Origin of the sequence: Paenibacillus sp. 453mf (genome assembly GCF_900116105.1) — a bacterium.
Classification (GTDB): domain Bacteria; phylum Bacillota; class Bacilli; order Paenibacillales; family Paenibacillaceae; genus Paenibacillus; species Paenibacillus provencensis.
Map to the genome: position 1 here is coordinate 1 of NZ_FPAC01000006.1, position 115,343 is coordinate 115,343.

General features: G+C 39.7%; 100 protein-coding genes (1 of these 100 running past the window's edge). 90 read left to right on the forward strand and 10 right to left on the reverse strand.

Annotated features, from left to right (window positions below):
• Positions 1-802: 802 nt before the first annotated feature.
• From BM415_RS19735 to BM415_RS19745, 3 genes are all read left to right on the forward strand, one after another.
• The gene (locus BM415_RS19735) at positions 803-1,081 is read left to right on the forward strand and encodes a hypothetical protein (protein ID WP_090727518.1); all 279 of its coding nucleotides are present in this window, start codon (positions 803-805) and stop codon (positions 1,079-1,081) included.
• A 228-nt stretch (positions 1,082-1,309) separates the two neighbouring features.
• Positions 1,310-1,795, forward strand: coding sequence for a hypothetical protein (locus BM415_RS19740; RefSeq protein WP_090727519.1), 486 nt, complete (start codon positions 1,310-1,312; stop codon positions 1,793-1,795).
• A gap of 451 nt (positions 1,796-2,246) precedes the next feature.
• Positions 2,247-3,131 carry a DUF429 domain-containing protein gene (locus BM415_RS19745; RefSeq protein ID WP_090727521.1) on the forward strand — a complete coding sequence of 295 codons (885 nt, stop codon included), beginning with the start codon at positions 2,247-2,249 and terminating at the stop codon, positions 3,129-3,131.
• 1,505 nt (positions 3,132-4,636) lie between these two features.
• On the opposite strand, the gene BM415_RS19750 is transcribed toward BM415_RS19745, so the two are convergent.
• On the reverse strand, positions 4,637-5,398 hold the full coding sequence (locus tag BM415_RS19750; protein ID WP_090727523.1) for a hypothetical protein: 762 nt from the start codon (positions 5,396-5,398) through the stop codon (positions 4,637-4,639).
• A 1,223-nt stretch (positions 5,399-6,621) separates the two neighbouring features.
• Here BM415_RS19750 and BM415_RS19755 point away from each other — a divergent pair.
• The 6 genes from BM415_RS19755 (at position 6,622) to BM415_RS19775 (ending at position 10,903) form a co-directional block, all read left to right on the forward strand.
• A complete protein-coding gene (locus BM415_RS19755; RefSeq protein WP_090727524.1) occupies positions 6,622-7,008 on the forward strand; it encodes a hypothetical protein in 387 nt (128 codons plus the stop codon).
• 319 nt (positions 7,009-7,327) lie between these two features.
• Positions 7,328-7,795, forward strand: a complete 468-nt coding sequence (locus BM415_RS19760) for a hypothetical protein (RefSeq protein ID WP_090727526.1) — start codon at positions 7,328-7,330, stop codon at positions 7,793-7,795.
• A gap of 199 nt (positions 7,796-7,994) precedes the next feature.
• Complete coding sequence (locus BM415_RS25215) at positions 7,995-8,153, forward strand: hypothetical protein (RefSeq protein ID WP_170862567.1); 159 nt, start codon at positions 7,995-7,997, stop codon at positions 8,151-8,153.
• A 991-nt stretch (positions 8,154-9,144) separates the two neighbouring features.
• A complete protein-coding gene (locus BM415_RS19765) occupies positions 9,145-9,822 on the forward strand; it encodes a hypothetical protein (RefSeq protein ID WP_090727527.1) in 678 nt (225 codons plus the stop codon).
• Between the two features lie 215 nt (positions 9,823-10,037).
• Entirely contained in the window at positions 10,038-10,304 is a 267-nt protein-coding gene (locus BM415_RS19770; protein ID WP_090727528.1) for a DUF7662 domain-containing protein, read from the forward strand.
• 62 nt (positions 10,305-10,366) lie between these two features.
• A complete protein-coding gene (locus tag BM415_RS19775; protein ID WP_090727529.1) occupies positions 10,367-10,903 on the forward strand; it encodes a DUF3841 domain-containing protein in 537 nt (178 codons plus the stop codon).
• Between the two features lie 145 nt (positions 10,904-11,048).
• Here BM415_RS19775 and BM415_RS19780 read toward each other — a convergent pair whose 3' ends face one another.
• Entirely contained in the window at positions 11,049-12,116 is a 1,068-nt protein-coding gene (locus tag BM415_RS19780) for a PDZ domain-containing protein (protein ID WP_090727530.1), read from the reverse strand.
• A gap of 723 nt (positions 12,117-12,839) precedes the next feature.
• On the opposite strand from BM415_RS19780, the gene BM415_RS19790 reads away from it, so the two are divergent.
• The 3 genes from BM415_RS19790 (at position 12,840) to BM415_RS19805 (ending at position 16,050) form a co-directional block, all read left to right on the forward strand.
• Positions 12,840-13,856, forward strand: a complete 1,017-nt coding sequence (locus BM415_RS19790) for a helix-turn-helix domain-containing protein (RefSeq protein ID WP_090727534.1) — start codon at positions 12,840-12,842, stop codon at positions 13,854-13,856.
• 752 nt (positions 13,857-14,608) lie between these two features.
• Complete coding sequence (locus BM415_RS19800; protein ID WP_090727537.1) at positions 14,609-15,274, forward strand: hypothetical protein; 666 nt, start codon at positions 14,609-14,611, stop codon at positions 15,272-15,274.
• Between the two features lie 374 nt (positions 15,275-15,648).
• Entirely contained in the window at positions 15,649-16,050 is a 402-nt protein-coding gene (locus BM415_RS19805; RefSeq protein WP_090727539.1) for a hypothetical protein, read from the forward strand.
• Positions 16,051-17,144: 1,094 nt separating this feature from the next.
• On the opposite strand, the gene BM415_RS19815 is transcribed toward BM415_RS19805, so the two are convergent.
• The gene (locus BM415_RS19815) at positions 17,145-17,558 is read right to left on the reverse strand and encodes a hypothetical protein (RefSeq protein WP_090727542.1); all 414 of its coding nucleotides are present in this window, start codon (positions 17,556-17,558) and stop codon (positions 17,145-17,147) included.
• A gap of 586 nt (positions 17,559-18,144) precedes the next feature.
• Here BM415_RS19815 and BM415_RS19820 point away from each other — a divergent pair.
• A complete protein-coding gene (locus tag BM415_RS19820) occupies positions 18,145-19,527 on the forward strand; it encodes a helix-turn-helix domain-containing protein (protein WP_090727543.1) in 1,383 nt (460 codons plus the stop codon).
• Between the two features lie 83 nt (positions 19,528-19,610).
• Positions 19,611-20,408, forward strand: a complete 798-nt coding sequence (locus BM415_RS19825; RefSeq protein ID WP_090727545.1) for a hypothetical protein — start codon at positions 19,611-19,613, stop codon at positions 20,406-20,408.
• A gap of 60 nt (positions 20,409-20,468) precedes the next feature.
• Here the strand turns inward: BM415_RS19825 and BM415_RS19830 are convergent, their stop codons facing one another.
• From BM415_RS19830 to BM415_RS19840, 3 genes are all read right to left on the reverse strand, one after another.
• Complete coding sequence (locus BM415_RS19830; protein ID WP_090727547.1) at positions 20,469-21,350, reverse strand: IS3 family transposase; 882 nt, start codon at positions 21,348-21,350, stop codon at positions 20,469-20,471.
• Positions 21,272-21,616 carry a helix-turn-helix domain-containing protein gene (locus tag BM415_RS19835; RefSeq protein ID WP_090727549.1) on the reverse strand — a complete coding sequence of 115 codons (345 nt, stop codon included), beginning with the start codon at positions 21,614-21,616 and terminating at the stop codon, positions 21,272-21,274. The genes BM415_RS19830 and BM415_RS19835 overlap by 79 nt, the downstream gene beginning before the upstream one ends.
• 100 nt (positions 21,617-21,716) lie before the next feature.
• Positions 21,717-22,070, reverse strand: a complete 354-nt coding sequence (locus tag BM415_RS19840) for a hypothetical protein (protein WP_090727551.1) — start codon at positions 22,068-22,070, stop codon at positions 21,717-21,719.
• A gap of 544 nt (positions 22,071-22,614) precedes the next feature.
• On the opposite strand from BM415_RS19840, the gene BM415_RS19845 reads away from it, so the two are divergent.
• The 17 genes from BM415_RS19845 to BM415_RS25220 all read left to right on the forward strand — a co-directional run bounded on the left by BM415_RS19845 (position 22,615) and on the right by BM415_RS25220 (position 43,512).
• Positions 22,615-23,388, forward strand: a complete 774-nt coding sequence (locus tag BM415_RS19845; RefSeq protein ID WP_090727552.1) for a hypothetical protein — start codon at positions 22,615-22,617, stop codon at positions 23,386-23,388.
• A gap of 48 nt (positions 23,389-23,436) precedes the next feature.
• Complete coding sequence (locus BM415_RS19850) at positions 23,437-24,372, forward strand: thermonuclease family protein (RefSeq protein WP_244533609.1); 936 nt, start codon at positions 23,437-23,439, stop codon at positions 24,370-24,372.
• 300 nt (positions 24,373-24,672) lie between these two features.
• Positions 24,673-27,825: a TraM recognition domain-containing protein gene (locus tag BM415_RS19855; protein WP_090727554.1), complete on the forward strand. Its 3,153-nt coding sequence runs from the start codon at positions 24,673-24,675 to the stop codon at positions 27,823-27,825.
• A gap of 164 nt (positions 27,826-27,989) precedes the next feature.
• On the forward strand, positions 27,990-28,865 hold the full coding sequence (locus tag BM415_RS19860; RefSeq protein ID WP_090727556.1) for a hypothetical protein: 876 nt from the start codon (positions 27,990-27,992) through the stop codon (positions 28,863-28,865).
• Positions 28,865-30,025, forward strand: coding sequence for a replication-relaxation family protein (locus BM415_RS19865; RefSeq protein WP_090727558.1), 1,161 nt, complete (start codon positions 28,865-28,867; stop codon positions 30,023-30,025). The genes BM415_RS19860 and BM415_RS19865 overlap by 1 nt, the downstream gene beginning before the upstream one ends.
• A 173-nt stretch (positions 30,026-30,198) precedes the next feature.
• Positions 30,199-30,471, forward strand: a complete 273-nt coding sequence (locus BM415_RS19870) for a DUF1292 domain-containing protein (RefSeq protein ID WP_090727560.1) — start codon at positions 30,199-30,201, stop codon at positions 30,469-30,471.
• 300 nt (positions 30,472-30,771) lie between these two features.
• The gene (locus BM415_RS19875) at positions 30,772-31,233 is read left to right on the forward strand and encodes a hypothetical protein (RefSeq protein ID WP_090727562.1); all 462 of its coding nucleotides are present in this window, start codon (positions 30,772-30,774) and stop codon (positions 31,231-31,233) included.
• The gene (locus BM415_RS19880; protein WP_090727563.1) at positions 31,230-31,802 is read left to right on the forward strand and encodes an NYN domain-containing protein; all 573 of its coding nucleotides are present in this window, start codon (positions 31,230-31,232) and stop codon (positions 31,800-31,802) included. Before BM415_RS19875 ends, BM415_RS19880 begins: the two co-directional genes overlap by 4 nt.
• Before the next feature lie 115 nt (positions 31,803-31,917).
• Positions 31,918-33,399 carry an AAA family ATPase gene (locus BM415_RS19885; protein ID WP_090727565.1) on the forward strand — a complete coding sequence of 494 codons (1,482 nt, stop codon included), beginning with the start codon at positions 31,918-31,920 and terminating at the stop codon, positions 33,397-33,399.
• 73 nt (positions 33,400-33,472) lie between these two features.
• Complete coding sequence (locus BM415_RS19890; protein WP_090727566.1) at positions 33,473-35,431, forward strand: vWA domain-containing protein; 1,959 nt, start codon at positions 33,473-33,475, stop codon at positions 35,429-35,431.
• 168 nt (positions 35,432-35,599) lie between these two features.
• Positions 35,600-36,880, forward strand: a complete 1,281-nt coding sequence (locus BM415_RS19895) for a hypothetical protein (protein WP_090727568.1) — start codon at positions 35,600-35,602, stop codon at positions 36,878-36,880.
• 728 nt (positions 36,881-37,608) lie between these two features.
• Entirely contained in the window at positions 37,609-39,093 is a 1,485-nt protein-coding gene (locus BM415_RS19900) for a hypothetical protein (protein WP_090727569.1), read from the forward strand.
• 807 nt (positions 39,094-39,900) lie between these two features.
• Positions 39,901-41,256: a hypothetical protein gene (locus BM415_RS19905; RefSeq protein WP_090727570.1), complete on the forward strand. Its 1,356-nt coding sequence runs from the start codon at positions 39,901-39,903 to the stop codon at positions 41,254-41,256.
• 185 nt (positions 41,257-41,441) lie between these two features.
• On the forward strand, positions 41,442-41,918 hold the full coding sequence (locus tag BM415_RS19910) for an LNS2 domain-containing protein (protein ID WP_090727571.1): 477 nt from the start codon (positions 41,442-41,444) through the stop codon (positions 41,916-41,918).
• A 179-nt stretch (positions 41,919-42,097) separates the two neighbouring features.
• A complete protein-coding gene (locus BM415_RS19915) occupies positions 42,098-42,547 on the forward strand; it encodes a hypothetical protein (protein ID WP_090727573.1) in 450 nt (149 codons plus the stop codon).
• A gap of 125 nt (positions 42,548-42,672) precedes the next feature.
• Positions 42,673-43,344: a hypothetical protein gene (locus BM415_RS19920; protein ID WP_139237032.1), complete on the forward strand. Its 672-nt coding sequence runs from the start codon at positions 42,673-42,675 to the stop codon at positions 43,342-43,344.
• A 12-nt stretch (positions 43,345-43,356) separates the two neighbouring features.
• Positions 43,357-43,512, forward strand: coding sequence for a hypothetical protein (locus tag BM415_RS25220; RefSeq protein ID WP_170862568.1), 156 nt, complete (start codon positions 43,357-43,359; stop codon positions 43,510-43,512).
• A 54-nt stretch (positions 43,513-43,566) separates the two neighbouring features.
• Here the strand turns inward: BM415_RS25220 and BM415_RS19925 are convergent, their stop codons facing one another.
• Positions 43,567-44,592, reverse strand: a complete 1,026-nt coding sequence (locus BM415_RS19925; protein WP_090727575.1) for a hypothetical protein — start codon at positions 44,590-44,592, stop codon at positions 43,567-43,569.
• A gap of 309 nt (positions 44,593-44,901) precedes the next feature.
• Here BM415_RS19925 and BM415_RS25225 point away from each other — a divergent pair, with 309 nt between their 5' ends.
• The 9 genes from BM415_RS25225 to BM415_RS19970 all read left to right on the forward strand — a co-directional run bounded on the left by BM415_RS25225 (position 44,902) and on the right by BM415_RS19970 (position 59,934).
• The gene (locus tag BM415_RS25225) at positions 44,902-45,042 is read left to right on the forward strand and encodes a hypothetical protein (RefSeq protein WP_170862569.1); all 141 of its coding nucleotides are present in this window, start codon (positions 44,902-44,904) and stop codon (positions 45,040-45,042) included.
• A 116-nt stretch (positions 45,043-45,158) separates the two neighbouring features.
• Positions 45,159-46,493 carry a 5'-3' exonuclease gene (locus tag BM415_RS19930; RefSeq protein ID WP_091160968.1) on the forward strand — a complete coding sequence of 445 codons (1,335 nt, stop codon included), beginning with the start codon at positions 45,159-45,161 and terminating at the stop codon, positions 46,491-46,493.
• A gap of 351 nt (positions 46,494-46,844) precedes the next feature.
• Positions 46,845-48,947, forward strand: a complete 2,103-nt coding sequence (locus tag BM415_RS19935) for a GTPase domain-containing protein (protein WP_090727578.1) — start codon at positions 46,845-46,847, stop codon at positions 48,945-48,947.
• Between the two features lie 1,102 nt (positions 48,948-50,049).
• The gene (locus BM415_RS19945) at positions 50,050-51,837 is read left to right on the forward strand and encodes a DUF4365 domain-containing protein (RefSeq protein WP_090727581.1); all 1,788 of its coding nucleotides are present in this window, start codon (positions 50,050-50,052) and stop codon (positions 51,835-51,837) included.
• A 596-nt stretch (positions 51,838-52,433) separates the two neighbouring features.
• Positions 52,434-52,880 carry a hypothetical protein gene (locus BM415_RS19950; protein ID WP_090727583.1) on the forward strand — a complete coding sequence of 149 codons (447 nt, stop codon included), beginning with the start codon at positions 52,434-52,436 and terminating at the stop codon, positions 52,878-52,880.
• A gap of 219 nt (positions 52,881-53,099) precedes the next feature.
• Positions 53,100-53,969, forward strand: a complete 870-nt coding sequence (locus tag BM415_RS19955; RefSeq protein WP_090727585.1) for a hypothetical protein — start codon at positions 53,100-53,102, stop codon at positions 53,967-53,969.
• A 93-nt stretch (positions 53,970-54,062) separates the two neighbouring features.
• Positions 54,063-56,831, forward strand: a complete 2,769-nt coding sequence (locus tag BM415_RS19960; RefSeq protein ID WP_090727587.1) for an SNF2-related protein — start codon at positions 54,063-54,065, stop codon at positions 56,829-56,831.
• A gap of 634 nt (positions 56,832-57,465) precedes the next feature.
• Positions 57,466-59,385 carry a group II intron reverse transcriptase/maturase gene (ltrA, locus tag BM415_RS19965; RefSeq protein ID WP_090727589.1) on the forward strand — a complete coding sequence of 640 codons (1,920 nt, stop codon included), beginning with the start codon at positions 57,466-57,468 and terminating at the stop codon, positions 59,383-59,385.
• Positions 59,386-59,715: 330 nt separating this feature from the next.
• The gene (locus BM415_RS19970; RefSeq protein ID WP_090727590.1) at positions 59,716-59,934 is read left to right on the forward strand and encodes a hypothetical protein; all 219 of its coding nucleotides are present in this window, start codon (positions 59,716-59,718) and stop codon (positions 59,932-59,934) included.
• Between the two features lie 60 nt (positions 59,935-59,994).
• On the opposite strand, the gene BM415_RS19975 is transcribed toward BM415_RS19970, so the two are convergent.
• Entirely contained in the window at positions 59,995-62,052 is a 2,058-nt protein-coding gene (locus tag BM415_RS19975) for a hypothetical protein (RefSeq protein ID WP_090727592.1), read from the reverse strand.
• A gap of 359 nt (positions 62,053-62,411) precedes the next feature.
• Between BM415_RS19975 and BM415_RS19980 the strand changes: the two genes are divergently transcribed.
• The 21 genes from BM415_RS19980 (at position 62,412) to BM415_RS20070 (ending at position 82,375) form a co-directional block, all read left to right on the forward strand.
• Positions 62,412-63,344: a hypothetical protein gene (locus BM415_RS19980; protein ID WP_090727593.1), complete on the forward strand. Its 933-nt coding sequence runs from the start codon at positions 62,412-62,414 to the stop codon at positions 63,342-63,344.
• A 166-nt stretch (positions 63,345-63,510) separates the two neighbouring features.
• Positions 63,511-63,894, forward strand: coding sequence for a hypothetical protein (locus BM415_RS19985; protein ID WP_090727595.1), 384 nt, complete (start codon positions 63,511-63,513; stop codon positions 63,892-63,894).
• A 450-nt stretch (positions 63,895-64,344) separates the two neighbouring features.
• The gene (locus BM415_RS19990) at positions 64,345-65,907 is read left to right on the forward strand and encodes a hypothetical protein (protein ID WP_139237033.1); all 1,563 of its coding nucleotides are present in this window, start codon (positions 64,345-64,347) and stop codon (positions 65,905-65,907) included.
• Positions 65,908-66,006: 99 nt separating this feature from the next.
• On the forward strand, positions 66,007-66,468 hold the full coding sequence (locus BM415_RS19995; protein ID WP_090727598.1) for a hypothetical protein: 462 nt from the start codon (positions 66,007-66,009) through the stop codon (positions 66,466-66,468).
• Positions 66,469-66,742: 274 nt separating this feature from the next.
• Positions 66,743-66,865, forward strand: coding sequence for a hypothetical protein (locus BM415_RS25855; RefSeq protein ID WP_256209940.1), 123 nt, complete (start codon positions 66,743-66,745; stop codon positions 66,863-66,865).
• Positions 66,866-67,258: 393 nt separating this feature from the next.
• Positions 67,259-67,600, forward strand: coding sequence for a hypothetical protein (locus BM415_RS20000; protein ID WP_090727600.1), 342 nt, complete (start codon positions 67,259-67,261; stop codon positions 67,598-67,600).
• 10 nt (positions 67,601-67,610) lie between these two features.
• Positions 67,611-68,210 carry a hypothetical protein gene (locus tag BM415_RS20005; RefSeq protein WP_090727602.1) on the forward strand — a complete coding sequence of 200 codons (600 nt, stop codon included), beginning with the start codon at positions 67,611-67,613 and terminating at the stop codon, positions 68,208-68,210.
• Positions 68,119-69,279 (forward strand): hypothetical protein, encoded by a 1,161-nt coding sequence (locus BM415_RS20010; RefSeq protein ID WP_139237034.1) that lies wholly within the window; start codon positions 68,119-68,121, stop codon positions 69,277-69,279. Before BM415_RS20005 ends, BM415_RS20010 begins: the two co-directional genes overlap by 92 nt.
• Before the next feature lie 26 nt (positions 69,280-69,305).
• A complete protein-coding gene (locus BM415_RS20015; RefSeq protein ID WP_090727605.1) occupies positions 69,306-69,926 on the forward strand; it encodes a hypothetical protein in 621 nt (206 codons plus the stop codon).
• Between the two features lie 2 nt (positions 69,927-69,928).
• Positions 69,929-70,576 (forward strand): hypothetical protein, encoded by a 648-nt coding sequence (locus BM415_RS20020; RefSeq protein ID WP_090727607.1) that lies wholly within the window; start codon positions 69,929-69,931, stop codon positions 70,574-70,576.
• Between the two features lie 54 nt (positions 70,577-70,630).
• A complete protein-coding gene (locus tag BM415_RS20025) occupies positions 70,631-71,497 on the forward strand; it encodes a ThiF family adenylyltransferase (RefSeq protein WP_090727608.1) in 867 nt (288 codons plus the stop codon).
• A gap of 38 nt (positions 71,498-71,535) precedes the next feature.
• Positions 71,536-72,660, forward strand: a complete 1,125-nt coding sequence (locus BM415_RS20030) for a hypothetical protein (RefSeq protein ID WP_139237035.1) — start codon at positions 71,536-71,538, stop codon at positions 72,658-72,660.
• Positions 72,650-72,853 carry a hypothetical protein gene (locus BM415_RS20035; RefSeq protein WP_090727611.1) on the forward strand — a complete coding sequence of 68 codons (204 nt, stop codon included), beginning with the start codon at positions 72,650-72,652 and terminating at the stop codon, positions 72,851-72,853. The genes BM415_RS20030 and BM415_RS20035 overlap by 11 nt, the downstream gene beginning before the upstream one ends.
• Before the next feature lie 741 nt (positions 72,854-73,594).
• Positions 73,595-73,831, forward strand: coding sequence for a hypothetical protein (locus BM415_RS20040; RefSeq protein WP_090727613.1), 237 nt, complete (start codon positions 73,595-73,597; stop codon positions 73,829-73,831).
• Positions 73,832-74,345: 514 nt separating this feature from the next.
• A complete protein-coding gene (locus tag BM415_RS20045) occupies positions 74,346-75,785 on the forward strand; it encodes a DNA cytosine methyltransferase (protein ID WP_090727614.1) in 1,440 nt (479 codons plus the stop codon).
• A gap of 80 nt (positions 75,786-75,865) precedes the next feature.
• Entirely contained in the window at positions 75,866-77,155 is a 1,290-nt protein-coding gene (locus BM415_RS20050; protein ID WP_211753680.1) for a phosphoadenosine phosphosulfate reductase domain-containing protein, read from the forward strand.
• A gap of 458 nt (positions 77,156-77,613) precedes the next feature.
• On the forward strand, positions 77,614-79,020 hold the full coding sequence (locus BM415_RS20055) for a DNA cytosine methyltransferase (RefSeq protein WP_244533610.1): 1,407 nt from the start codon (positions 77,614-77,616) through the stop codon (positions 79,018-79,020).
• A gap of 482 nt (positions 79,021-79,502) precedes the next feature.
• The gene (locus BM415_RS25230; RefSeq protein ID WP_170862570.1) at positions 79,503-79,652 is read left to right on the forward strand and encodes a hypothetical protein; all 150 of its coding nucleotides are present in this window, start codon (positions 79,503-79,505) and stop codon (positions 79,650-79,652) included.
• Between the two features lie 82 nt (positions 79,653-79,734).
• Positions 79,735-80,004, forward strand: a complete 270-nt coding sequence (locus BM415_RS20060) for a hypothetical protein (protein ID WP_090727617.1) — start codon at positions 79,735-79,737, stop codon at positions 80,002-80,004.
• Positions 80,005-80,550: an adenine nucleotide alpha hydrolase family protein gene (locus tag BM415_RS20065; protein ID WP_090727619.1), complete on the forward strand. Its 546-nt coding sequence runs from the start codon at positions 80,005-80,007 to the stop codon at positions 80,548-80,550.
• The gene (locus BM415_RS20070) at positions 80,489-82,375 is read left to right on the forward strand and encodes an adenine nucleotide alpha hydrolase family protein (protein ID WP_139237036.1); all 1,887 of its coding nucleotides are present in this window, start codon (positions 80,489-80,491) and stop codon (positions 82,373-82,375) included. Before BM415_RS20065 ends, BM415_RS20070 begins: the two co-directional genes overlap by 62 nt.
• 51 nt (positions 82,376-82,426) lie before the next feature.
• Here the strand turns inward: BM415_RS20070 and BM415_RS20075 are convergent, their stop codons facing one another.
• Positions 82,427-82,807, reverse strand: coding sequence for a hypothetical protein (locus BM415_RS20075; protein WP_090727621.1), 381 nt, complete (start codon positions 82,805-82,807; stop codon positions 82,427-82,429).
• A gap of 359 nt (positions 82,808-83,166) precedes the next feature.
• On the opposite strand from BM415_RS20075, the gene BM415_RS20080 reads away from it, so the two are divergent.
• The 21 genes from BM415_RS20080 (at position 83,167) to BM415_RS20180 (ending at position 103,615) form a co-directional block, all read left to right on the forward strand.
• On the forward strand, positions 83,167-84,354 hold the full coding sequence (locus BM415_RS20080) for a hypothetical protein (RefSeq protein ID WP_090727624.1): 1,188 nt from the start codon (positions 83,167-83,169) through the stop codon (positions 84,352-84,354).
• Positions 84,355-84,382: 28 nt separating this feature from the next.
• The gene (locus BM415_RS20085; RefSeq protein ID WP_244533611.1) at positions 84,383-86,668 is read left to right on the forward strand and encodes an SNF2-related protein; all 2,286 of its coding nucleotides are present in this window, start codon (positions 84,383-84,385) and stop codon (positions 86,666-86,668) included.
• Between the two features lie 19 nt (positions 86,669-86,687).
• A complete protein-coding gene (locus tag BM415_RS25235; RefSeq protein ID WP_170862571.1) occupies positions 86,688-87,752 on the forward strand; it encodes a hypothetical protein in 1,065 nt (354 codons plus the stop codon).
• 442 nt (positions 87,753-88,194) lie between these two features.
• Positions 88,195-88,467 carry a hypothetical protein gene (locus BM415_RS20095; protein WP_090727626.1) on the forward strand — a complete coding sequence of 91 codons (273 nt, stop codon included), beginning with the start codon at positions 88,195-88,197 and terminating at the stop codon, positions 88,465-88,467.
• A 10-nt stretch (positions 88,468-88,477) separates the two neighbouring features.
• A complete protein-coding gene (locus BM415_RS20100) occupies positions 88,478-89,380 on the forward strand; it encodes a hypothetical protein (protein ID WP_090727628.1) in 903 nt (300 codons plus the stop codon).
• Between the two features lie 313 nt (positions 89,381-89,693).
• Positions 89,694-90,155, forward strand: a complete 462-nt coding sequence (locus BM415_RS20105) for a hypothetical protein (protein ID WP_090727630.1) — start codon at positions 89,694-89,696, stop codon at positions 90,153-90,155.
• A gap of 229 nt (positions 90,156-90,384) precedes the next feature.
• Positions 90,385-90,756 carry a TrbC/VirB2 family protein gene (locus BM415_RS20110; protein WP_244533612.1) on the forward strand — a complete coding sequence of 124 codons (372 nt, stop codon included), beginning with the start codon at positions 90,385-90,387 and terminating at the stop codon, positions 90,754-90,756.
• 118 nt (positions 90,757-90,874) lie between these two features.
• Positions 90,875-91,189, forward strand: coding sequence for a PrgI family mobile element protein (locus BM415_RS20115; protein WP_090727632.1), 315 nt, complete (start codon positions 90,875-90,877; stop codon positions 91,187-91,189).
• Positions 91,190-91,285: 96 nt separating this feature from the next.
• Entirely contained in the window at positions 91,286-92,143 is an 858-nt protein-coding gene (locus BM415_RS20120) for a hypothetical protein (protein ID WP_244533613.1), read from the forward strand.
• On the forward strand, positions 92,085-94,136 hold the full coding sequence (locus tag BM415_RS20125; protein ID WP_244533614.1) for a VirB4 family type IV secretion system protein: 2,052 nt from the start codon (positions 92,085-92,087) through the stop codon (positions 94,134-94,136). Before BM415_RS20120 ends, BM415_RS20125 begins: the two co-directional genes overlap by 59 nt.
• Positions 94,133-96,598, forward strand: a complete 2,466-nt coding sequence (locus BM415_RS20130) for a hypothetical protein (protein WP_090727636.1) — start codon at positions 94,133-94,135, stop codon at positions 96,596-96,598. Before BM415_RS20125 ends, BM415_RS20130 begins: the two co-directional genes overlap by 4 nt.
• Positions 96,599-96,660: 62 nt before the next feature.
• Positions 96,661-98,532: a bifunctional lytic transglycosylase/C40 family peptidase gene (locus BM415_RS20135; protein ID WP_090727638.1), complete on the forward strand. Its 1,872-nt coding sequence runs from the start codon at positions 96,661-96,663 to the stop codon at positions 98,530-98,532.
• Positions 98,533-98,555: 23 nt separating this feature from the next.
• Positions 98,556-99,038: a hypothetical protein gene (locus tag BM415_RS20140; RefSeq protein WP_090727639.1), complete on the forward strand. Its 483-nt coding sequence runs from the start codon at positions 98,556-98,558 to the stop codon at positions 99,036-99,038.
• Positions 99,039-99,059: 21 nt separating this feature from the next.
• Positions 99,060-99,542, forward strand: a complete 483-nt coding sequence (locus BM415_RS20145; RefSeq protein WP_090727641.1) for a hypothetical protein — start codon at positions 99,060-99,062, stop codon at positions 99,540-99,542.
• Between the two features lie 32 nt (positions 99,543-99,574).
• On the forward strand, positions 99,575-99,724 hold the full coding sequence (locus tag BM415_RS20150; RefSeq protein ID WP_090727642.1) for an aspartyl-phosphate phosphatase Spo0E family protein: 150 nt from the start codon (positions 99,575-99,577) through the stop codon (positions 99,722-99,724).
• 238 nt (positions 99,725-99,962) lie between these two features.
• Positions 99,963-100,631 (forward strand): hypothetical protein, encoded by a 669-nt coding sequence (locus tag BM415_RS20155; RefSeq protein ID WP_090727644.1) that lies wholly within the window; start codon positions 99,963-99,965, stop codon positions 100,629-100,631.
• 2 nt (positions 100,632-100,633) lie between these two features.
• The gene (locus tag BM415_RS20160) at positions 100,634-101,209 is read left to right on the forward strand and encodes a hypothetical protein (RefSeq protein ID WP_090727645.1); all 576 of its coding nucleotides are present in this window, start codon (positions 100,634-100,636) and stop codon (positions 101,207-101,209) included.
• The gene (locus BM415_RS20165) at positions 101,173-101,472 is read left to right on the forward strand and encodes a hypothetical protein (RefSeq protein ID WP_139237037.1); all 300 of its coding nucleotides are present in this window, start codon (positions 101,173-101,175) and stop codon (positions 101,470-101,472) included. The genes BM415_RS20160 and BM415_RS20165 overlap by 37 nt, the downstream gene beginning before the upstream one ends.
• A gap of 188 nt (positions 101,473-101,660) precedes the next feature.
• Complete coding sequence (locus BM415_RS20170) at positions 101,661-102,119, forward strand: homing endonuclease associated repeat-containing protein (RefSeq protein ID WP_143042162.1); 459 nt, start codon at positions 101,661-101,663, stop codon at positions 102,117-102,119.
• Between the two features lie 161 nt (positions 102,120-102,280).
• Positions 102,281-102,487 (forward strand): hypothetical protein, encoded by a 207-nt coding sequence (locus tag BM415_RS20175; protein WP_139237038.1) that lies wholly within the window; start codon positions 102,281-102,283, stop codon positions 102,485-102,487.
• Between the two features lie 39 nt (positions 102,488-102,526).
• Entirely contained in the window at positions 102,527-103,615 is a 1,089-nt protein-coding gene (locus BM415_RS20180) for an ankyrin repeat domain-containing protein (RefSeq protein ID WP_090727653.1), read from the forward strand.
• A gap of 23 nt (positions 103,616-103,638) precedes the next feature.
• Here the strand turns inward: BM415_RS20180 and BM415_RS20185 are convergent, their stop codons facing one another.
• A complete protein-coding gene (locus BM415_RS20185; RefSeq protein WP_090727655.1) occupies positions 103,639-103,947 on the reverse strand; it encodes a hypothetical protein in 309 nt (102 codons plus the stop codon).
• Between the two features lie 687 nt (positions 103,948-104,634).
• Here BM415_RS20185 and BM415_RS20190 point away from each other — a divergent pair.
• The 8 genes from BM415_RS20190 to BM415_RS20225 all read left to right on the forward strand — a co-directional run.
• Complete coding sequence (locus BM415_RS20190; RefSeq protein WP_090727656.1) at positions 104,635-105,531, forward strand: hypothetical protein; 897 nt, start codon at positions 104,635-104,637, stop codon at positions 105,529-105,531.
• A gap of 269 nt (positions 105,532-105,800) precedes the next feature.
• Complete coding sequence (locus BM415_RS20195; protein WP_090727658.1) at positions 105,801-106,652, forward strand: DNA adenine methylase; 852 nt, start codon at positions 105,801-105,803, stop codon at positions 106,650-106,652.
• A 69-nt stretch (positions 106,653-106,721) separates the two neighbouring features.
• Positions 106,722-107,603 (forward strand): hypothetical protein, encoded by an 882-nt coding sequence (locus BM415_RS20200; RefSeq protein ID WP_090727660.1) that lies wholly within the window; start codon positions 106,722-106,724, stop codon positions 107,601-107,603.
• A gap of 219 nt (positions 107,604-107,822) precedes the next feature.
• Positions 107,823-108,581, forward strand: coding sequence for a DNA-methyltransferase (locus BM415_RS20205; protein ID WP_090727661.1), 759 nt, complete (start codon positions 107,823-107,825; stop codon positions 108,579-108,581).
• A 272-nt stretch (positions 108,582-108,853) separates the two neighbouring features.
• The gene (locus BM415_RS20210; RefSeq protein WP_090727663.1) at positions 108,854-109,948 is read left to right on the forward strand and encodes a hypothetical protein; all 1,095 of its coding nucleotides are present in this window, start codon (positions 108,854-108,856) and stop codon (positions 109,946-109,948) included.
• A gap of 235 nt (positions 109,949-110,183) precedes the next feature.
• Positions 110,184-110,522: a DUF5983 family protein gene (locus BM415_RS20215; RefSeq protein WP_090727665.1), complete on the forward strand. Its 339-nt coding sequence runs from the start codon at positions 110,184-110,186 to the stop codon at positions 110,520-110,522.
• A gap of 221 nt (positions 110,523-110,743) precedes the next feature.
• The gene (locus BM415_RS20220) at positions 110,744-112,969 is read left to right on the forward strand and encodes a cadherin-like beta sandwich domain-containing protein (RefSeq protein WP_090727667.1); all 2,226 of its coding nucleotides are present in this window, start codon (positions 110,744-110,746) and stop codon (positions 112,967-112,969) included.
• 431 nt (positions 112,970-113,400) lie between these two features.
• On the forward strand, positions 113,401-115,343 hold the 5' end (the start) of the coding sequence (locus BM415_RS20225; protein WP_091160979.1) for a fibronectin type III domain-containing protein. Its footprint extends 4,153 nt past the window's final position; the window shows 1,943 of its 6,096 coding nt (coding positions 1-1,943); the start codon lies at positions 113,401-113,403; its stop codon lies beyond the right edge, outside the window.

Consider the following 115,343-nt stretch of genomic DNA (forward strand, 5'->3'; position numbering starts at 1 on the left):
TTACTGAATATATGTTTATGCATTTAACAATTTCAGAGCTATTCACTTCTTCCCTATTATAGAAGCCCTTTATGGACGCAGCGCCAAAGTAGTTTCCCTAGAAGCATTAATTATAAAATTAAACATGCTACTGAATATTCAACTGAATATAAATATATGTACTAAGTATACTCAGGATCTAATCAGAACTTACTCTGAGGAGATCCATAGGAGGTGACAGCTGTAGTTGTTACACTAGAAGAGATAATCATAAAAGTGACCACGTTACTGAATATAAAACTGAATAGAGGTATATGTTCTAAAAACATTGCGGAATTAAACAAAGCCTCATTCTAAGTAGATGTTTTATTGGTTGCAACCATAGTTGTTTGACTCAAAAGCATAAACATAAAAATAATCATAATACTGAATATATATATGAATATGAATATGAATATAACTAATAATATTACAGAATCAATCTGAGTGTATTTTTCTTTCTCTAAATGGTATTATATAAGCATAACTTTCTTGATTATTTTATTTTATTTTACTCCCAGCATGCGCATAGGGAGCTTTCTGAAAAGAATGCACCTAACAGGTGATCAAAGGCCAATTGCACACTATACGTGTGTTTAATCTTTGATCGTTGTTAGGTGCTTTTTTTGTGCCATACATCCCAATTATTAAGGAGGAATTCGTTCATGCCGTCAATTCTCATTATTTGAAGTTTCAGTTTATGTATTCTCTTTTTGAGTAAAAGACACTGCTGTAGTTGCTACTCATTATCTTATAACTATCTCACATATAGGAGTGATCAGTAATGATGAAAATCAGCTCGGTATTAACCAATTGGGCTACTCGTGCTCTCATAGAAACACCAGACTTTGATATTCAAGAATGTGTAACCATACAATTTGGCGATAATTTACTGTATGAGAAGTTCTTTCAAGAAATACGTGAAGCACGAGGTTGGTTAAATATTCAAAATGAATTTAGACTTAGAAGTGTTAGGGCAGAACAACACAAGCTCATTGATCTTCTTAACGAAAAGATCGAATCTATTTATCCGATGAGAAACGATACCTTCGCAAGAAACTAAAGCTTGAGAGTCATTAAACAAATTTTGAAGATCATCGAAGATACTCTGCACAACTACCAATAAGCCTATTCAACAGGAATGATGATAACATTTACACCCTGCTAGCAGCAAAATGTGTGCTAAGCAGGTCAGTGCTTCAGGCCAATCACATTCTTATAAAAGTCGAACATACGCCAACTCTATTTCAACTGTCGTGACGACAAAATACTATATAAAGGGGTTATTTGTATGACAGAATCATTAAACGAACGGTTTTGTGTTTATGCCGAAAGTCTAACTTCCTCAGATGTTCAGATGGATCCGAATATAGGATTGGATATTGCTGAAAAAGTCGGAGTAAATAAGCTCCAATTTTATAAAGAAATAAGTATCCCCTATTCCGTATCAAAATTTGCGGAGAATATCCTGAGGAGTAAGAACAGTAATCCTAACTATGATCTTGATGATACTATTGATATTTACTCCACTTCGTTCACCACTAATTATGGTGAATACGGTATTGATATTAAATTTTGTAATGGGACACCCTCGTATGTAGAGCCTATTCTTATTGATATTACTCCTACTCGTGCATCAACTCTAAAGCAATCATTAGATGTTCGCGCAACTCTTCTAGGTGAATACCAATTTGAGATCGAAGAAAATGAAATGATCCTGTGTTTTAAAGTTATAATCGTTACGGAAGACCCCGAGTTTAATGAGGTCACTCAATGAATCTCTACTAATTCGTCAGGATGAATTCGTTACCCGGAACTTTGCTCACAGTGTGTCTATTAGCAGGTGACCCTTTTCCGGGTCTTCCTGCCGATATAATAACCTTCCATAAAAGTAGAAAGACAAAACAGATTAGCTATACTGTTCCTGCGTTCATTGTTATGAAATAGAAAACAAACCGATAACCGCTTCATTTTTATTAGAGTTAGATTATTAGAGTATAGATTCTATGAAGATATTTGGATCCATGAGGACGTGAATGAGTTTCCTGCCATGTTTGCATATATTTTCTTATCAGTAAGCTGTTAGATTCATGTTCACCTTTGAGTGACCTTTGGTTCACCTATAGGTGACCTAAAGGTGATCTTTCGGTAAACTTCTTAACTTAGTGGTTATCCTGGATATCGAAAGACTCTGTTGCAGTAAACGCACGATAGAAAGGAGAAGTAATTTGACTTACATCATTATTGGATATGACCCTGGAGGGAATCATGCGAATGGTGTCTCATATTTAAAGGTAACCTCTGATCTTAGAATAGAGGATTTTGATTCTACAATCGTTAGCACTTGTGACGAAGCGTTATCCTGGCTCTTTGATGATCAAATGATTAACCCAGATGAAGTTATTGCAGCGGGAATTGATTCTTTTTTATCTTGGCCGACTATAGGTGTATTCCGGCCAATGGACGATTTCCTTAAAAGGGAGTATCCAGAAGTAAAGTCCAGTATCTTTTCAGTTAATTCTGCTTTTGGGGCTATGGCAATCCAAGGGGTTATCTTTGCACAGATCCTTGCAAGTGTTTCTCCTAACCTGCAACTTTTAAATGAAACTCATCCAAAGGTTGCCTACCATGCTCAGACGGCCCGTAGACATGACTACTTTGCCAAGAGGGATAATGCTGTCGATGATATAAAAAATGAGCAGGTAGATCACTTTAAGTCAGTTAGAAAGGTATATAACGAATTAAATGCTACCCGCATGTGGAAAGAACTTTTGGATTGGATTGGTCTTTCTGCCAGTTCAAAGTATTCAAAGAGTCTAAACATGTCACCACAAGCAATGGATCATGAGTGGGACGCAATATATTCCGCATGGTTCACGTATCAATTTGGTATAATGACACCTGGTCGGAATTTGATGCAACCTAACAGTGATGAATTTCTTTCAGCATACCTCAATGATGAACAAGCAGCTCAGATCAGTTCTCTGCGCAACAGTAAAATTTCTGGTAATGGCGCGATAAAAATTGCTGAGATCTTTAAGGAACGAATTATGATTCCTAAAGGTATCGAGGGAAAGGTCACCTATTATTGGCTTCCTGCTAGCCACCAATAGACAGTCTGTTTCAAAAAAAGTTCTAACACAATATTGCTTCAACGATGACTATTATCGCTCATTGTATGAGTAGACTGCTAACAATCTATATGTTATTGCTTACTCTAATAGGAGTTCTAGTAATGTTACTACTATTATGGGCGAAAATAAGTACATGTATACTATCCTAAAAAGATGAGTGATAAATTATTTCGTTAATTGAAAGACATTGAAATCTTCACCGGACACGAGATACTGCATAAAAATCGAATGCTGTGGATGAATTTGAAGTTTAGTTTAAGTGGTTAGAATATGAGGGGCACACGTTAAACTGCACCTACTGCGGAAACTTTAGTAACGATAACAATCGAATATTCTAGTCTCCTGGTCAACTAGAATATTCGATGTTATTTTTTTATATAGATGAACTCGTATAATATTCAGCATATTACCTCTTACAATGATTTTGATATGTTTAAACGTTTTTATTGATTCGCAAACATATCTTAAGGTTTCTTAAGCTAAAATTCCTCTTTCCCCCTCACCTGAAGGATGAAGCTGAAATCCTTGATAAATCAGGGTTTTTCTTCATAACTGAGTTTTAAGGAGTGATTTTGATAAAACAATTAGAACAGCTAATACAAGTTTAGAACCTATGAATGTAACATGTGTTATTGATGAAAAGAATTCGGATTAAATATGGTATGTATTCGGTTATTCATTCAATCTCAAACGTATCGACTAGTGATATATAACCTTTTTTAACTTCCTCTTTTAGAAGTGAAGGAAGCTAAAACCCTTGATATATCAGGCTTTTTCTGAATTTTGATCTTGAATGACGGTAAATAAGGCGAAGATTTGGGGAGGGGTGCAACACATGCTTAACATTATATGACCTTAATTAGCAGTCATATATTTACACTATTAATGTTCTACGTAATAAAAATTTAAGCGAGAGTGAAATTTCGAAACCTATTTCGGTTAATTCATAAGAAAGCGTGAAGATTTATCTTAATAAAGAGATGACTGATTTTTTGATTTGTTTATGCTGGATCAAGAAGGAGTTCAGCATATATGTTAGAATGCGGTTGTGAAGAACGGCTAGTTCGGACGATGAACTAGCCGTCAAATAATTTTTTGAAATATGATACTCGTAGTGAACAGTGAACATTGTTTCTCTTTAGGTTTAGATTAAAAGCTAGCAATACAAATGTTCTTTTTGAATTTAGTGAATTCTCGCCAGCTTGGTTAGCTATTCTTCTTGACAATTATTAAGCTAAATTCACTTGTTCGATCAATTCATTCAATATTTATTTTGAGTCATCGGAGTGTTCCTATCCTGCCGCGAAGATTTACCTCGTATTTCACCAATAACTCGAACCTCTAGCTCTTTGTATATTCTTTCCTCTCGTTGATTGAAGAGAGATTGATAGGACAAAGCATATTTCTCAGCATATTTTTTTACATACCATAAGAGTATATTCATATTACTGTTCAGTTTTATATTCAATCTTTTAATAAGTTAACTATAAGATCATATATAGTGCAATCGATAAAATTGCTGATCCAAATAAGGTGAATAGTATTTTGAGATTCTTGCCTAAATAATCCTTGGAATCACTTACATCATTATCAAGCAAGTATTCAAAGAAGTTGTTTTTAATCCATTCAGGGTCATAATTCATCGGCTTTTGCTCTAAGGAGCTATATAAAGGTATTAGATCATTTTTCTTAAGTGATACTTCCTTAACACGATAGCCTATATTAACAGTGTAAAGTACGAATAGACTGATGATCCTTTGAAAGCGCAAATAATCATCAAGAAGATATATCCTATAATAGTGAAGGTTTATACCATCCGTAACTACCTTTTCCCCTTGTGCTATCTGTTTGCCAGTTACGTCTACAAAGAGGAGCTGCATTGTCTTGTTTTTTAACAAGCAGTAGACCCTAACAATATCTTTCCCAAGAGTTATGGTGTAGTAATTGTTTGTGGATTCCTTACAGTCTTGATTTATCAAACCTAAAAGATTGGCATGATTGTCGTATATCCCGCAGCACTCAGTTATCTCTTCCTTTGAGATCCATTTATTAGAGAGTATATTCCTGGACTCTTCCAACGAACTAGACTGGGTTTCGTAAATTAACTTTAAATTCGGATAGAATAATTGAGTAGTGAAAGATTCTTTTGAGTAAGACGTGCGTCCAAAATAACTTAAATTCCCATTTGTAAGTATTTCAAAGACCTGCTCCAGATTTGATTTTGTTTGTCTAATTTCAATGATCAAGAGTGATTCCCCCTTCATAGAACTTATCAAAAATAATAATTTCAACTCGATATAGTGGTATCATCGTTTCGAAAATAAATGATTAAACTTACTTGTCTCTAGAAAATCTCTTTAGAGTTTTCCTTCAACAAATCTCCTCCCCTGAAAGCAGAAAGTTTACAAAAAAAAAGCACCACAAAGGAAATTGTTCCTTCGCGGTGCTTCCACGCTATAATATTCACTTACTACTATTGTAACAATATATTTATTGAGAATCTATAGAGGGGAAAATCAAACAAACGCTGTTTACCGAGTGGCTAAAGATGGCATACTCATACTTCGACACAAATTTATATTCATGTTCATATGCAATTAACTATTCAGTTTATTAAACACGATTTATGACAGGTGGATCCTCAGAAAGTTCGGTGAAAAATCTACCAATGTATCTAAATTCTATTGTCGGATTGTATGATTGAATGAATGAAGCCGTATGTTAACCATCATAATGTATATACTCAATGTGCGAACCATCATAATCATCGAGATAGCCAACAGCGAACATAGTCCGGGTAGAAGCTATTTATCAACCTCTTGAATGATCTCCATGTGACTACTTATCTAACTCTGCAATTACGATACCCTAGAGATGCTTGTGTGCTAATTACGATCCACTGGATTACGTTTGTTATATTCCGTCTAAGGACAAAATCTCTTTTCTAATTTATGAAAATGTTCATATAAGTGTTCAGTTTTTTATGCATATTCAAGAATACTTCAATATTTTTGTGAATATAATATGCAATGCTAAATTCCGGATCCACCATGGGTGATTAGATTTGTCGTTGTTCATCACTGCAATTTACTTAATCCTACAACTATCTATCTTTAAATACTGCGGAAAATATTTGTTGAGGCGAATATGAATATATATAACAAGAAATAAACATTTAAATATAAAACTGAATACATTAATAAATAGTAATATGAATATGAATATATGATGTTACATAAGAGTTTTCTGATAAAAGTTTTCATTTCTGTACTGTACAGCATCAAGAATCTGTAATATGATTTTCCATATACCTTGATCTTAACCATAATTAATTATTACTCTCCCGCAGACGCAGGAGAGCATTCTAAGCATCTTTGTGAAACATTGGGGACGTATGTTTTGTCCATCAATGGTTCATTAAAGATGCTTTTTTATTTTTGCAAAACTCAAAAAAGAAGGAGAAATAATCTTGATTACAAAAACTAAACAAAGCACATCAAAAGAAATTAGAGGTAGTCAATGGGAAGTAAAATACGTTACAGATCTCAGCATTCAATTTAATTCTAAAAATGTGGATTATGAGTACTGGTATCGTATATGCACGGATTCCTTTCAAAGTTCCATTCTGGATGGGGAACTGCAGGACATTGAAATGTTCGATAGGATACTTTTAGGACTAGAATCTTGCGAGCATACTTCTCTAAATATGCAGCAATTGCAACGATTACTGATATCACTAGGGACATCCAAACATCAGTATCGAAATGCAGAAAACTTTGAACTATACCGAGCAACGGAAACCTGTGAAAATGAATTGAAAGCCATCATTTACAAAACAATGCTCAATAATAATTGATGGTATTTCCAACGAAGTCCTTTCCTGATAAAATAGCATCATACCTTACTATTTAAACAAAACTTACTTTCCCGCACGCGCGAGAAAGCATTCTCACGAAACAATGCACCTGGCAAAGGTGAACTGAGGCTTAATTACACACTATAAGTGTGTCTTAAACTTTGGACCTTTGCCAGGTGCTATTTGTTTTGCGCCTATATACCAAAGAAATCTTGATGGGATCAAAATAAAAAAAGGGAGGTGCTCTCTTGTAATAACTTCACTCTATTCAGTAGCGGGTCATATCCTGCAATCTTTATTAAACGGAGGCCAAGTATATATGATAGAACATGTAAAATACACACATTGCGATAAATTGTTGCATACAGCTGAGGAAATTGAAAAAAATGAAAGTATCCTTTGCCACCAAACAGGAATCAAAAAGAAGGGAAGTTATGACTGTTTCTATGCACTTGCTTATAAGCTTCGTAATCAATCACAGATCCCTCACAAATACTTCGAAATAGAGTCCTTACTTCTTTACAACGTCTCACTGAGTTCGGATCCCAATAGATATCAGGAATATGCTGTCTATAAAAGAGCAGAAGATGACAGTTACACAAAAGTAGAATCTATAACTGTGAACGGTCCTTCGAGTGTTTCCAATTTGGCGAGGATCTTGATGAGTATCAATAAACAGCCAATATCTAATTTTGTAGATCAAATCAAAGCTTATGATGATATGCTAACAGGACATGAATTCGAGATCTTCAAACAACGTTTTGCAGATTTCGAAGCTGCATACTAAAGAAGAAATTTTGAATGACATTAGAGAAGGAGGCATATCACCACAAAGCAGGGGGTTAGTAAATTGAGCATGATAAATTTTAAATTTAACGAATGGTTTTGTAGAAATTAATATTTGGTGGTTCATTAAAAGGAGTTATGTACTCATTCGATTACCGACCACCAAAGTTCATTTTATTATTTAATAGGGGATGATTACGTTGTCAATGTATCAAAGAAGATTAGACGCAATTATGGAGAATCATGACTGCAATACGTCAGAAGCTATTGAAATAATGAAGTTTGAATTTGCTCACGATGAATTGCCACTTGAAGACGAGATTGATCTAATCATGCGTGGCCCTGAAGAAGATGACTAAACACAATTATTATTTTGTGCGGCAGATCATCGAAGTTAAATGTGTAGTAGCTAACTAACAAAACAGATGGGAATGCATTATATAAGACTAACTTAATAAATTTATCAAACGCAATATCTAATTTAATCAAATAAACACTTCATCATGAAAATTATTAACTTGTAGATTTAGATTCTTAATATACTAAACGATCGGGTAAAATACAAACATATGATAGCCATATGATTTGATACTCAAAATCTCAATAGAATTGGATAAGGATTTTTCATATATGTGAGTTAATGAGAAGAGGCCGAGTCAACGAAAGTGACTCGACCTCCTCTATCCGTTAATGCGCATTTTTCGTCCTACAACCCAATAGGAGAAAAGAAAAGGATAACCCTTAACTAAATTATATAAGGGACAATAATAACCCGCAAATTTTTGAGCAATATATTTTATGCCTGTTCAAACAGCTGTTTAGGGATATCAATAATTTTGGACTATCTTCAAAATAATCACTTGCACCTTGCGAAGATAAAAATAAAGACAAAGATATTCATCCACTACTTTAAGAATTGATTAGTGGTATGGCAAGTGTCTTAGTTCTCATAAAAATATGGAAATATATGATTCTCCTTATTCTCTCTCCAGCAAGTGCATAGGAGAGCGTTCTATTCATTAGAAACACCTGACAAGGTCCTAAAGAAAATCAACACTATCAGTGTGTCTTTCTTTGGAAACTTGTCAGGTGTTTTTGTTTACACCTGAAACACAGATTATAAAAAAGGAGGCGATTTGTGTGATGCCTAATTAAGATCCAATGGAAATTATAATGATATGATTTAAGTAATGTGAAGCAGCTGATAACTGCTGTTACCGTAACCTATAGGTGAGGAGTCAATAAGAGAAAAACTCTACTTTATGGACTGAGACAACAATGAACAAATCGTGTGTTAGATATACGAGCAAGATTAATTAACCGCATATTGGTTAAGAGGGGCACCAGACAATGAATGCTGGCAGTCTCTCTTTTTATTTTCTTTCAACGAGGAGTGGTAAAGTGTTAGGAGCAAAGATTAATTACAAAAAAGCGATATCATATTTAACGAAGGATCTTCATGTTGAGTGGGTTCATAATCCTTTCTTAGATCGAATGTCCTTGACTCACTACACATCGGCAGCAATAAAAAATGAAGGGAAGATTGAAATCTATGGCGAGATGTATACCATAGATGAAATGGAGAAACTTTCAACTGAGACCGAGGGGAGAATATCAGAATTTACTTTTGGACCAGGAGGTAGCGAAGGGTACATTCTATTGTTAAAAATGGAATCCTGCCAAATATTGAAGGCAAAGACATTTGACCGTAACACATTTGAATTGTTCATGAATTGGGTGAATGCGTTGGAATCTTCTAATTACGAGGAAAATTACAGAAAGCTTTACGAAGCGGTTCCGGTAGGAAGTATTTTATATGTTGTGGATCTCAAGGCATCTGAGAAAAGAATATTACCCTACCGTCTAGAAAGATACGATCCACCCACTTCAGATGAATATCCCTTCCGTCTGGTAGATGTGAGTCCCGGAAGTTCTGGCACATACCTCTTATCCAAAGGGTGGGAGTCGTGGTCTAATATCTTTTATCGTATTGAAGATGCAATAGCATTTTTGAATAATAACAATTAGACGTAAATGAAGGCAGCCGTTAGTACGATGTAAAGCTCATAAATCAATTGTAATCGACAGATGAGTAATTAAGACGATGAGTAATTAACATGGATGATTAAAATCCTTTAGATTTGCTTTCAATCACAATACTGAATCACATATCTCCAATTACTAGATGAATTTTCACCCTACATGGTAATATACAGTAATCACCGAAAGGAGATATGATACAAATGTTTAAATTTGAAAATATATCTAGAGTTCTTCAATTAACAGACAACAATCAAGCGACATTAAAGATTGAACATTTAAATGAATTAGTAAAAGAAATAGATCCTGACGGCTTTCCAAATTCTGCGTATGATAAAAGTTGGAGGACTTGGTGGAGCAACAATAAATCGTCCCCCAAAAGACAATGTCACGCCTGGTTAAGTGTTGGATGGCAGACAGACGTATCAAAGAGTAAGCAAGGAGAATATATTACGTTCATAAGAGAATAGACGCTTAACAATAATCTAATTAAACTATATGTTTATAGAAAACCGGAAGGGAAAGCAGTTAGATGATTTATTGGAGTATGCAAACAATAGAAGCCTGGGAAGCAGCTCAATCTATAGGCTATTTAGAAGGTGAACCAGAGCGAGCGATGTTTCCTGATCCTTATGTATGGATGATACAACAAATGCATAAGAGATTGCCCAACTATAAAGGTGAGTATCCCATATGGCTATGGCCGAAGAAGCCCGACATGAGGAGTACTGGTCACTTCATCGGTGGAACGAAATGTGTAAGATTAACTTTGGATATTGATGAGAAAGATGTTCTTATTTCTGACTTCGATGGATGGCATATGGTGTTAAATAATTTTTTTAACTCAGATAATGAAAAAGAAGCTGAAGATTTTGATAATGGAAAACTAAGTACTACATTAGAAGAAAGCTGGGAACGAATTTTTGAGTTTGATAGGAATGTTGATACTAAATGGGCTGGAAATGGTGAATGGAGACAAGGAACAACAGGACGTATTTACTTGGATAAAGTGAAAAAGGTAGAACACTTTGTAACTCGAAAATCTGCAGATGAAAGTCGCATGAAATGAATGTAAGCAGGAGTTGAAAACAGCTGAGGGCAAAAGAGCCGATATCTTGTTAATAGGGGATATATAATCAAGGTCATTCAATCTAAATCAATGTAAATCAGATGAGAGGCGGGCACGCAATTTGCCCGCTTATTTTCACTTTCATCTAAGTTTCTGTCAGATATTTGATTGCCTCAGAAATATTTCGTACACCAATTAGTTCTATGTCACCAATTGAGAAAGCCTTTCGTACTTCTTCTATTTGCGCCTCTTGAAATTTCGGATAAAAGAAAACATCAGCATTCTCATTTACTGCCGTAAGGACTTTTAAATCAAGGTTCCCGATAGGCTTTATATCTCCGCCTCGTGTAATCCCGCCAGTGCCTGCGATTATCCTACCCTTAGACAAGTCAACGCTAGGCTCGAGCTTCTGGATAAGACCGAGTGTAAGAATAAATCCTCCAGATTCTCCTATATAAGTTCGATCAAGTTGTATCACATCATCATCATTCAGACCATCAAATGTGAATTGATGTTTCAAATATACTCCTAATGTTGCACGGCCACTACTGTCCATTTCTTTTATCTCAATAGGGATTCTAATAATATTGCCTTTCCGCTGCACCTTAACGGTTACGGTATCACCGATATGAAATGATTTAAGAAAAAAGTATATATCATCTGTAGATTCGATAGGCTCACCGTTCAATTCTATAATTTCGTCTCCAACTTGTAGCGGAACTCCAGTTTGAAACTTTTCGGGATGATGAATTACGATAGGTCGCGATATTTTTTCTTCCCATTCTATTTTATGATAGACCATAGCAGCCTTAATAATATCGTGTTTCATAAAGGGAACTAACTTCTTTCCAAGAATATTGAGATCGTTTTTAGTAAAATCAGTCACTGTATCTGATGAAGAAAAATGACTATTAGTATTTCTCAATTCATACCCATTGAGATTCAGTGCAAAACGGTTCCATCGTGTTGTTACCTCCACCTCTCTTACGTAGGTCATATGCAAGTTAGTTTTCAAGGAGATATTTTTTACCTTGGAGATCGGCTCTGCATTTATGAAGTCATCAATTTTAACAATATGACCTGGAGCGATCCAAGTCTCTGGTGAGGGGAGTGGTCGTTGAAGATACCACATAAAACCCACGGCAATCAATAGACACACGTTTATTATAGTCATTATTCTCACCATTCGTTTTCTTCGATTATATCGTTCCATCGTTCACCCCGTATTTAAGCGCCTGCTCCGATTATATATATAAACAGTTATGTAACCGATCAAAGAATCTACTAGTGTTGTAATTTTTTATCCAGTTAAATGGTACAATAATTCCACATATTGTGCATTAACCTAATTACCTAGCTCCGACCCCAGGATACGGACAATTCCAAACCCTGCATTTACTCGAAACTATGAATAAAGAAAATGATAGCCCATTATGAAAGGAATAGAAATGGTAATATACCTATCGATGTTTTTCTTGATACTTTGGATATAATGATTGAGTCAGGGGTTGACCTAACAAAAAAGAATAATCATGGTGAGACTTTGATTTCAAAGATTGAATCAATGGTTGATTCAGAGGATATCCTCCACCAGATTGAGGAACACATAGCTAAATACCAATATTAGCGAAATGCTTCGTGTCGCTCTTTCATGAAGATAATTGATATCATGTCTAGTCTTCATTAAGCTAGAAGGAAAGGTTAGTAAACAGCAAGAAGTAGTCTGCCGGTAGGCAGCTGCTTCTTTTTAATTTGGGTCGGGAACTTTGTTTCAACACGATCGTAAGTCACAGTCAAAAGTTCTTGTCCTGAGCCAGGTTACATACAGTTGAGATCGTGTCTTTATGATCTGATAACGGTTCTTGTTTTTTAAATTACGGTTCGTTTAAGATATAATAAATTCCATATCATATCAAATGAGAAAAGAGGCTTTCTTATGACCTCGATTATTGGTGATTATAATAATCGTCAAGAGGAGCTTAAAAAAACGCTCGAATTGATGTTAGAACATTTTGAAATGCTACCAGATGCCCCATACCAAGTTTTCAGGATAGAGGCTGAAATTCGCGATTACGAGTTACGGAAAGAACGCTTAAACCGTAAGTTCTCTTATCTATCTTGTAATCTTTGTAAGCAACCGATTTATGACGAAGACACCCCTGTAACTCTCGGCAGCAATGGTCACTTTCAAATATGTCCGCGTTGCATTAAAACAATTAATCAGGTGAAGGGGACTACAGAACTTGAGGAACAGTTTGGAATTACAAGCCCGGGAACTCTTAAACAAGATTGTAATGGTCCACTCCAACCACTGCAGGAAGTAGGGCTTGTGAGGAAATCAGAGAAATGCTGGCTGGTACATGAGATTGTTGGTGTCATCTTTTACCGTGTTGGACGAAAAAAACATAACGTAATGAATTCGTGGATCGATGAATTAATTAATCAGCTAGAGGTGCTGAGGAAACAGAAAAAGCTGCTGGAAGATCTACGACCATTTCCTGAATCCCATTCTCAGTTGTTTAGTCTCGAAGCACAAATCCAAGATCTACAAACAAAGGTGGATCGAGTTCAAGGGGGGAGACTGCCGTATCGTTGTTCCCAATGTGGAGTGTGGTTAAAAGAACTAGGTAAGCCCACATTCTTTGGTACGTATACGATATGCTCTAAATGTAAGGAAATCGTTACTAATGTAATGACAACCTCTGAGGCTGAGAAGAAGCATGGCCTCCCACTAGGTACAATTCGACGAGATAATGCCAGGGGACTTTTTGACCGTTATAAAGAAAGTGGTTTATTTCGACTATCAGGTAATATTTGGCTACTACATGACGTGGTAGTGCTGGATAAGTACAAAGAACTGAAAAGTGCGGAGTCTAGCCATAGCCCCAAAAATGATATTTCAGCTGATCTATTACAGAGGTCTGCTTCAATATTTAATAGATTGAATAAATGAGATAATTAAGAGAATATCAGTCTTCACTCGTTAGTTATCGCCATTGTCTGGTCTATAATAAGAACGAACTTATTCATCTTATAGAGGGAGTGATGGGGATGAACTACCGCCCGTTATCAATGCAGTCTTGCTGGAGGAGATTGCTGCTCGCTTAGATGATTCTAATCCAAATATGGAGAATCCTATAAGTGACTTACGTTTAGCTTTTAAACCTGGTGAATCTACCGGTGATCAGTTTATTGCACTACTGCATAGAGCGGCCAAACTCGGATTAATTTCAGGGGTTAGCTTTGTGTACCGGTACGATGGGGTTCCAGACGATGCAGTATGGACAGGAGCGAGGCTCCTGCTTGCAGGTGAAAACCTTCTAAGGAGATCAAGTTGAAAACGGTGCCTCTACTCGATATGTAGAGGCACCGTTTTCATTTGATTAATTACAGATACACAGTAAACTGAATACTAAATTGAATATTTGATTAATCATTAATTTGATCATTAAAATGATCATTGAATTGATCATATTTCAACACAATTACTTTCCATGAACTGGCTTTGATGATAGAATAAAAACATACCTTTTCTTATTAATTTTTGTTCTCGCTTGGGCATGAGGACCATTCTAACCAAAATACACTTCAACAAGTGATCAAACATGTTTTTTGCATGCTTCCCCCAGTTGGGTTTGATCATTGGTTGAGGTGTATTTTTTATTGCCTCTATAACCAAAATTCATTGAAGGAGTGGAATTAACTATGGAAGCTATTACTTATGATTTTCAAGGTTTAACCATCATCAAAATCGGAAATTCTTTAGAACATCCTAGATCACAATGTAGTTTGGAAATACCTAAGGAATATTCATTTGCTAAGGAGAGAGGCATGTTCTCAGTTGCTGGTCAGGAAGGAGTTTTCTTTATCAACAATGGTTTTATTTATGATGGGTTTCATATTCAGTCTGACTTGAAACCGAACTCACAAGTTTATCAGATTTTATATAAAGAAGCGTATGATCGAAAATTGAATCAACTGAATTCTCTTCGCTATTCTAATGGTTTCGGGCCTGTACATAATTTGGTAGGCTTTAATGTTCGCAAGGTGTCAGACGAAAAACCTTATATCGGTCATCTTCTAACTCATGTAATCACTGAAGACCTTTTTGAGTTTCATGAATGGTTATGTGATCCTAAACTTGTTACCGGTATATATCAGATTACAAACACTTCAGAGATTTTCTTTATTGGATCCACAAGCATCAATTTCCTTGGAGATGAAAACCAACATCCGCTTCTCGATAGGTTAGAGAAGATGTTTCCGCAAAGAAGAACCTCATTTGATGATTTAGATGAAGGCCCATTTAGTGGAGCTTTCCGAAGTGATGAAGATTACATATCTTACCTCGATGCCAGTCTGTTGAGATGAAAAGAGAAAATAGAATTTACGAAATGAAAGAATTTAATGTAACTAATAGGGCAAGAACAAGGGAAATGCGGTGCCCTAATGATTGTAATATCGATCATTTGATTATTGTGGAGAAACACATCTTTGTATAGAGCAGGATGCACTGAATTTATATGTTCGAATGGATCTAGATGGGACTTATACAAACTTGCATGCAGATGGAGCACCTGGTGTAACTAATTCAGCACATGATCACGCTGATGGCGGATGTTGCAATGAACCATATTGCCCTGAATGCAGCGTTGAATGTAAGGAAATAAATGTAGAGGAGGGCCTCTAACTGGGCTGTCTATGCCACTATATGTGAATGGGGTCATGTTTTTCCGGCATCAGGAATGATCACTTACGTTGATGCCAAAAAAGTTTCTAGTGAAGTGCCGGGATATTGCTTCATTCGAGCTGGATTTAAGAAAAAAGGCATCATTAAGCGTAGAAAACTTCTGTTATTTCAACTACCCATTGCAAAGAATTATCTAGCTAAGAGAAAAGTTGAGACAATCAATTACTGCCAGCAGCAACTTCAAATAGCTTTGGATTCAGGAGAATTTTATGAAGCATTATGGTTCCAACAGCTCGCACAAAAACAATTTGAATGGCTCGAACATTTACAATCTATGATAAAAGTTGGCAGATTAACGGCATGGAAGGACTACTATCAGCATATGGAACTCTGGGAACTGGAAGAAATGATTAGCCACTATGAAGGACTTGGAGAGTTTGTAGAAGACTGGGATTGACTCTGATTAATTACGACCAGAGTCATTGCCCTGACTTTTTTATCAATACTTCTTTCTAGAGTGCTTTCATTTACAGAAAATAATCATCTGATATAATAAAGAAAATTGAATACATGAACGGGGAAGCACCTCGATATTGGCATATGCCAATGTTGGGTGCTTTTTTTGTTTCTACCGTACACATTATTAATTAGAAAGAGATCAGGGAATTTCACTGAATTAGGAATTATAGTAATGGTAAACAGTCGATGCTCCCGACCGTATATTCACTATGACATAGGAGTAAAAAAAGAGCATTATAAATCATAAGATAATTTTTTGGTACCCTACTGACTCAACAGGGTATATATATTTCTTAGAAGAAGGAGGGCGATTCTAATAGTCGTATCTATATCCGATGTGAAATCTCGATTCACATACCTTCGTAGTGGTAGTAATGAAATCGATTTTCTCAAAATCTATCTACAGTTACTTCAAAACGAGCTGAAATATTTGGTTGACTTCTATAATGAGATTAACAAAAACGATTATCTTAAACAGTATCATCATCTTGAGTCGTTAATAGATAAAGTGATTGAACCTGATGAAGTTAAGATGTTCCAACAACAAAGCGACATTCTTTTAAGACGTATATCAAACTGTTCTTCTGACGCGAAAGAAGATATTATAGTTGAAATTCGTTTAATTAAGAGGAGAATTAAAGAGCTCTCCAACAGAGTGACCGATAGTTGATTTTTAGGTCACCTTTGGGTCACCTCTTCTCTTCTGGCCGGAATTAGAAAAAGAATAATCCACTATAGATAGGTGAAATAATGATAAACTAAGAAGACTAGAAGATTTTATTAGGCATAGAAAAGCCGATTAGAATAGCGAATCAGTTTTTTTAATAATTCTTGGAGAGTCCTGCCTAATTAGAATCAAATATACATCGACCTGAAGAAGAAAGAAAATCTATCCTGCATAATTTGAAAAAAGTGATTCTAAGTAACTTTGGAAAATACAAGAAGCACCAAATCACTGCATGCGCAATGATATGGTGCTTCCAGTACATAATTAATGAAGTTATAGTAAGGATTAGTATCGAAGTGTATTAGTTATAGTAAAATGGGTAATTCGAATTCTGAGTATTTTCTTTCGAAGGTAGGGATGGTTAATCCCCAGTATTCTGGTGATTCACCATCATCAAGAATACAAACGATCGCATCCCAGAGAATACAAAACAACTCATTTATAGAAGAAGCCTTATTCACCAGCTTCGTATAGAGTGTGTATCCGCCATAATCCTCAATAATATTCATCATTTGATGTATGCTAAACAATGGATATGAATTGTTTTGGTTTTCAGCAAACTGAATACGGTTCCCGATTACGAATGTCATCACAGGACTCGGTTCGTTTAATGAATTGAGAAAGAAATAAGAATCGCCTTCCTCGGGATGCCAAATTGTTCTCAGAATGAATTTATATTCTTCAGGCAGCTGCATGATAGTTTGAATGGATACCTGCATTAGGCTTCACGCTCCTTTTATGTTGAGAAGTCTGTATGTGATCATTCTATTAGGTTATTCGAAGGTTTTCATCTTTCGAGAGGGTTAAAAGGATAGTCTCAATGAAGAGGCTGGAGCTATAAATGATTACTGTGCAGAGCTATATTATAAAATGCAACTAGACAGTTCCAATAAACTATTGGTAACATATCTTCCTCCGCGGATGCTATGAAAAATTCGAATCTCACTTCGGAGAAATTGTTGCTACATCCAGAACTATTGTTGGTAAGGTTCAGAAAGAGTACTGCATATTCAAAATCTTCATTTTTATTGAAAGTGCAATTATATCTATGAAGTGTGGATGTGTGATATTTCCTCCACCATGTATCTATTCAGAATAATTAAAATAATTAATTTTTATTCTCTCTTTCCTAGAAACTATCTTATACACACTTCAGTAGCTTCAGGGTATATTATCTATGAATAAAAGTCTGAGTGAAGGGGAATATATATATTTTGACATAATAGATTATAGTTTTTAATGTAGAGGGTATAATTATATTTTGACATTTGCTGTCTTTACTAATTTTTGGGGTGGAATGATGATATGTTCGAATACGATACAATCTTAGATCCAGAGATAATTGGTAAGAATATCAGAAGGATTCGAAAAAGCAAAAAAATCACCATTATTCAACTTTCTCAAGTCCTAGGTTATGCAACAGGAAAATTAAGTAACATCGAGAAGGGGAAAAGAGCGAAGTTCCCTTATGAGGAATTAGTGCAGATTGCAAATGCATTAAATGAACCCGTAGAAGTATTCTTAGCTGACGAATCAGATTCTTTTTCTGATGAGCTTGAAAGTTTGAAACAAGCAATAAGTTTTGCAAAACATAAACTAAGTGCAGGACTTCTTCATGGTTTAAATGAAACGCTGGATGAGTTGCAACAACGAGCTGAAAAAATACCTAATAATAAGATGCTTATTCACCTACATTTTGTATGGGCTGAATACTATCGCGACGTTTCTGACCTAGATTTAGCTCAGGATTACTATAGGGAAACGATCTCTGCAGCAGAAAGTTCGGACTGTGACATCGTCGAACTGAAAATGCGATCCTTTAATGGGTTAGCGTCTCTACTAGTAAAAGAACAGAAACTATTTGAGGCCATTGAAGTATTAAGGGAAGCCCTGAATTATGCAGACAAAAATACCGAAGTGTTAAGTCTTGATTATTCAAATGTGCATTTTAATCTAACGATTATCTATTTACACATAGGATACTTAGATCTTGCTCAGTACCACGTGCACTCATGCATGGAGATCACAAAAGGAAAAAACGAGCAGGCTTATTATCATGCATCGTATTTGCTGTCCATTACTTACTGGATTCGAGGTAGATATCAGAAAGCCAAAACACTTTTGCTTGATTCAATGAATTGGTTTCAACGACAAAAAGATCTAAGCAGTCTGTTTAATTCCTTGGAACTCATTTTTATTCTACACAAGGTTCGCCCAGGGATTTTATTCCAATATATGTTTTCAGACCTTAAAGAATTTTTTCAGTTGAATGTACCATCTAATATCATTCCGCAAAAACTAAAATGTTTATATCGTTTGATTGAAATAGAGATTAAGAACGATAATTATGAAGATGCTAGAGAAATGATTGAGACCTGCAAAAAATATATTGATATACATGGTATTCAGAATGGATTTAGAGCCTATGAATTGGACGCACTTCTTATATCAAAAACTACGCAGGACATATTTCAAGAGCAAGTGGCACTTGAGAAGGCGTTAGATTTCTTTAGCATAGAAGATAAATCACCGGAGAAAGCTGTTTTACTTTATAGGCTGGGAAGATTGAATTCTGTGAGAATGAATCCTCTTATTGATGAAGCATTAACCATCTTCGAGGAAACACATTCTGAAAAGAACTACCTTGAATGCTCGCTATTAACTATTTTACCTCAGCCGAGGTACTAAAATGCTTGCATAGTTATCTACTTTAAACCATCATATAAATTTTTGTTAAAATGGTTTAAGTAGATGAGGAAGGCGTGGGGAAAATGAAGTCTGTCATATCTAAATTTGTTAAAACAATTACTATACAAGAATATTTCTGCACTCTAAGTCCATTTCATAATAACGATAATTTTGAATCCATTGAGGGCTATTTCCAAAGTAGATCCATGAAGTCCCTTATCTTATCTAGATTAGACAAAAGGGCATCAGATAATAAACAGATCATTATTACTGATCATGCTTTACAAAGATGGAATGAGCGAGTAAGTAGTAGCCGGATGAATTTTTTTTGCTTGCAAGGAAAACTAAACTTACTTTTTAACCAATTCGGCCGAGTAGAACTTCAACCTAATGGTGTTGGCATTATTGATCGGGAGATCATTTTTACATATGAAAATGATGATGAGAACATTATAATCACAACATTTTACGGTCGGTTATCTCAAATCCATTCATTACATCATTTTGAGGCGTTGCGAAATTATAACGCATATTCATCTGAATTTCTTGATCTGGACCTAAGTCCTGAAAGCCTCAATACATTACCTGTTCCTCCAATTCCGTTTCAACGGATGATTTTTCGAGGTAATACATCGACATATCTTATAGAGAAATATACCGATGGATCAGTGGACTTTTTCGTACTAATTGTATTGGAAGGCGCGGATAGTGGATCGGTAAGAGAGTTTTACTCAAATCAACCCGGAGGGGTGAAACTTGAAAAGAGCGTACGTCGGGCTCTCCTTCTACTTGGGAATGAGGAGTTTGTATATCGATATGTGGAAATCCATCACCCACACGAGCTGCGCAAGCAATTGGATAGGCTAAATAACAGATTTTAAAAGAAAAAACACCTTGAGTTTTTTGGTCAAGACCCCATTTAGTGGACATTGAAAAAACACCTATCCAAACTGACGTCGATATTCTATCGGCGTCAGTTTGTTTAATTTACGCTGCGGCCGTCTTCGATTGTAAAAACGGATATATTTCTCGATTCGGCTTTGTGCCTCTAGCAGATTTCGTATATCATAAGGATAGAGTCCTTCCGTTTTGAGATGCGAGAAGAAACTCTCCATAGAGGCATTGTCTAGACAATTGCCCCGGCGAGACATGCTGATTTGGGCGCCAACCTTCGGCAGCATGTCGTGGTAGGCATGAGACGTGTACTGGAATCCTTGGTCGCTGTGAACGATCAATTCAGTCACGTTTTTTTGCTTGGAGAACGCTTTGGCAAATGTTTGAAGCACCAACTCATTGTCATTCCGCTGACTAAGTTCGTAAGCCACAATTTCGTTGTTGAATAGGTCTTTCACGGCTGAAAGATAGAGCCAGCGCTCGCCAACCCGATATTGAGTCACATCTGTCACCCACTTCTGGTTTGGTTTTTCGGCAGTGAACTTCCGCTGAAGCAGATTCTCAGCTACACGTTCGGCAGCCTTATAAGTCATGTTAAATCGACGTTTCTGGCGAATGCTCGCTCGAAGGCCAAGGTTTTGCATCAGGCGTAGCACCTTCTTGTGGTTCATCCAAACCCCTTCATCTTGCCACAAGAACAGTTGAACCTGTCGATATCCATACTTTCCTTCGTATCGTTGGTACACTTTGCGAATGAGTTGTTTAGCCTCGGCATCTCGATCTTCCCTTTTCCGCTTCAAATAGGCGTAGTAACCACTTTTAGAGACACCAAGAAGCTGACATTGTTCGACTACTTGGCCGATGTCCGCCGTTTGTTCGATGAGCTTGAATCGTTGTTCTTTTCCTCCCGCATCCAGATTTTCAAACACTTTTTTAGCATCGCATTTTCCCGTTTCAATTGTTGAACATATCGCTCCTGATCTATGTATTCCTTCCGCCTTCCACGTTGATCCAACAGACCAAATTCACCCTTTTCACGATATTTACGCATCCACCGCTTCATTCGACCCTCATCTTGAATTCCGAAATGGTCGTTGATTTGTCGATAGGTCCATTTCTCTTCTATGTGCAAACGAATGGCCTCCAACTTGAGTTCCTCAGAATATGTCCTAAACTTTTGACCTTTGATCGCCATACAAAAATGCACCCCCTAGAATTTCATCGGTTAAACCCAGGGGTTTTTCCAATGTCCATTCTAAGGGGTGCAGTTCATTTCCTCAATGGTGTTTTTTCTTTTAGTCGGCACGCCATACTTGTCTATTGCGCCCGCGACTTTGCTTCTTCTGTTTCTCTTCCTTTTTCTTGTAACCCAGGAAAGTGGCTAATTGATTCTTCTCCTGCAGCGTGATTTGAAGATCGTTAAAAAGAAGGCCTTCTAATTCCTCCCAAGCGCTTTGCAACGCTTTTACTTCTTTGTCTTTTTCCTCATTAAGTAATACTAGTTCCTCAATGGTGACTTTATTTTTATTTTTGGGGTTGAATTTAGAATAATCAATCGGATCTCGAGTCGAAACAATTTCTATGAGGTCGCGAAGAAGTTCTAACTTTCTTTTGTTATTTGAGTGCGCCTTTGTCTCAAGTTCATTCATTCTCAAGGAACACCCTCCCTTCTTAATGTCAAACAATGCGTTATTCTTGGAATGATTAATGCCTAGTTTTTATTCTGATTCATTAATCTTAATCTATGTAGCAGCTGACTCCTATACCTGCTTTACTTTATTGTACCTTGATTTTGTTACAACACTCAAATTTAAAACTATAGAACCCCTGCATCTTCACTCAACATTATAATGGGATGACAAATTCTAAATATAACTAGTAGAGACGGTAAACAAAGTGTTATAATTATTGTATACCTTTAACTTTCCTTTTAAATTACTTCCTGCATGCGCGAGGAAGCATTCTATTGTTAAATTCCCGATTAACCGATGAATAGGCTATTTCTATAGCATTACAAAAATTTGACCAAATGCATCTTTCTAGATGAAGAAGACACTTTTTTCGTGTCATATTCTCTGGGAAGGTGCTTTTTTTATTATAGATATTTAATGAGCGAAGGAGGTTTTAATTGATTTAACCAATGCAAAATAATTAATAGCTATGTACCGATATCATACTTAAGAGGTGGTTTATATGTTGAATAAAAGTAAACTTTATTCCCGAAGAAAGATGATTTTTAATGTTACTATTCCAGTACTTTTCTCTTTCGAGATGTTATTATCTTTTAGCGTAGTATTCTTCCTACTAAATACGAGCACAGCAAACCCTTTGTATAATAATTTTGTCTACTCTCTATTTAGTGCTGTTTTATGCCCGATAATATTACATGCTGCATATACTGTTCTATATATAATGTGTGGCAGATATTTTACCCGTAGTGTTAAAGACAATGAATGGAATTACATTAAAAGCAAAAATCTAATACATTATACTAATCATTTGTCTGGAGATGTTGTTAAGGAAAATAAGGTTACAGGAATTATTCAACTTCACGGCAATTCAAGTTTTCGCTCGAACTATTCGATGAAGCGAGGAGAAAGTGGAGATAAGTTTGTTTGGTTTCACCTCTGTGATGAAAGGAACGAAAACGAGCCTTATTTTCCTTCTTTTAAGAATGCACATTTGTTAGAGAATGGGCCTAGAACTTATAAAGTTATCATACCAGCATCCGAACTTCAAAGAGAAAATGTTTATATTCGTCCATGGGATAAAGCAATTGTTGTAAAAGGTAATTATGAAGGACGCGCATCGATTGAAACCTCTTTTAATTGGTTTGATGATCGCAAGTACTACAGGCATTGTATAGTACCGATTAATGCTTTCTTTTTAATGTTTTACGTAAGTTACAGACAGCTCACTGGCGCTGCTAAAGATAAGAAATTAAAATTAAATGCTGCAGTTGATTAAGTTCACAAACAGTAAGGGAATAGATTTTATTCTCTTACTGTTTTTTATTTGTTCCGAAGCAACGATGGTAAGAAGCAGACTACAAGTTATATTATTGGTGGTCTTGCGGGATTATCGTTAATTATCTTTTTAGGATCATTCTCAACCACTGAACATTCCCCAACCGCATCAACAGTACCTAATGTTGAGACTAATACAGTTGAACAAGTGAACAAAAATTCGGATCAAGCAACGACGGAAGTTGTTAGAACTTCTGAGGATGTAAGTGAAGAAGCTAAACCAAAAGAAACAACAGAAGTGAATACAAATGACAATTCTGAACCTATTGGCAGTGGAAGGCTTCCTGCTACTCTTATAGAAGTGATTGATGGAGATACACTTCATGTAGAGGTAGAAGGAAGAGAAGAGAAAGTACGATTGCTGCTTATCGACACACCAGAAACTGTACATCCACAAAAAGAAGTTCAGCCTTTCGGGAAAGACGCATCTAATTTCGTGAAGAAACAAACTAATAAAGGGGACATCGAACTAGAGCTCGATGTATCTGAACGTGATAAATACGGGAGACTACTGGCCTATGTATGGGTAAATGATAAGATGCTAAATGAACAGTTGTTAGAGTATGGTTTAGCACGTGTGGCATACATATATCCACCGAATACAAAGTATGTTGATCAGTTTGAGGAGATCCAAAAAACAGCGCAGAAAGCATCTAAAGGAATATGGAGTATAGAAAATTATGTCCAGGAGGAAGGGTTTGTTGAGCCAGAGCCTGAGATAAAAGCACCTGTCATCGTTAAGGAAGAACCTATAATCGAAGAAGAACCACAAGTAGAGGTTGTCGAAGAAGAGGTAGTTTCAAACGTTTACTATAAGAATTGTTCAGCAGTTAGGGCGGCTGGAGCTGATCCCATTTATGCAGGGGATCCAGGATATAGCACTCACTTAGATCGAGACGGGGACGGCGTCGGATGTGAGAAATAGAGACACATAATTTTGTTAATAGTAGTACAGCTCAGGTTTAGGAGAGCGGAACGACAGAGTAAAATGTAAAGCATAAGCCCAATGTTAATGTACTTATGATTCTGAGAATCTACAGAAACCTGTGCTTGTCTAGCCAACAAACTGTGAAGTATAATTAGTAAAAGTAAACTGAATACTCGAAACTGGAAGCACCAGTTACAGCGCAACAGCTGTATCTGGTGCTTCTTTTTTTGTTTTTAGGAGGGGGATAAATAAGATTTTCATTTATATTCAAGAAATATACAAAAAGGATGGTGACACATGGAAGAAACATCTTTCACCGACTCTAAAACCGCAGAGACCATGCCTCCGAGCTTGCGTTCGTTTACGAGAAAATGGTGGGTAGACAATCGTGAACGACTGGCTGAATGGTACCGTATTTATTTCCACACAATAGCGGTTACTATTCTCATCTTTGTTAACCTTTGGTTAGGATACTCGTCATTCTTAATATTTTTCGCTCAGTGGTTTAATGTTGATTCAGGTCCGATTGGATTCTTTAATCTATTTTTAGAAAATCCTAATGGACCTTATGTTTCCCTGCTAGAATTCTTTTATGTTCCGTTGCATCACAATCTCGCACTTTGGATTATCGTTGTGCTCAATCTTCCATTATTGACTTGGTTGTACTCGACGACTACGCAGCCAATTATGAAGGGCTATGACACATGGATTAGCTGGACATCGAGGCGTGGGCGCAAAGGAGCTGCTATTTTATCGGGGATACCTTTTATACTTACATTTTGTTCTATTTTTGCGTGGTACGTCAGACAATATTTGTTTGATTTCTTTACAACAGTTCAGTCCGATAAGGACTACCTAGTCGTGAGATCAATGGAAAGCTTCGGCTATGTTCTTATGTGTGTACCGGTTTTCATATCATTATTCTCGGTGTATCTAATTGCGAAAGAATTTTATCGTAATGAAGACGTGCAAGACATGTTTTATAAGTGGGAGTTCGGATTACTCGCAAGCCAATCGTTTACTCTTCGTGGTAAAACATGTGACGTCATTGTCGGTTGGGAAAAAGATACGAACAAACCCATTGTTCTAAGTGAAAACTCCCGGTATCTTCACGAATTGATTGTAGGTGCTACAGGCACAGGTAAAACATCCACGTCTATTCTCATTCGTATTACTCAGGATTTGATCAGGATAGCACGCGGAAGACGTATGGGTATTGTCGTATTAGAACCAAAGGGTGATTTGATCAGAGATGTTCAGAAACTCTGTAAGCAGCTTGGAATTCCTGCCCATAAAATCAAAATTGTTGACCCGACAGACCTTGTTCGCTCCATCAAATTTAATCCGTTCGTTGGTCCACTAGAGGCAGCTGCTGAAACATTCCGAGGTGTGCTTGATGCACTTGCCGGAGATCAGGATGAGTTTTTTAAAGGACAACAAAATGAGACAGCAAGCTTATACACTATGCTGGGTAAAATCCGTTATGGAAATTTGTTTTCCATTGTTCAGATGCAGCAGATGTATAGCGACCCTAGATATCTTGCGAATATGACGGAACAGGTTAGAGCAGCAATTGATAAAGAATTAATGACAGCAGATTTAGATCCTGATAAGAAATCTGATCTTGAACGTTATGATCGTATAGTTTCTTATTTTGAGAATGACATATTGGATTACAAGACTTATCGCGAGAAAGACGGTTCAGTTCATCCAGTCGTTTATCAATCTGGGCATAAGTATGAAGGATACCAAGTCGTTGAGAACAAGAAGGATAAGTTCGTAACCGGAGCTAAAAAATACCTAAACGACATTGTCATGAATACAATGCTTTCACAGTTAATGGTAGCCAACGAAGGAGAGCAAGCGCTTGATATCGATAAGTTTCTGGAAGAAGGCGGTGTTCTCCTTGTAAACACAGCTCTAGGCGAATTGGAAGAATTGAGTTTATCGTTCGGTCAATTTTTTATCCGACAATTTCAGTCCAGCGTCTTCCGTCGACCACCAGATGAGAGTGGTATTAAAAGATGTCCTATTTTCTTCAACATTGACGAATTCCCGCTCTATATAAACGAGGCATTTGTCCGCTTACTTACACTTGGACGTTCATTTAAGGTCGGGACACTAATTGCTATCCAGTCTCTGGGCCAGTTGAAGGTAGTTAAGCAAGGTTTTGACAACACAGTCATGAACTCTGCTCGTAATAAAACGGTGTTTGGTGGTGGAGAATTCGAAGATAACGAAAGATTTTCAAAACATTTCGGAGAAGAACCACAGGTAGAAGAGTCTATGAATGAATCGACCACACCGGTAAGTATGCCTAACCAATCCTGGGGCATGCGTTACAATACACAACGTAAACTTGCTGCTCGCTTCTCTCCGACAGATATCAAAGAGCAGGAGTTCAAACATTTCATTGTCGATTTAGTTGATGGAGATGGTAGTGTCCGCTCTCCGATTATGTCTTATGGTAAGTTTATTAATGAAACGAAATTCATAAAAAAGTTTGTTAATATAGGTCAAATCGAATTTGAAACGAAGAATCACAAACCGATTGCCGTAACGGCTCACATGCTTTCACACATGAATTTACTTAGACCTTTATTCAATGATACGAATGCTGGTGAGCAGGGACCAAGGCAAATGGTGCAAGAATCGGCAAGTGAGACAATAGAGAAAACGGATGTTGAAATGCTTCCAACCTCTCCTGCCGAGCAGCAGCAGATTGTAGCTGCGCCTTTAAATCCAGCTCCTGTACCTGTCAGCACTACAACTTCGGCAGGGCTTCAAAATGTCGAAAGGAATGAATCCTTGCCTTTGACTGGAACTGAACATCATAGTGTGTCAAACTATGTGTCTAAGTCTAATTATGAGGAATCTCCCATCGAAGTTGAGCTTCATCCTATTGAGGATGATGAAGAACATTCCAGCACAAAAGTATCACTTACTCCTGAAGAGGAGGCTGAATACAGCTTTTTTACAGATAATACGATGGAAAGAGAGAGAGAATCCTTTGAACAAGATGTCGTGGCAGATGTGAGTAAGGAGGACGGAAGCGAAAGTAATAATTCTGATGGCACCGGATTGCCTGCAGAAATGGAAAAATCCTTAAACACTCTCTTTGATCAACTTGATGTGAATCAGACTGTTACAGAAGAGCATAATTCTCTTCTCCCAGCTGATGAAACATCAACAGATGGATGGACTCTAGAAGATATTGAAATAGATAGCTCTAAACAGGTGGCGGTATTGCTGCCAACTTCCCCTGGTGAAGTAGCCGCTCCTTCTGATCAGATTGAGGAATCTTCTGATGAGCCACAAAAAGTTCCGCCAGTAGATCCTGAGATTTTCGACCTTGTTGCCCCTGATAAAAGAGGAAACCGGCAAACTCAACAGGAAATAGCACTCACAAAATTTGCTCAACTGGCGGATACTGAGGTCGATGATGATTAATAGTTGACAAGTTTCCCCATGAGAACTATCATTAAAGTAATCAAATAGACCGGAACGGGGAAGCACCTCGCACACTAGGCATTTTGCCTGTGTCGAGGTGCTTTTTCTATTTTCCGGCAACCTTTTATATTCTAAAATTTTATAAAGAAAGAGTTGATTAATTAATGCGTACAACAGAACAACGTTTCGAAAACGTAAACGAAGAGCAACTTGCGTGGGCGGATCTTCGAGAGTCCCATCGTGTAAATCAAGTGCTCTACGCTGAAGCAGTTGGATTAGAAACTTTGGTATTTGGTGAAAAGCGTGAAGAAATGCTTAAGCTTTGCTACAAAGGTGTATATGGCTATCTACCTAAGACACGAATTGATAACTACGAATTCAAGGGTCTACACCACTTTTTGGGTAAGGAATTCGAATTCGTTGTCGAGAGTATCGATCGCGAAGATGGTGAGAGCCACTGGTTTCTCGCGAACCGTATTGTCGCCCTGGATGTTTCTGCAAAGCGTTTCTGGCGTGTAGCTAAGGAAGGTTTTGTGGCTGTTGGTTTCATTCGTGGTATGGACGTTTCAAATTTGTACCTACTGGTTGAAGGTGTTCCTGTCGTACTGAACAAGAAAGAAATAAGCTGGTCGTTTATTGAGGACTGCCGGTTGGAATTTGAAATTGGAGACACTATCGATGTAAAAGTTCTAAAGGCTGAGGCTCCTACTGCTGAAAATCCAAACGGACTGCTGGAAGTAAGCGCAAAGGCTCTTCTTCCAGATCCTTGGCACAAGATTGCCCATTTCAAAGAAGGAAGTTCCTACTCCGGAACGATTACTAAAATACACTCTGAACATGGTGTATTTATAGAGCTGGTACCGGGATTGACTGTCCGGACGAACTTTCCACCGAACGCATCACCTGATGTCCTGCAAAAAGGAAAGAAAGTCTCAATCAAGGTGTTAGAAATCAACCATCAGCAAAAGCGAATGAAGGCCATTACAATCATTCCTAATAAAGCAATTAGTGCCGGCAGACGAGGCAGAAGACTCGTCTGATGAAGAATAGCGCATTGGGACTTAGTTTTGAAGGCTCTGAGCATCCTGAGCGTGTGGCGAGAGGGACATCTGCTCCCTCTCATTCACCACACGTACTTACATTAGTTCCTCCGGAGCACAATCCTTATGGCCAGGATTCACCGAATGACATTGGTGAAATGTTGTTACCGGACGGCTCGAAATTCGGTTTGTTCAGTGATCCATATGCCTCTCAGGTATTTGTTAAAGCGAACGAGGGGATTCGTAATGGACAGTACTGGTTAGCAGAGAAGTTGAATGATGGGCATTTTCGTGATAGAGAAATCAAGCTACTCGACCTACTTTCTACCATTCGAGTCGCAACACGGAGCCAAATCCACCGAGTATTAAGAGATGACCCAACAAAAGAAAATGATAATAGCACTTTTGAGTTCATCAAAAAGTGCCGTAAAAGCGGGATTATTTGTGCTTTCTCATGGGTATCTCCTCTGCAGGATGAGCGTAAAAAGCCAACTGTATATGCCTTGACTCGCACAGGTGCTCAAGCAGCAGAAACCTTGTTTCAAAGAAGGTTGCCGGATAAATTTTGGCTTCAGCCTATCGCTTTTCCACCAGGACGATCCCCCTCTATGGATGTGTTCTTTCTGGATTTGATTGCAAACGAGCTCTACAGTGAGCTTGTTAGCATTGATCGCTTGACGGAATGGACTCGTAGACCACCGATAAAAATTCCGGGCACAAACTCAAATCATTATCCTTACGCCTCATTTAAGGTCATTAAGAATAGAAACGATTTTAAAGAGTTCTGGATTGAAGTTTTCAGACCGACTCGAGATTGGGTAAATAAGACGATTGTTAGGTTCGAAAGGACAGAACTCGCTTATAAATCCTTGCCGGAGCATCATAGACCCAACCGTTTAATTTTAATTGCAGACGGAGACAGCCGCATTAAAACTCTTGCAGAGCTGGCTCAAATATATATGCCGAGTGTGGAAGTTCGCTTCAGCACCGACGAACGTATTCTTTCCGGAATTGGTCCCGACACTTTTATATCCTATAATTTCGAAAAAAATGTTCTTGTACGAAAGTCTATTCCGTACTTGCAGCCAAACTACTCAGGGATGACTGCTTCACAGTATTATGAGTCGCTGCAGCCGAATATAGAAGATGATGACATCTAGAATCAAGAAGATTTATTGGGAAGGGGGGAAACCCCTTTCTCAATACGTTCTTGGTCTAAATTATTGACAGTTTCTCACTTTATAACTTAAAGTGGATAGATAATATTAACTTTTGACAATTATGCACCGTTGTGCTGATTAAGTATATTCTTTAGAACGGGGACTGAGAAATTATGAGCACAAGCTCACGCCATGAAAACTTTCCAGTTGATTTAATTATCATTAGTGATCAGCTGGACAATCGGACCAAGTTAAAATATTTGAAGATGTTCTATATTGAAACTCAAGGTTATGTTGTTGCAAGTACTGATGAGTCCTCGTATAACTTATTTAAAGTTGTAGAGATTGAAGAAGGGAATTCGGAGCTTCACGACATCGACAATGACGATGAATGGGACAAAGTCAATGATTATCTGTTAACTCACTACAAAGACGTTCTTAATTAAATCGGCTCTATCCCCTGCTGGCCCATCCGGGCCACTTTTCATTCCAACGCTTATCATTCAAATAGATTTATGGTATTATTTAGTTATACCGTTCTTCATTTTTCTTTTACTGGTCCCGCCACGCGGAAGGACCCATTCTAACTTACATAACAAAACCAACAAGGAATTACTGTGTCAAAATCCATCTATTTATAGATGCCTAATTACAATTGCTCTTTTTTCGAGTTGTAATTTTGGTTTCTGTGAATGGGTGGTTTTTTTGTTTTTAACCTATTTCGATTCGACAGGAGGAAACCAAGAGTGATACTTAAAAAAGTAATGATGACCTGGGATCAAATTCTAGAACTACCTAAACCATTGTTGTTTGGTAAAGGAAGTGTAAGAGCTAATCGCTTCGATCCTACGAGGGTCTATTTGGAATTTTCCAGTGTTGAGGTAGTAAACATGCGAAATCTTTATCGTCAAATCAAAATCTGGCTCAAAAACGCACGTTGTGTATCGATCCAGTTTACTTATGAGGGAGATCTGCCAACGAAAGAACTTAAACGTCTGCGCTTTTCTCGCTCCGCTGACAAGATTTGGCGTTCACCACATGAGAATCTAAGCATAGCTGCAATTCCTGTTGTCAATGCCGGTACTTGGATTTTGTCTGTTGAAAACAGGAAGGATAAGTTGGGTGTCCCCGTTGATGCATCAGATCTCTCATCGTTATTCTCCTTTCAGCTCTCCATTGATGTAGAAGGGGAGGTCATTTCGTCATGACTATAAAAGCAGCTATCCTAGTAGACGAGATCAATGCAATACATCAACTGCATTCCATGAATATTCAAGGAATTCGGCCATGGGTTTCGTTCTATGAGGCAGTTCATTCGGTACTCAAGAGCGATTATGGAGATGTAAATTGCGAGTATCACTTCTATGGAGCCATTCCACCTAAGAAGCTTGATGAGAAGCGTTATTACGATCGAACTCGCTTTTTTGATGCTCTGAAAAAAGATGGTATCCATACCCACAAAGGGATCTGTCAGCCCGATCCAAATGGTAGGTTGCAAGAAAAAGGAGTTGATGTACTCGCTGCACTCGATATAGTTGAATTTGCCCGCGAACAGTACGATATTTTATTTATCTTTTCGGGAGATGCTGACCTTGTACCAGCTGTCGAGAGAGCTCGTAAATACTCAAAAGTGGTTGCAATCATTAAAGAAGATTGGCCAGCAAGGTATATGCGTGAAAGCGTTGATCGCGTAATTCCACTAGATATATTGATCGAAGTGATTGATAAGGCCCATTTGGTCCCCAGAATAATGAAAGGGAGTAAACAGGCTGTTTAGATGATTGAACAGAAAAAACGAATTAATGCGCATGCAGAATGAGCCAGTGTGATCCTCCTATGAGGTTTGCATTGGCTTTTTGATTTTAAACGATATATTTCGGAGGGAACAGATCATGACAACTACAACTAAGCGTATTAGAGCTTCCATTACCAAACCACTCAATCCTATGACCCTGCAGACAGCTATGATGAAGTTGCCGCAAAAAGTAGAACAGATCGAAAAAGCAGAATATGACCGAGCAGGAGTTCAAGTTTCTGTAATTCGAATCCACTTTACTAGTCTTAATGTGCCTGGTTATGTGGTGAGTGATGAGCACGGGGGCGCTTTCTATCATTACTGCGAAGATAGTGCGTCAGGGGCTAGATGCAACCATTTTGCATTTGCTCAAGCTATAGCAGAAAAACTTGGATGTCTAATGCAGAAAACCTATCACGCGAAAGATCCGAGTGACTACGAGCATTTGGTTAAGGACGCCACAACCTATGATGACGTCTCTTTAAACTTCAACGTGGTTCCACCTGTCCCGGTAGGGTCTTCTGCAGCGGCGAGTTCTGCTACTCCAATTTCTTCGTCGAATCCAATGATTTCGACATCAACAGCATCTCCGATCTCGACCAAGCGTAATTGGAGAGATGGCTTCAATGAAGTTCTATCTTACTTGAAGGACGAGAATTTTCCTGCGTCTATGATTATGGATATTAATGAACTGCGCGAGTCCGTATTCGATAAGGTACAGATGACGACGATGGCTACAGAGCCGGTAAAGCCAGAAATGCCTTACATGGGAACATTTATTGCTCGTGCTTTCCGGCACATTCTGAATGGCAAAGATCTAATTCTAATCGGTGAAAAAGGTTCCGGGAAGGATACGTTGATTGCAACCATCGCATGGGTGCTCGGCTTGCCGGTTTATTTACAATCAGGAAATGCAAATGAAAGTAAGGAGAGCATCGTTGGAGACCGTTCCTTTGCTAAGGGGGAAGTCTTTTTCGACCTATCTCCATTTGCTACTTCGGTACAATACGGAGGCATCTCCAACTACTCGGAATTGAATATGATTCCAGGACAGATTACTGCAGTATTCCATCCCGTCCTTGATGAAAATCGACAACTTCCAACCTTAAAGGGCTCGATTCAACGTCATCCGCATCATCTTTTTATTGGTTCGATGAACGTGGGTGAGCAATACGCAGGTGTAAGCTTGACGAATGGCGCTTTGATGGACCGTTTTGCGGTCTTAGAGATGCCATATTCGCTGGAGTTTAGGGAATTGTTGATCAAGAAAACAGGTTTGACGGATAATTATACATTAACCTTCTTGGAAAACGTGAAGAAACAAATAGATGAGCTGATTACAACGGAAGGGACGGGAGAACGTTCTAAGACCATTCGTGGCTACATCGGCGCGGCGCAACACTTCAAGAAGTATGGTACGAACTTAGAGATGAAGATTGAAGCGATTGAGGATTTCATCCTGAATCGCACTGAGGATAAAATCGAAAAGATCAAGATTCGCGACGGGCTTCGTCAAAGTGTTTTTCCTGACCTTCCAAAAACGAAGGAAGAGGAAGATTACGAGAACGGAGCAATCTGATTAATGACCAGAGGGGGATGATTCAGTTCCCCTCCATTTCTATTTAAAAACTCAGATATTGGGGGAATCCACTATGGCATTACCAGTTAACTTACTCCCGTCGAGGGAAGCGATCATTAAAGACAGAGAGCGGGAGCGATTACAACGCTACCTGTTCATCAAATTCGGACGAAAAAAATTCAACATGTATTGGACAGATTTGGAGACCTCCTATACCAATTATTCTGATATATATATTAAGTACAATCTTCAGACCCCATCTCATCAATCCTTTACCATGGATGAACTTCGAATGCTGCGAAAAGGCCACGCTATTCACGAGCGAGGTCATATTGAGTATGACGTAGCTGGCGTTACTTATAATTGGAGAGAGCAAAACGTATCCACTGATAGGAAAGAGTGGGAATCTAATGATAAGTACCCCATGGGATGGTTGAAATACTTCTCTGGGATGATGGTCGATGTACGTATGGAAAACTTCGTAATCACCGATTTGCCTGAGGCAAAGCAATACTTTGACTTTTGTAACTACAAATGGCGCTTCGGTATCCGAGGAGAGCATGCGGGTGAAGACCGCCTTCATGATTTCCGCGAATGTTTGGCAAGCAGAGGTTTCGGCCTGATAGATATACCTGATTGGCATCCCGAGGCCATTGCTTTGACTGATAGCGTTATGGATATGGTCGAAGACGTAAAATTTAGTAAATCTACACAGGAAGGTATGGATAATACGACACGTATTGTAAAGTCTGTGTGGCCAACTTTGTGGGATTGGATGGTCCAAGATGAGCAAGAAGAAGAGAATCCTCAAGTGGATGAATCTGGGCACGACAATTCGAGTTGGGGCGATCCGGATGAGGTTCAGCAAAACTCTGATCGCGTTGTGGTTAAAATGCAGCTGAAAATGCAGAAATGCGTTGACCAGAATGAGTCTGAATTAGAAGTAGGTGATGCAGATGAAGACGGAGCTCTCCAAGAAGAATCCGATCTTGATCAAGAACCAGATTTCAAATCGACACTGAAATCATTGAATGCAGAACTAGCAGCTGATGAAAACGCTGCTGACGAGGAAACCGGACCTTATAAAGCTCAGCAAATCAACGTCACTATTGACGAAAAGAGAAAAGGCAAATTACCTCATTCAGATCATGTGGTGTTAACCCCGTTTTATGAACATAACGTACCTGAGTACAATAGGATTAAAGCCGAAGTGCAGCGCCAAATCCAACCGGTGGCTGCCGCCCTCAAAAAACTGCTGGATCCAACACCTGATCAGCGTTATGCTAATCAACGATCTGGGCGCTTGAATGTATCCAAGGTATGGTCTGCATCAATCATGGATGACCCAAATGTATTCATAAAGAAGGTGAATGGCACTCCTGCTCAAGATGCACGAATTTTAGTTCTTGACGATTGTTCTGGCTCTACCCAAGGGGAGTTCCTTCCTGGGACTAGCAGGATTGAAGCAATGAAGCGAGCGATCGTGTTATTGTCTGAAGCAACGCAGTCTGCCAAAATTCCAACAGCTGCTTACGCCTTTACAGACAGTGACTATGTTCAACATGAGAATGGAGAGGTCCAGTATCCTGTCCCAGACGACCAATCGATTCCTGAAAGAGCGGTTATTAATCATGCATCTATTGTATTTCCTCTAAAGCCGTTTGGGAAGCTCACGGACGTGGAGAAAGGATTCATTGGTGGTTTAGAACCGCAAGTTGGAAACCGTGATACTATTGCACTTCAATGGGCAGTAAATGAATTAAGAAGGTATCGGGAATCCATTCGTCTACTAATTGTTCTTTCTGACGGACAGCCTTGGTTTCAGGAGGGGGAAGACGAGAATACAATGAAATCCATTGTACAACAAGCGCAACAAAATGGTATAGATGTAATCTGTCTTTTCATTGGATCAGGATATGCTTTTGAAACTGTGAAAAAAATGTATCCTGGCGGTGCCATCTTCGTTTCGAAGAATCTTGCAAGGGATCTTTCACAAAATGTCATGCAAATCATCAAACGTCGTAGAAGATAGTTGACGATTTATTAGATTTATTCTAATATTAATGTTAATTAAATAATGAACGCAGGAAGCACCTGCATGGAATCGTTTAACGAGATTTCCATGTAATGGTGCTTCTTTTTTTTTTCGATAATAGATTTATGTCTTCAGTGCGTTTACAATATGAAGGAGAAATGAGGAATGAAGGTGGATAGAGAAATGTCAAAATTCAATGACCTCATCTCCAATGAGATAGACGCCTTGGCCAAAAAGAAACTGGACATGCTGAGCTGCCGCATTGAAAGTGAAAAGATTGATCGAATGATTGAATCCGATCTCCAAAAGGTAGCTAAGGGACTAATGAATAGTAACCTTCACGAGCTAAAACCGGTACTCGAGAAGTTCAAAAATAAAGAGAATGAGCTTCTAAAGAGATTTATAACGATCCAAGGCGCTGGTCAAAAAATAAGTGATGCGGAACATCTTGAACAAATCCGCTACGATCTCATTATAAAAACTATCGAGCTTACGATCCAATTAAAACGTGAGTATCGAAAGCAATACAATTCGCACATTCTTGAAAAGAATCTTATTCAAGGCGGTGTCTTTTTATCAGGCACACCCCATGCTGTAACAATGAACAAATTAACTGGAGGCGACATTCTCGAGTTAGAAAGACGTGGGTTCCGACCTATGATATATAAGAATGACAACGGGGCGCTTCTGAACTCATATGACACGAGGGTATTAGTAGGTTTATTTAAACTTTGGCTGAACCAGGGGAAAAACAAACAGATCCAGTTCGAGTTCAAAGATTTAGCTGAAGCTATGGTTACTAAACCATCCGGAGGAGAGTATCGCCTGATTCACAAGAGCCTGAAAAATATTGCGGCTACCTGGGTTGAATATAAAGAATACTTTGATCCGAATTCTTCAAAGTTCTACTCTGCTACAATTCAGCATCGTCCGATCAAGAGTTTGGCTTGGATTGCACGAACCAAGGAAGAAGAAGGTGGAAAAGAACGGGCTGCGATTGTATCCTTCCACGATGTTCTTCATGAGTCACTCCTTGCAGGTAACTATGTTTTCATAAACATGGTAATCTTTAATGAATTGCCTACTTCCTATGCAAGGATGATCTATTTGAAAATCCTTGATGCTATTGAAGATGGGACTTCCACATTTGACCTAGATGTGTTGATTGATCACATCATCTTAAAGGATGAAGAGGATACGAAATTTAATCGTGCACGGACAATACAGACTATTGAAACTTCGTTTCGCCATCTCTTGGATGCCGATGTTATTACCGCGTTCAATTTGTGTAAAACAGGTAGAAAATATACTCACATCGAGTTTGTAGCGTCAGACTGGCTTCAAGGCCATAAAGCTACGTTAGGAACGGAACCCGAGAAAATGTCGGTCCTGGATAAGCCCCTGCAACTTACAATGCTCGATATAGCCGTTTCAGCTTCAAAATAAGATTTGAGGTCAACTGTAAAATATTCGACTGCAAGGTCTAAGCTCTAATGCAACAACCTTGCAGTTTAAATTATTTACTAACCATACATTCTACTCCCTATTTAACCATACATTCTACTCCGTAATTCTCAGTATCCATACATTTTACTCCGTCAAAATCCATACATTCTACTCCGCTTTTCGCCATAAACCATACATTTTACTCCGTTCAATTTTTATTGATAAAGAAAAAGTCGATTAATGTGGAAAAATATTATCAGAATTTTTAGGGAGTAGAATGTATGGTATAGGAGGGAGTAAAATGTATTTTACACGGAGTAGGATGTATGTTCATGGGAGTAGAATGTATTTTACGCGGAGTAGAATGTATTTTTAAGTGTACAATCGGTCTACTTCATTAAATTACCATACATTCTACTCCGATTGACCGATATTGGGGTAAATGTTAATGTCGAAATAGGTTAAAAGCTGACATTTGATATAAAACAAAAAACTTCCGTGCCACCGGAAGTTTGATGTGAGAGATGTGTACCACCACATGTCTCATAAATAAATGTACTAGACCAATGGCGTGCCAGCCTAAATTGATCTCTGCAGCCTTTAACTTCCAATCGGATGTTAAGGGTCTCCTTTAGTTTTGTCTTCTAAAGGAATGATACCAAAATATCCCGCTTTACGTCTACAATCTGAGCATTTTTTTACATATTCTTATGAGAGGAGGTCCAATTATGACGGATGTAGTTTTTGAGTTCACACAGCCCAAAGAATCAGGGAAGAAGGATATCGCACTAACTGATGGATTTATAGATGCTCTGTTCTCCATCTCGGAAAAGATCCATGCCAGTGAGAAGTTCAGAACACGAAGCAATGGTGTTAGTCGACTTGTTTGGCATGTGACTGAAGCTGATTTAATGCTTATGGTTACACTTCATGTGTGCTTCAATTCCGAAGGCAAGCTCCAAAATGTATCAAGACATCAGATTTACAAAAAACTCCATGAACTTTACGAAGATCCATGCTGTGATGATCAGTTCTACATCGCATTTGAAAAATTCGTTAAATTGGGCCTCATTCAAGAAAAGGTAACTGGGGTAATTAGTGAGTTTTCGCTTAATCACTTTATTAATCCTGAAACCAATAAAATTGGACGTATTGTTGTAGTAAATCCTTTTGTGTTTTCGAAACAGTTCACGGATTTGCCGATCTCTGGGCAAAAGTTTGTATTCGATCTACTTCGGAAGCAGGGCAATCAGAAGGGGAAAGATGTCTTCTATTGGTTAAACAAAGAGAAGGGCATCTTGAAGCAGCTGCACAAGCGCCATGTTTATGAGCTCCGGAAACTCTTAGAGCTTCTTTCTAACACACGTATTTCTGACGAGCCTCTTATTAAGTCATGGAACATTGAGGGTAAGAAGGGTACAACCTCAGCAAAATTAACCTGCTTAATTAATGACTCCTACATAAGCGAATACGTCCCAGGAACCCAATATCGGGATGTCCTTCATGGTAAAAGGACACACCGGAGGATTATTCGTCATCTTCAAAAACTCTTATCCGAGAATCTGATAGGAGAATTCGAGTTAATTAATAACGGAAGCGAATTTTTCCAACTTGTTCGTATGCTGAGAGGTAAGAGCTTTAAGTATATTCGCTATGTAGTCGAAAAAATCCGAGAATTATACGAAAAGAACAGAATTTTTCCAACGAATATTTTAGATTTCATCCAAGATGAATTGCGCCATAAGGGTATGGTAGCTTACCTCGAGATCGCTAAAGCTACCGGAGTATATAAATTTATTAGTCCAAGGAAACTCGAAAAGGGTCGACTTTTTGAATTTGCATCCGCTGTGAGTCATCACAGTCTACGCTCATTCGAAAGAATGTGCAGAAAAAGCATAGCAAAGCTCGAACAAAACTATACTCGTCCAGCAGCTTATGATCACACCGATTACGCTAATTTCTCAGATTTAGATCATTATATCGACACTGTTACACTCCGCAGTTATGCATTCTCATTGGAGAAATGTCCTAATAAGTATCAGGACATTGAAATCCAGGCATTAATAAAAGTGGAGAATGGAACTGATCCTTATGAAGTTCGAAAATGGATGCAGAATCAAATAGAAAAACTTCCTTCATGGACTTTGATTCCTGATGTGCCTCATGACTTTAAGGTTGAGGAATTCATCTTAAAGAATATCCAACTTGCCTAGCCTTCGTTTTGAAATTTAAAACTTGAGGGCTGTTTGTGTTGTATCTTCACAAGTCTTAATTTAGTATCATCGGTACTCGAAGTAATGTTGTGATGCATGCAATTAAATATACAATCTCAAACGGATCCCATGATCCTATTTTTTTTGCATAAAATCAGTTAAATACAGAATTATTGAAAACAACACAGGTATCTATTCAGCTAAATACAGAACCAATATTGTTGATAATAAGAGTAAGTTAATTAAAAAATACAATTTCAGATAAATACAGAATTATAGTTGTTGATTGATCCATTATTATATGAATAACAAAGTGATCCAGTAGCAGCAGGACTTTTCTCACCAAATAGGCTTCGGATCTGAAATATTATTCTGTTTTTATGTCATGAATTTTTTCTTCTTTCTGTAATTTTGTATATCTAAAAGATGATTCTCTGTATTTTTCTGTTGATAAGTAGATTGTGATTTGTAGAATAAGGGTTAGAAGCGTTATAAGTAGTTCATTCTTTTATTTATTAGATCTTTCATTTAATAGTTACTACAGCATGACGGTATATCAGTACTTCATGTCTTTAATAATGAAATGGAATATGCTACAATTACCTCATACCTTTTTTATTTATTTCCAGTCCTAGCATGCGCACAAGGGCCATTCTAACAACATTGCACTCCTCTTTCGAGTGACCAACCATGTCTCTTTTAGACAATAATCCCTTTTTATTAGGATTAGAGATTGGTCATTGGAAAGGGCAAGTGCATTTTTTTGTGCCCTACAACCCAAACATCATTCAATAAGGAGGAACAGAGATGACAAAATCAATTAGCCAGGCAACCATTGATGAAGTGAAAAGTGTCGGTGTCTATGAATTAGCGATTCAGATGGGGCATATTGTCAAAAGTGGTGGATCCAGATCATGGGTTACTTATTGTCCAAATCCTAATCATGGCTACGAGAAAACTCCGGACACTTATATTAATAAGTACAAAGGAAACTTTCAGTGTTTTGGTGGAGGTGGATGTGGCTGCAAAGGAGGAGATGCAATTACATATTACTCCTGGAGCCAATATGGTGAGTGGGATAGTAAAAGGAATTTCTTGGATTGTGTGATCGGGATTGCAGATATTATGGGGATCCCTGTCATTTACAATGATGGCTCTTCGTCTGCTCATGAAGCAAGAAGGGATGTCTCAGTCAGAAGCATAACACCACGTCCTGCTATCGAGGATGTAGAACCCCAACCTGACGACGTTTGTGATCGTGTCTATCGTCGTTTTTTATCTCTCTGTCCACTTTACGAGGAGCATGTGAATGAGTGGCGTTCCAAGAGACAGTATACTGACGAGGAGATTGTCTCCATTGGATTGCGTTCTATCCCAAGAGAATACCCAGAAATAAACAGCATTATTAAGATGCTCCTATCCGAGGGTTATAATTTGGAGAGAATACCGGGTTTTACACAGAAATTGCGTAGAAACGGAAATTTTGAGAACCCTCGAGACTGGTACTGGACCATTGCTGCAATGGGTAAATATTTTATTCCAGTTCGTAATGAACTTGGCCAAATTATGCGTTTGAGAATATCGACTGGTAACGGAAAAAGGAAATATTTATGGTTCTCTTCGGGACCGAATATCGAATTTGAGAGTGATCCGATGAAAATGCGTAAAGGAGGAGCTTCTTCTGGTGCTCCCCTAAACATCGTTCCTCCAAATACAATTTTGAAAATTTGGGATCCAGGTGAAGAAATTACTTCTTACATGGGCCAACCAGATCTTGTGGTAGCGACCGAAGGGGAGCACAAGTCGTACTTTTCTGCTAATCGGATTACAAAGTACAAATCAATCTTGATTGGGTTGCCAGGTGCCGGTCAATACAAAGACGTTATCCCTGCTCTAAAGAGGTGGGGTGCGAAGAAGTTAGCGATTGCGCTTGATATGGATGCTCTTGTTGCAAAAGATAAAGAAGGTGGAAAAAACAAGATTGTCTTTGATAATCTTGTGGAATTCGCGAAATTGGCTATAGAGGAAGAGGGCATTGAGGTTGTTATTTGGTGCTGGGATCCTAATGTAGCTAAGGGACTAGATGATTTACTCATGGCTAATGAGTCCCCTGTAGAGATTGACTTGCGGAACAAATCTAGACGCCCTGTACAAGTCGCATAGACTAAGATCTAAGAGCTAATCTAAATATAATTGTGCTAAGAGAAGGATATTAATACTCTAAAACATAGGCTTCTACGATTCTCTTTTTGAATAATCTGTTATCAGAGATTTAAGGTTTATCCAGGACATACTTGGATAAACCTTTTTTTATTTCACTCTATTCATAAAAAAGGGGCGAAAATATAATGCATATTGCTTTAGTTGATATTGATAATACGATCTGCCAAACAAATGAAAAGATATATACCAAAGTAAACAGAATAGACGTTGATCCGCTATCACTACCTCAAGAATTCTTCATGAACAATCCCGATGTATATCTGGATGCAGAACCAGCACTAGGAGCTGCGGAGAAATTGAAGGAGTTTATAGAACAAGGCAATCATCTTTTTTACGTGACTGAGCGTGAAGCGTGGACAAAAACAATTACAGAGTTTTGGTTTAAAGAACATAACTTCCCTAGACTACCAGTCATATACACTGATGATAAGCGCAGGGCAGCATTACGATTAAAGGCGACCCTGTGTATTGAAGATGACCCTTGCGAATTGCAGACGTTAATGGATTTAATCCCTGCACTTGTACCCGCAAAAAATTATAATAAATCATTCGAACGAAGATTTAAGGATTGGTCATCTCTCAATTTGACGAGAGTTGATTAAACACCTGAGCAGATTAGTTTGATAAGGTACTTCGACTCGTACAAAAGAATTTACACACTACAAGCTATTAAACAACTCGATAAGAGGTATCAAGTCTGTCTTCGGACGACCATCCCGCTGGGGAGTAACCTCCTATCGAGTTTTTGTTCTTATATTTTCCTAAACAAGGAGTGACAAGCATGAATAAGTTTAATATTAGAGCTATTGAATACGAAAGAACTGCAGTAAAAAAGTTGAAGAAGCAGGGTAAACTGTTCACTTGCACTAATAATGAAAATTACATCGATAAAGTGGACAACAAATTTATTTATTTTCGAACGAAAAAAAGCACGAATGCCAATAAGGTCCCAAGGGAGCTGATCCGGAGGGCGATTGCTTACCTATTATATAAACGAAGTGTAACACGCCAGCAGTTGGAGAAATTTAATCATTTTAATTCATTCATTATGGGTTTCATTCGGTTAGCACTTGTAGATATCAAGCAAATTGCACGTCTGCAAGTTCTTGCGACACGGGCACATCGAATTGTAATGAAGGGGATCCGTTTCTTCTTCGCCGGCCTCGATCGTGACCCAGCCATGATGTATATGATCAAAGAATATTCACAGGCACCAGGGAGCTGGTTCTGATGAGTTATTGGCATCTACGTCATGATACTCATGAAAATTGGAAGAAGAATGCCCGGAGATATAAATGTAAGGTGCTATTGGATTCAGGTGAATTTTCGTACTACAAGGCAAGAAGAACACTTAGAATGGAACAACGTATTTTATCAACAATGATTGAAGGGACCCAACAATGGAAACAACAACTCTATGTTGTGGAAGAACAAGCTCGTAAGACGATTCCTATATCCATAAAAGAGTATGCAACATTTGTGAATAAGCATCGAGACATTTTGTTTGGTTGCTTCAATCTTGATGTTGTGGGCGACCCTTGTAAGAGCAAAATCAATGCCAATTATCTTCGTTCTAAAGGCGTAAACCCGATTGAGATATGGCACCCTCAAAGTGGTTTTGATGCGCTAGGCAAACTCGTAGCGGAGGACCATGAACTGTTGGCTATCGGAGGAATGGTGTTTCTAAGCGAAGAGGAAAGAGTCCGTATCTTAGATAAGATTTTCTCCTTGTATCCGGATCAGCCATTTCACATCCTTGGCTGCAGCTCACGTGCATTGTATCGGTATCCAATTCATTCTAGTGATTCGACCGGTCCAATTATGGGGAGAAGATATCTTTCTCTTATAACGGAAAACGGACATGAGAAGGCGGACCAAGATCATGATTGGCATGACTGGACAGAGGATGAAGCGCTTGTCTTCAATATTCATCAACTTTCAAAATTGGAGGAGGCCTACGAAGGTGTGCAAATTGAACTTGTCAGCCCTCCCGCGATGCATACTGGGGTGCAAATGAGTATTTTTTAAGGGGGATGGAAAATGATAGAATTTATTAAGACGTATTATATTGAAATCGCAGCGGTTATCGTAGGATTATACTTATTTCTAAAGGTGAAACGAGTGTTGCGTAAAATTCTGGGTATTATCTTAAGTCTAGCTGTCATCGCAAGATTAATTACACTGTATACCATTTGAGTTTATAAGAAGCCCCGTCCGAGAGGACGAGGCTTCATTTTTCGTCTAACGTATTTATCCACGATTTCTGAAAGCAATAATTTTCCCATTAGAGGTTTGTTCCAGCACTTTGTTTTTTTGATCGATTTGAGATCTCCATTCAGCTTGCTGTGCTTCAAGGGATTGAACCATTTGATCTGTCCATTCCGGAATTTCTTTACTTGGGAAGGGGGGAGGAGCGAGTCCGGTGCTCTTAAACTCCATTTTAACAGGAACAGTTTTCCCGGATAATTCATAAGCAAGTCGTTGCCTCTTCTCGCAATCAGCCCTCCAAGCAAATAAGATTGATTCTCCATATGGGGAATCGGGGAAAAGCTCTCGCCAGGTCACTCTGGGCTCTTCCATTCCGAATTGATGCACGATCAGTTGATAGGTCTTTGATGGGTGAGCGAGCCTAATTGCATTAAGAATTTTGAATGTCCTGGAGAGAAACAGGACTTCGAGTGGTATAAATGCTTTTCCCCAACCACTAAATAATTCATTGACAGATGGATTCAAGTTTAGCATTCCTACTACACCAAAGATTATCATGATGGTATTTACGACCAGCTGAGAGAAAAGCGGCTGACCAAGGATTTTCCTTAGAGAAGGTTTTGCCTCCGGATCAACAGAAGAAAATTTCGCATTGATATATATACGTTCTCTAAAGTCTGCTATGACAGTCTTGTACATATCATCGAAGGCGTTGCTCTTCTTGTCATCTGTCGTTGCCCCAGGAGGGGAAAGTAAGTATAGCAAGTGCAGTGGTGCAATATAAGGCGTGTTCTTCCACCGTAAAAACTCCAATTCGTAATGCCGCTTTCGAATGTGTTCCACCGACTTGAATAATATATCTGATCTCATAAATAGAAAGGAGATAATGATGACAAGGATCCAATCCCAATATTCCATGAATACGGATGCTAGCATCTGGTTGTATGTGCTAAACGGGTTTATCGATCCAGAAAATAATTGAATAATAAAGGTAATGGGGTAGGCAGCAACTGCCAGTATTAAAGTAATTTTAAGCAAGAGCCATACTGGTTTCATTGCTTCACTCATTGTTCTCACCTCATTGTTATATGTGATCCTATTATACAACCTCACGGAGGGTCCAGCACTCTTTTAGGGGATAGACTTTTTCCAAGATCTTGTGATAATATCAAGTCATACCTTAACTTACTACAGTTTATTTCCACTCGGCGTCATGCGACTTAACCGAGCTTTCTAAAATTTTGTTTTTTCTGACTGTGAATCGCGTTTTAATTAAAACGACCAAAGACACTCTATTCTTAGTAGTGTCATTAATCCTGGTTCTTTTAATTTTTACGCGATTTTTTGCGTTATCTGAAACTAAAGGAGTTATAGCAGATGAAGAGTTGCTACGAGTTTGAGCTTCGGAAATTGATTATTACTTATGGCATCGAGTTTGTGTCTTATATGGTTGAAAAACTGTGGAACACCCCTCAAAATGAGCAACCGAGCTTGAAACAGCTTGTTGGCGCCGAGTAAGTGTTCAAGAGGATCTTTAAATGCTTCGTATTTGAATTTGAGTAAGGGACTTATTGCGAATCACAACGCAAAAAGTCCCTTTTTTTATTTCGAACTTTAAATTAAGGAGGAGTTATATGATTGTAAATATTGGCGTATTGTTTTCTCCCGTTGGTACAGTCTCTAGCACATTTACTAGTTTGGCTAGCTTGGCAAAACAGATTCCTTCGTCAGCAGGGAAGGTCACTAATGTGGAATTGGATAATTTTCGGTTCAAGGTTCAGTTAAGTGATGATATTGATGGAGATCAGCAATTCAGCGTCACCCAAATAGGTGAGTTATTCGAGTTATCATTGGCAGGACTTTCTTCTTCAACGCTAAGAGCTGCCTTAAATGATCTGGCTAATAAGCTAAGGTCTGAGCAAATAAGACAGGGAGCAATCCTGGATGTGAAGACATTGAAATTAAAGGATATGAAGCTCTCTGTTGAACTCGACAAATCACCTTTTCAGGTGAAAACATATAGCCAGTCCGTTAAGAAAGCCCAGGTCATGAATGAAAAATCGGTAATTTCAAAGGATATCATGAGATCGAATAACAGATTGCTGTTGGTTGATGCAAGCAACTTAATTAGTGCTTGTTACTTTGCCACCGCTTACGGGAAAGAGGAAAAGGATCTAATGAAATCCTCTACTGGTGTGTACACAAATGCGATTAAAGCTTTAGTAGACCGTTTTATCAGCATTGTACGCATCTATGCGCCAACTCATGTGGCCATTGCTGTTGATGAAAAGAGAGAGCTTCTGCTGAGGCGTGAGATTTATCCAGAATACAAAGCCAACAGAGATGGAAAGGAGAAACCTCAATCCTTGATTGATCAAATCAAATTGTCATATGAATTGTTTGATGCGATGAATCTACCTCAAGTTAAAGTTGATCGAATGGAAGCAGATGATGTTATTGGTCATTTTGCTAAGAGATTCATTGCGGAGGAACGTGGTGACGTTATTGTACTTAGCAATGACAAGGATTTGTTCCAGCTGTTAGATGGTAACGTGACTCAAGTTTTGAGTCAAAACGTAGAAATGACCAGAGATGCCTTTCTTGCCAAGTACGATGGACTCACCCCAGAACAATTTGCTGACTTTAAAGCACTTTGTGGTGAGGACAGCGATAATATTCCTGGGGTTCCGGGGGTTGGAGAAAAGACAGCAACTAAACTTCTAAAAGACTTCGGTACTGTGGAAGAAGTTTTATTAAACACAGATAGTCTGAAAGGAAAATTGAAAGAAAAGCTGGAACAATTTGCTGAGGCAGCTCATATGAGCAAGCAGCTGGCAATGCTCTATACGGATTCGTCAGCACTTCAGGACATCAACTTTGATGAACTTGTAATGAAGATTAACAAAGAAGGTATGCGGAGTGTTCTAGAGGAATTAGAAATAAATATTTCTAAAATATCAGCTGCTTAGTATTTCTTTTTGAGAAATGGGAGTGTTTTTCTCTACAGGGCAGTGCTAATGAAGTATAAATGTAATTGTAAAAGTCTTGATCTGGTGGCGAATGTTAGCTTCAAAAAATTTTATTTTGGAAATGTTTGTTGACATGTACAGGTGGTAATCAGTATATTGGAAATAATTTCATATCGCATCAGATTCAGAACGCTGCGCGGGCCGCAGTATTATGTTCTGTAAGTCTACTTCGAACAGACTTTGATGGCCGGTCTTTTTTATGGGCATAGTCTGTGTTTTTCAGACTGTGCCCTTTCCGTTTTCATTAAATATCATCGAAGGTGCGCCGTGAAAACATCCTAAGGAGGTTTTATGGTGTTAGCAAATTCTTTTGAACTTACTCTAGAACGTATTAAAGAATTGCTTTTTAAGCAAGCAAGTGCACCTGTTATAGCTATCGCTGGGCCATCGGGTAGCACGAAGTCGACAACGTTAGCTGAGATTTTGGTAGATGAATATAAGAAGCTCCTCTCTCAAAACATCGGAAGCAAGCAGACAAGTTTATTTGATACCCTCTTAATGTTGAACTCTGAGATTGGAGACGGTAAAGTCATCCTTCAAATTAAAACAAAATCTACGGATAAGATAACATTTAAACATCAAATCGAACAGGCCTTTGGTGCGTATCTATACGCTAACAGAGATGACTTGGATGATCTGGTATTCGATGAAACAATAATTAAACAAGTGCTAGACCCAACAAACAGAGCCTATCATTTTTATGAACATATAGTTCAGCAAGCAGGAGAAGTTTTATCTGGTGGAAATCCTTGTCCTACAGTGCAACAACTTCAAGAAGTTCTCTTCAAACTGTATAAGCAAATTTCTCCGGATTTCCTAGATCGTGTTCGCCAAAGAGAGAAAGAATCGAAAACTATCACACCAAGACCAAGAAAAGAACTTCTCTACCAGCTTGAAATCAGTAGCCAGCTTGAGCAACATCCTACGCTAATGGAAAATTATTACGATTGGTTTGATCAACTTCACGATTATGTTATGAGTCAAATCAAATCAATTTGTAAAGAGGTCGAATCTGGGACCTATATCTTTGTTGGAGAGGTCACTCAAAATGAAGTGCATGACTTAGTGAAGAAGGCTTATAACAAACAAAGTCCATATTCAATCGCAGTAGAGCAGTTCGCTTTTATGGTAAAGCCTAGCACAGAATTCAGTAAGCTTTATGAGGAAACCTATAGAGAACACCAGTATGAGAATAAAATTCTACGTCTCAATATTTTGGATACACCAGGTCTTACCCAAGTTTCGGAAGACAAATCAGATATTCAAGATGCATTGGAACGCGTACTGAATATGAACTTTAATGCTTTAATGTTTCTTTGCGGGAGTAGCAGATCTACAACGGAATTCATGATTTCTCAAGAGTTACTGATCAGTTCTAAGAAGAGACTTGATAAACGACCATTATCGTTCGTTCGTACTAAAGCGGATACTGTGATTGATTCCGCACTTCGAGAAAAGTCTCGGTCTATTACCGGTTCTGGACAGCTAACTCCAGATTTCATAGCACAAGAAGCTGAAGCTGCTTACCAGGTACTTATTGACGAGGTTGCCATAGACAATGAAATATTTGCAAAAGTAGGGATAACTCCAAGTATCGCTGGTAGGCACGTTGACTTTATATGTATGGAGCTTGACCGATTAGGGATAATTAATGATCATCTGAGTAAAAAAATCACAACCGATAAATTGTATCGCTTATTAATTGACTTATCCTTAACTGTTCATAATATGTATTCACCCGCACCTAAAGACGGCGTCAAATATTGTGTTCAAAGTGAACAAGCGGATCAACCGGCTATGCAGATCAATATGAATGGGTACATGAATAAAATAACAGATCAGTTCGCTCAAAAGATGGTCCAGCTAAATGAGAGGCATAAAAACTCTTACCTCAATTATATAGAGACAAAGTATGCCTTCCATGGCAGATCGGTTAGTACTTATGTATGGAAGCATCGTAACGGTATAGGCCATACAACTAACGCAAATGTTTACGAAAATTTTAGTCTCCATATCTGCAGTATGATCGAGAGGTGGATGAATGAGTTTTTCTCGGGTTGGAAGACAGACTTTGATATTGACTTCTCCAACCTCAATCCAATTCATGGTTCTGGCCAAGCTGTCATTAATGAAGCGCGGAGCGCTCTAACAAAGCAATTTAATCTGCATAGGCACCAAATTGTGCGGTCGATCGCGAAATCATTCAGTTATGATTTACTAAAAGAACCCTTTGAGATGTGCTTTTTGTATACTTCATCGGATAGTGGATTTAGAAAAAGCATGACCCTGTTCAATAAGAAATACAGTGATTTTGAATACTGGAAAAACGGAATTGAAATGTGTTTGAAAATTGAGCTCGAAGCATTACTAGCTAAGATGTATCTTTACGAATGATTAAACAAACAAAAGCGCTTTGCTCCTCATGGACAAACTAGAAAGGCCAGCGTGGGTTACAACCACTGCTGGCTTAATTTGTTCATTTAGTAGCTGGCCCTGTGAGATATAAAAAACTCATTTTAGGATGTTTTCAGACGGATATGTGGGGTATTAACCATTATTGCACTGCGGTTGTCTAAGCTTTAATTTACGGGAGTGATGATTCATGCGGCTCCATCTACTTTTTATAGTCTATACGAGGAAATTTAAAATGTGATATGATGCTTATATACCATACGTTTCTCACATTTTTTTCTCTCTAGCCAGCGCAGAAGAGAGCATTTTAACACTTTCAATGCACTTTTTTAAGTGACCAAGGTTAAATGACACACCACACGTGTGTACTTTTTCTGGTTTCTTGAAGAAGTGCTTTTTTGTGTTTGTTTACTTTTTCAAATGCTGGTAAAAATCGTGCAACGTATTTTATATAAATAAATATATCTTGAAGGAGTGATTACACAATGAATTCGTTAATCGTGTTTTTAATGGTGTATGTGGTTTTGATGGTCCTATTCTTCTTTTTGTATAAGATGGACTACCAAAAGGGGCGAATCTCGACTGGTATGATCATATTCCAAATTAGCATGTTTCACTTGTTCGTGTTAGTAAACATGATAGTTATGGTTAAGCATGAATTTGGCTAGGAGATCCCTTTCATAGTATTTAGATTAAGGAGAAACAGAAAATGACGACTAAGACTTTGGAGTGGCAAATCGATTTGCTATCTAGCTTGTGGATGTTAGCACTAACTATGCGGGGTGGTTCAGAATTGATCAACAGAACTGAAAGGAACTGCATTACTAATCAGAATCTTTGCATTGAATTAATGGCGAATAAGCTCCAGCAAGCAAAAGGGTAAGTAGGAGACTGCTTAGCCCTTTTTTTGTCGAGAAAATAACGACTAGTAATAGTAAAAAAGGAGAGTATTATTAAGCGGATACTCTCTACTTTCAGATATAATATTGATAACAATAAATTTAGGGAAATAAAACTAAAAGAGTTATTTGGTAACTATAAGGCAGGATTGAAAAAGTATTTCTAATGAGAGGGTCATAATCATATGAAAAGTGTAAAGTTCTCCAATAGTCAAATCGAGCTGAAGGCAGTAAATGCAGTAGTTAATGCGGCAGTTCAACCACATTCATATTTAATTCCAAACATTCCAGTTGGAGACAAGGGTGTTTCCTTTGATGGTGATATCCAAGTTTTTTCAGATAGTTCTGAAAGAAAGGAGTCCTTAATAGGTATTGTTCCTGTACAGGTGAAGGGAACTCAAGTAGTCCAATTTCATGGAGGCATTCGTTCATTTTCAATGAATTTGGCACATTATAAAAACTATTTAAATCATGATGGAGTATTGTTGCTAGTGGTTGAAATAAAAGCAAGTGGTGAGACAAAAATATTTTATAAGTCACTATTAAGCCTAGAGCTAAAACAACTAATAGAAGGGCGACCTCAAACTAAAACAAAGTCTATAAGATTACGTCCTTTGGATGAGACAACATTATACAAAGTGTGTCGTAAATTCCTAGTTGAAAAAAAATTTCAACCAAGAGTTCTATTAGAGAGAAAAGCTAACAACTTAGATTTTAAAAATTTCACTTTAACTAGTCTAACTTTTGATTTAAGTGATCCAAAAACGAGCAATATTTTTGATCATGACTTCACTATGTATGGAACTGACAGTACTGATTTACGCCATCCGCTTAGTATTAATAGAATTACTGCTCTAACTAAAAAAGATATAATTAAAATCGACGTTAATAATAATTCTTATGATCTATACTCAGAAATTACTTTTGAAGATGACAGGTTAACTATTCAATTAGAAAAGGATGTAAAGATCATAATTTCAGAAAATGCGAATATTTTTCGGTTAGAGTTTATTGGTTTTACTTCTCTTTCATCACAACTACGAGTAGTGCCGTTTCTAAAAGATTTACTTATCAGCAAAAAAATAGAATTCAATGATAATGTATTCCAATTTAACGACGATTTTAAAGTGGACTTCGATTATGAAGAGTATCAAGTATTTCTTAATCATACTAAGGATGTTTTTGAACTGTTGGGTATCCCAGAAGATACAATTTTTGAAGAGCAGGAAGATGAAGATATTGAGTCTCAACTCCGCTCTTTGATTGAAACAGTGCACAGTAACAAGCTTACCAGAATATCTATAGTTGATCCGCATCTGGTCAGATTTATCAATCTTCGTATAGGAAACCAAACTATCTCGTTATTTTATGAGCCTGATTCCGGTATGATTCTTAAGAACGCATTTTCTCAGACAATGCTAGACCAAGAAGTATTAATACAATATGATCAGCAAAAGGATAGAAATGAGCATAGTGTGTATGCTTTACTTAATGAAAAATTCTTAATGTCAATAAACTTCGATTCCAAAATCGTCAAGCAATCATTTGATATGATAGATCCTTTCACAAATAATGATGTGTTTAACACAACAAATCATTTTTGTTTATCCTGTATTAGAGCGTACGACATTTGCAAAAATGGGGAACTTTTAAGCATAGCGATCCATATTTATGATAAATATATAGCTGCATTGGGTTCTATAGAGGAGTATTCTGGTAATGACTCTGTAGTACTTGTGAATATGTTACAGGTAAAAAAGCGACAACAAAATTTGAACTTTGATGACAAACAAATTTTGTATCGACTCAGACGTCAAGCAGTTCGTTCAGATAACCATGAACTTCTCTTTTGTGTGAATATACTATTAGATTATGTGGATGAAGCACAGTTTGCATATAATCTAATGTCGATAGAGCAACAACAACAATACAAAGATATGCCTATATTTATGTTATTTCACCTGATGACCTAATTTACTGAGGTGATAATGGATAGATTGTCGTTTTTAATTTGAAACGCACGCCCCATATTACAGAAGGAAGTTACTCCGAAATTTGATAATTATGAAAGAAAAAGGCCTGCAGATTACAGATCTCCTGCAGGCCTATGTTTGTAGGATGTTAGTTCCTTTTTTAAATTCTTTGTTCGGTTTAACAAAGTTTAATTCCATGCTATAATTATAGCTATACCATTATATAATTCACTCCTCTCTTCAGCAGGCGCAGAAGAGCATTCTAAGTAAGAAACACCTGACAAGGTGATCAAGGTTGAATTCACACTACACGTGTGTCCATTCCTCTTTGATTCTTGGTCAGGTGTTTTTTATATATGCCTACAACCCAATTATGAGGAAAGGAAGAGATTAAAATTGAACAAAACACAAGGTGAAATCGCCTATGAGGCTGATACGAGGAGACGGTCGACCTATCACGATGGGACACCTCGTAAGAAATGGTCAGAACTTAGCGAAATAGCACGCTGCTCTTGGGAACAACACCTAGGGAAGCCAGATTTAACAGGGAAAATGGATCGTTTACAGAAGACATTATGAGAAGAGGAAAAATAGGCATGAATCAAAAATTGAACTTGTTAGTCACGTTGAGTCTAAACAAGCCCATTAAAGATACTACTGAGGTCGCTAAGAATGTAGCAGAAGGCATTTTGCATCAAGCAATGAATGTTGGAATTACTTTAAGGGACGACGAAGGATTTATCACCGATATCAAGGTTGCAAAATCTGATGGGACACCACAGATGCATGTAAAGGCCGGCCATCACCCAAAATTTTTGAGAATTGAAAATCAAGTATTTATGGATGGTCCAACTGAGAAGCAAAAGACTGCAATGGAATTAGTTGCAAATGGTCTTTTATCAATTGCTCACGATATGGAAAACGACGAAAGGTTTCGGAAATGGATCGAAACAACTTTGTTCTTTAATCATTTTAATCAAAGTATTGATGAAGTAGGTCGACTCATACAGCACATGATTTTGGAGACAGAAGAAAGGTATTAATTTACTGGAGTGGACTTCATTTTTTATGATCCGCTCCTTCTGTTGGATTGAGTCATTAGCTTTAGATGATACGGAGCCCACTCTATTTTAAATGACGCTTAACCAAGCAAATCAATTTCGAATTGTGCAACCATGCATACTTTTGGAGATTGGTGCTTTTGGTTGGGCGTTATTTTTTGCCTAAACAACCCAAATACCACTATCAAGGAGGAGAAGTAAATGGGAGGAGTACAGCTCTCTATTTTTGAACAACCTACGCAGGCATTAAGCCAGATATTGGATCCGTTGGCTGCAAATGAACCAAGTATCACTTCAGAATTCGGACTGGGGGATATAATCTCAAAGTTTGATGAAGTAACGATCGAGAACAATTCACTTATTACGGATGAGGATAAGGCATTTTGTGATGAAACGCAGAAAAACTTCGATTCAGCCGTATCTCTAATCCTAAAGGCAAAAAGGTTCTACCAAAACAACGAGATGTCAAACAATTTTTTAAGCACAGGGAACCTAATTAAGGACCTGGATCTAAAATTGGATGAGAAACTCGATTTGTTCATCAGCAAGATTGCCGGATATTTTAGAAAAAATTATTCTATCACGATTAACACGAGTGAATTTCGCAAGTACGACCATAGCGTGACTTACAAGGAAATTGTAGATGATATTATTCTTCAGATGGATGGCAAGAACTTCTCAGAAAAGGCAAGCGAGGAGATCAAAGAGGCACTTAGAGGTACGATCTACAACATCTCTAAAGTAAAAGTTCAATCAGTTAAAGTGTCAATTGCAGACTATCTGTATTTTGAAGGATGGTTTAATGGTCAATTCAGAAATAATCGATCTGAAAATTTATCTAAATTACTGCATGCTATTGAACATTTTGATTCTGGAGCCAAAGTTATGCGGAGCACACTCGTTCAATTAAGTAACAGCTATGCAAGAAATGATTGGTTCGAGGTATTTAGTTTTACATCTATGAATAAATTCGAATCACTCAGGTGCTTTAAAAACGGAAAAGTGGAATTAAAGTTCATAACCCACGATGATGCGATGGCCTTCGCAAAAGACTACTTGAAGTATATCTAAAGCTCATTATCCACTTATGGAGACACAGTGCAAGAAGTGAACCGCTTCTTTCATCTGTGTCTTTTTTTAATTCATTGACATTGGAGGACACTAATGAAATACCAACATTCCGGAATAATTATCCCATACGAAAAACGAAAAGAAATAAATGAAAAGATCATACACATTATTGAGACGAAGCAAGACTTCGGTATTTCCTCGTCGGATATTTACCAGGCCTATACTGGGGACGGGGGTTTGCATGGTCTATCTCGTTCCGATTACGGCAGCTACCATGCATATGCTGAGGCTAAAAAGGAGATAGAGCAGGGCCAATTCTTTTCCCCGCCGTCTTTATGCGAGTTCCTTGTCGGGGTCATCAAACCGAGCATGCATGATCTAATCGCTGATTTGACCTGCGGAATGGGGACGTTCTTTAACTTTGTGCCAATGGAGGCTAATGTATACGGCAATGAGCTGGACATGAAGGCATTCAAGGTGGCTAAACAACTGTACCCTGAAGCTCAGATTCAATGCTCAGACATTCGGATTTATGAGCCGGGAATCAAGTTTGATATTATCTTCGGTAATCCTCCGTTCAATCTTCGGTGGGAGTATAGAACAGAACGATATCTCAGCCAACTATTTTATTGTATCCGCGCACATGATTTACTCAACCCGGCAGGATTCCTTGCATTAATAGTCCCCAGTAGCTTTTTAAGTGACGATTTTTCGGACGCCAGCATGATCGAGGAGATGAATAAGAGATATTCATTTGTATGTCAGATTGAGTTGCCACGCGATGCGTTCAAGATGTACGGAGTAAATGAATTTGAAACGAAGATCATGATCTTCCAGAAACGAAGTGAACACTTGGAAGCAATTCAGTATTCTTTAGCAAAGACCCCAGCTCCGTCATTCGACGCCAAAGGCGCAGATTATGTCCATAATCAATATATACTACCTCTGAAGAAGAGTAAGGAGAAAGTTCGGCATAAGATCCTTTTTGAGGGTAAGAACGCAAATAGTGAAGATCTTGATTTCACGTTTAAAGTGAAGAAGATGCTTTTTGACATCAAGCGGCATCCGGCATTGGTACAGTACTATGCGAAGTGCGTTGATTACGTGAATCGCTATCACTCTGAAGAAAAGCCAAAGGAAATGACTGTGCAAGAATGGGAAAAGAAGCGGATAACAAAGGGTAAGGTGCTTGCCTATTTGAGAAGAGTACTAAAAAATCAAAACGTTGTTCACCGTGACGAGATTCGGCTGGTTAAGAGAAATTACGGTTTGAAGCTCAAAGCGTATAGCCCGAAGATGCAGGCTAAACTTAACAAAATGAGGGAGGAGAGAGCAGCCTCGTTCAATTCCATGGTCCATGACGATATTTATCCGTTCGAAGACAAAATGTTTTCTAAACTCTGGAAACGAAAAAAAGAGGCTTACGAGGTGCAGAGTCAAGCTCTTGTAGGAATGAGACGCAGCCAGGAAGTCGATCGTTTCTTAGATGCGTTTAGCTTATATGATTCCTCACGTGATGAAGTTATTAAGCTGAACCCTATGCAAAAACATGACCTCGGTCTTGTTATGCAAAAGCGTTATAGCATCCTTAATTGGTCCATGGGGAGCGGTAAAACGATTGGAGCCATTGCTTGGTACAAGAGGCTTCTTGAGCAAAAGGCAGTTCGGAACGTGTTTGTCGTTAGTGCGGCACTTGCGATCCATTTGACTTGGGAAGTGAAGCTCGCAAATTTTGGTGAGAGATTTGTTGTGATCCGTTCGCTTAAGGATATTGAATCCATAAGGTCAGGACAGATCGTGCTGATCTCGCTGAACCGGCTGCAAAAGTATAAGCGGCAGATTCAAAAATTTGTTCGTATTCGGAGTCAAAAGGTGGCTCTTGTAATGGATGAAGCGGATGAACTTACGAACCCAAAGTCCCTGCGAACAAAGGCGGTGCTTTCCTGCTTCCGGAGAGTACGGCACAAGCTGCTTACGACAGGCACGGTAACTAGAAACAATATTAATGAGATCTATCCGCTTTTGGAGCTACTGTATAACAACTCCATCAACATGATGTGCGATTGTAATTTCAAGTATGAGGTCAATAAGGAAGGAGTAATCGAGGAGCTTGCAAACACCGATTACAACCGGCCATATCCAGCCTATGGTGGATTATCACTCTTCAAACAATGCTTTAGCCCTGCTAAGGTTACTGTTTTTGGAGTCAAGAAGCACAATCAGGACATTTTAAACAGTGAAAGTCTTTCGAGACTTATCAAGAAAACGATCATCACAAGAAAATTCGATGAGATTGTGGGTGAGAAAATTTACAGTCACATTCCACACCGCATCGAGCAAAATGCTGCTGAGGTAAGTATCTATGGGAAAATTATTAATGAGTTTCAAAAGATGATGCATTACTTCGTAAAGACAGGTAACTCAAAAAAGGAGAGCATGCTGAAGATCATTCGTCAGATTCAACTTCTGATTAAATCAACCTCGTGCCCTCATTTGATGGATGAGTACGATTCGCTCTTACTGCCGAGTAAATTTTATTACATCATGTCCTTGGTTGAAAAGTTCGATGAAAAGGTGGCCATTGGCACGGTATTCTTGGAGACGGCTGCCGAGTACTATAGGTTGATCCAAGAACGATTTCCGAACCGTCCTGTATTCCTTATTAAAGGCGATGTATCTTTTGAAAGAAGGACGCAGTTAATAGAGGAGTATGAAACTTCCCAAAATGGCATTCTGATCAGTACCCAGCAGAGTCTGAAGTCGAGCGTCAATATCCCTTCATGTAATAAAGTGATAGTGGAGTCGTTACAGTGGAATATACCTAAATTGGAGCAGTTCGGGCGGCAGATGATGTCTGCGTAGCAATGTAGAGAGCCTATCTCACGATAGGAATCTACCGCGATTATGTAGAATCGCGACCTAATCCCTCCCCACAAAACAGGAGCAGAAACCTGTTTCGTCGGGTCAAGCTTGGAGGGTGAAAGTTGGGACGTGAGCCGAAAGGATTGTAGGCAAGAGCGTCACTTCAAGGTGCGAATATCTATGGTTAATAGGTCATTTATGAAGCTGAGATGGGTGGGGAATACTCCGGGCCCTAGAGCGAAAGAATCCTTGTAAAGCTCTATCTATCCAATGTGAGGAACAGGATTGGCCTCACAGAACCGGTAATTCACTGGTAGGACGGAGCACTACATATGTCACCGTCTGGATAGACATGAACGCCGATGGCGTAAAACCATTTGAAAGCAACCTAAGGATATTCAATGCGTGCTACGCAGATAACCTGCAAAGGAATCTGTATGGAGGGTGCTGGCTACCCAATGAGAGACAGGTATCCGAAGGAAGCGTTAGAGTAATCTGGGTCAGGGAAAGCCTGAGTACACTTACGTCGAGGGACGTAGGACACCCACGCGGCGGTGACGCAGTGTCGGGTGCTGGTGAATGACGCTAGGCTAATTTAAGCAATTCCGACCATTGAATAGGAGGTTGATCCTCTATGAACGTCATGGAACGAATTGCTTACCTGTCCAAAGTGGCTAAGGCGGACAAGAAGCGCAGATTCAACAAACTGTACAAAATCGTCCAGAACGAGGAAATGTTATCGTACGCATGGGACTGCATCAGAGGCAATAAAGGTATCAAGACTGCAGGGGTGGATCGGATGAACCGAAGCGGGTTTGAAGAACGAAGGGACGAACATATCGCTTCCCTGTCAACCCAGCTGCGTACCGGAGAATATGTGCCGGCACCGGTCAGAAGAGTTGAAATCCCAAAGGGTAACGGTAAGGGAAAGCGGCCACTAGGGATTCCCGCCATCAAGGACAGACTTGTTCAACAGGCGGTTAAACTTATCTTGGAAGCTCTCTACGATCCATTATTCTCGGATGCATCTCACGGCTTCCGGCCGCGTCGTAGTTGCCAAACGGCGATCAGCGAAATCGTTCCTAGAAAGTTCGACTGGGTTATCGAAGGAGATATCAAGGGATGCTTTGATAACATCAAGCATTCCAAGCTTCTGAACGTCTTGCGTGCCAGGATCGCGGATGAGAGGTTCATTCAACTCATCAACAAATTCCTGAAAAGCGGATATCAGATGGGGTTTGGTACAGATGGGGCCAATCCAGTTTTTGCTACCAAGGATGGAACTCCACAGGGCGGCATTGTTAGCCCCATTCTGGCTAATATCTATCTCCATGAGTTCGACAAGTTTATAGCTCCAAGTCAGCAGAACATGAATCGGGAGAAGCGCAGAGACTCTAAGGAGTATGCGTATTTCCAGAACAAGTTGCGGAAGCTATCAAAAGCGTTGTCGGAGAATAGAACAACCTACAAGGTTGAGCTGAAAGAGAACCCATCATCCAGTGAAAAGGGTACAATCGTGACCCTAAATTCACGAGATGAAATGATCGCGATGGTACGGCAGCTTAGGAAAGAGCGCAGCAGATACACCAGGCAGGACTCCGAACTATATTTCGCAAGCAAGAGTTTGGGATATGTTCGGTATGCGGACGATTTCGTCATCCTCATGGGTAACTACCACAAACGTGAAGCGGAGAGAATGAAAGAGACCATCTCAGAATGGTTCTCTGATAATTTAGGCCTCACGTTGAGTCAGGAGAAGACCAAGATAACGCACGCTACTGAAGGGTTCACGTTTCTGGGTTATGATATTATTCAGAAACCTTCGTCGAAAGGGCATGGGTACCGAAACAACTATGCGCTTGTCTACACTCCACGAGTGCGAATTAAGCGCATTAGGAAGAGGCTGCAGGCGTTAACAGAGCTACACTCAAACAATCCTGCTTTCGACATGATCGTTGCGATTAACAGGGTTGTAAGCGGATGGAGCAACTATCATCTGATAGCGAACAACTGGAGCTCGGTGGCCAACACCTTGGACAAGGAACTCTACTGGATGCTTATGCACTGGCTTGGTCGCAAGCACAAGTGCTCGATCGCTAAAGTGATCGATTCTTACGTGGTCAACAAGATACACGTCTACGGTAAGACGAGACAGCGGATTCGTGCCAAGAGCGGAGATAAACCGGTGTATATGCGCTATTTCAGCGACTATGCCTACCGAACTCCACTGGAAGTCGCGAATAAAATCCGGAATGCGAACGAACAGCACGGATGGCACTCCAAAGACGATGACAAGGCGGAGAAGGGAACCATAGGCCGTCTTGTTCAGGGTAATTCGCTGGGAGATAAACTCGAGGCGCTTGCCTCGAATGAAACTTGTACAGAATGCGGTGGGGATGCAGGAATGCAAATCCACCACAAAAGAATGGTCAAGAGAAATAGGAGGAAGGATGCACTCGCGGTGATCGCTGCGAGCAGGGATCTTCTGAAACAAACTCTGTGCCAAGAATGCCACGCTAAGAAACACCCGAACACTCGGGCAATCAACGGATAGGCTTAAATTAGTCGCGAGCCGTGTGCTGTGAAAGCAGCTCGCACGGTTCTAACGGGGGCTTGAGGGAAACATGCTTAATAGTCGGATCTGGGGACACATGAAAAGAAAGTATGGAACCAGTAAATAAAGTCTGGAACCATGCAAATAAAGTATGGAACCAGTAAATAAAGTCTGGAACCATGCAAATAAAGTGTGGGACCGGTAAATAAAGTCTGGAACCACATGTAAATAAAGTGTGGAACCAGCCGGATTATGTAGTAATGCGCCCTCTCTCTACCCACCTGCTTCCGCTTTATTCGATATAACAGTACAGAAGCTAAGGAGATCCATATGGTGACATACGACCATACGATCGAGCAGAACCTATTAGCATTGTTGATGAGCAAAGAGCGAATCAACGAATACATTAAGACATTAGATTTTAAAGAGCAGGCTGAAATTTTTGATGAGTTTGGCATAGACCTCGACATCCTGAACAGCTTGATTGAAAAAGAAACAGACGAGAAAGGAAATGTTCGTCTAACATGGGGGAACCAAAGAGTTTCCTAAATCAAAATTTGTTGACGCAAAGACCCCGCTCCGGTAAAAGGAGACGGGGTCTTTTACATGCTAAGAACCATAATAGTTCTTGTAGTAATCAATAATAAATCTCGTTCTTACTTCATCAGGAGTGAAGTGGGTAGTTGTGTTGAATAGATTTTCCTTATAACCTTTAAAATGCTGTTCTTTACCGATCTCTATCCCTTGCTGTTGGAGTATTAACAACTCGAAGGGAGAAAGTCCGTCAAATTGATCATAAACTTCGAATTCGGTATACTCTTCTTCGATTCCATCGAAGAACTCGGATACGATCTGCAGCTCATGAGGAACTTCATCATGGAGCTTTCTTACAATTCGATCGGCCACCTCTTTTTTTATTTTTGGATAGGGCCCGTAGATGTATTTTGTGCTGAATTCAAGTTGGAAGAATCTGCGAAGTTGGTCCGGATCTCTGAAGTCAAACAGGGGGATGACTTCAGAAATAAACTCAGCCACGTAGTCTTCATGTGAATGAAACATTCCACTACTTCGAAAAACTTTAGTATTGGCTTTAAAAAATGCATACCCTTCTTCGGAAGTATATAACCAGCGTAGCTCCGATGTTTTTATAACTCCGCGTATGAACTTATAGATAATAACACTTTCTATTGAACTTTGATTTGTTACCGGCCGATCTTCGTTTAATGCGCATCCAGCATCGAACTCTAGAGTTAAAGGAAGCTGGAAAAACCGTTTGATTTTCGAATAATATTTCGTTGGGACGTTTTTTGCTATGGAAAATTTGTCTCCTGTCCTAAGAAAGGATTCCTCGTTCCAAGCGAGATTACGATTGAATTTCTTTAAAAGGTCATAATACAAGTCAATGATGGTCAGGCGCCCTTTAGTATAATCGTTAACCATTTCAAATTGAAGAAGTCCGTACCTCGAATATTTTAAATTGGCTACCCTAACTGGATTAGCCATATATTCACTCAATATCTCGTAATATCCTGGAGCATAATCTAACATTTCAGACATGTTACCATTCTCATATCTCTCGACAATCCAATAATGTTTTTCCAGCTCGTTCAGTAGATAATCGTTATATAAATTTTTTGACTCGTAGAATGCCGGGTTTTCTTCACCGTTAACGGTAGGACTTGAATGTTCACTTATCTCTCTGAGCAGTTCTAGCTCTAATTTTACAAAGAAATCCTCTGTCGCTTTCTCAGCTTCGAAGAACCAGTCTTTTACATAACGTAAAAAACCAGTTACAGACGTAAGTTTGAGATGTTGGAACCAATCGGTTAGGCCGGACTTTTCAATACCAATAAATAGGGCTCTGAGCATATTCAGTTCTGGATTTCGGATATCCCTATTTTCGATAAATGCTTGCCATGGATGATACTCAATGATGTCATGAGGATATTTTTTCACTCCGTGGCGAATTATTTTCTGTTGATCCTCGGGATAGTAAATACGAAGATTTTTAATCATTTCCATCCATTGCCCTTTATTCACTTTCGATATTGCAATTTTTAAGTGGACTAACTGTTGTTTCGACAGAGCAGTTTTCTCTTCTTGAATACTAAGATGAGATTTTTCGCCCAGGTTGTATGTATCATTAGGTGTTGTTAATACTACGGATTCAGCTTTCTCAATCTGCAGAAGAGCTATCCTCCGAGCTTCATTGATCTTGTCGATGAAAAGGTTTATTTTCTGCCGTGTGTTCATATCTTTAATTTTGGCATCTCGAACCCTTTCAATCATGGATTGCATACCCGCCAATTCATGAAGCTGCCAATGAAATTGAAGATTATCAGAAGATAGAATCTTCTGTTCGACATACTGGATGAAATCAATTAAATTCTTGATAAAATCTTCTGCATGATGAATAGGGATTTCAACTTCTTCGGTATCGAGCTCCCATCCGATAGTATTACTGAATGCTACTGGTTCTCCTCTTAATAAACTGTACAAGTTGAACTCGCGGCCTTGAGTGAAATATCTGTAATAAATCTCCTTCCAAACTTCTCTCTTTCTAAGTTTATCCACTGGTGCTGATGTCTTCACCAGAAATTTAAGGGATTGAAGTGGGAGACCCGAGTATTTTGTTGCATTTATTTTTAAAGATTCAGTTTTCATCATGGTTAAAACCTCCTCCAACATTTATCTCCTTAATTCTACCATCGTAAGAAAGGGAGGCTAAATTTTGAGTGGTATAAATTTTGGATATACAGCATGATTTGATTTTAGAGCTTAAATAAATATTATATTCTATCCCGCAGTGCCTTTTAGCAACTATGGAATTGTGATATTATTGACATATACCTTATACACGTCCACTAACTCCCAGCATGCGCACAGGGAGCATTCTAAGCAAACTAACACGCCTTAAATGGTGATTCAAGTTAATTCACACTTTACGTGTGTCTTACTTTTATCATTCTTTGAGGGGTGTTTTTTTACTTTTAAGAAGTTATTAAAAATTAATGGGAGGGGTCATTATGATTCTTCAAAACTCAAAAAAAATTTTAGTCTGGTTAAGTTTTGTATTTGGTCTTACACTTTTGACTTTAGACGTGTATTATTTTGTTCCAATGATTGGGGAATTCTTATCCAGCGATATTTATATGGGGGTCCTATGGGCTGTAGGTATCGCTTATGTAATTTTGGTAGGATCTTTCTTCTTTATTACAGCACCCTTTAATAAGAATTCTAAAGTTCTACATATAATCTTGCTTATACTGATAATGCCAGCTGGTCTAATAGTTGCTGTAGTAAATAAATTTTCTGGTATATGGGCTAAGTTGGTCACCACATTTTTTACTATTATGTTTTCTATTGGTGTCTCATACTTTCTGTATATTGGAATAGCAATGCTATTACCAAAAGCGATGGATTACTACGCGCCTTTTTATTACATATTGGCGATAGTTGGGAGTGTTGCTTTTGTTTCCATTGGACGATGGATTCATGACTTGACACTCTTATTATTCAGCAATTCTACTAAATTGCGAGAAGAGAAGAGAATGACCTTCACTCAAGCCTCATTTTGGGTAGCGGTAGTCTCACTCTCAGCTTATTTCGTTGCCTCTACTGTAGGAGTGACCTATGCCTTTAGCGAAAGTGATAAGCAATTACTGGATGCAGTTAAGGATGCTTCTGGAGTGTTTGCATCTGTAACGGGTTTGATCGCTTTAGGGAGAACGGCTTATGGTAAAAGAGAGCCATCTCTTGAGGAGATAAAGAACACAATTAAGCAGGAACTGCTTGAAGAGCTCCGGACTATTGTGGCTGAGGATAACCTAAAATTCTCTGCTGAACAAGTTGCTGTCGCATGTCAAAATGACAATAACGAACCTCGTAATGTAGGGCCCCAAGGTCAAATGAAAAGGGGGAACCGAAAGCACGGTAAGGGTAAGCGGAAGTCAAGCTAACTCTCATAGTAATCAAGGGTTCATAGTAGCCCTTTATCGAATTAACCAAAAGTACATCTCACAAGATGATTAATGATCTCGCTCTCGAGTATTGAAATTGATTGTCTGGTGAGGTGAATTTTTTATGCCTATATACAACCTAATTTAAATCAAGGAGTGTTCTGAAATGGTAGATAATAAAAAGAATAACATACGTGGTCTAAGCAACGAGGAGTTTCTCCTTTTAAAGGAAATCCTTGAAAATAAACTTTCTTTCAAGGTGGGTTTTAAGCACTATAAAGAGGAGTATCTTGCCGGTGTGGTAACTATAAGACCAACACAGTATTACTGGAACAAGTCTCAGTTCGAAGAGATCCGAACGCTGCTAGATGATTTAGGTGCGATATATAACAATATAGGAGTTCCTGAAAAAATGGTGCATTCAGTGTTTTGTAATGGGTTTACGTATCTGAAATTTACAGCAGACACAAATAACCGCTTATCGTTTCCTGAACTCGTCACCGAACATCTGCATGAAACATCAGCCCTTCGACACATGTATCGCTGCTGAGATATTTAATTCGACTACGAAGAAAAGGAAAGAGTTTTGGTGTAGACATCGAATATATTAACTATATCTTTACACCTTACAAAATGTTTAAGATAATCTGATTTTTATAAATTCTATATAATGGTCTATAGCGAAGAAGAGCGATATCGTTTAATACCGCAACAATAGGAGGAGGTAACTTCTCCTATTTTTTGTCTTTATGATGTGATAAACTAGCCTCATACCTTTATTTTTTAATCTATCTTATCCTCTCCAGCAGGCGCAAAGGAGAGCATTCTATTAAAGAAGCATCTGAAAGATGATTAACCTGTAATTCACACTACACGTGTGTCTATTTGGTTGGTCGCCTCTCAGGTGCTTTTTTGCGTTGCACCTACAACCCAATTTCTCAAGAGAGGACGAATGAAAATGCGCGAACCTAATCCAGAAAACTTACAGAAGGCTATTCAAATGGAGGAGACTACTCTTTCAAATCTCACAACCGCTTCAGCCCAAGAACTTCTTCGAATGAAGCTCATGCAAGAGGTTATCCGCTCGGTGTACCCTTTTTCAATCAATGAAAATACCGCAACGTACAAAGAAGTACTTCGAGGATTGAGTGTATTCGGTGACCGCCGAGTCGATATAATTTTGAAGTATTGTACCTCAGAACAAATCGTAAAACTCGCTGCCATTACCGCCATTGAAATCACGAAGATGATTTTGGATCTTCCGCGAGAGAAGATCTATCAGGCGAAATGGGGGGAGAATCAAAACAAGGTTCTTGAAGCTGTTCAGCAATACTTTCCATGGTTTGAGGAAGTTGAGGAGAAGCTTCAGTTAGAGGTTCTTGCGACGGAACTGTCAGGTAAGGTAAAGAACTCATTGGAGCGTGTCCTTCGCATTGGCGCAGCTTCGATTATGAATGAAAAAGTGGCATTCAATCTTAGAAGTCAGGTAGATAAACGGTTTGAGGACCTCCGAGCAGAGATCGAGGCATCTATTTGCGAAGAGGAAGTCAAAGCGCATCTCATTGGGAAAGAGCTCCCGGAAACAAAGGCTCTTGCTCTTGAACACATCTCCAAGAAGTTTGCTGAGGAACCGATTCGGCTCTTGTATTACAGAAGTGGAACACGTGCAGCCGTAAAACTGGCGTGGAATAAAGACGTATACTCTATCCATAAAGGTAGGGGAAAAGAGGTTCGGTTAAATAGGGGCGAGGACAGAAACCCATACGGATTGATCGTTTCCCTCAACTACATTGAAGAGTTCCTTTACTTTAACGAAGTGAGAGATGATGACGTATGGGTCGAAGAAGATAGTCTCGAATCTATTTATCAGTTTAACAGCAATATATCGGTTAATCTTACGCCTGCTTTCGTTAAAGAATGGTATAACTACGATGCACCGGTACTTCAAAGAATAAGTCCAAACCGTGGTAAACGTGGGGAGACTGCGTTCGGGATGAAACTTTTTCATTTCACAACCAATCTGGTGGAGTCCTCGTTGTCAACAGACTATATCTCGGAGGACATAACTCATGCTGAAGCGTTCTCTCTTATGAAAGGCTATGAGCATACCCGAATTTCTAAGGAAATCCGAAATACGCTTAAAGCTCGTGAGATAGAAGAGGCAGGAAAAACTGAAGAGATCAAACATTGGGTCGAAGCATATGATGCAAGAGTCCAGTCTGTGATCGATGAAAACTCCAAGTCTATCTTGAATGCACTCTCTGCAGCGTTCCATGAACGAGTAGAGTGGACGCCTGGTACTGATGGTGAGATGACTCTGCTACTGGATGATAATTTTGGTTTGGATTGTGGCTATCTCAATATTCAAGTTAATGATTCGGAGTATACCGAAAAGAGGAGCATTCTACGCAATACATCTTCTAATGTCGGACCGTGGATGGATGTGAGAATGCCAGTAGTCAGTCAGAGTACAACGATCATGATGAAACAGTTCGAAATTGCAAAAGAGATTGTAAAATCTAAGCTTGGGATTGAACTATTTGGTCACACAGTACTTGATTAAATTATTCAACTTGGCTGTCGTTGGGGGAATTCTAAGGATTCCCCTTTTTTCTACACTGTGATTAAAATAACAACCAACGAAGGTGGAGGGTAGAGTTGAATGGTAGAATTGATCAGAAATAACAATAAAAATGAAGTGCTCGAAAGACGGAAGGATGATACCGAGTCGAAGTGCTGCGTCAGACACTGCACGATAAACATGCGCGAGATTTTGGGTAGATTTGACGATGGTACTTTCTCAGTGATCATGTGTCCCAATCATCAAATCATGTATGTCATTGGAATACTTAAGAATTCAGAAATGAACTTACTTCCGAGTAACTTAACCGACAAGAAAGTCTGCTCTTTATGTGAGGAGCAGGCGATCATATTCGCGGAAAACGATGCTACCTATGAGCTTTGCAGCTCGCATTTGAAAAAGCTGATCCGTAAGAACTTGCTACCTAATGAGTTCATGGTGTTATACGGTAGATACGGTAGTACCTTTCAACTGCACGAGGATTTTTACGATAATTACGGAGGGACGGTTCAGCCGGTGAAGTTTAAAGAGGAGAGGAACTGATAATATCGGTTCTTCTCTTTTTCTTTATCCTATGGTAAGATTATTTCATACCATTTTACTTCTTTACTCCATCCTCTAGCCAGGGCAGAAGAGGACATTCTGATTTTAATTCTAATTTCTTACCTACCCTTGGTATGCCTATAATTCTAAATAACGCTCGTTTACAGCGTCTAAATCATTAATTCTCTCTTGAGAAATAATCTTTGGGCATTGTAAAGGAGCGTTTTTTCTTGTTCCTACAACCCAAAATTCAATTACCAGGAGGCGGTCTTTTATGACAAGAGAAGCACATATCTTAACATCCAAATTGGCCCGTATGAAAGCACTTAAAAACCTTTACGTACACGGAGCCTTGACATTGAAAGATCCTAAAATTTCTGTAAACAATGCAAAGTGATTTTATATTTCTTCGATTATACGAAGGAAGTACAGACTTGCAACTCACAGTACTAAGATCATTATCTTGGTCAATACTCCATTGTGGTGTTTTTTAAAATCAGGGACTCCGGTTCCGATTCGGGCCTTGCTCAACTTGAGTAAGGTCTTTTTCTTTTAACTAATTTTATTTAATTAAGAAATATTCTTTTTGAGTATGAATTTTATTTGAAAAGATGGTATATAGGTTAGCGTTCTGGAAACAAGTTCAAACAAGTTCAATGCACTCCTCTTACGAGTGACTGATTGCATTTTTTGCAGGATCCCCAGTTATTGGATCTTAGTCATTGGTAAGGGCAGTGCATTTTTTTGTTGCCCTACAACCCTAATTTAATCCGAAAGGAGTGAAAACCGATTGAATCTCGACAAGTTTCACGAGGTGATTGAGAAGTCCGCCATCTCACCAGAAGTGGCGGATAGAAAAGAAGGTGTGATGGTCCCGTTGATGCATGTTTTCCACTGGGGAACATATAGGCATCAGAGGTTTGGAGATGTTGATTTTTCATCCTTCACCTATGACCAAGCTGTAATGGCTATGGAACAAGCTTTGTTTCTACGAACCGGGGATGAATCGGAGGAAAACGAAGCAGAGGAAAATCGCGAGAACCTAGTCGTTCAGGTCGCACGAATTGCGGATTTCAAGGACCGAGTCAAGGGGATACAATCCTCAATAAATCGCAAACGCAAGTTTGTTTAGGAGTGGTGTCATGGGCAGAAGTTGTGTGTACTATTCCGAGAACATCGATACTTATCATGTTGCTATGGATAACCTGGTCGTTGCGAAGCGCTTGTTTGATCTTGGCAAGAAACTGCCGGAGAACTATGTCTTTACAATGGATCGGGTGAGCGACCGTCATGATTCTTTTTTTCTTCAGGGTTTGGAAATCTTGACCGGCAGTGAAGCAGATATTTTGGAGGATTACGGCGATGACTACACCTTTCACATGGATCTTCCAGAAGTGACAAGGTGGATAGAAATCGAACGTATTCATCCTGAGGCAGCGGCCGATCGTGAGTGGATCTGGGAGCCTATTTCCGAAGAGAATTTGGATTGTGAATACACTGATGTTCACGTGGAGATGGAGATGTCCGAAACTGGACTCGCCTTTCATGTGATGGGTGTAGGCAGCTATTATCTGATCTTCGAGAGAATCTGCGATTGCTATTTTCGATTAAAGGAGAAAATCACCGAATGGGGAGCAAGGGAGGAGAACCATGTCCGAGTTAATTCAAAACGGAACAATCATTCAGATGCCCGAGAACGAAAAGGACAACACCAAGTTAGTACATGTCCTGCGGCGGGCTAATGGTTTAACCGTTTCTAATCGTCGTGTATTGATGGATGATTTGCTGAAGGGACTGTATGCAATGATGGAACCGAATGAATTGACGGCGCTTATTCTTGCGGAAGAGAAATTTTCCCTTCATCAAATTTTCGGCCCGATTCTAGAAGGGCAAAACCCAAAGGTCTTTTTTAAGTGTCTGGAGCTGGTCGTAAGTCGATGCAATTCTGAGGAGGACATGAGATACCTCTCGCTCGTGCTCAGAGCTTTGGCGGAGCGGTTTGACCTATCACAAGTGGAAGAGGGCAGCCTAAATAACCTGTTAATGCTACTCATAGGGAAAGTGGAACGCCTTTACGATGAAGATGTACTTCTCCAGCTTTTCAGTACGCTGCTGAAACAGTTGAACATAGCTGAAGGTCGTAAAGAGATCGTTGGCATTTTACTTCGGATGATCGCTGAACGGGCAAGGACCGAAAAGGATATTGATATAAAGCGGTGGTTTCAAGAACAAATCACCTCGTACATGCCGGTAACCAAGACGGTAACGACACCACTTTTGCCACCGGGAACGATCCTGTATCAAGAAGAAATAAGCGGCCGCAAAATTGTCGTACTCGAAGTGGAGAAGAGCAAACGGGACATTTTGTATTACAAGACTCCTTATGAGTCCGTAGGCCATCCTAAGCTCCTTTTTGAATTTGTGATTAGAGGAAAAGAAATCGAACAGTGCCGGATATTCGCTTTGAAGGATGGTCCTGTAAAAGCAAGCTCAAGACTATACCGATATCCATTCGGCAATGTCTTCCCTGATTTTCACGCTTGCTGGCCCCAGTTAAAAGAAATAGAGATAACGCAGCTTAGCCAATTAAGAAGGCTACCGGAATTATTCTTTAAAAGCTCGACTAATGATCATGCGTACAGAGGGAAGAACCTTCGTGAGTTGTATATTAGCTTGCAAGGTCAAGATTTTAACGAGGAAACCTTACTGGACACTCGGTTGACCGTCGCAGATCAGTTCGAGCTTCTTTCTATTGAGGATGAGATTGAGGAGTCTCAATCCACTGAAGAGCAGGAACTTAATAACCAATAACGCATATAAACGGAGGTTAACGAATCATGGGAAATACAAACTTAGGACAAGAAGCGAACGATGAGGTTGTAAATGCGGAAATCGAAGGTATGAGAGCCACTGTAAATGCTGCCATAGAGTTGAAACAAATTCATGGTGTCGAGCAGACATCTGCAGGCGAGAGTGATCAATCCTCTCCAGAATCAGACGATTCTGGTTACCGGATTGTTGACGAAGGGGGACAACTTTCCTTGTTCAGCTTCGACGCAATTACGTCGTCGAGTGATGGGCAGGACAAAAAGGATGCAGCAGGTTCCTGCGGCGCTGATACTGTTAAACAAGCGGATTCGAGGAAGAAGCATGGCCGTGGAGGAGCTAAATCAAAAACGCCTGTACAACAAGCTCCGAAAGAGCCGGAGTTGGAATCCGTAAAGCTCGGTGAATCTTGGAAGATTCACTACGCGGCGACCGTATTTGAAGTCGATGTGCTCTTCCAAGACGAGCTCAATAACGGAGTTGAATCGGTCACGCTCGAGGAGATCCGTTTGAAAATGGTTACAGAAGAGGATGCAGCAGAGCTGACACCATCGGGAACTAAATGGAGATATGACATCGACAATAAGCAACTCTTCCCCGATGCATGGGGGCAAGACAAAGGAGCTTGCTGATTATGCCTGGATTCTTCTGGAGGCTTCGGGAATTCTTCAATGCAGAGAAACGACAACCCAACAATTATATTGCTGGGGATGACGGTCGTATTTACTGCGTCCGTGACAGCAAACTTGGAAGATTGGTATTAAAGGCAAATCGAGTTCCAATGGTCGACACGGTAAAGGAAGGGTTTGAATTTGCCCTCCCCAAAATCCCCAGTGAAATGTTGAAGGTGGCGATCTCCTTCTTCCGAGCATATTGGAACGATGCTCATCAGTACGAAGCAATGGTCCGGATCGTTTACGATACAGTCGAAGAGAAGTATCTATTTGACTGTCCGGAGCAGTATGTGACGTGGGATCATGTGCATGCGCCAACCGTTGGGAAAGACTTTCCTGAGCCGCGCTATCTTGACGTGATGCACATTCATTCACATCATGTTTTGCCGGCCGGATTTTCATTAGTCGATGATGCAAACGAGCGGAAGTATCGCTTGTATGTAGTTGTCGGTAATATGAGGGCTAAGGAGCCGGATGTTAATCTCAGAGTGGGGCATGGAGGGGCGTATTTACAGCTTCCATTAAGTTATATCTTCGAAACCCCTGACCTAACAGCGACGTTGCCGTACCCGACAGAATGGGATCAGCGAGTAAAGCTGGTCAAATAGCACAGCAAGGAGGCTCGGATTCGAGTCTCCTTGTTCATTTGAGGTGATAAATCGATGAATGCAATTAACGTTAAAGAAAAAAATCACGTTCTGTTCCAAATCTGCGTAGTCGGAGCTGGCGGAAACGGGTCACATTTTGTTCGGACGTTGTTACAAACGATTTCAGGTTATCTGGCGGCCAATGAACGACCGCCGATCTCCTTCGATATTACCCTTATCGACGCAGATCGGGTGGAACAGAAGAATTTTCAACGGCAACTATTTGACCAAGATGACCTTGATGAATACAAGGTTGTTTCTCTGGTTGAGCGGTATGCCGATTATTATGGTCTTGAAGTGAAGGCCGTTACGGAATTCGTAACGAGTCTCGAAATGCTCGCGAACTTATTTGGTTCTGGTGATCTTAATATCGGGCCTAATGTACAAGTAGTTCCGATATTAGTCGGCCTTGTCGACAACAACAAGACGCGGCAGCTATTTGACGAGTTTTTTCACTCTGACCTGATTGAAGATTTGATTTGGATTGATGCAGGCATTGAAGGGATTATGCTTTTTGACGATCCGTCGCCGGCAGAACTCCAGATGATCGAATTTAGCGGATTTGGCGGCCAGGTCGTATGCGGTTATAAGTTCCGTGGCGAAACCATTTTGGAACCAGTGACGAGGGTCTATCCCAACATCTTAGGGGATGAGAAGACTGAATTCCCTGGTCAGTCTTGCGGCGATACAATCTTAAACAATCCGCAACGACTTCAGACGAATCAGATGGCTGCCCAGCTCACAATGACCTTATTGAATAACCTGATGGACAAGCAGAATATCTACTTTCATAAGATTAACTTTAATGCTCAGTTTGCCCAATCCAAATCTACCTTTATTCAAAAGGATATCGTAGAGAAGTTCGAGGCGCTGCGCAAATGATTTTTAATATATCCGTTCATGGAAAGGAACTGGTGTCTTTGAGCGAAAATACTTACTTATCATATTTGGAAGCAATGAGAAAAACCATGGATGACAAGCTAATTCCTATGAGAAGGAATTACGTGTATCACCTAGAGCAAATGAACGGATCCAGCTGGTTTTTAGTTGCCATCCTTCGTTCATTGTTTGATTTCAGGGGGTATAAAGAGGTACGTCCGGATGAGATTGGTCTATTTAAGCTTATTAAATCTTCTGCAGTTATAACGTATTTAGGCTTTGCTGCTTACGGTGGAATAGGATATCTCTTTACTTTTGATTATACCAATATCGCAACATGGATTATTCCATTGTTGTGGTTGGCATTAAGGGTTTATTTGAATATAAAAGATATGGCTACTATTGGCCACCCACGATTTGATATTCGAACATACAAGTTTAAAAATAAAGAGGAGTTTGAAATCTTCTCCTCATTCCTGCAGAATAAGGATTTTACATACGATGGTCTTTATTCTTGGATACGCGATGAACTCATTATCAATGCGACGAGACGAGGGAACGAAATTTCTGAAATCCGGCAAGCATTCGAATCAAGTTCAGCTGAACTTATGGTTAAAATTGAAGAATTGTCTACTTATCAAGAAGAAAACGAACTGTTAAACGTAGTTCTTGATAGGCTCGCGAAGTTTAGTCAGCAGACCTTAACGGTATATAAGTTTGCTATAAGCGAGCTTTACAGGTTGTTAAAGGAAGAAGGGTTGTTTAACCCCTTCGACCTCAGAATCTGTTCTGACTTTTCTTTATTTGAATTACGAGGAGATACGTTGTACCGGCTCTATGAGCAAGGAAACTCAACAACCCCAATGCGAATTCCCATTAATGAACCGAAATACAGTACATGGGCAGCAGTAAGAGTTGTAAGAAATCAAACTTTCAGGGAGTACTCCGATCTGGACATCAAAGGCGAAGGAAGATTTGTGGACTCTTATCGTTTTGTGATAAAGGGTAGAGTATTTGTATATAGTTTCCACTTCAATAATGAGTCACGTGATCTTCGAAATATGATCGAATCACGTGAGATGTATCGTTTGGTACAAGGTATCCTGCTGCACTTGGAGGAGCGTGGAATGTTGCTCAACGAGGAGGAGAAGCAGAATGTTATCTGAAGGTGGATTAAGGAAACATGAAGATATAATTCGCGATATCCTTGGCGAATGCACTTGCAGAAATTGCTGCAATGGAGACCACGAAAAAGAAAGTCACAAATTAAGTGATGCTAAGAAAATCCTCACAAACCAAGGGCTCCTTATTAACCGGTTGAAGTCAATTGAGGCGGAAATTAAGGCTCCTCAATCGTAAACATTAAATAGCATTTTCCAAAAGAGCGGAATCAAAACAAACCTTTATACCGCTCTTTTCCTTTTTCTATTCTGTAGTGTATAATGACCTTATTAGATTTGTCTGAAGGGTTGTGATTGCAGTGGGGAAAGGAAAAAACCTAGTCTTTTTAGACACGAAGCGGTTTACTGTATCGGAGCTACCTTCATTGGAGAGTAAATTAATTGATTTGCTTGCTGAGAGAAAACAATTTCAAGATCATTTAAGAACTAAAAGAGAAAGATTAAAAAACCGTTAACCCAGCGACTAAACCTGGAGCTAGCGGTTTTATTCATGTATCCCTTATTTCGGACAAATTTTACTCACTCAGTTGAATTGGTTGAGATTATGCTACTATCCAAGATACCAAAACGGTGGTAATATTTAGCTATACCTTCAATTGTGCTGTTTTCTCTTGTCCCGGCATGCGCTAGGATAATTCTAATTCACTCAATGCGCTTTATCTTAAAGCGACCAATCTGTCTTTTGATGGAATTCTTTTTGGTCTATTAAGATAATGCGCTTTTTGCTTTTGTCTAGTTAAAAATCCAGTAACTAACTTATTGGATCTGGCCATTGAAGGAGGCTGTATAGCTAGCCTGTGTCAGACAAGTGAGGATTTTTCAGCTGCAAATTTGGCCTCGCTTAGGAAGAGAGATATCAAGTTTCTCTAATGATTTGTTGAGATAGACAAAATTTAATTAAAAGGAGAGAAAATAGAAGATGGAAAAACAAACGATTTTTGTTAGTGAAATGCCGGGCTCTAATCTGGTTTTGTTTCATGTAGTAGGGAGTCGGAGTTCAGACGTAATTACTAAAACTGAGGCATTCAACCGTGGGGTTACAGAAATTAGAAAAGGGAATCTGCTATCCGGACCAGCTGCAATCTTAAATGAAATTCGATTAAAAGGACAAACAGAACTTGAATTTGACCTCGGACAAGCTGCATCATCAATCTGATAAAATAAATAAAATTAAGGAATCAAGAAAGACGTTAGCCTAACTCCAGGTTCTTTGTTTTTTATCCGGAGGGGAGATACAGGTTTACAAGCAAGTATTCCCTTCACCAATAGCAGATCACTAAAATGATAGAATATGAGATGATGCCTAATTTACTTTTTCTAAATTTCAAGTCTAGCCATGCGGCAGGACTTGTTCTAAAGCAAAATGCGCTTATTTATTAAGTGACCAAGATGTGTCTTATGACATCAATTCTGGGGTCTTTCTAAATAAGCGCTTTTTTTGTCTTTATAAATTCTTAGAGAAGTGAACATGTTTTACTGCTAAGCAGATTAATGATGTGAGAGTGCCTGGCTCGAACCAAGCGGTGGTCAGTTTTGCGTTTGAGTTGGTTATGCTAGGCCATTGATCATTCCAGTTAAGTTCTGGATTACTCGAATACATCTTCTGATGAATAAGGCGACTACCTATCGGGGTCGTTTGTTTTTAATACAAAAGAATGGGGATTTGAGCCATGGAAGCATGTAGACAGAATGACCTGAAAGTGAAGTTGATTCGCAATATTCGGACCAGTGAAAAAGCAGGGAACACATGGATCTTCCTAGAACCAACCGTGCTGGAGGCAGGGAACTTTAATGTGGGTGACGGGGTCCATATGACGATTGAACGGGACGCTTTAATCTTTACGAAGACGGATGACAAGACTCACATAATCTCGAAGCGAAAACGAGCGGGATGGAAGAGGGAACGTCCGTTAATGGATAAATGCAATCGAGAAATTAGTGCTGTTATCAAAGCAAGGGAACAAATCGATATCTTGGTTTCTGAAGGCATGCTGGTCATTAGGCATTCTCGCAGTTTTGACCTAGCTTATATCCGTACTCCAATGCTGATGGGGTCTGAACAAAAGAAAATTCGAACACTTTCGGTGCCGGGAGGAGCAGGTGTGGGCCTTGCCTGTCTTGTGGATCTAGGAGCATATGGCCCAGTTGGATCGCTTGATGTTTGGGCTGAAGCCATAGACGTATATCGTCACAATTTCAGAAACAGCTTATCTTTGTTCACTGATCTCAGGAACATTCATAGTAGCCTAATCCCGGAGTCCGATCTTGTATTTCTTTCCCCTGAGTGCGTTGAGTTTAGTATGCTTGGTACTCGTAAGGAGGACATCTCGACTGCCTTAAGTCCTCATTACGCTAGGATCGTTTATGCATCTGGAGCAGATTATGTATTGATCGAACAAGTCGTGCCGTATTATAAGTCCCGAGCGTTTGAGCAACTTAATTCTTTGCTGAGCATTAAGTTTCCATATACCACAGGTCCTGTCATGATTGACGCCTACGATATGGGAAGCGTTGCTGGCCGACGTAGAGGGTACTGCGTATACAGCACTCGATCGCTGGATAGTTTTAAGATGCCGACACCACCGAAAATCCCTGAACATCGTCGTCCTACGCTAAAACAGGTACTAAAAGGGTTTAACGTTGAGCAAGGAAATTGGAAACCAATTAAAGGAACTGTGATGGAGGGATTACTAAATAAGAAAGGTAACAATAATTTTCGTGCTGAGTCGAATCATACCCTTGTCACTCTCGATAGTACTAGGTTAGCGGCCTTTGTTACTTCGTACCGTAAGGTACAAGTAACAAGCTCATATTTAACGCACCCTGATAATCCATTGTGGTGGAGAATTTTCGAACCGCATGAAATTTCTAGGATCATGGGTATTCCTGATTGGTTTGAATTTGATGATGAAATTTCCAGTGATGCGACCAAAACAAAACTGCTTGGTCAAAGTTGTGACGGTAATGTCCTCCGCTCGATTGGTACTGAACTGGCTACTTATATAATGGGCAACTGGCTAAGAGATAGGTTAAATAGTGATAGACTAGATAATACATTATTTCACAAACCAAAGTTTGTAGAAGAAAAAGGACAGTTAAGCTTGTTCTAAATATTGATAAATAATGATTTGTAAAGGGAATGACAGATTTTTTGTCACTCCCTTTATTATTTATAAGGAGAGTGGGTTAATTGGAAAATGGACAACTTACGCTATCATTTGAAACAGAGAATGTTGAAATTAAGGTAGAGCGGGAAATCGATATAATACGTGATCGTGACTGCACAATTAACACACCAGTTAATCATGGTAACAAACCACTTCCTATCTACGGAAATAGGATTTCGATAATCCCTACATTACCAGGTCGTACCGATACACCGCACATGCGAAAGCATTACTTAGAAAAAACGGATCCATTGGAAACGTATGATCTATTTTTTGTATTATTTTCGGGAGGGAAAGATTCTGTAGCAGCGGCATTAAATTTACTTGAACTAGGTGTGCCTCCTAAGAAAATTATTCTTCTCCATCACGATATTGATGGAAATTCAAAGAGGAAAATGGACTGGCCGGTAACAAAAAATTACTGCAGAGCATTTGCAGAGGCATTCGGTCTAGAGATTAGATTTTCATTCCGTGAGGGAGGATTCTGGGGGGAGGTTTATCGTTATGGATCTAAACAACCTGTTCAGTTTCAAGACGCTGATGGTTCAATGAGACGGATTGAACCTTCAGCGTGGACCAGGAGTTTGGAACTAAAAAGACTAATGGATCAAGCTGAAGCAGAAGATAATCTGGAGTTATACAAGTTATACGAAGAAGAACTTCGTAGTTATGGATATCGATTCAAATTTCCAGCAAAAGGAGCAAACCTTCAGACAAGGTATTGCAGCGGCATCCTGAAAATTGAAGTAGGTTGTGTAGCCATCACTCACCAAGTTGACACTAAGCGAGATTGCAAGATTATGGTTGTAAGTGGTGAGAGGAGAGGTGAAAGTACTAACCGATCCAAATATAATATGATGGAGCTCCATAGAACCCACGCACCTATTCGTAATAAGCGTGTTGTTCACCACTTCAGAAGTATAATTGATTTTTCCGAGAAAGATGTGTGGGAAGTACTTCGAAGAAATAGAGTAGTCCCACATCCATGCTACACGGTAGGGTGGGGTAGAGCTTCGTGTGCTTGCTGTATATTTAGTTCGCCTTCGCATTTTGCTGGTATCAAGGATATTCTCCCTGATTACTACCAGAATCTACGTCTAGCAGAGCAAGAGCTTCAGTTTACATTAGACAACAACAAGTCGATCGATGAATTCGTTGGTGACGCGGAAAGCTGCGTTGTTCACTCTGAGAAGAAAGCGATCCATCAGCTGCTTACGGGAGAAATTAAAGCCCAAGATATCATTCTCCCTCTTGATGCAGAATGGAATTACCCTGCAGGTGCTTTCCGGCATGGGATCGGTGGTCCTTGCTAATCTAATTTTCAAAGAGGCTCTCTTTAACAAGAGGGCTTCTTCTGTATACTTAACTTTTGAAGGGAAGGATGGTATGATAAGAAACATACCTTGCTATTCTCTATGTTCTACTATGTCCAGTCATGCGACCTATGGACTTATTCTATCTGCGAATGACGCTTAATTACAGCGTATCAATCTTCAATGGGGCAGTCTGCTCAATTAGATTGGTGATCTGTGATTAGGCGTTATTTTTTTGCCTAAACAACCCAATATAATCCAATTAAGGAGAGTGAATTATCTGATGAGACAGTCGGTAAGAACCAATGAGCGATAAATAATCTACTAAGATAATTAATTGAAGAGAATGGTTCTAATTTTGATTAAAGGGAGGAAGACCATGGAGGATAATTACTCCATGGTTGTCTATAATGAAAATTAAGGAAAACATTAAACTTATCCTTCAGAAGGTTTATCAAGTGAGTAAAAAGAAAGAGACGCCCCGCATATGGCTACAGCATCTAGTATGTGAAGCCAGCGGCTTCGTTCCTGGGGAAGAACTTCACATTCGGATGGATGAAGAAGCTAAGGAAATCTTGATTCAAAACCGGGAGTTTGAGGATGCCGATGAACACGATGTACATCAAGTGCACGTTTCTTCACGTGTAAATAAGACCAGTGGGGCACTTCGACCTCTTGTTGATTCAGCGAGAGAATCATATGCATCGATTATCTCCGTGCAAGACAAAGTAGAGATCTGTGTTTATAGTCTTGGAGATTACTCGCGAGTCGTGGTTCGCCCATTGCGTTTTAGACTGTTCAATACTGAGACTTTAGATGTACCAAGTGATGAGCGCATTCGGTTGCTATCTATAGCAGCTGGCTGTGGAATTGGGACAGTTTACTTCCGGGACTCAAATTATTTTTCCCCAGTCATGGAGATAGAGTTAGAGGAAGATTCTGCAGAAAACCTGAAGCTGAACTATCCTAATTCATTCCTTTTTAACGGGGACATTCGTGATTGCAACGTAGTTGCAAAGGCGGATGTGGCATTGGTGAGTTTACCATGCAATCAGCACAGCTCATTAGGAGAAGGAGAACAGGGGGTATTTCAGAATCTAGCTTTGGCTACTAGTAAAATTATTAAGGCTGCAGAACCGAAAATCGTATTTTTTGAGAACGTTCCTGAATATTATAAGACTCGATCTTATACTGATCTGCAGGAACTTATTCTTTCCGATTTTCCATTTTGGGTTGGGCCAGTAAAACTAGAAAGTCATGACTTTGGATCAATCGCCAAACGTGAGAGAAGTTATTCTATTGCATTTCGTCATCAAGACGATATGTTAGAATTCCGTGTTCCGACTCCTCCCAAAAAGGTGAGGAAGAAGAAACTTAAGGAGTTCCTCGACCCGAAAGGGACGGAGCATGAGTGGAAATCGCTCGACAAATGGTTCGCCTTTTTCAATTCGAAAAAAGAGAAGAATAATGCATGGGCAGATAGGTCGACTGAACTTACATTCGTTGATGAAAATAGTACAGTATTGCAATGTATTCCAAAACGTTATCGATCCCATAGCGCGAGCAATTCTTACGTGTTACATCCAGATAAGAATCAATGGAGGTTCTTATCTATCAACGAATTGCGCCGAATTTTCGGTATACCAGAAGATTTTCAATTCTCTGTCCATACTCCTGTTTGGAGGATATACGAACAAATTGGACAGTCCGCTTGCGGAAGAGTCTTTCGGGCCTTCGCTAATGAAATTGCAACTGTGTTCTTTAAATCTATGTTCAAGAAGCCGGCGGATAAGAAGGAGGCAGTTGATACTAGTATGCCCTTATCCATGGATTCTGACGGCCAATTACACTTGCTTATGATGTAAAAAGTCAAATCGCTAGATATATTATAGGGGGACCTGCAGATCGCACGGCCCCCCTTTTTGTTTTCAATATTGTTAGCAAGTGTTATAATATCAACATATCTTTGTTTTCTTATTTGCTGCATACATACCCCTATCTTGGGAATAAGGGGAATTTTAATTATCGGAATGCGCTTATTCAGCGATCAATACTTATCAGGGGAGATCTATGCCCTTTAATAAGATCGATTGCTCGATGGCGCTTTTTTTGTTCTTAAAGTGCGTTTATCAGAAGCAACTAAAGGATGGTTACTCATTACCTTAGTTATTTGTGATAGACGCATTTTTGCGTCTTACAACCCAAATTGTTACGAGAGGAGATATGAACATTGATATGAGAAAACCTTATATTATTGACCAGATTTAATGGTGAGTTCTGATATCGTAATGTAATTATGAAGGCGGCAGACGCTTGTAAAAGAGAATAACTCATGGAGGTATACAAGATGATACAAATCGCTATTTCAGAGAATGGAAAATATTTTGTTGATGAATTGATTCATTTGGAAAATGATGAATCCCTTCCGGAAACTGTAAACAACTCGGTAGCAGGCATAGAAATTGATCCTGCATATCAACTTACATTTGATTTCTAATAACGCGGTGCGGTAAAGGTCTGGAGAAAAACAACCCTCCAGGCCTTTTTTATTAACGACTACTAGAGAGGAGAAATTTGATATGAACAAAGTAGCTATTTTGTTTCATGATCCAAATTTAGGTATTTCGGTTGAAGAGGCTTTGGAGGCAGTCAACATTAGTTATTCGATAGAGAAGACACCGGTTGAATTATTTGAAATTGACCCGTTTTATTGTAAAACACACATCTTGGCCGAAATTTCGATTGAGCACTTGGACCAATTAAGAGTAGCCAATCGACTAATCATTGCGGGAACTTATATTGTCTCTTCGAACGGCAGATACGAAGTTGTTTTGAAAGAGGTGATATAAATGGCACAGCTAACTCTTTTTTCAGAATGGGAAGCTAAAGACAACATTCCTGATCTTCCAAAGGATTCGATTGTCCGGCCTTCGTTTAAAGAAGTCGGGGATGAGGTACGAGTTGTAATCGAGCGAATTAAAGTTGCATATTTGGATATCACAAACACTCGGCCATGGGTAATTGCATCCTCAATGGGAAAAGATTCAACCTTCCTGTGCTTGTGCATCTGGATCGCTCTCTCAGAGATCCCTTCGGAACAAAGGTTGAGGCAAGTTCATATCATTAGCAGCGATACAGGACTCGAAAACCCTGGTCTTAAATCTTTTGTACATGAATCTATTGAGAAAATGAAGACAAGCGCTGCTGCTCAGGGGTTGGATTGTCTGCAAGCTCACATCGTAATGCCGGATCAGAAAAATCGGTTTGCAGCAAAGGTCATTGGTAACGGCTTACCGCTTTCCACGCCTGCTAGCCCATTTCGCTGGTGTACTGATGCGTTTAAGATCAGTCCAACCGAGGTTTTTTATCAAAGGTCTGCTTGCGGAACATGGTGAAGTTGTGATCTTTACCGGAGTGCGGATAGATGAATCTGCCAAAAGGGCATCATCTATCAGGAAAAACGGTGCAGATGAGTTCATCTTCCAAAAATACCGCACTAAGAAAGATAAGGAGAAAAATGAAGAGAGAAAGCCGATGAAGGGGCGGTTTGAATGTCACCCAATTAAGGACATCTCGGACGAGGTATTATGGGATACTCTTATGAGTTGTAGCCCTCGTTTTCCCTGGGGTACCCGTTTTCTTCAGCTCTATTCACTGTACAAAGACAGTGGGGAATGCCCAATGCAGATCGGTGAAATTAAGCAGAGCTGCGGTACTTCAAGAAATGGTTGCATAATTTGTCTCTTTGTCAAAGATGATAAAATGTTGAAATATTTCCTCGACCGTGGAGAAAAGTGGGCAGAACCAATCCTTAAACTCCGTACAATCATGAGACATATGCTTTATGATGCGAATTTCCGTGAGCCGATCCGCAAGTCAAGGTTAAAAATTCTCGATACTGTTAATCCATTTTTGGATAATGATGAAGAGAATGGTCAACTTATGATCTTTGATCTTGAGTCTAAAGATTTGAACGACGAGGAAGCAGCTCCATATGAACCTCTCTGTACTGGAGGAATACCGGCTAATCCTGACCTTGCTTTAGCTAGTTTCTCACTCCAAGGGAGGATATTTCTCTTAAAAAATGTCCTTCACTATCAGAAGGAAGCAGATCTTGAGATAGTAAGTAAAGAGGATATTGAATACATTAAAAGTGTGTGGAAACTAGAAATGGGATGGGAAGAGAACGAACTTGACCTCACACCAGAACCTATTCCTTATTATGGTGCATTGGTTTTGAATAAGGAATACCAGTTAAATGAAAATGAAACGACCATTCCGAATTTAGTTGTTGATCCTCGCTATTACGCTATTGAGGAGGCAATTTTGAACCAGTCAAGGGAATGTTCAAAACTGGAACTCGATGCCACCAAGCTTGTCAATCTACGTGTGCTTAATCAGCAAGGGGAATTAGTGAAGGAGAAACTCAATTTTATTTACTACATCACAACCGACTTTGGTGGTGGTGAAAGAGAGATTTATGAGGTGCTAAATCGTGCCAAGAAGGTTACAGGCGAGAATATACCGTATTTTTGGAATCCCATCAAGTCTAATGAGTTTGGTAGGAATGTCTTCTGGAATAATGTAACCTTTGTAGTATCACGAGGAGAGATTAGATCCTTAGAAGCGGCAAGAGCTTTTGTAAACGATTATATCGACGCCGGTACTATTAAGACACCTGTAGAAGCTTACAGTTTGGAAAGACATTATTGGCAGATCATTAGTGGGAAAACGCCATTTGAAGCCAAGAGAGTGTTGCTTAAAGCTGGGTTTCATTCCAATCAAGTGCCGCAAAGTATAAAGGAATATACCGGTGTCTTGGAATCTGAATTGGAAGTAGCTAATGCCATTAAAGCCTCAATAGGTGATGGATTCTCTTATATGACACCAGAGAGAGCTCGAGAAGTATGCCTTTCTACTCCATGCTGGGATGAAGTGTTCTGGACCTTACTTTATGATCTTCGCACCCCTGCAGCAGTGAAAAACTTCTTGATAGAGAAGGGATATGTACCCGAGGTCATTCCGGAGTCAATAAAATTCTATTCAGATATTTCTGATCATGAGCTATACTTCGGCAATAAAGTGCGGATCCACGGATTGAATGAAGTGGTAGCATCATTACTTTTTATTCCAGATCAACATCACAAGTTGCCTGAATTCATAAAAAAAGCGATGGATAAACTACTACTTAGCGATCTCTGTGAGCAGCCGCAGTATTAGGCAAATGAATAAAAAAGGTGCAGCCCCTTAGGGATGCACCTTTTTACTGTTTTAGGGCAAAAAGTATACTCTCGTTCCTTGGCAGTGTGCAAAAGAGGCGAACTCGAGAAGTTTTCCGGTATTCTCTTGAATAAACTTTTCAGTTTTAAATGGATTGTAATACCCTATGTCGTAATAGTCTTTTTTATCATCTTCCGCAGATATAAACTCTCCTTCAACGTAGGCATGAACAGTTCTAATACCTGTTTTAATGACTCTGGCATGGCCGGGTGCAGATACGACGAACCGAGCGTTTGTTAATGTGACACTCATGCAATACCCAACTACGAGTCTGGTCTTCTTGTCACGTATAGAAAAACAGTCTCTATTAAGGTTTCGGTAAACCTGAACAACTTGTCCTTTAAAGAGCTCTCTATCATTAACAGGTGTCATCAAGCAATCACCTTTCTTGTAGTAGTTTTACTTCATAATATGTGCTAATTAAATATAGGAGAAATTTGGAGAGGCATTACTTGCTTATATCCTTCTTTTTATTTACAATGAATGCATACCCTATTCTTACCTAATTCATTACCTCTGAGCATGCGCTGAAAGAGGAATTCTATCAGGCTTCACTAATGGTAATGTTAAACAGGGATAATATGTCTAAATTCGCCCCGTGGGTGACAAAGTGCTATTTAATAGCTAATTTGTCGCTTACGGGTTTTTTGCGTTCCATAAAACGGAGGTGAAAAATATTCGGAGCGCTTTTTATAACAACAATCCAATTATCCGTGAGGAGGAAAGTAACTATGTTTAAGATCAAAAGTGAAGTACTAAAAGGTTTAGTTGGCCAGCTCGTTAAATCAGCTCGAAAAGCAGGTATTGGAGAAAAAACGATTTACATTCGGACGCTTGAAGACGGATTAGTGTCGTTTTATTATCATGGACAAGACATTTCTGTCGAGAAGAAGATTCCATGCAAAATTGAAGGGAATCTAGAAGTGGCTACAGGGATAGGTGAACTCGAAGTCAAAGTCGCGGCATTGCCGGACGAGGTCGAGGTATTGGTTCAGAAGAACAATGGTGATAAAAACAATGGTGATGGACTCCAGTTCCTCTGGGGTAATGGAGGCAAGAGAAAATCGGGGCTTCGTGTTGATATTTTGCCAGAAACTTCTCCAATGGTTGAAGTTCCTCCATTTGAGGCTTCATTGAAATGGAGACCGGGAGTATTGCACAATATTGTACGTTACGTTCCATCGTTCTGCTTGCATAATAATAGCAGCAAAGCTGCTCAGATGACGAGCGCACTTGGACCCAATTTTTCTAAAGATGATGCGGGTCGCGTTCTGGTTCGAGCTACAGATGGCATAAAAGGTGTAACTATATATCCGAAGCATATGGAGTGGTTTGAGGATCCCATGAGCCTTCATGTTTCTACTCTTCAAGGAGTGGCTGATGTGATTCCGAGCGATGCTGAGATTGAGTTAGGCCTCAGCGGAGGGACGATCGTTATTTTTAAGGCCGGTTATACCACCGCTGTGTGCCGTACACTCGTTGGAAAGTTTCCGCCCATTGATAATTATTTCAATGATAAAACAAAAGGGAAGCTGAACATCGACCGTCTCGAACTCATTGAGGTGTGCAAGCGCGTTAAACTTCTTGCACCAACGGCTGCTTTGCTTCAACTTCAACTAACGGATGATAAGGTTTACGCCGTTATCCCTGATGTTTTAGAACAGGCACTACCAGCATCCGTTGAGGGCGATATGCCGAGTTTTGCTGTCGGTGCTATTCATTTGGAGATGGCTGCAATGCTATTTGCAATGTCAAAAACATCTGATGAACTGACAATGTATGTAGACGGCTACGACCAACCAGTTTCGGTGGGTCTCGAAGGGAATGAGAGTATCCGTTTATGGGTTATGCCGCATGTGTCCTCTTTTGTTCGGGAGGCAAATAGTTCGAAGAAAAAATCGATGCCAACAACGGTATAAATTCAATATGATAGGAGGGATTCCCCACATGATATCTATTATGTGGGGTATTTTTATGGCAAAAATAGAATACACAAGACAGGGTCTTGAATTTAAATCTAGCTCTCTGCAGGAAGCAATGAATTTGAGCGAATGCTTAATTGGTGAGTCTGTAAATAAGGAGATCTTTACATGGCATTCCCTTGTGACACGGAGTGACGGCCCGATCAATGAGATGCATCCCGTAACAACCATGGATTCCTGGGACATTCAGCTTGATGATAAGACTATCAAGGATGTTCAGAATGTACTTGACAGTAAACGGAGAGCTTATCGGCGTTCAAGCCGGTCGCTTGACGAGTGGAGAGATACACCTGAGTTTAAAACTGCACGAGAAAGAGTTGTCGAACTGTTTGGAAAGCCGTTCAAAGATGGAAGTGTATTATTTCCGTATCAAATTGATATCGCAGCATATATCGTGAGTGTCAAAACTCTGATGAATGCATGCGATATGGGAATGGGGAAGACTCGGACTACCATTGTCGGACTAGCTTCTGACTCAACAAATCAATTAAACTTGATTATTACCATGAAGCGCAACATAAACGACTGGCAAAGAGAGCTTGAACTCCTTAATTTCGTCGAAGGAACAGACTACATCGTTCTCAATTCGCCAAGGGATCTTAAGAAAACGAAAGGTGTTCGGTTTCACCTTGTCTCGTATGAAAAGTGGAGTAATGAACGAGTTGTATTCCGAAAAAAAGTTCATCACGAGTGCCCCCATTGCGAAGCAGGACCAGGTAATTTCAATGCTAATTTTCAGTACTGTATGAAATGTAATAGGAAGGCTGCGTCAATAATAGATCCGGAAACCAACTCTATTGCTCGATGGTCTCAAAAAGATCTCCCTAAACTCTGCCCAGACTGTGGCAGCGAGTGGAAAAAGGGTAACACCACTTGTAATCAAGAGCGGCTATTTAAGCATAACGGGGTAGAGGAAATCGTTAAATGCAACTACACCGTTATTGAAAAGAAGATTCCATCTCTTTCTCATTACTTTCATAAAGGTTACGACTCGGTCACCGTAGACGAAGCACACTACATTAGTAATATCGACACTAAACGTGCTCGTTCTGTTCTCCGAACCAAAGCAAAAACACGTGTACTTCTTACAGGGACACCTGCTGAGAATGAAGTTACAGATTTATACTGGTTGCTTGGCTGGCTTACTGGCTTCTCATCACGTTTTGAAGATCCTCTAGAGGCAGCGTCAGGTAGACCGAAACCTTTCGCAGGTTATGGTAAAGTTGGTGCTGAACACTTCCGGGCGTATTATGGTGGAGGTGCAAAGCGGAGAGTTCTGGATGTGGACTCCGTTGAAGCTCGTGTGGGTCACCACGAACAACTATGGAAAATACTAGATACTGTAATGGTCCGGAAGAAGAAGACCGACGAGGACGTTAAGGATTATATTGCTGTACCGGAACCAAAGCATATTCGCTACCACCTTGATCTAATGCCTGCTGAAAGAGAGCTTTATGATAGCATGGTTGAAGAATTCCGCTTGTGGTATGAAGAAGAGTTAGAGAAGAAATCCAAAGCGGAAATACGCGGTGAGACATACCGTATCAGTACGATAAAAATATGCACCTGGATGGATAAGCTGCGGAAGGCTTCGAGCTGTCCTTGGGTATTTCCTAACTATAATGTCCTTAATGGTAGAACGACAGCAAAACTTCAGTACATTGAGAATAAAGTCAAGGACTATGTCCGTCGAGGGAAGAAAGTCCTTCTTTTTTCAGGTCATAAGGAAACGATCGAGCACTTAAAGCTGACTCTAGATGAAATCATTCCTGGTCGCTACGCGGAATACATACATGGAGAAGTGGCTATGGAACACCGCTGGGATGTCATGAAAAAATTCCAAGATTCTTCTGATCCGTTATCAATCCTCGTAATGTCGCATCGGACCGGCGCGGAGAGCTACACCTTAACGGAAGCGAAGGCCGTCTTTATCGTAGACTTGGATTTTAACGGAAAAAAAATCGAACAATGCTATTCCCGAGCTGTACGTCTCGGTCAGAAAGATGAAGTGGAAGTACATTGGCTTCTTGGTACAAACACGATAGATGTTAACATTCACGGGGTCGTTCTCTCTAAAATTAGTGGTGTTAACCTAGCTGTTGACCGCCAAGGTTTGGATATGTCAGACCTTGCTCATGAATTCGAAGGGGACTCAAAAACTGCCTCCCAGGCAGTCGACATGGAGAAGTTTGCAAAAGATATGCTGAAAGGCGGAACGAAGCGGAAAGAGATAACTTCTGCCGCTGTATAAGAGAGGGGTATACCGATCAATGTATCCTATATATGATATTTCTACAGGGCTTTTTGTGATTGAGTGGTATGAGAGGAAGGGAAAGAAGGTCACCCCTGTGCGCCATTATTTCGAGCAGAAACCCCTTAAATTGCAAATCCATCCTGCTGATCCGGAACTATTTATCAGAATCCACTTATCCGGTAAAATGCCAGGTTGGATAAAGGATTATTGCAACGTAAAAGATCATGTTTTCCAGTATGAGGAGATAACTTTTGGTTCAGAACAGGGTTGGTTACTTACAAACTGGAGAGGCCATAAACTTGGATTTACGCCTTTAGCGGCTCCTAATCTTAATGAGGCACTTCGAAAGTTAGCTGATAAAATACCCTCAGTGTGTCCTGAACTTAAGCAACAATTGATTGATCATTCGGATATTGCTGTTAAAAACTTGATCAATTACCATGAGATTTTTAATAATATTGGTGTGTATTATAGACCGGAAGAAATTACTGGATTGGAGGGGTGTCTTGCCATAGATAATACGTTTTTTCCCGTTAAGAGTAGTGGGGTTTCGGATGAAGATTTTCGTGCTCACTTGGATAATGATGGCAGGCTGCATACAATGGTAAGAGAGTTAATAAACCCTTTGCCAGATCCAGAAGTCAACTCTACGGATGGGCTTGCGTTTACAAGCACAAGCGTCGAGGAGGAAGAAGAGTTGCTGGGTAATCCAGAAGAGGAAGAGGAGCTGCTGGGTGATCTAGAAGAGGAAGAAGAGCTGCTGGGTGATCTAGAAGAGGAAGAAGAGCTGCTAGGTGATCTAGAAGAGGAAGAAGAGCTGCTAGGTGATCTAGAAGAGGAAGAAGAGCTAGTAGGTGATCTTGAAAATGAAGATGACTCACTTGGTGAGATTCGACTCAAAAATGACGACTCGGAAGAAAATGATGCCGTCCATTCATTTGGAAAAGGACAACAACCTGAACTTTCTCCGGATGCTGAAGTTCAACTAACTTCAGAAAAAACTCAGTCTCATCAATTTGTCGTGCTTGAATATAACGACAAACGGACCGGTATAGTAGGAGGGCAAATGTCGATCTTCTAATGATTACAAATTTTCTGAAAGCCTAGACCGTCGAGTAATATATACATTCGACGGTCTTTCTATTTTTTGTTGTCGTTTAATTAGGAATTTGGTATGATATGAACATATCATCCTTGATCCTTTATTCCTAGCCTGCGTCATGCGACATACAGGTCATTCTAAGTTTTAACTATTATTTTAGGTATTTCTATGTCAAAAATTCGCCTCTATGGGTGCCGAAGTGTCTTTTGTTGATGCTTTGAGTACCAATAGGGGTTTTTATATATATATTGTAACCCTATTTATAACGCCTTTAGGTGGATTATCTGTTTCTTACGATAACTCACCGAAAGGCGTTTTTGATTATACAGTTATTGGTGATTGCTTGACTTATAAGAACGCATGTTCCTATAATCTAGTATACACCTAGATGATTAGTTAAATAATTCGGAGGTGTCGGAAGATGAAAAAAGCTATACACAGTAAACAACCAATCGGAACTTTAGGCGAGTATAAGAGTATTTGGATGGGCGTCGATGATCCTCTTGAGAGTGAATTGATTGCCAGAGAACTTAGAAAGAATCATCGCCGTCCTATGAAACAAATTCGCCGTATTGTTGCTGTAAAGTATTGGTTTCAGATCGTTCGGTGGACATTAGAAGATATGAGAGTTTATGCACCCCTTTTCGGTGCAGTTGTATTAGGAATTCTGTTGCTGCTCATCGCAGTGTCATGAGGTGATAGACGTGAGTCTCGAGACAGTTTTATGGGTACTTTTTATTTCTCCATTTGCTATTGGGATGCTGTCGGCATTCTTTGGCGGAGGAAATGCGATTACACCGGTTATTGTGGACTACCGGTCTTCTCAATCTGTGCAACCAGTTATTGAAAAAGAAGCTACGCACGAGAGTGAGTTTTTAATTGAACCTAAATTAGTACTGCCAGTTAATGAGCATTCTGCAATTCAAGCTCAGAAACTAGAGGAGTCGCCTCATGCAATGGATATTCTGCAAGATATTCCAGCAAATAACGAGGAAATGGTTACTAAGCCCATTCAATATGAAGTCTCAAATATCCCACAAGAATTGAATAATTCCATCGATGAGTTATTCAATGCTCTACATGGAAATCCGAATGAAGATGTTCTTGCTCACATACCTGCAGAGGAAAACCATCAAATATTTAATCAGGACTTTCCTAGTGAATTTGAACTTCCTGTAACTGACTACGAGGACTTCGAAATTTACACACAGTCCATTGATGAGAGGCTCGATCAAATGGATTCGAATAGTCAGAATACATCTGGCGTTGTCTATAATTTTCCCTATGGTGAATCATTGCCCATACCATCACGTGAATATTTCGCACTGCAACAAAAGTATGGCTCAGAAATTGTTAGCAGGGTAACAACTACACCAGCTATTGGGGGAACTGGTGACCACGACTGCATGATTGGAAGGGTTATGCAGAAGCATAACCAAACAGTTTTGCAGTATGGGGATCACTATATTCCTTTGAAAGGAATATATGAGGCAGAGGGAGTATTTCTTGTCGAAGGAATGTTTGTAAAACCGGACCTATTCTTTGTGAGTGAACACACTGAGTTGGAGGGACAAACGAATTCGATCGGCAAGGCAGCGGAGAACTAGCACTCTCCGCTTTCTCAAAGGATTTAAGGGTATTTAGAACTAGTTCTTTATACTCTATAAATCCTTTGGGAAAGCGGTGAATTAGTCCGCTTTTGATACTCAATACACTAAAATTTGCTAAATTCAGCATCGACAATTTTCTAGTAGAGGTGTAAAATGGTGTCATAATATGAAATTTCATCGACTTAGTGATGTGAAAATATGAAATTTTACCTGTAATACATAAATATTTACCAGATTCATCAGTTTTTTTTCATACTTTAGGACGATCGTCTTAGATTTCTCACTTTTATATCGATAGGGGCGTTGATTTATGTCATCGAACAAGCATTTTACTAAAGGGAACAGTGATACAAAAGGGAACATTGGGATTAGCGAGATAGTAAGTAAGCCAGTAAACAATAATGAGCTTGCTGAACAGCTTAAAGCCGCAATTTTAGGAGAATGTTTCCCAGCAGATATGTCCAAGAACATGGGAGGTTGCCTTAAGTTTTCCGTTCGGGGAGGACAATTGGCGATTAATCATATACTTCTTGAACGTGAGCTAAGTCCGAAGGTACTTGAGCTCAAAGCTACAGATTCGGAAACAAAGACCGTAGTGGGGATGAAACGAAGCGGACTGAAAACACTGTTGATGATCCTCGATGCAGTTATAAAAGAGGAGGATCCTATTGATCATGCAACGGTTTTTGTTTACTACTCCGTAGCTGACAACGGGGAATTCGCCAGCGGAAAGCTTGTTGTTGAGAGAGGTATTCACCATCCCCGCTATTAAAACAAGTCTTGACATTTAGGTACCCAAACAGGATAATCTAGATATGATTCATTAATTGAATAATTCACGAGCGGAAGCACCGCCTACCATGGGAATATCCCACGGTTTGGCGGTGCTTTTTTTTGTTCTAAAAAAGGGGGAATGCCGTTGCAGATAGATAAGCATTGCAACAAGCTTTGATTCATTCAGATTGGTATTACTTATCTCATATTGTGGAAGGGGAATTAACTTGTTTAAGAAGTTGTTTCTTATGATGGCTCTCGCATTTTGCATGACAATAGTTATAGCTCCGGTGGGCGCCTCCGCTCAAGATGTCATTGATTCCGAACTTCAGGACAAGAATCAAACCTATAACCCGAACGACGCAAACGTAAAAAAAGTTAATGCACCACTAAAGACAATAGTACAGATCTTTGGTGGCGTCGGGGGAACTTGTTTTGTCCTTGCAGTTATGTACTATGCCATTATGATTATCTTTGGTTCTTTGAACCCGCAAAAGGCAGCCACCTACTGGAAAGCACTTATCGGTTGTGCTGCCGGTGCATTCATCTTCTTTGGTGCAGCAACTTTTGCCAATGTTATTGCATCACTTGCATCATAATTATCGATCAGGGTATTGCCATGGCCACCCTGCCTATCTGATTTTGGACGCGATCTGTCTGAGATCGCACTGGCAGGGTGGCCGATTTTATTCTTAAGAAAGTTAGGAGGATTGTTCAGTGAATAACGAGATTGTTGTACCGATCGACATTACTCAAGAAGAAAAATCGATTCTAGCAGTTCTATCAATGAGACAATTCTTCTTCTTGTTTCCGACGCTAGTTTTCTGTGGCGTAATTCTTATCTACGGAAACCTACCGTTCCTTGATGGCGGGGCTGAATGGATTGGAAAACTGATCATCATCGTAATCTTAGGTGGAATTTCATCTTTCTTGGCCTTTTTTAAATTCGAAAAATACGAGCAGTATGCAAGCGAGTTTATTGCCTGGAAAATTAAATTCCATCGTTCACAGAAAACTTATTCCCATATCTAAGATGGAAAGGGGCTCACACGGTTGCAAGTTTTTATAGTCTGCATGATGGTTTTTCTAGTCCTCATACTTACATTTTTGTTTATTGCGAAGAGAAGGATGGATCGAAATGAACCTATTATTGGATGGCAGCGCAAGCAGCATCTTGGAGAAGTAAATGGCACAGCAGCCAACACCCAAAATATTAATAAGGCCGATGAAAAGGAACAGAAAAATGACAAACAGGACATAAAGGATCTCATTGGGATAGAGGATATTCATCACGGGATATTCGTTAAAAAGAACAATGAATTTTGTGTAACTGTAGCCACCGAATCCATTAACTACGACCTTCTAAGTTCACAGGCACGACAAGCGACTATTTTGGGGTATAGCAGTTTATTTCGGGTCATACGCTTTCCGGTTCAAATTCTTGGACAAGCTGTCCGGCAGGATTTGAGAAAAGAAGAGAATCGTTGGAATTCGAATCTCGCAAAGTGCAACGATCAAACGAGAGATTACAATGCCAATGTAATTAAACATATCAAGGACAAATCGGAAAAAGAGTTTCGAATATCACGTAAGGTCTATTACGTCATAAGCTATGTTCCCTTACCGAGCAAGATGGGGGCTTTGAAACCAGATCAGCGTGAAGAAATGATTCGGAACGAGCTCTACCAAAGAGCAGCTACGGTTGTGGGCATGCTTCGTCAATGCGAGATCCACGCTACACTGCTTGATAGCTTGTCTGCAATGGAAGTTATGAAAAGAGCTTTGAACCGTGACCGCATGGTAATTAATCCAATTGATGATTTGATTACTCACGGAAAAGAAAAACTCTCGGCTTACATTACTGCAGATGTCATGTCGATGCCTGGTTTTGATGATCTTGTGTATGACGTTGAGGAGGTGCGGAAAATTGTTCAAACGTATGAAGAAGAAGAGGGAAGAGAACATAAACGAGCTGCAGGTGAGTGATGCACGTAAAGGAGAAAGGGATCATGAAGTACTAGGATTCCCGAGCATTGTTGATAACATGCTTAATGATGGAGCACATTTCGAAGATGACTACTTCATGTTAAAAACGGGTCTTGGTTCGACTAAGTACGGCCGATCGTTTTTCGTTAAACCCAGTGGCTATCCCCGAACTGTACGAATTGGTTGGTTGGAGGCCCTTTTTACTGGTGATGACCTGGACTGCTCAGTTCATATTGAACCTATTGATCGGAATGCAGCGATTAAGAAATTGCAAGATAAAATCGACGAGTTCGATACTGTTATTTACTCTGCAGCAAATCGCGGGGATCAAGCTAAAATTGATGATTCGGTACAAAAACGCGAGGATACTAAATTTCTTCAGCGTCAGATTAAGAGCAATCAAAATGGATTGTATTACGTTTCAGTTCAGGCCACCGTGTATGCTAACTCACTTGATGAACTAAATGCGAAGTGCGTTGAGGTGGAAAATGAGGTCGCTGGCGAATCCATTGAGATCTTGAGTGCATTCAACAGACAAAAAGAAGCTTTCCTTTCGTGTTTACCCCTAGGGAAGAATTATTTACCTAAATCGGATCGTAATCTTGATCAGTTGAGTCTTACTGCAATATTCCCTCATGCCAGCTCGAAGTTAAACCATCAAGGTGGATTTCCGATTGGTCGTTTTGGAAGGGATTACGTCTACTATAACAATTTCGACCCAAGTCTGAACAATTATTCGCTTGGTATCTTTGGAGTATCTGGTTCGGGTAAATCTGTGCTCGTAAAACAAATCATTGGACGAGGCTACATGGATGGCATCATGAAAAACGTAATCATCGATGTGGAACCTGAGTATCGTGAATTGACCTATGCACTTGGAGGGGTTGTTGTTCCAATTTATCCATCGAAGGATGATGATGTCAGTCGGATTAATCCGCTGGATATCTTTCCTGAGAAGGAAGTTAAGAATAAGGGCACAGATGATGAATTTATTGATGAGAAGATTAACTTAAACGAGAAAATTAAGGAAGCCCTTGAATTCTTTAAAGTTATGAAGGAGTCCCTTACTCCTGATAACCGAGGACTAAGTGCAGTAGAAATCGGGGTTCTTAATGATATTCTAGAAAATCTGTATATCAGTCGAGGGATAACCGAAGATCCGGATTCAATCTATGAACAAATTGAACATTTCGATGATTTTGGTTCTTTCACTTATCGTAAACAGCTCATTCAAATGCCAACGATAACTGATGTGTACGAGGCGCTGTGCGAAGAAGCCCAGAATGATTATGGCGATGAACTTCGTGAGCTGTGTAATGTCGTTAAGTTGTTCACGAGAAATAAAGCTTTCGGTATGTTTGATGGTCAGACAAAAATTATTTCCGAAAACAATGTCTCTTTGGATGAAGCACCTGTCGTAACGTTTGACATCAGTAAGCTATCAAGTAATGGTATCGAACGTCCTCTTGCTCAACATGTGCTTATGACTTGGGTTTGGAACAGGTTTATTGTCTCAAATCCTAAAGTAAAGAAACGGGTTATCTGTGATGAAGCATGGATGATGATTAAATACTCTTCCATGATGGAATGGCTTAAAATTCTTAGCGCACGCGGACGGAAGTGGAACGTTTCTCTGACGCTTGTTTCACAACGTTACGAAATGTTTGATCGGACTGAATCTGCAAGAGATGTGGTTGCGCAGTTTGACACGGTTTGTTTCCTTAGACAGAGTGATCAAGACATCAACCCAATCCTGAGTACTTTTAGATTAAGCGAAGATGTAGGTAACTTGATCCGCACAGCTTCGACTGGTCAGGTTCTTATGAAAGCCGGAAAACAAATTGTTACATTCCAATCTGAACCGACGCCTGAAGAGTGGGTTTACCTTAATACCAACCAGAATGTCGAACTTGCTCCAAAGAAGAAATCGAGAGAAGAAATGATAGATTGGCTAAACGATAAGTCTCACCTTCAGGAAGGTGATGTCGCTTGATAAGAAGCAGTAGGCTTTTCTTATCCGTACTCCTTTTGCTAATTCTTGCCGGTTATGGTGAGGTATCTGCCTCGGGTTCTATTGGTTCAACGCTTACATCCACTATTGGCGGGGATAGCCTCTTTAATGAGGATCAATTATCTAATGGTGGAGATACAAGTGGTGCTCTTGTTGGTGACGAGACGGTAGATATGTTGAAAGAAGCGGAAGATGAAGCCAATCTGATGAATGGATTCATTATAGGTCAAGTAAATAACTTGATGACGATTCCGGGTATAAACAGCTTGCAAAATCTAGTCTTCGGAAATCCCTATGAAACTTGGGGGTTTGGTAATGATCCGAGCGATAAGTTGGTCGACGGTATCTTCTTTCAGTCCGAATTAGAGAATGTGATTCATCCACTTATAGCCACATTCTCGGGTGTGTATGCCACCGTTTTAATGCTCGCAATTATGATGTCATCCATGAAGCTTGGGATGAAAGCCCATAGTCCACAATCAAAAGAAGACTTTTGGAAGGATGTCCATATGTATGTCGCGTCTGCATTCTTCATGGGTCTTTTTTGGATGTTGTTCCACATCCTTATGGCTACAAACTGGGGCATTGTACAGGGTGTAGCATCAACGTTACAGAGTCTTAATAAACCTTTAGATGGTATATCTATCATCGCAACAGCAACGAATGATGATTCTTATTCATTTAAAATGGGAGACTTATTTGTATTTTTGGCAGAATGGGGATTGGCAGCCTATCTCAACTTCATATATATCGCACGCAAAATCATCATTATACTTCTTTGCGTGATGTCACCATTTGCAGCGTACAGTCTATTGTTTGCAAAGACCCGTTCTTTTTTTGGAACTTACATGAAGGAACTACTAGGGAACATTTTCCTGCCTTCAATTCATGCAATTATCCTTTTCATCTTTGTACAAATGGCTGGGAATCTTGGTCAGGGAATGGGGCCAATGATCTTTAAGTTAGGCATGATTATCATGTTTGTACCCGTAACGGGAATGGTTTCTAAGTGGTTGAATCTAGGTGATGCTAGCACGAGTATGGGACGGACTGCAACAGCACTCGGGCTTGGATCCATTGGCGGAGCAATGATGTTATCGAGGAATGTTATGAGCATGACTGGTAAAGGTAAAGCTGGCTTCGGTAACTCGAGTTCTTCCGGAAGTGGAGGAGCTGGAGCGGAGACACCAGGGGGGACGGATGTCCCCATGGGCAATGACGCAGGTAGATCTGCGATTACTCGTGCAGCTGAAGGTGGATCTACTTGGAATAAGATTAAAAAAGTTGGAAGTGTTGGCGGTGCGGTAGCAGGAGGAACGTTTGGTTTACCATTCGGTGCTGGTGGGGTAGCTGCTGGAGCAGCAATCGGTTCTAAAGCAGTCGCTGGTGTTCTACAAACGACAAGGAATGCAACAACCGGCGCACGCGATTTAGGTAGAACCGCACTAAACTCCTTTAGGGGGACAGATGCAAACGGGAACCCTTCAGGGAAAATAAGTTTAGGTAATTTCAAAGAAAAATGGAGCGACCTAGCTGAAAGACGTCAGATGGTCGGTAATCTTGGAGAAGCTGCCGGTAAAATGACTGGTGCTGCCGGAGCCACTATTGGTGGAGTAGTAGCTGGACCGGTTGGAGCTGCAATCGGAGGGGCATTCGGGAACAAGATAGGTACAGCAGGACGTGCAATGGGCCAGATGCTTTCTGGAGTAAGCCGCCAACGTGCCTTTGAGCACGGAGCCGGTATTCGTATGGATGGATCCTTAAGTCCTCGTGGGATGACCATGGATCAAATTGCTTCTGATCCGAGATTTAGCGGAAGTGAAGCTCGATGGAACCAAACGAATGATCGTTCTTGGTACGAGGCAAAGGATGCAGTTACCGGTAATTGGGAGAGGGTCGGTGGATATGGTGCCGGCGATTCTTCTCTTAAGACAGGACAGCTTCGGATGATTGACTATGACATTCGTAAGGGATCCGGGCCGAATGGTGGCGAGACTTGGACTCGTGGAGAAAACGGATCGTATACCCGAACGATAAATCAGCCACTTCAATCTGATGACAAAGGTAACATCCTCCAGAAGCCACGCACTGAGCGAGAGCTGGTAGGAATGAGCGGCTCTTCAGCAAGCTTTGGTCGGAAAAGTGAAGCCTACATCGCAGACACATCTAGGAAGAAGCTCTATTCTGACAATAGCTTCGACCATCGTCGCCTGAACACCGAGGATTACTTCAATCATACTAACAATGGCCGAAAATCGGATGTAAACGGAAAGGTTGTATCCGATATGCGATCTGGGAGTGACAAAGTTGCTGATTTCGTAGGTTTGACTGCTCCTAAAATGACACGATCAGCTACTAAAAACTTCATGGAAGGCGCGAAACGGGTCGGCTGGGCACAAGCAGGTGCTTACAATAATACCGATCGCAAGCGAGACATTATTTAAAGGTGATCTAGATTCTAAGAGGCGATCAGAGGATTTCCTCTTAGAATTGGAGGTGATAGTTTTTGAGCGCACATGACGTAGGTCGAGAAGCAACAGAACAAGGTGGTGGAGCATTAAAAAAAGTAGGTTCGAGAGCTGCTGGAAGAGCAGTTGGCAAGGCTGGTAAATATATAAAGAAACTACTCGTGAGATTCTTGAAGCAACTCATTCTCTCAATCGGTAAGATTATTGCATCTTTGGTTGGTCCTTGGGCAGTTATAATAATTATTGGACTTTTATTGATTTTAGGAGTGCTGTCAGCAATCCCGTTCTCTGACTGGTTTTTGGGTGGGAACGCACGGAGTGATGCTCAAAAGAATGCCGACTTAAAATATGAGCAGCAATTCAAGTCTGCAGCAGAAGCAACTGTTGCAGAATTATGGGATATCGAAGCGGATAGTTCTTGGAAAACCCAAGTTGTTAAAACTGTGAAACCAAGTTGGGGGATTCCTGCAGGTTTGGTACGATATGAGATTCTAGTGAATCAGAATGAAAAAATAGAGCTGGACGACTATGATCCTGACGATTTGATTAAAAGTTTTACTCCTTCGTTTTCTTACACTAAAATAAGCGACGATACTAACCGTTATAAACATGTAGTAGCTTGTACTTATAATGAAACAGATAAAGAAACCGGGGAAACAAAGAGTTGGACGGATACAGAGACAACTTATACCGAAAGTAAACGCGCATCTCACGATGTACTAACTAACATCAGTCTTGACTATGGCAATATGGAAATAAAACCTCTAAAGCGATATTACCCTGGGGGAACTCTACAACCTACAGATAACTGGGAACAAGAGAGCACGTCGTCTAGCGAAAATTGTACGACGACAACGTACAAGCAGTACGATCATACAACAGTAGATGATCGTTATGCCCCCAGTCTCTCAGTCGATGGACAAGCCTTTCAAAAAATTCTTATAGACCTTGGGGTAAGCGAAGACGACATGAAACTATTTTATGAGTTCGTAACCACTGCAGATCCAGACTGGAATCCTGCTTTGTACGGTGGGGACGCCTCGAACTTCCCAGGAGAATGGCTCCCTGGCTCTGCCTCGGTTCCAGACGTCGTATTGCGTTATGAGCCTATTGTTAGAAAATACCTTGAGCTAAAAGGCATGGCAGAACATACCCAACTCATTCTTGCTGTAATCATGCAAGAAACCGGTGGCCGATATCTCGACATCATGCAATCTTCCGAATCACTGGGACTTCCACCAAATACGATTACAGATCCAGAAGTATCTATACAAGCAGGCATTAATCATTTTGCGTCTGTCTATCAATCGGCTGGTGGTGATATTGAATTAACCCTTCAGGCTTATAACTTTGGGGGAGGATACATATCGTACGCAAAAGAACACGGAGGTCACTCAAAAGAGGTCGCATTAGCTTTCAGTCAAATGATGGCTGAGAAAAATGGATGGAAGAGATATGGTGATCCATTATATGTTGACCACGTTATGAGATACTATAATGCGACCAACGTTGCTATTAACATCCCCCCAGGAGAGCAGATATTTGATGTTCAAAACGTTTTGAATATTATGAGCGAGTATCTTGGACAGCCGTATGTTTGGGGCGGTAAGGGACCTAGTGAAGGATTTGACTGCTCCGGATTGATCTCTTACGCTTTCGGCCTAATTGGAATTGATTTGTCCGGTAATGCGCATACCCAGTATAACAAGACAGTTCCTATTGACGAGAGTGAAGCAAAGCCCGGAGATTTAGTATTCTGGGAAACTTATAAGAAAGCTCCTTCTCACGTAGGGATGTATCTGGGTGATGGGAAATTTATCAACTCTGGTAGTTCACTAGGAGTAAGCATTGATAAATTGTCTCGCTGGAAAAATTATAAATTCCTCGGATTTCGTCGGGTTATTAAATAAATTGTATTGTGAGGTGAGTGAAGGTGAGTAACAGAAAGTTCTATGCGTTGTTGGGAGTTGTTTTAATTCTTGGAATCGTTGGAAGCCTAGTCTTTTCCTCCAATTCGGGCCTTAAAAAAGAGATAGAAATGGAACAGGCCGGTATCGAACTCAACACTCAATTTGTAGATAAGTTTTTTAATTATGCTTCTACGAAGCAGCGATACGATAACGTGAAGTCTTTGATGACTGAGCGAGGCTATAGATCAACTTATCCATCCGGAATGGAACTGCCGGCCGACAGCTCTGTAAAATCTCAGGTATCAAACTTGAAGATTTATGTACAAAAAGCTCCATCTGTTAAAGAGAACCAAATGGAGATATTAAATCAATTCGTAGCCACTACCGAATTTAATGAAATTCAAAGCTCTAAGGAAGTAATCATGAAGACATTCCTCGTTTATGAGGAATCGGTTGGTTGGATGATCAACGACATCGAGATGATTATACAGAATGCAGAAGAATAAAACCAAAGGGGGTGCTCCCAGATGTACGAAAACGTAACAGAAGCCGTTTATCAACTTGTTAGACTTGTTCAAATAGTTGGTATACCAATATTCGGCTGCCTATTCGGAATAGGATTTATTCTTCTTCTAACTGCAGGGAAGAATCCCATTCGAAAGAGAAGAGGTTTGCTGTTCGTGATCTTTTTTGGAATAGGTACATTTTTAGTTGCCTATGTTCCTGCTATCGTGCACACTTTCGCTGGAGATGCACCAGGCCAAGCCTCAAGTGCTAAGACTGTTGAAGAGATTGTTGATTCCACAACACCGCTTGGCAGCATCATCTTTAATGCTCTGAAATATATCGCGATTCCTGTTACAGCAACTATGTTTTACATTGGTATATTTGTACGTTTGCTGGCAGGGAAAGATCCGGCCAGAAAACGGCTCGGCATTGGTTTAGCCATGTTTTCGCCTCTTACAATGGCTATCGTCTTGGCAATTCCTTTACTTTTACCTAAACTTTGATCTGAACAATTTGGAACTGGAGTGATAGATGGGTGATTAATCCTAAGCTTGATTCAAGGTTTGAAGAAATGCGTTCAATTTTAGAGCAGACTGCCTTAAAGTATGGATTAAATCACCCAGAGGTTCTGCATCTTAGCCAAGAATTGGACAAAATTCATAACGAATTACTACAAGAAAGATAGGAGCAGGGGTAAGCACCCTGCTCCTTTTCTATATATAGTCGTAAATCATGAACAATGTCTACATTTTTTTGTATAAATTATACAATTCAACATTGTGTTTTTTTGATACATGTAATAATATTGGAAAATGGGATGATAATAATACGTTTGTGTATCTATAATAATATTCTTGAGAAAACATTTAAAAGAAATAAGTGATCTCGTTATTATCTACATCTACCAGTAAGGAATGATTAAAATGTTTGATAATCTGTCAAAAGAAGAATATGAGAAGTTATATGATGAGATCATATTTAAGTTAACTGCTCCATTTCCTGAAGGCACAGTAGAGTTTAAAAACAATAACAAGGCCAGTGCTTATATACCGTCACATCCAATTCAATATAGGATTCGTACTGCAGCTGGGCCCTACTGGTCTTGGCGAGTAACCACTGAAAAACCTATTTATCACGAAGAGACGGATGAAATAGAGGTGCGGGGTGTCCTAACTATCTTGAATGCGAGTGCGGAAGGACAAGGATTTGCAACTTTGGATCGGAAGAAAGATACGAGAAAGATCATGTTCTACAAAGAGTCTATACGAGCGGCAGCAAGTGATGCATTACGTGACGCGGCAGATGCCTTTGGGGTAGGCCATTATAATCTTGCTCCATATAGAGAATGGGCTAAGAATCCAGGGGCAGGCTTGATTGATATTGCTCAAGTGCCCGTAAGAAAAAGTGAGTTACCAACAGAAACGACCAATAAGATCGAAGTATTTTATTGCAAGAACTGTAATGTTGTCCTAAGCCAAGAGGACCTAGATTACCTGAAACTTGTAAAATGGACAATAAAAGTGTGTAAGGAACATGTGCCTGAATATCAGAAGAGGAAGTTTGACCCGAATTATAAACCAAAAGAGGGATAGCAATGGCAAAAAGCTTTATACTTACTTGTTCGTTGTGTGAGAACTTCGACTCTATGAAGAAAAAATGTAAAGTAAACGGAGTCGATCGTTACGCACACGACGCTACATATGCATCTGAATGTAATTCTAATGGGAATTTCGTTCGCTATATGAATGTAATTCCGGACGTATATAATTACTACTCTGAAAACGAGGATACACCGGTGGACTGGGCCCCGGACTTAAAAAGGATTCCAACAGATAAGAATGATCTTCCGCTGATTGTGAAGACGAAACGAGGGTTAGAAAGAGCAATTCCTGCAGATCATTCAGTTGAGCTGAAAGTGGATACATTAATTGAAGGTAAAGTTCCGGCGATCTTAACTTATCAAGGACAAAGAGAGTTGATATATGAGCTTGGCATCTCCATCAGTCAAAGTCTCGCGGATAAAGCAGGAGTTCCATTAAAGGTCCTCCCTGAAGAGGTGGGATGGGAAGGAATTCCGGAGTTAGTAGGTGTATACCTGGGAGCAACAAAATCATACGATCGGGGTGGAAAGGCATGGTTAACAAACAAACCTGTCAAATGGAAATCTTAGATGACTCTGTAAACGATATTCGCTCTAATATTGTTCACTGGCTATCGGAACTTTATAAAAAAATTAGTAGTTTAGGTAAAGCTGAACAAGAGCATAAATTTGAGAATTATAAGCTTGTTTTCCGAGGTGGAGTCATGAGCATAGAAGGATCCAGTGATGTAATTGAAGTTAGCGGAGATCGCTACTCTGATGTTCGTTTGGGAAAAAAGATACGTTCCTATTCACATATTCCGGTTGAGTGGATCACTAACTTCTGCTTATGACGCCTCGTATACCGCTAACTGTTGAGATCTACCACCATCTATTAGATGTTGTAAAGGAAAAATTACTTCAGTCGCTTGAACACGAATATGAGAGTGTTACTGAGATAGTAAACCTAGCATCTATTAAATTCATTAAAGATACAAATGCACCATTGCCTTATAACCCAGCCAGGATAAGTCAGTCAAAGATGAAGCAAATCTTGTGTGATGATCTCTTTCCTCGTAGAAAGACTTTAGTTTCCGTCGATAAAGCTCTGTTTGATTCATTTAAACGCATGATACTCGAGCGATCATTTCAACTTTATGAGGTTGATAAAAATGAGGTTGTCATCTCAAATAGGTATGCAGTTGAGACTGCATTGTGGTTAACAGTTCGAGCGAACGAATTGATTAGGAATGATCCCTACTTTGATGATGAACTATTGCTGCAGCAGTTAGACATTCAGCAAATAATCATTGGGTCATTAAATAATGTCGCTTCTATTGTGGGTCATTCTCCAACTGCAAGGCAGTATGAGAAACATCGAAAGGCAGCAGGAGGTCCATCCCTTAGTTTCATAAAAAATGAATTCGGTACATTCAATGAAGCAAAGAGGTTTGCAGGGCTTGAGGAACGACCTAGGGGGAAGAATCAAAAGTATATTTAAACAAGGCTTTATCGTATTCACCTCTGATATTTTTTCTGATATAATTGCAATAAATTAAACCGAATACAAACACAGCCGGAAGCACCGCTGATTAGGGGAAACCTTGATACGCGGTGCTTCTATTTTTTTAATAATGATGATGTGGAGGGTTTATGATGTTAATGAATACACGTATTCCAAGCCGTTTCGTTGGTATGACACCAGGTGAGTTCGTAGTAGTTGGACTTTCCTTTAGACCGATGAGAGAGGAGGGATTTCGTTCTGATTTTGGTGGAATTCTAGATTTCCATTTTAAAATTGGTGATGTGGAAAAGCCGTTGGATATCGTATCGGCACTAATAATAACAGAGCAAAAAGTTATTAATTAAGCTATATCATAATTGAGAGTGACTTTTAGGGAGGCTGACATGAATCATCTTACATATTTAGGGTTGGACATATCTACGAATTTTACGGACGGTCAAGATTATCTAGAATTAAGAGGGCAAGTGCGTATCATGGATGATCAAACCGGTCAAGAAAAGACTGTAGGGAAGATTACTGCTACTGTACTTTCTGAACAATGGAGTGAAGTGAAGTTGGTCTCTATTGCTGCAGGAATAGATGAAAGGCTTCATAGCTGTCTAAAGTGTCTTGAAGAGTATGACCTTTTCGTTGGTAAGGTTGCGGTCATACTGAAGAGTGAATTTATTGGAGAATTCAAGAGATATGAAGAGCAGGCGTTTCGTGACCTTACATATTTTTTAGATAGGGCGTTACAAGTGGACCATACGATAACATCCTTTCCATTCGAAAGACAACTAAAAAAAGAATTAGGCTACCAAAGGACATGGGGACCGGATAAACGATCATATTCCATCAGAACAACCCGCGAATTCGAGCCGTGCATTCCCGATGTTTCTATTGTTCCATTTGATTATCAGACAAAGCAGGTTGGTCCAATATATAATCGTTTGAGAACAAATTTCGAACCGAGCTCAGTTCTTAGTTTATCTGATGAAGCAAGAAAAGTAATATCAATATTAGAAACTAACAGAGGAAGGGCACTAAACAAAGCGGATATACTCAAAGAGTGTCCTTTCTCGGAAGATGAATTAAGTTTAGCTATGCTGGAACTTATAGAGATTGACTTAATAATAGAGGAGAGTGCGGAACAACAACTCTCCTGCGACCCGAAATCAAGTGAAGAATGTACAGCTGCTATCACAGAGCTAAGTATACTAGGAGATGTCAAAACAGGGAATGTCGCAAGGGTAGCTGAATTGATTGAATCTGGTGCTGATATTAATGAACTTACAGCAGAAGGTTGGAATGCACTTTTTATTGCAATAGACAATAAAGATAATGAAATGGCGAAATTATTACTACTAAAAGGAATTAATGCAAATTATGAATCTATAGACGGTACAACGGCACTTAAATTCTCTTGGCGCACTCAAAACCGGATAATCGAGCATATTCTAACCCAGTACGGAGTAACAATGAGGTTTGAATAAAGAAAAGCAGACGGACGAAATTATTAAAACTCATCGTCCTTCTGCTTTTCTTTGTATATTTTATATATTTTCAAGGGGAGTACGAATGCAACTAAAGTTAATGATGCTGCAAGTAGGAGTTGATTTAATGAGTTCGGCTCAATCGCTGATGAAATAGTGAACAGCATCCAGAGTAAGGCTATAAGATAAAAAGCCATTACTCCAGCGAACATGTTATACCTTACCATAAAATGCATGAATCCATGAGTATCGATCGACCGTTTCTTGGCCATTATCAAGCCAAATGCCTGAAGGCAAGCTAAGATGACTATAATCCAAAGGATAACGTTCAAGTGGTTTACTCCTCTCTCAAGGGACTTCTGAACACACTTACCTTAATGTAACTGCTATATCGTCGGGATTTGCAAGTTACTATTTCTCCGTTTCATTCTGTATTGTAAATTCAAGCGCACTGACTTAACTTCTTCTTAAACAATTTGTCACTGAAGGAAACTTATAAACGCGTGGCTTCAAGTTCATGTTGCTTGATTGACTGTTGGTTTCAACGAGAATCCGACATAGTTAAAGCTGTTATCTGTCTCTTAAATGGTTAGCCCACTGAATTTTGTATATTTATACTTATTGTACAGCAACGGTTGCATAGGTGCATTCTCATTTCTTGTTGTTTCTATAATTAGGTGAACAACCTGGTACTTTTCCTACTATATATACTGATAATTTAGAATCTGTTATAATCGAATCATAATCTTTATTTTTCCTATCACTCTAAGTGGAGGCATGCGCCAAGCCACTCATTCTAATCTTGTTTTTAATTTTGATTTTATTTGCAAAAATGCGCCCATATGGGTTTTATGACGTACTCGAAATAACGCTTGACCATAGCGGCTAATGTTAATGCATTGGACGTTTTGGTCAGGCGTTTTTTATTGCCTGAATACCAAAAATAAACTATGAGGAGATTATTATTATGGACGAAATGTAAGAGGGCAGATAAGAAAACTGAAGCAGGAGGATGAATCGTGAAGAGAAGAATTGCTTTAATCATTGAGTCACAAACGCGAAAGGCTGATCCCATGCCTGCGCATCTTTTTTACAAGAGTCCAAAGAGTCGGTGGATTAACGCTGTAATTGATTTTATGGAAGTTAGAGATTTTCCCCGGGAAGATATCTTTTTCCTAAGTCTGGTAAATCGTTGCATGTATAGGTATGACGAAACAGTCAGACCTTATCCAAAGCGTGAATATCATCCCCGTAGGAAGGAATGCGCTAGCTTTGCAAAGGAAGTTCTGGATTTTCTTCAAAGTTTTCAGGAACCGCTGTTTGTGGAATTACATATGAGTCTGACATTAGCCAACGAACTTAGATGGCTTTTCCATGAACATGGAATTGAGCATAAGTTTTATGGCGAAGGGCAGTCATTGGCTGGTAAGCCGGTTTACTATCAGCGACTCATCGAAGAAGAGAAAACTCTTCGAAAGGTTCAAGATATAAAGCGGGAAAAGTGGGAGTTAGCAGCTGGAATTATGACTCGCTCCCCTGCGGAGGCTCAGTGGATTTTAGATGAATTTGGACATAAGAGTTATATGTTTCCACCTCAGGTTGAGACTATCTTGGAAGATCTGAAGCATGTCATGAAGAAGCATCATGTGCGCCGAAAGGACGAACAAAAAGCATTTGATGACTTCATTGAAGCTATAGACCAAGAAGATCGTGCTATTGAATTCCAAGAGTTCTGTCAAGATATAAACCTTCTTCATAAATTGTGTGCTAAAAGAGAAGAGTATGAGGCACTTAAGAGGGAGTTTGGCAGAACTATGTCTAGGTTTGAGCGGTACTTGATAAAACGAGAGTATGCGTTAGAGTTCGAAAATAAGATTAGCGCGACCTTACTGAAACTCCAAATCAATTTGTTATAGATAAATGGTGATGCGAATGAATTTTGCTTATAGTATACCGATTGTTACTCTCTGATCCAAGGCGCGATGAAGGAACATAGGAGCAGCTGGTAAAGGAGAACCAGACTGTACACACTCCTTGTTTAGAGTCCATTGTGGCCACCTTCGGCTCATATCCCTAACGGGAAAAGTAGCGGCTGCGCAGCTCCTAGCTGTATGCGCGGTAGGAAAAGTGCTAGATTCCTGCCTTCTCCGACTTAAAAAAAGCTCGGAAAAGGAGAGTAACAATCATGAACAAGTTATCTAATGTTAAATCTACTATGCGCTATTATGGCGGGAAAAGTTGGCTTGCGAAGCACCTAATTTCCCTTTTTCCAGAGGACTATACTTACACAACCTTTGTGGACGTCTTTGGAGGAGGAGCGCACGTAGTTACTCAAAAGGCTAAAACCACACGTATTGAAGTGTTTAACGACAAGGACGCGGACCTAGCAAATTTCATGCTAATAATGGCAGGCGATCAGAGGGAAGAGTTAAAATGTCGTCTCCGTGCATTGCCAACAAGTCGGTACTTATTCGAAAAATGGCAGGATGAATGGTTTTCTGGCGAACGCCCCTCATCGGACATTGAGCGAGCGGTCAGGTACTATTATATCCAGAGAATGAAGATTGTACCTCACCCAAATGAAAAAAGTGGTTTTCGTTCGAGCAAGGTCAAGTGTCCTGCTCGAGACTATCAGAATTCTATCAACAACATTGATAGATTTGCTGATCGATTCAAAGAGATAATAATTGAAAAGAAGGATTTCCGAGACATCATTGATATGTATGATAGTCCATCGACTTTCTTTTTCGCTGATCCACCTTATCTAAATAATGAACATCTCTACAGTGGAGCGTTTCAACGACAAGACCACATTGATCTCTCGAAACGTCTAACTGACATTCAAGGGAAGGCGATGGTTACTTATTATGCTCATCCTTTGATACTCGATCTTTACAAGGATTGGCGTTTAGAAACCATTGATGCAGCTGTGGGTGGTGTTACGAAAAGGGCTTTGGGTCAGGTTCGTAATCGAAAGACGGAACACATCTTTATGAATTACCAGGAGGAGCGTCAATTAACCCTTTGGGATGCATAATAATATTATGGACAGAAGTGGGTAACCCTAACCCACTTCTTTCTTCTTATTTGAAAGTGAGGATTTTAGATGAAAGTTTCATTTATTATAGAATCGTCCAATCGAATTCAGAATGGACCGGCACACGAGTTTTACCGTGGAAAGGGCAGCCGATGGATAACTGCAGTCATAGATTATCTCAAAGAGTGTAAATTCCCGAAGGAGCATATTTACTTCTTGAGTTTTTACAATCAACGAATCATCGGGTTTGATGAAGTAGTTGAGGATTATCCGCTTAATCCTGCACCAAAAAGAACAGAGCAGAAAGCATTCTCAAATAAAATCTACCAGTTTATATCAGAAAAATATGCAGAAGCCGAGATAGATCTTCACGTCAGTAAGAGCATTTCAGCTCACCTGGTACCAATGTTAGAAGCTTCTGGACGAAAATACACCTTGTTTGCTGAAGGCGTGCAACTTGGTATGAAACCAAATTTTTATAAGGATCTAATTCTCCAAGAACGGGCAATGCGAAAGATGAAGGAGCTTCAAAATGAAAGGAATAAGATGATTGCAGTGCCTCAGAATTTTACTCCTCATGAAGCAGAGCAATTGATCGAGCAATATGGACATCTGGGGAAGCAATTTGGCATCGATCAATTGTTTTCAGAGATAAAAAAACTCTTAAAAACGTATCGGCAGCAAAGCCGACAATCATTGTGGACAAGTAACGAGTTTTATGACTCGATTCCAGCTAATGAAGTTGAGCGGCTTCAGTCATTCTTTGGGCAGATTCACAGCATCTCAGATCTGATCGGAAGAGGGCATACGTTGGAGGAAATAAAGCAAAGACACGGAAGACTTGTTGCGAAATTTACTAACTGCTTGATTAAGCAACAAGTCTTACGAAATACAGAAAACAGAATAAGCGAGGTCCTTCTTCGTGTACAGATTGTCTTGTTAAAAGGGTGATGCGAATGAAATCGTTTGTGCAACATTTATGGGGATTTCTCCACTAAAGGTGCAAGAAGGTAACCGACTTTAGGTTGGTTTGCAAGTCCAAAGTGGCTCGCCTTCGTGCTGATAACCCGTTCGGGAGGAGTAGCATCTGCAGGTAACGCTGCAGAAGAGGCAACAACAGAGTCTCGCCTGATCCAAATCTGATTTAATGATTTGGAAGGGGAACTCCCCATGAATACCATCGAACATATTGATTGTCTGAAGGGCATGCAACAACTGCAGGAAGAAAGTGTGGATTTGATCATTACCTCTCCTCCGTATAACATCGGAAAGTCTTATGAATCTAAAGAGGAGCTTTCCGTTTATTTGGAGTGGCAACGAGATGTTATCCACTCCTGCGCTCGCGTGCTTAGAAATGGAGGAAGTATTGCGTACCAAGTTGGCAATTACGTAGATAAAGGTAGAGTGTACCCACTAGACTGTCTTTTATTTAGTTATTTTTTAGAGGTAGGATTGGTACCTAGGAACCGAATAGTATGGCATTTTGAGCATGGATTACACTGTAAGAAGCGACTATCCGGAAGGTATGAAACGGTACTCTGGTTTACCAAAGGGAACAACTATACCTTTAACTTGGATTTTATCCGTGTGCCGCAGAAGTACCCCAATAAGAAACATTTTAAAGGTCCTAAGAAGGGACAACTGTCTGGAAATCCCCTTGGCAAGAATCCTGGTGATGTATGGTCTATTACTAATGTAAAAAACAATCATCCGGAAAAAACTGATCATGAATGTCAGTTTCCACTAGATCTCATTCGCCCATTGATAAAGGCTTTAAGTAATCCAGGAGATCTGATACTCGACCCATTCATGGGATCCGGTACTGTGGCCGTAGGAGCTTCAGAGCTCTTACGAAACTATATTGGATTCGAGTTATTGGAGAAAAACGTGGTAATCGCAAAAGAAAGGTTAATCAACCTAAACTTATAGGTTGTCACTGTAAGGACCCTTTTCTAAGGGTCCTTTTTAATTTCTGTGATATTAATTCTTCTTGTTTCGTGTTATTATATCCATATATCTTAATTCAACCTCACTGAACTCTCCAGCATGCGCAAAGAGAGCATTCTAATGTAAGAAACACCTCACAAGGTGATTAAAGGATTAATGCACACTGTTCGTGTGACCATTTCTTTAGTCGACTCGTGAGGTGTTTTTTATTTTACACCTACAACCCAAAAATTTGATTTACGGAGGAGATTTTATTGAAAACGGCACAAGTAGGACATTTAGATGATTTGGGAATCCAAAACCAGACAGGTAATTCAAGGGTGAATGGAAAGGTATATGATGATGAGCAGTTTACTCAACAATTAGATCAAATAATAAAAGTGTTTAACACAACAAATGGAACTAGATTTAGTTTCCCTAAAAATTTGTTATTAACATTCCTCGATTTATTGTCATCCGAAGGAATAACTGCACCTTTTGTACTTGTATGGCCTTTAGACAAGAAAGAAGGTCATCCGGAATTAGTATCAGTATGTGAACCCGGAGAATGGTCTATTAGAAACGCAGCCACAGCGCACACCCAAACGCACCCTGCTTTTGACGTTTGGAGAAAGCTCACACTTTCGTTAGTGGAAGTCATCCAAGGAAAACGGGATATCGAAACTGCATTTAATGTTATCTCGATTCGTGATTGTCTTCCCCAACACACCTTATTGGCCACAACCTGGCACATCGATGACATTCGAAAACAATTTCCATTTGGTACCTCGGATGAAGAGTTATATCAAAAGCTTCTCGGTTTAGAGAGTTCGCTTCAGAATGTGGCCGTGAGCAGTGGTAATGATGTCATCGAAAATCTTGCGTATGTCAACGATGTGGAAGTGGACAATGGAATTGTTATCCTTAATGCTTGGGCAATAAAGAATGCTGCGGATGGATATGGTGATACATTTATAGATGAGAAGACTGCCAGCGACGCCATGGAGAAATACGGTGAGGAAAACATCCGTAAAGGATTCGTAATTATCGGTGGAAGTTCTATTTCGCCATATATTGAGGAAAACTTCCTGGGTTTTTACGAGCATATGCTGGAGCTTATGAAAGACATCCTGAAGCATCCGGGTATGGAAAACTATCTAACTTCAGATAAGGAATCTTCAGGCTTAGGAGTTGAAGTTGGTATAGGAACAATTGTATTCGAGGGAACCGCGTACTCGATGAGACGCTGCTCCGTTTGCCACTGTGATTTTGTTTTGGAAAGCAGTGATGATCCTAGTAAAGATGGACCACGTCAGCTTGAATTTGACGATATTTGTGACAATTGCATAAGTCAGGGGCTTATAAACTAACCCCTGTCAATAAGAACGGAGAAGTGGAGATAGTTTTCCACTTCTCCTTTGTTTGCAACTCAATTCAAGGAGTGATTCCTTGTAGATGGTTTAGAATTAGTAGGAGAATCAGAATCGACGGAGCACCTAAAAGTTCTGTTCCTAAATGAACTGAAATTAATCAAGCTGAATCACTATAGAGATTTAAGTTTTTCGTATTTAACTCATATTAATTAAAGGAGCGGTATTAAATAATATGGAAATTGTTAAAATGTTAGTCCTATCAACCGTACATATCTCGGAATCAACAGCCAACCGCATGTTTATTGAAGGTAGTATGGATGAAGAGGCACGCTACTTTCAGAAGGTAGCAGGAAATGGTTTAAGCGTCATTTTGTATACAAAAGGGGAGCACGGTTGGCTAGTTCCAATCAATACAGATGATATTCATGAAGGCGAACAATTTAATAATGAAGACGAAACCCCTAAAGACCTTGCTACCGTCATTCGTTTTGCTTTGGAGCACGACTGCAGCTGGGTGATGTTCGATAAAGATGCAGAGTTTGTTGAGTCTCTTCCAAAGTTTGATTGGTGATTATACATTTCGGACATTTAAAAATGTGAGACTAGCTGAGTCCTTTATCAAATTGACCCGTAATATCAGTATTTCATTGATTTAATTCCATTTTTTTCTTATAATATGGACAATCGAATATCTGCCTACGAGGAAGCACCCGGGGCCACTGGAATTTAATCCAGTGGTCCTTTTTGCGTCTTTTAAGTTTAGGAAATCCATTATGAGGAGAAGTGGAGCTAGTGAAAAGTAAAATGTGGTCAAGATTTATTAGTTGTATGCTGATTTTCATATTGATGGTGACAGCAGCACCAATTTCAGTTTTTGCTAATAGCGAAGGAGATAGTCGTCTGGCAAGGGTTGATTTTTCAACTGATGTTTCTTTATCATCATCGTTTAGTCCAGATAATTACTCTTATACTGGAAGAGTGAGTTCGACAATATCCTCGCTAACCTTGACGCCATATGCAATGGATAGCGCGGTATCCATTCAAGTAAATGGTAATGGTGTTATCAATGGAGCGACCTCAAGTTTCATCAACCTTAATACCGGTTGGAATTACATTGAAGTTAGGGTTACTTCCCTGCGAGATAACACTGTCAGAAGCTATTCGTTCCAAATTAACCGAGAAGAAGATATCAACAATGCTGATCTGACTTCGCTTGTAATTGAAAATGCAGAGATAGACCAGAATTTCAAAGCAGACGTGCTGAGGTATACAGGAAAAGTGTTACCGTCTCAAACGTATGTTATTGTGAAACCCAAAGCACACAGTAACACTACTGTTAAGGTTAACGGTACGTACGTTGGAACAACTGGATATCACTTGGTGGACTTAAACGGTGGGATCAATACGATTACTGTTGTGGTAACTGCTAGCGGCGGTGCTACGAATCAATACGAGATAATACTAATTAAACCATCCCCTAGTAGTGATGCCGGTATTAAAAGTATTTCCGTAAACTCAAAGAGTTACAGCACTAACGGGGAAGCATTCGTCACATATATCCCTGAGGGCACCAGTAGCGTAGATATCCAGATAAATACTGAAGACTCATTTAGTACAATTATGCTCAACGGCCAGAAGGTTATCTCCGGGAAGATCGTTAACACCTACCTTAAAGAAGGAGCGAGTGTTGAATTGCCTATAGAAGTTATAGCGTCTAACGGTACCACAACTAAGAGCTACAAGCTCTATGTGATTAGACAGGCAAATACGACAGCAAGTATAAATGGTAGTTCACCTGAGTCAACTTCATCAGGAAGTGGATCAACACTATCGTCCAGTGCAGTTACCGTCAGTTCAAGCGGAGAAATCAATGTATTTGATGCCAAAGGAGCAAACGCAATTGTAGAACGAAGTGGTTCAGTTCGGACCTATAATGTCACTTTGAACACAGAGTCTATTTCTAAAGCAATTAATGATAGCCCCCGCTCAAACAAGCTGGTGGTCGACTATTCAGAAATGATAACATTGAATGACAAACTGAATTTAACCATTGATAGTAACTTGAGTAGTCTTCTTAGAACAAAGAACATTCCAGTAAAACTCATGGGCTCTATTGGTAACGTAACTGTTGATTTAAACAAAATGGTTGGATGGAATACTGGTGGTAGCATTTCGCTTGGAAAAGTAGAACTTGGCGCTAACTTTGATAAGGAGTACATTCCCGAAACGAATTTCATTCAATTTACCCATACAGGCAGCCCAGTAATTGGGGCGAATCCGTTTGATATTGAAATTAAAGTCTTCACCGAGGGAGACTTAAAGTTTGCCAATGTTTATGGCTATGACGGTGCTATATTTGATGTAGTAATGAGCACCTCGGGCGTGAATTCCAAAAAAGCTTCAAATGTTAAAGCGGGTAATTATATTGTAATGAGCTTCAAGAAATCGTTTACTGATATCAAGAATCATTGGTCCTATACGCTTATAGACTTTATGGCAAAGAAACAGTTAATTTCCGGTTATCCAGACGATTCTTTTCAACCAGATCGATACGTTTCACGTTCCGAATTCACTTCTATGCTGGTAAAGGCCCTAGGGGATAAGATGAAAACCCTAAATAACTCCGATGAACCATTTAAAGATGTAGAGGAAAATGACTGGTACTACGAGACAGTTAATTCAGCTTGGAAATATGGGATAGTTACTGGATTATCATCATTGGAATTTGTCCCTGATACCAACATTACGAGGGAACAAATGGCATCAATTGCTGTGAGGGCGCTGAAGCAAATTAAAAGCGCTTCTTCAATTTCTGATCTCCAGGCTAATAATATACTCAGTACCTATGTGGATGCAAAAGCAGTTAGCTCGTGGGCAAGAGTGGAAATGGCGACTGCAATTAATTCAAAGCTTATAGAGGGCGTTGGTCAAAACACTCTAGCGAGTCAAGCTTTGGCGACACGTGCGCAGGCAGCTGCAGTCGTATATAAAATTCTTGATCAAATTGACGCTTTCTAAGCGGACGGGGCACGCTCAGTGTGCCCCGTATGTTAAAATATTTAGTCATCGCTCACGTCTCTTTTAAACAGTTGTTACCTTGATGCCCCCTATATATGAACGTTACATTGTTAGCAATAATCGACTTTACAGTATATAGTACTGAGGGTATAATCTTATTTAATTGAATATCATAGATCGAGGAAGTACCTCGCAGCATGGACTATCGTCCATGACGCGAGGTTTTTTTGCGTTTCAGACCGAGATTGCTCTAACTATTTTTAATTTCAAATGGAGGTGATAGAAGAGGCTATCTATGGTTAGATCTTCAAAACTTGAATAGGAAAGTATAGTAATGATCTAACATACATGTGGAACTTTTAAAGTTCTAACACTCTAAAGATCTCGATCTATAGCAAATTGTTAATGATTAAAAGGAGAGGCGACCCTAATTGGAAAAGAACCTTAAGAGATCCTTATCTATACTCTTATCTGCATCACTTTTATCTACAATACTGCCTTTTCGTGAAGCTGTAGCAGCAAGTAATGCACCTAGCTTTACGGGTGTATATCAGAAAGATGACCATGTGAAATTGGAATGGGCTGTAGATATGAATCCTTCTGACATATTATCAAATACATCATATGAAAGCGGTCAGGAACAGCCGAATTTACTATGGGGTTGGACTGGAGCAAAAACAGGGAATCAATCAATTGTTAAAGGGAGTAATGGAACGAATGTTGTAAAACTAACAGATACCTACACAAATCGAGCTGGAAACTGGTTTAATTATCCAAATACAGATGCCGATTCTAGTATCCATTTATATAAAGGGAAATCTGTACCTGCGGGCTCGACATTGAGTTTGAGTTTCAAGGCAAAGATGACTGGCGGCACGACAGGAATGCTTTATTCCTTTATTACAACAGGCTGGTTCAAAAAAGGATATGAACGACGCGATGATAATGGAAGGATTATCCGTTTTGCTGAGGATGTAGATTTTAATAATCCACCTGAAGAATTCTCTGCTTACGTGGATGGCGGTACTTTGACAATGCAAGATACAAGTTTAGTTGTTGTATCCTCACATGGGACTAACTACGATTACGGTGTAATTTACTATGATTGGAATAACTCAAAAAAGAAATTTGTGAAAGGTACATCAGGAACCGGGGTATGGAATAACCCTTCACCGACTGGTCAGCCCATGACGATGAGGAAAGATGTTTTTAGAGTTGGTGAGCCATTACTTGTTTATAGAGAGCAACCCTCACATTTTCCAACCAGGTGGATGAATGAAACACAAAATAATCAGTGGGTTACTTATAGTTCCAATGTCTATATTTCAGAAAATACTGATTATGATTTTGTAAATCGTGGGGTACTTCCTTATATTGTATGGGCAACAGATGGAACCTTGGAATTAGATGACTTCAAATTAGGATATGCGACCGAGGTAGAAGTTTTTAGAGATAGTGAGTCTATTTATCGAGGCTATTTAGCTGATTATGAAGATTACGCTGCAACAGATAAAGCAAAACCAAATGTGCCAAGTAATGTGAAAGTAACTATGGGTTCTGATAGGAAGGCCCGAGTGACTTGGGATGCTGCCACTGACAGGGGTACTACATACAATTATACGATTAAAGGATATCCCAAAAATGCTAGTGAAACGTTAGTTTCGATTAAAAAACCTGTCACAGTTACTGCCGAAATCAAAGGTTATAGTCTAGTGATCGATCAAAATCCATCTACAATTCCAACAGCTAATATCACGACAACCAGCACCGGTTATACTATGCCAACTGTAGTAAATGGAAACTTTTATGTTCACATCGCAGCGGTAGATAACAAAAATAATATTTCAAGTGTAGTACATATACCCTATGTGGACACGACAAATCCAACAATAAATATTTCACCTAGTAATGAATCATGGACATCCGAGTCGATTGAATTGACTGCGGTAGCAAGTGACGGTGAAACCGGAGTCAAGCGGATTAAGCTTCCGGACGGCACTTGGGCAAATCATGCGACGGCGAGTTATTCCGTGACACAAAATGGAACGTACACCTTTGTGGCAGAAGACAACGCAGGAAATCAGACAGAGTATACCTACACGGTTAGTAACATCGATAAAACTGCTCCGACTATTCAGATTACACCGCAGAGCAGATCTTGGTCGGAAGAGGATATTCAGATTAAGATCCAGTATGCTGATGCTCAATCTGGAATTAATCCGAATAAACGGCAGTACAAGGTCACGACTTCTCCTGAAATGCCCACAGATTGGGACATTGCAGCAGAAGACGAACAGTTTCTCACGATCCATAATGAAGGCACCTGGTATATTCATGCGAAGACTACCGATCGAGTAGGCTATGAAACAACGAT

Coding starts and splice junctions, on each gene's coding strand:
- BM415_RS19735 (WP_090727518.1), top strand. CDS start 803: ATGATGAAAATCAGCTCGGTATTAACCAATTGGGCTACTCGTGCTCTC.
- BM415_RS19740 (WP_090727519.1), top strand. CDS start 1,310: ATGACAGAATCATTAAACGAACGGTTTTGTGTTTATGCCGAAAGTCTA.
- BM415_RS19760 (WP_090727526.1), top strand. CDS start 7,328: ATGATAGAACATGTAAAATACACACATTGCGATAAATTGTTGCATACA.
- BM415_RS19765 (WP_090727527.1), top strand. CDS start 9,145: ATGAATGCTGGCAGTCTCTCTTTTTATTTTCTTTCAACGAGGAGTGGT.
- BM415_RS19770 (WP_090727528.1), top strand. CDS start 10,038: ATGTTTAAATTTGAAAATATATCTAGAGTTCTTCAATTAACAGACAAC.
- BM415_RS19775 (WP_090727529.1), top strand. CDS start 10,367: ATGATTTATTGGAGTATGCAAACAATAGAAGCCTGGGAAGCAGCTCAA.
- BM415_RS19780 (WP_090727530.1), bottom strand. CDS start 12,116: ATGGAACGATATAATCGAAGAAAACGAATGGTGAGAATAATGACTATA.
- BM415_RS19790 (WP_090727534.1), top strand. CDS start 12,840: ATGACCTCGATTATTGGTGATTATAATAATCGTCAAGAGGAGCTTAAA.
- BM415_RS19800 (WP_090727537.1), top strand. CDS start 14,609: ATGGAAGCTATTACTTATGATTTTCAAGGTTTAACCATCATCAAAATC.
- BM415_RS19805 (WP_090727539.1), top strand. CDS start 15,649: ATGATCACTTACGTTGATGCCAAAAAAGTTTCTAGTGAAGTGCCGGGA.
- BM415_RS19815 (WP_090727542.1), bottom strand. CDS start 17,558: ATGCAGGTATCCATTCAAACTATCATGCAGCTGCCTGAAGAATATAAA.
- BM415_RS19820 (WP_090727543.1), top strand. CDS start 18,145: ATGTTCGAATACGATACAATCTTAGATCCAGAGATAATTGGTAAGAAT.
- BM415_RS19825 (WP_090727545.1), top strand. CDS start 19,611: ATGAAGTCTGTCATATCTAAATTTGTTAAAACAATTACTATACAAGAA.
- BM415_RS19835 (WP_090727549.1), bottom strand. CDS start 21,616: ATGGCGATCAAAGGTCAAAAGTTTAGGACATATTCTGAGGAACTCAAG.
- BM415_RS19840 (WP_090727551.1), bottom strand. CDS start 22,070: ATGAATGAACTTGAGACAAAGGCGCACTCAAATAACAAAAGAAAGTTA.
- BM415_RS19845 (WP_090727552.1), top strand. CDS start 22,615: ATGTTGAATAAAAGTAAACTTTATTCCCGAAGAAAGATGATTTTTAAT.
- BM415_RS19855 (WP_090727554.1), top strand. CDS start 24,673: ATGGAAGAAACATCTTTCACCGACTCTAAAACCGCAGAGACCATGCCT.
- BM415_RS19860 (WP_090727556.1), top strand. CDS start 27,990: ATGCGTACAACAGAACAACGTTTCGAAAACGTAAACGAAGAGCAACTT.
- BM415_RS19865 (WP_090727558.1), top strand. CDS start 28,865: ATGAAGAATAGCGCATTGGGACTTAGTTTTGAAGGCTCTGAGCATCCT.
- BM415_RS19870 (WP_090727560.1), top strand. CDS start 30,199: ATGAGCACAAGCTCACGCCATGAAAACTTTCCAGTTGATTTAATTATC.
- BM415_RS19880 (WP_090727563.1), top strand. CDS start 31,230: ATGACTATAAAAGCAGCTATCCTAGTAGACGAGATCAATGCAATACAT.
- BM415_RS19885 (WP_090727565.1), top strand. CDS start 31,918: ATGACAACTACAACTAAGCGTATTAGAGCTTCCATTACCAAACCACTC.
- BM415_RS19890 (WP_090727566.1), top strand. CDS start 33,473: ATGGCATTACCAGTTAACTTACTCCCGTCGAGGGAAGCGATCATTAAA.
- BM415_RS19895 (WP_090727568.1), top strand. CDS start 35,600: ATGAAGGTGGATAGAGAAATGTCAAAATTCAATGACCTCATCTCCAAT.
- BM415_RS19900 (WP_090727569.1), top strand. CDS start 37,609: ATGACGGATGTAGTTTTTGAGTTCACACAGCCCAAAGAATCAGGGAAG.
- BM415_RS19905 (WP_090727570.1), top strand. CDS start 39,901: ATGACAAAATCAATTAGCCAGGCAACCATTGATGAAGTGAAAAGTGTC.
- BM415_RS19910 (WP_090727571.1), top strand. CDS start 41,442: ATGCATATTGCTTTAGTTGATATTGATAATACGATCTGCCAAACAAAT.
- BM415_RS19915 (WP_090727573.1), top strand. CDS start 42,098: ATGAATAAGTTTAATATTAGAGCTATTGAATACGAAAGAACTGCAGTA.
- BM415_RS19920 (WP_139237032.1), top strand. CDS start 42,673: ATGGAACAACGTATTTTATCAACAATGATTGAAGGGACCCAACAATGG.
- BM415_RS25220 (WP_170862568.1), top strand. CDS start 43,357: ATGATAGAATTTATTAAGACGTATTATATTGAAATCGCAGCGGTTATC.
- BM415_RS19925 (WP_090727575.1), bottom strand. CDS start 44,592: ATGAGTGAAGCAATGAAACCAGTATGGCTCTTGCTTAAAATTACTTTA.
- BM415_RS25225 (WP_170862569.1), top strand. CDS start 44,902: ATGAAGAGTTGCTACGAGTTTGAGCTTCGGAAATTGATTATTACTTAT.
- BM415_RS19930 (WP_091160968.1), top strand. CDS start 45,159: ATGATTGTAAATATTGGCGTATTGTTTTCTCCCGTTGGTACAGTCTCT.
- BM415_RS19935 (WP_090727578.1), top strand. CDS start 46,845: ATGGTGTTAGCAAATTCTTTTGAACTTACTCTAGAACGTATTAAAGAA.
- BM415_RS19945 (WP_090727581.1), top strand. CDS start 50,050: ATGAAAAGTGTAAAGTTCTCCAATAGTCAAATCGAGCTGAAGGCAGTA.
- BM415_RS19950 (WP_090727583.1), top strand. CDS start 52,434: ATGAATCAAAAATTGAACTTGTTAGTCACGTTGAGTCTAAACAAGCCC.
- BM415_RS19955 (WP_090727585.1), top strand. CDS start 53,100: ATGGGAGGAGTACAGCTCTCTATTTTTGAACAACCTACGCAGGCATTA.
- BM415_RS19960 (WP_090727587.1), top strand. CDS start 54,063: ATGAAATACCAACATTCCGGAATAATTATCCCATACGAAAAACGAAAA.
- ltrA (WP_090727589.1), top strand. CDS start 57,466: ATGAACGTCATGGAACGAATTGCTTACCTGTCCAAAGTGGCTAAGGCG.
- BM415_RS19970 (WP_090727590.1), top strand. CDS start 59,716: ATGGTGACATACGACCATACGATCGAGCAGAACCTATTAGCATTGTTG.
- BM415_RS19975 (WP_090727592.1), bottom strand. CDS start 62,052: ATGATGAAAACTGAATCTTTAAAAATAAATGCAACAAAATACTCGGGT.
- BM415_RS19980 (WP_090727593.1), top strand. CDS start 62,412: ATGATTCTTCAAAACTCAAAAAAAATTTTAGTCTGGTTAAGTTTTGTA.
- BM415_RS19985 (WP_090727595.1), top strand. CDS start 63,511: ATGGTAGATAATAAAAAGAATAACATACGTGGTCTAAGCAACGAGGAG.
- BM415_RS19990 (WP_139237033.1), top strand. CDS start 64,345: ATGGAGGAGACTACTCTTTCAAATCTCACAACCGCTTCAGCCCAAGAA.
- BM415_RS19995 (WP_090727598.1), top strand. CDS start 66,007: ATGGTAGAATTGATCAGAAATAACAATAAAAATGAAGTGCTCGAAAGA.
- BM415_RS25855 (WP_256209940.1), top strand. CDS start 66,743: ATGACAAGAGAAGCACATATCTTAACATCCAAATTGGCCCGTATGAAA.
- BM415_RS20005 (WP_090727602.1), top strand. CDS start 67,611: ATGGGCAGAAGTTGTGTGTACTATTCCGAGAACATCGATACTTATCAT.
- BM415_RS20010 (WP_139237034.1), top strand. CDS start 68,119: ATGTCCGAGTTAATTCAAAACGGAACAATCATTCAGATGCCCGAGAAC.
- BM415_RS20015 (WP_090727605.1), top strand. CDS start 69,306: ATGGGAAATACAAACTTAGGACAAGAAGCGAACGATGAGGTTGTAAAT.
- BM415_RS20020 (WP_090727607.1), top strand. CDS start 69,929: ATGCCTGGATTCTTCTGGAGGCTTCGGGAATTCTTCAATGCAGAGAAA.
- BM415_RS20025 (WP_090727608.1), top strand. CDS start 70,631: ATGAATGCAATTAACGTTAAAGAAAAAAATCACGTTCTGTTCCAAATC.
- BM415_RS20035 (WP_090727611.1), top strand. CDS start 72,650: ATGTTATCTGAAGGTGGATTAAGGAAACATGAAGATATAATTCGCGAT.
- BM415_RS20040 (WP_090727613.1), top strand. CDS start 73,595: ATGGAAAAACAAACGATTTTTGTTAGTGAAATGCCGGGCTCTAATCTG.
- BM415_RS20045 (WP_090727614.1), top strand. CDS start 74,346: ATGGAAGCATGTAGACAGAATGACCTGAAAGTGAAGTTGATTCGCAAT.
- BM415_RS25230 (WP_170862570.1), top strand. CDS start 79,503: ATGATACAAATCGCTATTTCAGAGAATGGAAAATATTTTGTTGATGAA.
- BM415_RS20060 (WP_090727617.1), top strand. CDS start 79,735: ATGAACAAAGTAGCTATTTTGTTTCATGATCCAAATTTAGGTATTTCG.
- BM415_RS20065 (WP_090727619.1), top strand. CDS start 80,005: ATGGCACAGCTAACTCTTTTTTCAGAATGGGAAGCTAAAGACAACATT.
- BM415_RS20070 (WP_139237036.1), top strand. CDS start 80,489: ATGCGTTTAAGATCAGTCCAACCGAGGTTTTTTATCAAAGGTCTGCTT.
- BM415_RS20075 (WP_090727621.1), bottom strand. CDS start 82,807: ATGACACCTGTTAATGATAGAGAGCTCTTTAAAGGACAAGTTGTTCAG.
- BM415_RS20080 (WP_090727624.1), top strand. CDS start 83,167: ATGTTTAAGATCAAAAGTGAAGTACTAAAAGGTTTAGTTGGCCAGCTC.
- BM415_RS20085 (WP_244533611.1), top strand. CDS start 84,383: ATGATATCTATTATGTGGGGTATTTTTATGGCAAAAATAGAATACACA.
- BM415_RS25235 (WP_170862571.1), top strand. CDS start 86,688: ATGTATCCTATATATGATATTTCTACAGGGCTTTTTGTGATTGAGTGG.
- BM415_RS20095 (WP_090727626.1), top strand. CDS start 88,195: ATGAAAAAAGCTATACACAGTAAACAACCAATCGGAACTTTAGGCGAG.
- BM415_RS20105 (WP_090727630.1), top strand. CDS start 89,694: ATGTCATCGAACAAGCATTTTACTAAAGGGAACAGTGATACAAAAGGG.
- BM415_RS20120 (WP_244533613.1), top strand. CDS start 91,286: ATGGATCGAAATGAACCTATTATTGGATGGCAGCGCAAGCAGCATCTT.
- BM415_RS20145 (WP_090727641.1), top strand. CDS start 99,060: ATGTACGAAAACGTAACAGAAGCCGTTTATCAACTTGTTAGACTTGTT.
- BM415_RS20155 (WP_090727644.1), top strand. CDS start 99,963: ATGTTTGATAATCTGTCAAAAGAAGAATATGAGAAGTTATATGATGAG.
- BM415_RS20160 (WP_090727645.1), top strand. CDS start 100,634: ATGGCAAAAAGCTTTATACTTACTTGTTCGTTGTGTGAGAACTTCGAC.
- BM415_RS20165 (WP_139237037.1), top strand. CDS start 101,173: ATGGTTAACAAACAAACCTGTCAAATGGAAATCTTAGATGACTCTGTA.
- BM415_RS20170 (WP_143042162.1), top strand. CDS start 101,661: ATGAAGCAAATCTTGTGTGATGATCTCTTTCCTCGTAGAAAGACTTTA.
- BM415_RS20175 (WP_139237038.1), top strand. CDS start 102,281: ATGAATACACGTATTCCAAGCCGTTTCGTTGGTATGACACCAGGTGAG.
- BM415_RS20180 (WP_090727653.1), top strand. CDS start 102,527: ATGAATCATCTTACATATTTAGGGTTGGACATATCTACGAATTTTACG.
- BM415_RS20195 (WP_090727658.1), top strand. CDS start 105,801: ATGAACAAGTTATCTAATGTTAAATCTACTATGCGCTATTATGGCGGG.
- BM415_RS20200 (WP_090727660.1), top strand. CDS start 106,722: ATGAAAGTTTCATTTATTATAGAATCGTCCAATCGAATTCAGAATGGA.
- BM415_RS20205 (WP_090727661.1), top strand. CDS start 107,823: ATGAATACCATCGAACATATTGATTGTCTGAAGGGCATGCAACAACTG.
- BM415_RS20215 (WP_090727665.1), top strand. CDS start 110,184: ATGGAAATTGTTAAAATGTTAGTCCTATCAACCGTACATATCTCGGAA.